The organism is Pseudomonas sp. ASL7, from assembly GCF_056680375.1.
Window position 1 is genome coordinate 5,520,172 of the sequence record NZ_CM155279.1, and the last position, 115,343, is coordinate 5,635,514.

General features: G+C 57.5%; 96 protein-coding genes, 3 tRNA genes, 1 other RNA gene and 1 pseudogene (2 of these 101 only partly in view). 60 read left to right on the forward strand and 41 right to left on the reverse strand.

What is annotated here, in order from left to right; genetic code table 11:
- The 8 genes from AC1MDT_RS25465 to AC1MDT_RS25500 form a co-directional block, all read left to right on the forward strand.
- Positions 1-45 carry the final stretch of an inovirus Gp2 family protein gene (locus AC1MDT_RS25465; protein ID WP_480419497.1) on the forward strand. It extends 657 nt beyond the left edge of the window, so the window shows 45 of its 702 coding nt (coding positions 658-702); the start codon falls outside the window, past its left edge; the stop codon is at positions 43-45.
- Positions 46-145: 100 nt separating this feature from the next.
- Complete coding sequence (locus AC1MDT_RS25470) at positions 146-577, forward strand: hypothetical protein (protein WP_480419498.1); 432 nt, start codon at positions 146-148, stop codon at positions 575-577.
- A 205-nt stretch (positions 578-782) separates the two neighbouring features.
- A complete protein-coding gene (locus AC1MDT_RS25475) occupies positions 783-986 on the forward strand; it encodes a helix-turn-helix domain-containing protein (RefSeq protein WP_434767654.1) in 204 nt (67 codons plus the stop codon).
- A gap of 93 nt (positions 987-1,079) precedes the next feature.
- Positions 1,080-2,639, forward strand: coding sequence for a type I restriction-modification system subunit M (locus tag AC1MDT_RS25480; RefSeq protein WP_480419499.1), 1,560 nt, complete (start codon positions 1,080-1,082; stop codon positions 2,637-2,639).
- Positions 2,636-3,943 (forward strand): restriction endonuclease subunit S, encoded by a 1,308-nt coding sequence (locus AC1MDT_RS25485; protein WP_480419500.1) that lies wholly within the window; start codon positions 2,636-2,638, stop codon positions 3,941-3,943. Before AC1MDT_RS25480 ends, AC1MDT_RS25485 begins: the two co-directional genes overlap by 4 nt.
- Position 3,944: 1 nt before the next feature.
- Positions 3,945-5,138 carry an anticodon nuclease gene (locus AC1MDT_RS25490; RefSeq protein ID WP_480419501.1) on the forward strand — a complete coding sequence of 398 codons (1,194 nt, stop codon included), beginning with the start codon at positions 3,945-3,947 and terminating at the stop codon, positions 5,136-5,138.
- Positions 5,139-5,362: 224 nt separating this feature from the next.
- On the forward strand, positions 5,363-5,491 hold the full coding sequence (locus tag AC1MDT_RS25495) for a hypothetical protein (protein WP_480419502.1): 129 nt from the start codon (positions 5,363-5,365) through the stop codon (positions 5,489-5,491).
- Complete coding sequence (locus AC1MDT_RS25500; protein ID WP_480419503.1) at positions 5,488-8,589, forward strand: type I restriction endonuclease subunit R; 3,102 nt, start codon at positions 5,488-5,490, stop codon at positions 8,587-8,589. The genes AC1MDT_RS25495 and AC1MDT_RS25500 overlap by 4 nt, the downstream gene beginning before the upstream one ends.
- 266 nt (positions 8,590-8,855) lie before the next feature.
- Here the strand turns inward: AC1MDT_RS25500 and AC1MDT_RS25505 are convergent, their stop codons facing one another.
- Together AC1MDT_RS25505 and AC1MDT_RS25510 are read right to left on the reverse strand one after the other, a co-directional pair.
- Complete coding sequence (locus tag AC1MDT_RS25505; RefSeq protein ID WP_480419504.1) at positions 8,856-9,644, reverse strand: hypothetical protein; 789 nt, start codon at positions 9,642-9,644, stop codon at positions 8,856-8,858.
- A 49-nt stretch (positions 9,645-9,693) separates the two neighbouring features.
- A complete protein-coding gene (locus tag AC1MDT_RS25510) occupies positions 9,694-10,047 on the reverse strand; it encodes a hypothetical protein (RefSeq protein WP_480419505.1) in 354 nt (117 codons plus the stop codon).
- Positions 10,048-10,186: 139 nt separating this feature from the next.
- Between AC1MDT_RS25510 and AC1MDT_RS25515 the strand changes: the two genes are divergently transcribed.
- A complete protein-coding gene (locus tag AC1MDT_RS25515) occupies positions 10,187-10,534 on the forward strand; it encodes a helix-turn-helix domain-containing protein (protein ID WP_464026032.1) in 348 nt (115 codons plus the stop codon).
- 9 nt (positions 10,535-10,543) lie between these two features.
- Here AC1MDT_RS25515 and AC1MDT_RS25520 read toward each other — a convergent pair whose 3' ends face one another.
- The 6 genes from AC1MDT_RS25520 to AC1MDT_RS25545 form a co-directional block, all read right to left on the reverse strand.
- Positions 10,544-10,867 carry a hypothetical protein gene (locus AC1MDT_RS25520; protein WP_480419506.1) on the reverse strand — a complete coding sequence of 108 codons (324 nt, stop codon included), beginning with the start codon at positions 10,865-10,867 and terminating at the stop codon, positions 10,544-10,546.
- A 60-nt stretch (positions 10,868-10,927) separates the two neighbouring features.
- Positions 10,928-11,116 (reverse strand): hypothetical protein, encoded by a 189-nt coding sequence (locus AC1MDT_RS25525; protein ID WP_480419507.1) that lies wholly within the window; start codon positions 11,114-11,116, stop codon positions 10,928-10,930.
- A 56-nt stretch (positions 11,117-11,172) separates the two neighbouring features.
- On the reverse strand, positions 11,173-12,066 hold the full coding sequence (locus AC1MDT_RS25530) for a recombination directionality factor (protein WP_480419508.1): 894 nt from the start codon (positions 12,064-12,066) through the stop codon (positions 11,173-11,175).
- A 90-nt stretch (positions 12,067-12,156) separates the two neighbouring features.
- Positions 12,157-13,158, reverse strand: a complete 1,002-nt coding sequence (locus AC1MDT_RS25535; protein WP_480419509.1) for a YqaJ viral recombinase family nuclease — start codon at positions 13,156-13,158, stop codon at positions 12,157-12,159.
- 78 nt (positions 13,159-13,236) lie between these two features.
- Complete coding sequence (locus tag AC1MDT_RS25540) at positions 13,237-14,205, reverse strand: DUF932 domain-containing protein (protein ID WP_003235085.1); 969 nt, start codon at positions 14,203-14,205, stop codon at positions 13,237-13,239.
- A gap of 92 nt (positions 14,206-14,297) precedes the next feature.
- Positions 14,298-14,627 (reverse strand): hypothetical protein, encoded by a 330-nt coding sequence (locus AC1MDT_RS25545; protein ID WP_480419510.1) that lies wholly within the window; start codon positions 14,625-14,627, stop codon positions 14,298-14,300.
- 273 nt (positions 14,628-14,900) lie between these two features.
- On the opposite strand from AC1MDT_RS25545, the gene AC1MDT_RS25550 reads away from it, so the two are divergent.
- The gene (locus AC1MDT_RS25550) at positions 14,901-16,661 is read left to right on the forward strand and encodes a hypothetical protein (RefSeq protein ID WP_480419511.1); all 1,761 of its coding nucleotides are present in this window, start codon (positions 14,901-14,903) and stop codon (positions 16,659-16,661) included.
- Positions 16,662-16,716: 55 nt separating this feature from the next.
- Here the strand turns inward: AC1MDT_RS25550 and AC1MDT_RS25555 are convergent, their stop codons facing one another.
- The 9 genes from AC1MDT_RS25555 to AC1MDT_RS25595 all read right to left on the reverse strand — a co-directional run bounded on the left by AC1MDT_RS25555 (position 16,717) and on the right by AC1MDT_RS25595 (position 27,648).
- Positions 16,717-17,973 carry an integrase domain-containing protein gene (locus tag AC1MDT_RS25555; RefSeq protein ID WP_480419512.1) on the reverse strand — a complete coding sequence of 419 codons (1,257 nt, stop codon included), beginning with the start codon at positions 17,971-17,973 and terminating at the stop codon, positions 16,717-16,719.
- A 184-nt stretch (positions 17,974-18,157) separates the two neighbouring features.
- Positions 18,158-18,554, reverse strand: a transfer-messenger RNA (tmRNA) gene (gene ssrA / locus AC1MDT_RS25560).
- Between the two features lie 95 nt (positions 18,555-18,649).
- The gene (locus tag AC1MDT_RS25565; protein WP_480419513.1) at positions 18,650-18,928 is read right to left on the reverse strand and encodes a hypothetical protein; all 279 of its coding nucleotides are present in this window, start codon (positions 18,926-18,928) and stop codon (positions 18,650-18,652) included.
- A 645-nt stretch (positions 18,929-19,573) separates the two neighbouring features.
- Positions 19,574-19,849: a hypothetical protein gene (locus AC1MDT_RS25570; RefSeq protein WP_480419514.1), complete on the reverse strand. Its 276-nt coding sequence runs from the start codon at positions 19,847-19,849 to the stop codon at positions 19,574-19,576.
- 199 nt (positions 19,850-20,048) lie between these two features.
- Entirely contained in the window at positions 20,049-22,859 is a 2,811-nt protein-coding gene (locus AC1MDT_RS25575; RefSeq protein WP_480419515.1) for an FAD-binding and (Fe-S)-binding domain-containing protein, read from the reverse strand.
- Positions 22,856-23,527 carry a LutC/YkgG family protein gene (locus tag AC1MDT_RS25580; protein WP_480419517.1) on the reverse strand — a complete coding sequence of 224 codons (672 nt, stop codon included), beginning with the start codon at positions 23,525-23,527 and terminating at the stop codon, positions 22,856-22,858. Before AC1MDT_RS25580 ends, AC1MDT_RS25575 begins: the two co-directional genes overlap by 4 nt.
- Positions 23,527-24,981, reverse strand: a complete 1,455-nt coding sequence (locus tag AC1MDT_RS25585) for a LutB/LldF family L-lactate oxidation iron-sulfur protein (protein WP_480419518.1) — start codon at positions 24,979-24,981, stop codon at positions 23,527-23,529. The genes AC1MDT_RS25580 and AC1MDT_RS25585 overlap by 1 nt, the downstream gene beginning before the upstream one ends.
- A complete protein-coding gene (locus AC1MDT_RS25590) occupies positions 24,978-25,802 on the reverse strand; it encodes a (Fe-S)-binding protein (RefSeq protein WP_480419519.1) in 825 nt (274 codons plus the stop codon). Before AC1MDT_RS25590 ends, AC1MDT_RS25585 begins: the two co-directional genes overlap by 4 nt.
- A gap of 151 nt (positions 25,803-25,953) precedes the next feature.
- On the reverse strand, positions 25,954-27,648 hold the full coding sequence (locus AC1MDT_RS25595; RefSeq protein WP_480419520.1) for a lactate permease LctP family transporter: 1,695 nt from the start codon (positions 27,646-27,648) through the stop codon (positions 25,954-25,956).
- A 262-nt stretch (positions 27,649-27,910) separates the two neighbouring features.
- Between AC1MDT_RS25595 and AC1MDT_RS25600 the strand changes: the two genes are divergently transcribed.
- Positions 27,911-28,678, forward strand: coding sequence for a GntR family transcriptional regulator (locus AC1MDT_RS25600; protein ID WP_480419521.1), 768 nt, complete (start codon positions 27,911-27,913; stop codon positions 28,676-28,678).
- A 142-nt stretch (positions 28,679-28,820) separates the two neighbouring features.
- Here AC1MDT_RS25600 and smpB read toward each other — a convergent pair whose 3' ends face one another.
- On the reverse strand, positions 28,821-29,303 hold the full coding sequence (gene smpB, locus AC1MDT_RS25605) for an SsrA-binding protein SmpB (protein WP_028623113.1): 483 nt from the start codon (positions 29,301-29,303) through the stop codon (positions 28,821-28,823).
- Between the two features lie 118 nt (positions 29,304-29,421).
- Here smpB and AC1MDT_RS25610 point away from each other — a divergent pair, with 118 nt between their 5' ends.
- Genes AC1MDT_RS25610 through AC1MDT_RS25620 form a run of 3 tightly spaced genes read left to right on the forward strand, consistent with a single transcriptional unit; the run spans position 29,422 to position 31,574 of the window.
- Entirely contained in the window at positions 29,422-30,825 is a 1,404-nt protein-coding gene (locus AC1MDT_RS25610; protein WP_480419522.1) for a sodium-dependent transporter, read from the forward strand.
- Positions 30,826-30,832: 7 nt separating this feature from the next.
- Positions 30,833-31,267: a type II toxin-antitoxin system RatA family toxin gene (locus AC1MDT_RS25615; RefSeq protein ID WP_201114951.1), complete on the forward strand. Its 435-nt coding sequence runs from the start codon at positions 30,833-30,835 to the stop codon at positions 31,265-31,267.
- A complete protein-coding gene (locus AC1MDT_RS25620; RefSeq protein WP_480419523.1) occupies positions 31,260-31,574 on the forward strand; it encodes an RnfH family protein in 315 nt (104 codons plus the stop codon). Before AC1MDT_RS25615 ends, AC1MDT_RS25620 begins: the two co-directional genes overlap by 8 nt.
- 520 nt (positions 31,575-32,094) lie before the next feature.
- On the opposite strand, the gene AC1MDT_RS25625 is transcribed toward AC1MDT_RS25620, so the two are convergent.
- On the reverse strand, positions 32,095-32,622 hold the full coding sequence (locus AC1MDT_RS25625) for an outer membrane protein assembly factor BamE (RefSeq protein ID WP_480419524.1): 528 nt from the start codon (positions 32,620-32,622) through the stop codon (positions 32,095-32,097).
- 97 nt (positions 32,623-32,719) lie between these two features.
- Here AC1MDT_RS25625 and fur point away from each other — a divergent pair, with 97 nt between their 5' ends.
- Positions 32,720-33,124: a ferric iron uptake transcriptional regulator gene (gene fur, locus AC1MDT_RS25630; RefSeq protein WP_003197684.1), complete on the forward strand. Its 405-nt coding sequence runs from the start codon at positions 32,720-32,722 to the stop codon at positions 33,122-33,124.
- 75 nt (positions 33,125-33,199) lie between these two features.
- On the opposite strand, the gene recN is transcribed toward fur, so the two are convergent.
- The gene (gene recN, locus AC1MDT_RS25635; RefSeq protein WP_414906553.1) at positions 33,200-34,873 is read right to left on the reverse strand and encodes a DNA repair protein RecN; all 1,674 of its coding nucleotides are present in this window, start codon (positions 34,871-34,873) and stop codon (positions 33,200-33,202) included.
- 240 nt (positions 34,874-35,113) lie between these two features.
- On the opposite strand from recN, the gene grpE reads away from it, so the two are divergent.
- The 8 genes from grpE (at position 35,114) to AC1MDT_RS25675 (ending at position 45,580) form a co-directional block, all read left to right on the forward strand.
- Entirely contained in the window at positions 35,114-35,680 is a 567-nt protein-coding gene (gene grpE / locus AC1MDT_RS25640) for a nucleotide exchange factor GrpE (RefSeq protein WP_480419525.1), read from the forward strand.
- 102 nt (positions 35,681-35,782) lie between these two features.
- Positions 35,783-37,699, forward strand: coding sequence for a molecular chaperone DnaK (gene dnaK, locus AC1MDT_RS25645; RefSeq protein ID WP_201114946.1), 1,917 nt, complete (start codon positions 35,783-35,785; stop codon positions 37,697-37,699).
- A 297-nt stretch (positions 37,700-37,996) separates the two neighbouring features.
- A complete protein-coding gene (gene dnaJ / locus AC1MDT_RS25650) occupies positions 37,997-39,121 on the forward strand; it encodes a molecular chaperone DnaJ (RefSeq protein WP_480419526.1) in 1,125 nt (374 codons plus the stop codon).
- A 10-nt stretch (positions 39,122-39,131) separates the two neighbouring features.
- Positions 39,132-39,938, forward strand: a complete 807-nt coding sequence (gene dapB / locus AC1MDT_RS25655) for a 4-hydroxy-tetrahydrodipicolinate reductase (protein WP_480419527.1) — start codon at positions 39,132-39,134, stop codon at positions 39,936-39,938.
- A 259-nt stretch (positions 39,939-40,197) separates the two neighbouring features.
- Entirely contained in the window at positions 40,198-41,334 is a 1,137-nt protein-coding gene (carA, locus tag AC1MDT_RS25660) for a glutamine-hydrolyzing carbamoyl-phosphate synthase small subunit (RefSeq protein WP_201114943.1), read from the forward strand.
- A 118-nt stretch (positions 41,335-41,452) separates the two neighbouring features.
- A complete protein-coding gene (gene carB / locus AC1MDT_RS25665; protein ID WP_480419528.1) occupies positions 41,453-44,674 on the forward strand; it encodes a carbamoyl-phosphate synthase large subunit in 3,222 nt (1,073 codons plus the stop codon).
- Complete coding sequence (greA, locus tag AC1MDT_RS25670) at positions 44,671-45,147, forward strand: transcription elongation factor GreA (RefSeq protein WP_054050053.1); 477 nt, start codon at positions 44,671-44,673, stop codon at positions 45,145-45,147. Before carB ends, greA begins: the two co-directional genes overlap by 4 nt.
- 28 nt (positions 45,148-45,175) lie before the next feature.
- Entirely contained in the window at positions 45,176-45,580 is a 405-nt protein-coding gene (locus AC1MDT_RS25675) for an MFS transporter (RefSeq protein WP_480419529.1), read from the forward strand.
- A 9-nt stretch (positions 45,581-45,589) separates the two neighbouring features.
- Here the strand turns inward: AC1MDT_RS25675 and AC1MDT_RS25680 are convergent, their stop codons facing one another.
- Positions 45,590-45,898, reverse strand: a complete 309-nt coding sequence (locus AC1MDT_RS25680) for a YhbY family RNA-binding protein (protein WP_007942889.1) — start codon at positions 45,896-45,898, stop codon at positions 45,590-45,592.
- A 105-nt stretch (positions 45,899-46,003) separates the two neighbouring features.
- On the opposite strand from AC1MDT_RS25680, the gene rlmE reads away from it, so the two are divergent.
- The 17 genes from rlmE to AC1MDT_RS25765 all read left to right on the forward strand — a co-directional run bounded on the left by rlmE (position 46,004) and on the right by AC1MDT_RS25765 (position 61,960).
- Positions 46,004-46,636 carry a 23S rRNA (uridine(2552)-2'-O)-methyltransferase RlmE gene (gene rlmE, locus AC1MDT_RS25685; RefSeq protein ID WP_223516380.1) on the forward strand — a complete coding sequence of 211 codons (633 nt, stop codon included), beginning with the start codon at positions 46,004-46,006 and terminating at the stop codon, positions 46,634-46,636.
- Positions 46,637-46,836: 200 nt separating this feature from the next.
- The gene (ftsH, locus tag AC1MDT_RS25690) at positions 46,837-48,747 is read left to right on the forward strand and encodes an ATP-dependent zinc metalloprotease FtsH (RefSeq protein ID WP_480419530.1); all 1,911 of its coding nucleotides are present in this window, start codon (positions 46,837-46,839) and stop codon (positions 48,745-48,747) included.
- Between the two features lie 8 nt (positions 48,748-48,755).
- Positions 48,756-49,607 carry a dihydropteroate synthase gene (gene folP / locus AC1MDT_RS25695; protein ID WP_480419531.1) on the forward strand — a complete coding sequence of 284 codons (852 nt, stop codon included), beginning with the start codon at positions 48,756-48,758 and terminating at the stop codon, positions 49,605-49,607.
- Between the two features lie 16 nt (positions 49,608-49,623).
- The gene (gene glmM / locus AC1MDT_RS25700; RefSeq protein ID WP_480419532.1) at positions 49,624-50,961 is read left to right on the forward strand and encodes a phosphoglucosamine mutase; all 1,338 of its coding nucleotides are present in this window, start codon (positions 49,624-49,626) and stop codon (positions 50,959-50,961) included.
- 66 nt (positions 50,962-51,027) lie between these two features.
- Positions 51,028-51,783 (forward strand): triose-phosphate isomerase, encoded by a 756-nt coding sequence (tpiA, locus tag AC1MDT_RS25705; RefSeq protein WP_480419534.1) that lies wholly within the window; start codon positions 51,028-51,030, stop codon positions 51,781-51,783.
- Positions 51,784-51,787: 4 nt separating this feature from the next.
- Positions 51,788-52,171 (forward strand): preprotein translocase subunit SecG, encoded by a 384-nt coding sequence (secG, locus tag AC1MDT_RS25710; RefSeq protein ID WP_201194393.1) that lies wholly within the window; start codon positions 51,788-51,790, stop codon positions 52,169-52,171.
- A gap of 22 nt (positions 52,172-52,193) precedes the next feature.
- Positions 52,194-52,279, forward strand: a tRNA-Leu gene (locus tag AC1MDT_RS25715).
- 96 nt (positions 52,280-52,375) lie between these two features.
- A tRNA-Met gene (locus tag AC1MDT_RS25720) sits at positions 52,376-52,452 on the forward strand.
- Between the two features lie 138 nt (positions 52,453-52,590).
- Positions 52,591-53,049 carry a ribosome maturation factor RimP gene (rimP, locus tag AC1MDT_RS25725; protein WP_010463487.1) on the forward strand — a complete coding sequence of 153 codons (459 nt, stop codon included), beginning with the start codon at positions 52,591-52,593 and terminating at the stop codon, positions 53,047-53,049.
- A gap of 47 nt (positions 53,050-53,096) precedes the next feature.
- Positions 53,097-54,578, forward strand: a complete 1,482-nt coding sequence (gene nusA / locus AC1MDT_RS25730) for a transcription termination factor NusA (RefSeq protein ID WP_008024459.1) — start codon at positions 53,097-53,099, stop codon at positions 54,576-54,578.
- A 27-nt stretch (positions 54,579-54,605) separates the two neighbouring features.
- Positions 54,606-57,137: a translation initiation factor IF-2 gene (gene infB / locus AC1MDT_RS25735; protein ID WP_480419535.1), complete on the forward strand. Its 2,532-nt coding sequence runs from the start codon at positions 54,606-54,608 to the stop codon at positions 57,135-57,137.
- Positions 57,138-57,296: 159 nt separating this feature from the next.
- Entirely contained in the window at positions 57,297-57,698 is a 402-nt protein-coding gene (gene rbfA / locus AC1MDT_RS25740; RefSeq protein ID WP_008149016.1) for a 30S ribosome-binding factor RbfA, read from the forward strand.
- Between the two features lie 3 nt (positions 57,699-57,701).
- Positions 57,702-58,619, forward strand: a complete 918-nt coding sequence (truB, locus tag AC1MDT_RS25745) for a tRNA pseudouridine(55) synthase TruB (protein WP_480419536.1) — start codon at positions 57,702-57,704, stop codon at positions 58,617-58,619.
- Between the two features lie 117 nt (positions 58,620-58,736).
- Positions 58,737-59,006 carry a 30S ribosomal protein S15 gene (rpsO, locus tag AC1MDT_RS25750; protein ID WP_003197723.1) on the forward strand — a complete coding sequence of 90 codons (270 nt, stop codon included), beginning with the start codon at positions 58,737-58,739 and terminating at the stop codon, positions 59,004-59,006.
- Positions 59,007-59,201: 195 nt separating this feature from the next.
- A complete protein-coding gene (gene pnp / locus AC1MDT_RS25755) occupies positions 59,202-61,307 on the forward strand; it encodes a polyribonucleotide nucleotidyltransferase (RefSeq protein ID WP_201114931.1) in 2,106 nt (701 codons plus the stop codon).
- 138 nt (positions 61,308-61,445) lie between these two features.
- Positions 61,446-61,521 (forward strand) — tRNA-Thr (locus AC1MDT_RS25760).
- A gap of 133 nt (positions 61,522-61,654) precedes the next feature.
- Entirely contained in the window at positions 61,655-61,960 is a 306-nt protein-coding gene (locus AC1MDT_RS25765) for a DUF6388 family protein (protein ID WP_414906537.1), read from the forward strand.
- 161 nt (positions 61,961-62,121) lie between these two features.
- On the opposite strand, the gene nadC is transcribed toward AC1MDT_RS25765, so the two are convergent.
- The gene (gene nadC, locus AC1MDT_RS25770) at positions 62,122-62,970 is read right to left on the reverse strand and encodes a carboxylating nicotinate-nucleotide diphosphorylase (protein ID WP_480419537.1); all 849 of its coding nucleotides are present in this window, start codon (positions 62,968-62,970) and stop codon (positions 62,122-62,124) included.
- Between the two features lie 273 nt (positions 62,971-63,243).
- Here nadC and AC1MDT_RS25775 point away from each other — a divergent pair.
- The 5 genes and pseudogenes from AC1MDT_RS25775 to AC1MDT_RS25795 all read left to right on the forward strand — a co-directional run bounded on the left by AC1MDT_RS25775 (position 63,244) and on the right by AC1MDT_RS25795 (position 68,811).
- Positions 63,244-64,384: pseudogene (locus AC1MDT_RS25775) on the forward strand (DUF1631 family protein).
- Positions 64,385-64,447: 63 nt separating this feature from the next.
- Complete coding sequence (ampD, locus tag AC1MDT_RS25780) at positions 64,448-65,008, forward strand: 1,6-anhydro-N-acetylmuramyl-L-alanine amidase AmpD (protein WP_480419538.1); 561 nt, start codon at positions 64,448-64,450, stop codon at positions 65,006-65,008.
- Positions 65,005-65,841 carry a regulatory signaling modulator protein AmpE gene (ampE, locus tag AC1MDT_RS25785; protein ID WP_480419539.1) on the forward strand — a complete coding sequence of 279 codons (837 nt, stop codon included), beginning with the start codon at positions 65,005-65,007 and terminating at the stop codon, positions 65,839-65,841. The genes ampD and ampE overlap by 4 nt, the downstream gene beginning before the upstream one ends.
- A 309-nt stretch (positions 65,842-66,150) precedes the next feature.
- On the forward strand, positions 66,151-68,181 hold the full coding sequence (locus AC1MDT_RS25790) for a methyl-accepting chemotaxis protein (RefSeq protein ID WP_480419540.1): 2,031 nt from the start codon (positions 66,151-66,153) through the stop codon (positions 68,179-68,181).
- Between the two features lie 240 nt (positions 68,182-68,421).
- Entirely contained in the window at positions 68,422-68,811 is a 390-nt protein-coding gene (locus tag AC1MDT_RS25795; protein WP_480419541.1) for a hypothetical protein, read from the forward strand.
- Here AC1MDT_RS25795 and AC1MDT_RS25800 read toward each other — a convergent pair whose 3' ends face one another.
- Positions 68,812-69,588, reverse strand: a complete 777-nt coding sequence (locus AC1MDT_RS25800; RefSeq protein ID WP_480419542.1) for a TatD family hydrolase — start codon at positions 69,586-69,588, stop codon at positions 68,812-68,814. It lies immediately after the preceding gene.
- A gap of 3 nt (positions 69,589-69,591) precedes the next feature.
- The gene (cra, locus tag AC1MDT_RS25805) at positions 69,592-70,587 is read right to left on the reverse strand and encodes a catabolite repressor/activator (RefSeq protein WP_480419543.1); all 996 of its coding nucleotides are present in this window, start codon (positions 70,585-70,587) and stop codon (positions 69,592-69,594) included.
- Positions 70,588-70,877: 290 nt separating this feature from the next.
- Here cra and ptsP point away from each other — a divergent pair, with 290 nt between their 5' ends.
- The 4 genes from ptsP to AC1MDT_RS25825 all read left to right on the forward strand — a co-directional run bounded on the left by ptsP (position 70,878) and on the right by AC1MDT_RS25825 (position 78,132).
- The gene (gene ptsP / locus AC1MDT_RS25810) at positions 70,878-73,739 is read left to right on the forward strand and encodes a phosphoenolpyruvate--protein phosphotransferase (protein WP_480419544.1); all 2,862 of its coding nucleotides are present in this window, start codon (positions 70,878-70,880) and stop codon (positions 73,737-73,739) included.
- A complete protein-coding gene (gene pfkB / locus AC1MDT_RS25815; protein ID WP_480419545.1) occupies positions 73,739-74,680 on the forward strand; it encodes a 1-phosphofructokinase in 942 nt (313 codons plus the stop codon). Before ptsP ends, pfkB begins: the two co-directional genes overlap by 1 nt.
- Before the next feature lie 11 nt (positions 74,681-74,691).
- On the forward strand, positions 74,692-76,431 hold the full coding sequence (locus tag AC1MDT_RS25820) for a PTS fructose-like transporter subunit IIB (protein WP_480419546.1): 1,740 nt from the start codon (positions 74,692-74,694) through the stop codon (positions 76,429-76,431).
- 159 nt (positions 76,432-76,590) lie between these two features.
- On the forward strand, positions 76,591-78,132 hold the full coding sequence (locus AC1MDT_RS25825; RefSeq protein ID WP_480419547.1) for an alkaline phosphatase D family protein: 1,542 nt from the start codon (positions 76,591-76,593) through the stop codon (positions 78,130-78,132).
- A 133-nt stretch (positions 78,133-78,265) separates the two neighbouring features.
- On the opposite strand, the gene AC1MDT_RS25830 is transcribed toward AC1MDT_RS25825, so the two are convergent.
- A complete protein-coding gene (locus AC1MDT_RS25830) occupies positions 78,266-80,794 on the reverse strand; it encodes a PepSY domain-containing protein (protein ID WP_480419548.1) in 2,529 nt (842 codons plus the stop codon).
- Between the two features lie 237 nt (positions 80,795-81,031).
- Entirely contained in the window at positions 81,032-83,290 is a 2,259-nt protein-coding gene (locus AC1MDT_RS25835; RefSeq protein ID WP_480419549.1) for a TonB-dependent receptor, read from the reverse strand.
- Between the two features lie 207 nt (positions 83,291-83,497).
- Here AC1MDT_RS25835 and AC1MDT_RS25840 point away from each other — a divergent pair, with 207 nt between their 5' ends.
- Both AC1MDT_RS25840 and AC1MDT_RS25845 read left to right on the forward strand, forming a co-directional pair.
- Positions 83,498-84,178, forward strand: coding sequence for a Fe2+-dependent dioxygenase (locus tag AC1MDT_RS25840; protein WP_480419550.1), 681 nt, complete (start codon positions 83,498-83,500; stop codon positions 84,176-84,178).
- Positions 84,175-84,936 (forward strand): tetratricopeptide repeat protein, encoded by a 762-nt coding sequence (locus AC1MDT_RS25845; protein WP_480419551.1) that lies wholly within the window; start codon positions 84,175-84,177, stop codon positions 84,934-84,936. Before AC1MDT_RS25840 ends, AC1MDT_RS25845 begins: the two co-directional genes overlap by 4 nt.
- A gap of 170 nt (positions 84,937-85,106) precedes the next feature.
- On the opposite strand, the gene AC1MDT_RS25850 is transcribed toward AC1MDT_RS25845, so the two are convergent.
- The 5 genes from AC1MDT_RS25850 to AC1MDT_RS25870 all read right to left on the reverse strand — a co-directional run bounded on the left by AC1MDT_RS25850 (position 85,107) and on the right by AC1MDT_RS25870 (position 90,171).
- Positions 85,107-86,270 (reverse strand): type III PLP-dependent enzyme, encoded by a 1,164-nt coding sequence (locus tag AC1MDT_RS25850; protein WP_414908719.1) that lies wholly within the window; start codon positions 86,268-86,270, stop codon positions 85,107-85,109.
- Positions 86,271-86,720: 450 nt separating this feature from the next.
- A complete protein-coding gene (locus tag AC1MDT_RS25855; RefSeq protein ID WP_480419552.1) occupies positions 86,721-87,878 on the reverse strand; it encodes an osmoprotectant ABC transporter ATP-binding protein OsmV in 1,158 nt (385 codons plus the stop codon).
- Positions 87,875-88,528 (reverse strand): ABC transporter permease, encoded by a 654-nt coding sequence (locus tag AC1MDT_RS25860; protein ID WP_480419553.1) that lies wholly within the window; start codon positions 88,526-88,528, stop codon positions 87,875-87,877. Before AC1MDT_RS25860 ends, AC1MDT_RS25855 begins: the two co-directional genes overlap by 4 nt.
- 12 nt (positions 88,529-88,540) lie before the next feature.
- The gene (locus AC1MDT_RS25865) at positions 88,541-89,434 is read right to left on the reverse strand and encodes a glycine betaine ABC transporter substrate-binding protein (protein ID WP_480419554.1); all 894 of its coding nucleotides are present in this window, start codon (positions 89,432-89,434) and stop codon (positions 88,541-88,543) included.
- A 20-nt stretch (positions 89,435-89,454) separates the two neighbouring features.
- Positions 89,455-90,171, reverse strand: a complete 717-nt coding sequence (locus tag AC1MDT_RS25870; protein ID WP_480419555.1) for an ABC transporter permease — start codon at positions 90,169-90,171, stop codon at positions 89,455-89,457.
- 605 nt (positions 90,172-90,776) lie between these two features.
- Between AC1MDT_RS25870 and AC1MDT_RS25875 the strand changes: the two genes are divergently transcribed.
- Positions 90,777-92,360, forward strand: coding sequence for a peptide chain release factor 3 (locus tag AC1MDT_RS25875; RefSeq protein ID WP_007900384.1), 1,584 nt, complete (start codon positions 90,777-90,779; stop codon positions 92,358-92,360).
- A gap of 326 nt (positions 92,361-92,686) precedes the next feature.
- Positions 92,687-92,929 (forward strand): hypothetical protein, encoded by a 243-nt coding sequence (locus AC1MDT_RS25880; protein WP_480419556.1) that lies wholly within the window; start codon positions 92,687-92,689, stop codon positions 92,927-92,929.
- Positions 92,930-93,104: 175 nt separating this feature from the next.
- Here the strand turns inward: AC1MDT_RS25880 and AC1MDT_RS25885 are convergent, their stop codons facing one another.
- The 10 genes from AC1MDT_RS25885 to AC1MDT_RS25930 all read right to left on the reverse strand — a co-directional run bounded on the left by AC1MDT_RS25885 (position 93,105) and on the right by AC1MDT_RS25930 (position 106,633).
- A complete protein-coding gene (locus AC1MDT_RS25885) occupies positions 93,105-94,085 on the reverse strand; it encodes a peptide ABC transporter ATP-binding protein (protein ID WP_480419557.1) in 981 nt (326 codons plus the stop codon).
- On the reverse strand, positions 94,085-95,053 hold the full coding sequence (locus AC1MDT_RS25890) for an ABC transporter ATP-binding protein (protein WP_414908712.1): 969 nt from the start codon (positions 95,051-95,053) through the stop codon (positions 94,085-94,087). The genes AC1MDT_RS25885 and AC1MDT_RS25890 overlap by 1 nt, the downstream gene beginning before the upstream one ends.
- A 10-nt stretch (positions 95,054-95,063) precedes the next feature.
- Positions 95,064-95,975, reverse strand: coding sequence for an ABC transporter permease subunit (locus AC1MDT_RS25895; RefSeq protein ID WP_480419558.1), 912 nt, complete (start codon positions 95,973-95,975; stop codon positions 95,064-95,066).
- 11 nt (positions 95,976-95,986) lie between these two features.
- A complete protein-coding gene (locus AC1MDT_RS25900) occupies positions 95,987-96,997 on the reverse strand; it encodes an ABC transporter permease subunit (protein ID WP_480419559.1) in 1,011 nt (336 codons plus the stop codon).
- Between the two features lie 74 nt (positions 96,998-97,071).
- A complete protein-coding gene (locus AC1MDT_RS25905) occupies positions 97,072-98,667 on the reverse strand; it encodes an ABC transporter substrate-binding protein (RefSeq protein WP_480419560.1) in 1,596 nt (531 codons plus the stop codon).
- A 76-nt stretch (positions 98,668-98,743) separates the two neighbouring features.
- Positions 98,744-100,156 (reverse strand): OprD family porin, encoded by a 1,413-nt coding sequence (locus tag AC1MDT_RS25910; protein WP_480419561.1) that lies wholly within the window; start codon positions 100,154-100,156, stop codon positions 98,744-98,746.
- Between the two features lie 173 nt (positions 100,157-100,329).
- Positions 100,330-101,931 carry an ABC transporter substrate-binding protein gene (locus AC1MDT_RS25915; protein WP_480419562.1) on the reverse strand — a complete coding sequence of 534 codons (1,602 nt, stop codon included), beginning with the start codon at positions 101,929-101,931 and terminating at the stop codon, positions 100,330-100,332.
- A 308-nt stretch (positions 101,932-102,239) separates the two neighbouring features.
- Positions 102,240-103,865: an ABC transporter substrate-binding protein gene (locus AC1MDT_RS25920; RefSeq protein ID WP_480419563.1), complete on the reverse strand. Its 1,626-nt coding sequence runs from the start codon at positions 103,863-103,865 to the stop codon at positions 102,240-102,242.
- Positions 103,866-104,123: 258 nt separating this feature from the next.
- Positions 104,124-105,725 (reverse strand): ABC transporter substrate-binding protein, encoded by a 1,602-nt coding sequence (locus tag AC1MDT_RS25925; protein ID WP_480419564.1) that lies wholly within the window; start codon positions 105,723-105,725, stop codon positions 104,124-104,126.
- Between the two features lie 191 nt (positions 105,726-105,916).
- Entirely contained in the window at positions 105,917-106,633 is a 717-nt protein-coding gene (locus AC1MDT_RS25930; protein ID WP_480419565.1) for an SIMPL domain-containing protein, read from the reverse strand.
- A gap of 318 nt (positions 106,634-106,951) precedes the next feature.
- Between AC1MDT_RS25930 and AC1MDT_RS25935 the strand changes: the two genes are divergently transcribed.
- From AC1MDT_RS25935 to AC1MDT_RS25965, 7 genes are all read left to right on the forward strand, one after another.
- On the forward strand, positions 106,952-108,214 hold the full coding sequence (locus tag AC1MDT_RS25935) for an ATP-binding protein (protein ID WP_480419566.1): 1,263 nt from the start codon (positions 106,952-106,954) through the stop codon (positions 108,212-108,214).
- Positions 108,207-108,773, forward strand: coding sequence for a response regulator transcription factor (locus tag AC1MDT_RS25940; RefSeq protein WP_414909276.1), 567 nt, complete (start codon positions 108,207-108,209; stop codon positions 108,771-108,773). The genes AC1MDT_RS25935 and AC1MDT_RS25940 overlap by 8 nt, the downstream gene beginning before the upstream one ends.
- Positions 108,774-108,870: 97 nt before the next feature.
- Positions 108,871-110,598 (forward strand): ABC transporter ATP-binding protein/permease, encoded by a 1,728-nt coding sequence (locus tag AC1MDT_RS25945; protein ID WP_480419567.1) that lies wholly within the window; start codon positions 108,871-108,873, stop codon positions 110,596-110,598.
- A gap of 188 nt (positions 110,599-110,786) precedes the next feature.
- Positions 110,787-111,536, forward strand: a complete 750-nt coding sequence (locus AC1MDT_RS25950; RefSeq protein ID WP_414909278.1) for a FadR/GntR family transcriptional regulator — start codon at positions 110,787-110,789, stop codon at positions 111,534-111,536.
- Positions 111,537-111,902: 366 nt separating this feature from the next.
- On the forward strand, positions 111,903-112,814 hold the full coding sequence (kdgD, locus tag AC1MDT_RS25955) for a 5-dehydro-4-deoxyglucarate dehydratase (protein ID WP_090175535.1): 912 nt from the start codon (positions 111,903-111,905) through the stop codon (positions 112,812-112,814).
- Positions 112,815-112,884: 70 nt separating this feature from the next.
- Positions 112,885-114,330 (forward strand): aldehyde dehydrogenase family protein, encoded by a 1,446-nt coding sequence (locus AC1MDT_RS25960; protein WP_480419568.1) that lies wholly within the window; start codon positions 112,885-112,887, stop codon positions 114,328-114,330.
- 183 nt (positions 114,331-114,513) lie between these two features.
- A protein-coding gene (locus AC1MDT_RS25965) for an MFS transporter (RefSeq protein WP_480419569.1) crosses the window boundary here: on the forward strand, positions 114,514-115,343 show its 5' portion. It continues 544 nt past the right edge of the window; 830 of the gene's 1,374 nt are visible here — the first part of the coding sequence; the start codon lies at positions 114,514-114,516; its stop codon lies off the right edge, out of view.

Consider the following 115,343-nt stretch of genomic DNA (forward strand, 5'->3'; position numbering starts at 1 on the left):
TCCTACGGGGATAATCATCATGGGTTCGGAAGCAGTCGGGGCTAATTGCCTAACTGCCGCACAATCGCGCCATGCCCATGGAATCCTGGCCTGCCGATGGATTAGGCTCCGGCCAGGAATCTAAGGCTGATGTGAGTGCTGTGGGATGACAGAGAAAGGAGAGCGCTGCTGGCAGCATTACCAGTCGGTATACGAACGGAATCAGCCAGAACTCAGCAAGGGCCGTGCTCTTGATGAATGCCTGCATCATTTCCTTGATCAACGCCCAGCAGTTAAGAACTTGTCAGCAGTTGTTCGTGCGCAAGGCCTAGCATCGGCATCGATTTGGCTTGATGTGGATGCGGTTTCTCAATCCGAACTCGCCAGCCTGGCCCTCAGCCGGGTGCTGCATTTCGATAAAGCAGTCAGTGTCGAGCTGCTGTTGCACCTCGCTAGCCATAATCCGGAAACCCTCAGATGGGCGATTCGCAACGCGAAGCTGTTTGAACGTACGGAGTCGCCGCTCTGGCTTGCCATGCGCGCATTGCTCAGCGACTCGCGTGGGATGGTTGGTTGCGGCTTCTTGGATAGGGGATAACCCCACGAAAGTGCTTGCCGGATAGTGGCTGGAGTGGATCTCCTGCTTGGGCTCGATCTCGCGCTAATCTCCAGGCAAACCCAAATCCGATAAGAAGTTAGTTTTGGCTGCAAAATTTTAGTTTGACTAGCAAAATGTCACGCTAACAAAAGCCACCGTGTTACCCTCGGGGTTCACGAGAAGACCAATTTCCAGGGGCACAGCCATGATCCGCTGCCATCTCGCCCGCATGATGGGCGAGCACAAAATGCGTATTGCTGACGTAGCCAGAGAAACGGGGCTTAGCCGCGCCACGGTAACCCTGCTCTACAAAGAAACAGCGCAGAAAGTGGATCTGGAAGCCATTGAGAAGCTGTGCCTAATGTTTGAATGTCAAGTAGGCGAACTGCTTGAGCTGAAACCAGCATAGACAGCGCTGCTGCCGAGGCTCCGGATCACACAGCAAGCGCCTTAACGACATCCAGCAAACGACTAAAACCTAGAAAATTAACAGGGAAAACGAATGACCAGCACCCAACAACGCGCCGCTCTGCAGCGCCAGATATGGGCCATTGCCAACGATGTCCGTGGCGCCGTCGATGGCTGGGACTTCAAGCAATATGTGCTCGGCACCCTGTTCTACCGCTTTATCAGCGAAAACTTCGCGGATTACATGACCGGCGGCGATGAATCAGTCGATTACGTCGCAATGGGTGATGGCGACAAGAATATCGCGGCAGTCAAAGACGATGCCATCAGGACTAAGGGCTACTTCATCTATCCCAGCCAGCTATTCGCCAAGGTGGCGGCCAGTGCCCACAGCAACGAAAGCCTGAACACCGACCTGGCTAACATCTTTAAAGACATTGAAGCGTCCGCCAGCGGCTACCCCTCCGAGCGCGATATCAAAGGCCTGTTTGCCGACTTCGACACCACTAGCAACCGTCTGGGCAATACCGTAAAGGACAAGAATGCGCGCCTCGCCGACGTGCTCAAAGGTGTAGCAAAGTTGGACTTTGGCACCTTTGACGAAAGCCACATCGACCTTTTTGGCGACGCTTACGAATTCCTCATCTCCAACTACGCCGCCAATGCCGGCAAATCGGGCGGTGAGTTCTTCACTCCGCAGCAGGTCTCCAAGCTGATCGCCCAGCTCGCCATGCACAAGCAAACCAGTATCAACAAGATCTACGATCCCGCTTGCGGCTCGGGCTCGCTGCTGCTGCAAGCCAAGAGGCACTTTGATGAACACATCATCGAAGACGGTTTTTTCGGTCAGGAACTCAATCACACCACGTATAACCTGGCGCGGATGAATATGTTCCTCCACAACGTCAACTACGACAAATTCAATATCCAGCTCGGTGATACGCTGATCGAACCGCACTTTGGCGACGATAAACCCTTCGATGCCATCGTCTCCAACCCGCCGTATTCGGTGAAGTGGAAGGGGGCGGACGACCCCACTCTGATTAACGACGACCGCTTTGCCCCGGCCGGCGTGCTAGCCCCTAAATCCAAGGCTGACTTCGCCTTTGTGCTGCACGCCCTCAGCTACCTCTCAGCTAAAGGCCGCGCCGCCATTGTCTGCTTCCCCGGCATTTTCTACCGGGGTGGAGCCGAGCAGAAAATCCGCCAATACCTGGTGGACAACAACTATGTGGAAAGTGTGATTTCGCTCGCCTCCAACCTGTTCTACGGCACCACCATCGCTGTGAATATTCTGGTGCTGTCCAAACACAAGACGGACACCACCACTCAATTTATCGACGCCAGCGGCCTGTTTAAAAAAGGCACCAACAACAACCTGCTGGAAGACTCGCATATCGAGCGCATCATGCAGGTGTTCGACAGCAAGGCGAATGTGGATCACTTTGCCAGGTCCGTCCCTTTGGAGAAGGTGGCTGCCAACGATTACAACCTGTCCGTCAGCAGCTATATCGATGTCAAGGACAACCGCGAAGTGGTGAATATTGCTCAGCTCAATGCCGACCTGAGAACCGCGGTTGTCAGGATCGACCATCTGCGCAAGGATATTGATGCCATCGTTGCGCAGATCGAGGGTGAGGAGTTGGGAGCATGAGCAGCATGAACTTCTTGGGTAGATTGCTGGATGGTGTAGCGGTGGTGTGGAAACCACTTGATGATGTAATTGTTTCACTAAAAACTGGGCTTAACCCCCGCCAAAATTTTCAGTTAAATACAGTGGGTGCGGAAGGCTACTACGTTACCGTACGTGAAATTCAAAATGGAAATGTAGTATTTCTAGATAAAACAGATAGGGTTAACAAGAAGGCCCTGGAGCTTATAAATAATCGCTCCAATTTAGAAGTCGGCGATATTTTGTTTTCAGGAACAGGAACAGTCGGAAGAATTGCTGTTGTAAAAAATGAACCCGAGACCTGGAATGTAAAGGAAGGGGTGTACGTAATTAAGCCCGTTCATAAAACTATTGATTCACGATATCTTTCGCACCTCCTGCGTTCTCAAGGGATAGTAAAAGAATACAGCAAGAAAATTGTTGGGTCACCGGTGGTTAGTTTGCCGATGGGCGATCTTAGAAGGCTCCTAATTCCCATCCCTTGCCCAGAAAATCCCAAAAAATCGCTAGAGATTCAAACTGAAATTGTCCGCATACTGGACACCTTTACCGAGCTTACTTCCGAACTTACTGCCGAACTTACTGCCGAACTTGCCGCGCGTAAAAAGCAATATATCTACTATCGCGACAATTTGTTGAGTTTTAAAGAAGGGGATGTGGAGTGGAAGGCGCTGGGGGATATTGGCGAATTTATTCGTGGCAAGCGTTTTACCAAGGCTGACTATGTGGAAGACGGAATCAACGTTATCCATTACGGCGAGATATACACGCGTTACGGCGTTTTTACGACGCGAGCTTTTTCTCAGGTCAGAAATGATATGGTTGGGTCGCTGCGCTATGCAGAGCCAGGCGATGTGGTGATAACCGACGTGGGTGAGACCGTTGAAGATGTTGGTAAGGCAGTGGCATGGCTCGGAGATGAAAAGGTCGCTATACATGACCATTGCTATGCTTTTCGGCATTCGATGGATCCGAAATTTGTTTCCTATTGCATGCAAGCAACACCATTTGTTGCAGAGAAGGCAAAATATATAGCCAGAACCAAAGTTAATACACTGCTGGTTAAAGGTTTTTCAAAGATTAAAATCCCTGTTCCTTATCCAGGTGATCCTGATAAATCCCTTGCCGAACAAGCCCGTATCGTTGGCATCCTCGACAAATTAGACGTTTTGACAAACGCCGTCAGCGAAGTCTTACCGCATGAAATTGCTTTGCGCCAAAAGCAATACGCGTATTACCGCGACTTGCTGTTGAGTTTCCCTAGGCCTGAAGAGGTAGCGGCGTAATATGGGTAAGACGCTATCGGAAATAGCTCAACAATTGAGCACTCCTAAAACGGTTCAAAAAACCGTTCCGGAAAAGACGAAGGTGATAGAAGAGGCTAAACCTGTGCCCAAGGTGCAGCTTATCTATGCCTTTAATGGTACGGGTAAAACACGCCTGTCGCGTGAGTTAAAACAGCTAATTGCACCGAAGGGCGATGGCGGAGACGGAGCTGGTGAGGCAGATCAGCTTGAGTTGTCGCGTAACAAGATTCTTTATTACAACGCGTTTACCGAAGATTTGTTTTTTTGGGATAACGATTTGGCGGGAGATGCAGAGCCCAAGCTGAAGATTCAGCCGAATTCATACACGGATTGGTTGCTTGCTCTGCTTAGAGATTTGGGTCAAGACGGAAACATCGTCAAGTATTTCCAGCGCTATGCGAATGACAAACTAACGCCGCATTTTAGTGAGGACTTCACAGAGGTAAGCTTTTCTCTGGAGCGTGGCAACAATGAACGATCTGGCTATATCAAGATATCCAAGGGTGAAGAAAGTAACTTTGTATGGAGTGTCTTTTATGCTCTTTTGGATCAAGTAATCACGATTCTAAATTTCGCCGAGCCCGAAGGCCGGGAGACCAACCAGTTTGACCGCCTGGAATACGTCTTTATTGATGATCCGGTCAGCTCTCTTGATGATAACCATTTGATCGAATTGGCGGTCAACTTAGGGGGGTTGATCAAATCCAGTCGATCCGACCTGAAGTTTATCGTTACGACGCACAGTCCGTTGTTCTATAATGTATTATTCAATGAGTTGAAAAATAAGGTCTGCTATTTGCTAGAGCATCTTGATGATGGAACTTATGCTCTCACTGAAAAGCCCGGCGACTCTAACAAAAGCTTTTCCTATCATCTACATTTGAAGCATACGATAGAGCAGGCGATTGCTGAAAACAAAGTTGAAAGGTATCACTTCACTTTGCTGCGCAATCTCTACGAAAAAACTTCCAGCTTTTTGGGCTATCCCAATTGGTCGGAGCTATTGCCTGAGGACAAGCAGCTCTATCTGGGCAGGGTCATGAATTTCACAAGCCATAGCACTTTGTCTAATGAGGCCGTTGCAGAACCCACTCCAGCAGAAAAAGCCATGGTCAAGTTGTTGCTCGATAATTTGAAAGACAAATACGGCTTTTGGAAGCAAGAGGGCGTATGAAGGCATGACCGTTATCATTCATCCCAGTGATTACCACCAGACGCCGGTAGCGTACGCACCCTGCGTGCTATGACACGAGAGAACGACCATGTCGACGTACAACCTTACATTGCGCGATCAAACCACTGAGTTTCTGCTTTACACCACGCCTAATGGCGCTATCAAGGTAGAGGTATTGCTCAGCAATGAGAATGTTTAGCTGACGCAGAAACGGCTACGGCGTAGTGTCGCGCCAGCAGGCGGAACAGAAAACCCTTGCCGAGTATGAAAAGTTCAATATACAGCAGCGCATCGAATCTGATTTCGACCGCGAGGTGAAAAAGCTGTTGCAGAAAAGGGACGCGCAAGAATGAGCGATTACACGACCATCGCCGAATCGAAAAGCTTCATCGTTCTGGACCAGTACATAAAGGAATCGCAGGTGGCCGAAAGCTATCAGAGCGAAGGCGATTTGGAGCGTGAGTTTATTGAGGATCTGGTCAATCAGGGTTATGAATACCTGCCCGGCCTGAACACGCCCCAAGCCCTGCTGGCCAATGTGCGCGTGCAGCTGCAAACGCTCAATAACGCGCAGTTTTCCGACAGTGAGTGGCAACGCTTTGTCGAGAGCTGGCTGGACAAGTCCAGTGAAGGCCTCAATGAGAAAACCCGCAAGATCCATGACGACTACATTCACGACTTCGTCTTTGACGATGGCCGTATCCAGAACATCTACCTGCTGGACAAGAAAAACGTTCTGCGCAACAAGGTGCAGGTGATCAAGCAGTTTGAACAAAAGGGCAGCCACGCCAATCGCTACGACGTGACGATTCTGGTCAATGGCTTGCCCCTTGTGCAGGTGGAATTGAAGAAGCGTGGTGTGGCGATTCGTGAGGCCTTCAATCAGGTACACCGCTACAGCAAGGAGAGCTTGAATAGTGAGCATTCCCTGTTCAAATACCTGCAGCTATTCGTGATCTCCAACGGCACCGACAGCCGTTACTTTGCTAACACCACCCAGCGCAACAAGAACAGCTTCGACTTCACCATGAACTGGGCGAAGTCCGATAACAGCCTGATCAAAGATCTGAAAGACTTCACCGCTACCTTCTTCCAGAAGCATACGCTGCTCAATGTGCTCCTGCACTACTCGGTGTTCGATGTCAGCAACACACTGTTGGTGATGCGCCCGTACCAGATTGCCGCCACAGAACGCATTCTGTGGGCGATCAACTGCGCGTATCACGCCAAAAACTGGAGCAAGCACGAAGGCGGCGGCTTCATCTGGCACACCACCGGCTCTGGCAAGACGCTGACCAGCTTCAAGGCGGCTCGTCTGGCCACTGAGCTGGCGTATGTCGACAAGGTGTTCTTCGTGGTGGACCGCAAGGATCTGGATTACCAGACCATGAAGGAATACCAGCGCTTTTCCCCGGAAAGCGTGAATGGTTCGGACAGCACGGCGGGCCTGAAGCGTAACCTGGACAAGGACGACAACAAGATCATCGTCACCACCATCCAGAAGCTCAACAACCTGATGAAGAGCGAGCCCGACCTGCCCATTTACGGCAAACAGGTGGTGTTCATTTTCGACGAGTGCCACCGCAGCCAGTTTGGTGAAGCGCAGAAGAACCTGAAGAAGAAGTTCAAGAAGTTCTATCAGTTCGGCTTTACCGGCACGCCGATATTTGCAGGCCATAACGCCTTAGGTGCGGAAGATACGGCAAGCGTGTTTGGCCGTGAATTGCATTCGTACGTGATCACCGATGCGATTCGCGACGAGAAGGTGCTCAAGTTCAAGGTCGATTACAACGATGTGCGGCCGCAGTTCAAAGCCATTGAAACCGAGCAGGATGAGAAAAAACTTACCGCGGCTGAGAACAAGCAGGCGTTGCTGCACCCCGAGCGTATCCGAGAGATCACGCAGTACATCCTGAACAGCTACCGGCAGAAAACCCACCGACTGCACGCGGGAAATAAGGGCTTCAATGCCATGTTCGCGGTCAGCAGCGTGGACGCTGCCAAGCTGTACTACGAGTCTTTCAGGGAGTTACAGAAGGGCAGTGACAAGCCTTTAAGGGTGGCCACTATCTTCTCGTTCGCGGCCAATGAGGAGCAGGATGCGGTAGGGGAGATCGAAGACGAAAGCTTCGATGTTTCGGCCATGAACAGCAGCGCCAAGGAATTTTTGAATGCGGCCATTGCGGACTACAACGGGCTGTTCAAAACCAACTTCAGCGTCGACAGCAACGGCTTTCAGAACTACTACCGCGACCTGGCTAAGCAGGTCAAAGCCAGGGAAATCGACCTGTTGATCGTGGTGGGCATGTTCCTCACCGGCTTCGATGCGCCCACGCTTAACACGCTGTTCGTCGACAAAAACCTGCGCTACCACGGCCTGGTGCAGGCCTATTCGCGCACCAACCGGATTTTTGATGCGACCAAGACCTTTGGCAATATCGTGACCTTCCGCGATCTGGAACAGGCGACCATCGATGCCATCACCTTGTTCGGCAACAGCAATACCCGAAACGTGGTACTGGAGAAGAGCTACAAGGAGTACATGGAGGGCTTTACCGATGTGCTAACAGGCGAGGCGCGGCGTGGTTTCGTTGAGGTCGTTACAGAGCTGGAGCAGCGCTTCCCCAACCCTGCAGCCATTGAAAAAGAGTCTGATAAAAAGGCCTTTGCCAAGCTGTTTGGCGAGTACTTGCGCGTGGAGAACGTGCTCCAGAACTACGATGAATTCGCCAGTCTCAAGGCCTTGCAAAGCTTGGAAATGAACGATTCGGCGGCAATTGAGGCGTTCAAGGCACAGCATTATTTGAGCGATGAAGATCTTGCCGCACTGCAAGCGATCAAGATGCCAGCGGAGCGGAAAATCCAGGATTACCGCTCGACCTATAACGATGTGCGTGATTGGCTGCGCCGGGAAAAAGCGGGCGCAGAAAAGCAAAAATCCACCATCGATTGGGATGATGTGGTCTTTGAAGTGGACCTGCTCAAATCGCAGGAAATCAATCTAGATTACATCCTGGAGCTGATTTTTGAGCACAACAAGAAGATCAAGAGCAAATCGGACCTGGTGGATGAAGTGCGCCGGGTGATTCGTGCCAGCTTGGGTAATCGCGCGAAGGAAAGCTTGTTGGTCGATTTCATCAACCAGACCGATCTGGATCAGATTGGCGACAAAGCCAGCGTGATCGACGCCTTCTTCAGCTTTGCTCAAGAGGAACAGCTGCGTGAGGCACAAGAGCTGATCTGCACCGAGAATCTGAATACCGAGGCGGCTAGACGCTATATCACCACCTCGCTGAAGCGTGAGTTTGCCAGTGACAGTGGTACTGAGCTGAATGCCGTTTTGCCCAAGATGAGCCCATTGAATCCGCAGTACCTGACCAAAAAGCAGAGTGTTTTCCAGCAAATCGCAGCATTTGTTGAGAAGTTTAAAGGGGTGGGCGGGAGCGTTTAAAAATATGCCAACATGGCGCCCAAGTTGCTCAGTGATGAGTCGACTAGAGATGTGTTTTTGACGATGGTGTATCAACTGTTGAAAAGGGATGCGGGTGCGGATCTGCTTAGTTCGGTGCGGAACAGTTAAAAGCAAAAAATAAAGACACCATGAAGTCGGCAGAAGGCTCAGTAGCCCTCTGTCCGCCTCATGCCGTTTATTCAGTCTCGGGTGCCTCAGGATGAGCAAGGCACCTATTTGGGCCTGTGCATCTGGGCTCAGGATTGTTATTGCAGCAGATACCCCATTGGCTGCTCATCTTTGTCGAAGCAAAGGATGGTTTCACAGTGACCGCCTAGCTGGTCAGCATTCGACTCGCTGATGTCCGGTAACCATTTGCCCAGCTCAGCTACTGGTACCTTCTTGTTGTTGACATAGCAGTCGTCATCCATGCGCGGATTGCACCAGGCGGTTTTGACTTTTGGCCATTCGAACTGGGGAGTTTGCGGGGTGTTCGTCGCCGCTGATGCTGCTCCGCCTTTCTCCTTATTCCATGCTGCCCAACCACCGATGTAACGCTTATCGAATGTCGAAACCAGTTCATTGTCCGGAACTCCTGCATCTAAGTAGAACCTCATCAGCAGGCTACCCGCTTCGGCGTAAGACACTTGACGAGTCGCATCGGTGCGATAGGCAACGGGCTTGCCATCGGTGCTACTGCCTATGCGGTACCAGATGGAGAGCTGGAACGGGGTGTCCTCCTTCCAGTTACCGACCTCTGCACCTTGGATTCGGCAGTTGCCACGTTGGCACATGCCATTGACTTTATTGGTGATGCGGACGCTCTGCTGGCGCTGAGCGTCCCATAGGTCCACGTACCGCGTGCTTGTGAGCCAAGTACAGAAGAGCATTGGTTGACCCGTCGCCGCTGGGCGGGTGACGCATGGAATCGCTTCCGGCAGGTTGTGGCTCGATTTCTCGTCGGGAAAGAAAGCCGCTGTCCCCTGGTACGCGGAGATCTCAGCGTTGGCGTGAGCACAGGACGCGAGAAGGAGGATGCTGAGGATACGTTTCATTGTTTATTTCTTACTATGAAGGGTTTGACGAGGGGGCTGAGCAAAGCTGCTATTTCTTGTAAACAACCTTGAGCCGCTTGTTGACGTAGTCCTTGATGATCTCGTAGTCGGGGTTGTACGTAACGAGCGTATGACCTACGCCTGCTGCAGCCGTTAATGTCGCTATGGTCAATGTTGCAGGTGTTGTCAGGACGGTGAATACGGCGCCGAGTGCGCCGCCTTGTACCACTGCACTTTTCACATCGCTTTTGACTCGACACTTCAGCCCCTGGCTTTCAATCTTGGTTTCAACCAGTTTGATACCTGCCATGAAATTGCCCCTGAGACTATGGATCTCGAAGGACTCTTTACTTTTCACTAGACCTTCAATCTGCGCTTCATTCAGACCTGTTATGACGATCATGGGGTTTCTGAGCTCCTTGCAAGAGTTAGTGAATTTGAAAAAGGGTGGAATACCAACCTTTAAGGGTGAGTCTCGGTTTGATAAGTCCTTCATGTCAACAGGTTGATGCTCAACCATCCAGGTTGAACTGGAGGGTGGCATGTCAAAAACCGAATCGAAGCAGTTGGCGGAGCTTGTTGGCCAAGCAATTGCTCGCCAGCGTGCTCGTTGCAAGCTGAGTCAGGAGCAGGTTGCGGAAAAGCTTGGGATTGGAAGCGAGGCTGTATCCCGTATCGAGAGAGGCATCGTTATGCCCAACATCGAGCGTTTGGTGGAGCTGGCAGCGGTTTTTCGTTGTGAAACGGCTGACCTGCTGACCGAGGGGAGTTCACGCCCTGAGGATCAGGCGCGGAGGCTTTATGACTTGCTGTCTAGGCTGGAGGCGCATGACCGCGACTTCGTCATGGACATGGTGGAGCGTCTTGTCACTAGGCTTGATCGCAACTGATTAGCTCAGTCACGGCGGTTGCTTTGTTGTTTCAGAGGATTCTTTTTCCCGAGGCTCGTCGAACAGAGCACCACAGCGTAGGCACAAACAGTTGAACCCTGCGAAGTGATATTTGGCGACATCCTCTGCTACCCGCAACGCCGATGGATACGCGGGAGTGATAGCGGCCAACCCATTGATGAGCAGATGGCTGCCTGGCGCTTGGGTATTCTCATTAGATTTCTGCGCTTCTCGCAGCGCGCTGTCAGCCAGGCCGAGTAACAGGGCGATGCCTTTGGCAGCTTCCCTAGTTAGGACGGCCTTGGAGTCGCAGATCAAGCAGTATCGAAGCATGATTCATTCTCCTGGTAAAAGCGGCCGTGTGTATGGCCGCTGACGGTTACTTGGAATATTTCAGGTGGGATTTCCCCGACTGGGGGAAATTAATCTGAGCAAGCGGCTCAGGATCCAGCAGGCCAGCAGGACGGCCAGTAACAGCGGTGGAAAGCGCAGCATGAGCAGAATACTCAGCACCAGCGCCCCGGCGGCTGCAAGCGCGCCGACGAATATGAACAAGCAGAGCAAAAATCGCATTAGCGACATGGCGGGACTCCAAGATCTTGTATCTGGCCGATGTACTCGGCACCGACAGGTTTGATTCAGTGGCTCTGCGACGTGAGGGCTTCTAGTTTTCCCGCGAGGGAGTTGGGAGCTGGCTGCGATTCTCCCTGGCTAGAGGTGCTGGCGGGCTCCGAGTTTACGAAGAACTCCTCGATCACGACGTGACTGTCCTCCTCGCTGTCCTCGAAGGCGCCATTGCCGAAGCCTCGGCGAGCCGCGTCATCTAGAGCCCTCTGATCGAAACCTGCTGTTTGCCGCTGTGTATCCAGCTCGTTCGCCTTATGCAGTGCTTCGCTCATATCGATGCCAGCGCGTATCGTGAGGTCGACATAGAAAATCGGCGTGCCATGGCTTTGCCGGGTGGATTTACCGCGTAGACGCAGCTCCAGCGGCATGCAAGCCAGTCGATTGCCCGAGATGGCCTGGAAGTAATGCAGTCGAGCGGCCAGGGTGCGGATGCTGTTGAATCCGGTGGTGCGGAACACAAAGCTACCCAACGAATCCTCATCACCGATAATCACATTCAGTCGCCCGTAAGGCTTGCAGGCACCGCCTTTGGCCAGTGGGCAGGCATCGGGCGAAGGGCAGGGCAGAGACTGTATGCCGTCCTGGGCTGCGCGCTTGCAGGTTTCACCATTGCCCACGCACAACGGTCGCCCGGACTGCCGGTCGAACAGGGTGTAATCGGCCCGGAAATTCAGCTCCGGTTCGTTGAACAATAGGCGTATAGGAATACTGCGCAGCTTGTCTTCCTTACTCTGGCGCAGTTCGTCGTTGAGTGGATGTAGCAGCCAGCCATCCCTGCTTTGTACTTGGGATGTGATGGTGAACTGATCATCTTTCTCCGGCAGGCGTTTACCGTTTCTTTCAACGACTTTGCCGATGGAGATGCGTCCGAGCACGGGCGGAGTCAGTGCTAAGCCTTTCAACATGATGGTTCTCCTGGAAATGAAAAAAGACCAGTCACGCAGCGCGAACTGTATGGACTGGCCAAGGGGAGGGAAGAGTGAAAGAGGTGGAAATCAGCCGACCAGGAAACGCCTTGCACCGGGTTTCAGCAGCGGGTACTTAGCCTGCAGGTAGGGCTTGTCCTGGAGCAGTTGAGCGACATCGAGACCGATGCTGTCCTTGGCCTTGCGCCAGGAGACGTAGCCGCTGGAGAACTCCGCCCGACTGGCATCGCCCATGGCTTGCTGCAGCATCTGCTTGAGCTCAGCCTCGCGCTTTTCCTTATCGGCAATCGACTGGCGCACGGCCTTGAGCTCTAAGTAGGCCGCAGCCAATCCTGCGTGGCCGCTGAAGTCGACGGTCTGATCGTTGTCCTCGGGGTACAAGCAGCGCAAAGCCGCCTCGGCCGATGCACTGCCGTCGGCTGGCGGCGGGGTATCGGTTTCCACGTAGGTCCAAAACTTACGCTCCAGTTCGATCAGGCGGGCGATCATCTGCTCATCTCGCTCAATGCGATGGATCTCCAGGTGCTGACCTCCGAGCAGCACCGCTACATCTGCCGCCTGCTTGCCGGTGACTGCGAGTTGGTGCATCACTTGCAGTTCTACATACTCGGGTACACCTTCCTTCCAGAGACGTGCCCCATTTATGCCGGCGGTCTTACATTCGAGGATCTGCACGTCGTCCGCGCCGATCACCTCACGGTCGATGTTGGCTAGCATCCAGGACATATCCGGATTCGGATGCTGCAGTACGGCGTTGATACGTCGCACCTTATTCTCAGTACGCTTGCTGTAGTGCCAGGCCACGATTGGTTCCAGCACGTTGCCCCAGTACATCGGACTTTCTTCATCATGTGGGTCGGCTTTTGGCAGAGTGGTGCCTCGACCGGTTTTCTCCAGCCACAGCTCCAACTGCGATTTGTAGGGATTTAGACCCACCGCAGCGCCGGCATCCGAGCTGCCGATGCCTTGCTTGCGCACCGCCAGCCAATCTTCACGAGGCAGTTCCTTGGTGCTGATCAGGCGCAGCGCTGGACGAGCCTTGCTAGTGCTGCGCAACGGAGTAGCGTTCATAGCGTTCACCTTGCAGAAATAGAAACGCCCGATCAGCCTCGTTGCTGATCGGGCGTTTTGGGGGGAGGAAGTAACCGGTTAGGCGACAAGCTGCAGGGCGGTGTCCAGAGCACGTTGCTTGATCTGCGCCCCTTGGCCGAACCAGGCCGAGTCCATGCGGTACTCGTTGCTACGGGCGCGACGTTCATGGTCGACGTACTCGGTTACGGCGTTGAGCAGGCCCCAGGCGGTACCGCGAGCCGAGTCCAGCTGACTGCCCCGACCACGGCCTTCATACAGCTCTTGCACCTTTCGCAGGGCGCGTTCGTTGGGCAGTACCTCCGGCAGTGCGCCGGTTGGACTGGTCTCACACAACACTGTCATGAAGAACCCCAGCGCCTCATGCCACTGAACCTTGCGCTCAGACAAAGTCCGCATGCGGTACATAAACTCATCCCACTGCGAGACGGCGATGCCGAGCTGCTTCTTCACTGCTTTCGGATCGAAGCGGGTGTTGTGCGGCACCTTGATCGCTCGGCTGGTGCCGTCCAGGGCGATGGTCAGGGTGTTGTTGCACACCACTCGCACGGTGGTTGGTGTTGCTGTAGTGGCCAGGGTGCCATCGCAGGATGTAGCCAGTAGCAAGTAGCCGTTGACCTGATCGTTACCCTTGAGCGCTGCGCCTTGCCCGGTACGCGCCAGCGCCCAGAACTTGCGACCACCTTTGAGTACCCCCGCAGTCTCCAGCTCGTAGCCGGAGACCTCGGTGAGGTCACGATAAAACTCCAAAACTTCCCGAGGCTGCACGGTGTGGTAGCGCTGGGAAACCACCGACAGCGGTGCTTTGGTGTCCGAACGGTAGAGCACCTTCTGCTCGGGGAAGGAGTGGATGCTGCCGAGATGGCCGACAGTGTCGGCTTTGAAGTGAACGGGGCTTTCTTGGATCGCCCAGTCCATTCCGGCTTCGCGTTGCCAGATTTCGATGGGTTGTTTTTGAGTGAGTTGATTGCCCAGGCCATGCCAGGGGGCTGCGCCAGCATAGGCCATTGTTTCGACGAGATGAGCCATGGTTGTAATTCCTTTAGATGCAAGCCGGCATAAAGCGCCACGCAGAGCGCAGTACCTTCCGGACTTAATAAATAGAAGGGGAGTTGACTTGGTTAGGTCGGGAGGTTGAAGCGGTGGCCGCATAGCAAGCAGAGGTTGTGGGCCAAGACGTGGCGATCGAGCGACTCACCCAACTGGGCGCCGAGAGCACAGCCACCGACACCGCCGGCCAGCCCACCGAGGATGGCACCCGATACCGAACCAAATGTGATACCTACAGGGCCGGCGATAGCGCCAATGAGCGCGCCCGCTTGGCCTCCAGCCAACGCAGCACTGACGCCACGTGCAGCACCACCCACGGTGCCGATGGCCGCGCCGACTTTCATGGCGTGATGGAATGAAGCGACTTTGGGGGAATGACAGCGAGGACACTGCAATGACATGGGGCGAACCTCCTTGATGGTGTAGTCAAGGTGGTTATGTGTGGTTGAAAGTTATTTGGATCGTATTAGCGCAGTGTGTGGCAGAAAACGAAACTACGCCGTAGCGGTCGGTTGGAGGCGGCCAGAGATGCCATTGCTTGAAGGTGTGAGCCCTTAATAATTCTAGATTCGGGATCAGAGCAAGGCTTCGGTCGATGGATATGGCTACGGTAGTCTCTAGTGCCAATGATGGCGCTATGCTATTTTTTACAAAACCACGGATGGAGTCGAAACATGCCTGATCGGTTAGCTCTGACCCAAAACGCTCAGTTTTATCGTGAGGATGTGGCGCTCACAAACGAAGCCCTTTGTTCTATTTTGGATGCTGCGTCCGATAACAAAACTCTAGGCTCGGCGTTTTTAGTCGATAAAACGGATGAGATTCGCAAACTTGAGGACGGTACCGAGTTTCGGTTCAGCCTCAGAGTGTTCCCAACCGAAAGGCCTGTTCATTTTTGGGAAGATCCTCTCTCGGACCTGATCCATGCGCTCATCCTGGTCATTCAGGTCGATGGCCACGTCGCAGTATTGAAAAAATCCTGCGCAAGCGTCTCCGAGGTCATAGAAAAACATCTGACCCCCATCAAAAGTTCAGAGTTAACAGCTTCATTCAGCGATGACGAAGCTGAATTTCAAAAAATATCTATGCGGAATATGACCGTTTCCGAGCGCGCAATGCGCAGTAAAGCTTATGAAGCTGCAGATCTGAAGGGTTTGCTTTCCCTGCACGCTGCTGGAAGGTCAATTCCTTACTTCTTCAAGCTCAAACTCAATGGCCGAATTAAAACTATTTCGGCGCAAAGTGGCCGAGTAGTAGAGTCTTCCGAAAGGAAGTCTCTTGATGATATTGTTAGCTGGGCGCGTCAGCAAATCGAACAGATCAAAAACCCCTCTGGCGACAAGGATTTCTTAGAAGCGTTTGCGCAGCTAGTTGACCTAGATGTCGTGTGGAATAATACTCAGCCTACTGCTGTTCTAGTAGAGTCATCCTTTGTCGTTGATAACTTGTTAGAGAAAAATGTTCCGCTCTTTTATACGACGAGAAAGGGCAGGACCTTTGAGCTGACAGGGAAACAATTACGTGTATTGATCTCTCAGCTGGAAACAGTCTATGAGATTATTCCAGGGTTGGACTTTAAGTTAAATGGTACAAGCAGGCCGGCCAGTCTCAAAAAAAATAAAAGTTCTATTTCTCTAGATGTGCCTGCATTGCGAAAAATAAAGCTTGAAGAAAATGGAAAAGAGCTGACGCTGCAGTCATTTATAAATAAAAACAATCTGACCACTATCAGCTTCTCCAATCCACAATACATGTATTTCATGGGGCAGTGTTTCAAAGATGGTGCTGGCGTCAATGAAATTCCTAGTCTTCTAAAATCATTTATAGTAATTGATGATCTTGCAATGGCTACCTCTGAGAAAGGTGACTACAAACCTGCTAGGAAAAAGTTTGACTCAAACTCGGTTTTTGGGCTTATTGAAAAGTATTGTAGCAAAAATGACTATATCTTTTGTGACGATCTAGGTGATGAATGGGCTGATCATATTGTTTTCAATAAAAAGGAATGCTCTGTAAGTTTTATACACTCGAAGCATGGAGATATGAGTAAGTCCGCTAGCAATCTACATGACGTTGTAGGGCAAGCCATAAAAAATATCGGAAATATGGATATTGATTTGCGTGCTTTCGGAAAAAAGTACGACAACAAGTTTTTGATGAATTACCGTGACGGCACAATGCCGCGGGTTAGAAGAAAGCTACATGGTGATTTCAAGAAGTACCTTGCCGAGCTTCGGCAGGACTATCGCTTCAATAAACGATGTATTATTTGTTGCTCTTTTTTGTCAAGGGCTCAGATTGAGTCAGAGTTCACTAAATTACAAAAAGGGATGCGAGTTCCTGGGAATATCACTCAAATGTTCTGGATCCTTTCATCTTTCGTACATGCGACAAAGGAAGCTGGTGTTTCACCAATTATCTATTGTCGGCCATGACGGCAACCTTCCTTTTCAGGAAAGAGCCAGCTTTGGATTGAGAGCGCTCGTTGGATCAGCGTATCGAAACTACTTTCCTGTCTCGGCTTTCTGTCATGGCTGACACAGAGAGGTTACCGGTAGCAGCTTCCTGAATGTGCGCGCTCCACCAAGCCATCATCGGCCGTCTGCGTTCGATGTATTCCGCTCGGTTGTAAGCGCTTCGCACTTCGTTGTTGTCCACGTGGGCGAGCGCTACTTCAATCAACTCAGGATCACAGCCGTGTTCGTTGAGAATAGTGCTAGCCATTGAGCGCATCCCATGGCTTACCAACCGACCTTCGAAGCCCATGCGCTTTAGCGCCATGTTGGCGGTCTGGCTGTTGCAATGGGTTCGAGGGTCCCGGTCTGCAGGAAATACATACTCTCTGTGTCCGCTGTAGGGTTTGATTGCCTCCAGCAGTGCCAGTGCTTGATCTGTGAGCGGCACGATATGTATACGGCGTTTCTTCATGCGCTCAGCAGGAATCGTCCAGATCTTCTTCTCGAAGTCGATGTCCGCCCAGCGTGTGGTGGCTGCCTCAGCTGGACGGGTCATGGTGTTGAGCTGCCATTCGATAAGGCAGCGCGTAGTCCTTTTTATGCTGGCATTGGCAATTGCCACCATGAGTTCCTTCAGCTCATCGGGAGCAAGCGCCGGCATGTTTTTCTTTTTCGGCTTCTTGAAGACCGAGCGAATCCCACTGAGCGGGTTCGCATGAATCAGTCCCGAGTTGACCCCATACGTCATGATCTCGTTGAGTCGCTGTGACAGCCGTTTAACTGTTTCAAGACTGCCTTTGGTTTCGAGCGGCCGAAGCAGGTTGATGACTTGTGGTGCGCTGATGGCTGAGACCGGTGTGGTGCCCAAATCCGGAAAAACGTGCAACGTCAACGAGCGCCAGATGTCCTCGGCATAAGCTGGTGTCACTGCATCCTTCTTCAGTTCATACCAGGACGTCGCGACATTCTGAAATGTGTGCTCAGTTTCAGCTTGCTTTGCTTGCAGCACTGCATCTCGTTGCTCTTTAGGATCGAGGCCTTGGGCAAGTACTTCCCTCGCGGCAATGGAGCCCTTTCGTGCCTGCGCTAACGAGACTTCAGGGAAGGTACCTAAGCCCATGTTGATCCGCTTCTTCGTCACGGGGTGTCGATAGTTGAAGTTCCATAGCTTAGAGCCATTACTTCTCACTCGCATTTGAAGTCCGCCGCCGTCAAACAGGACGTAGTCCTTTTCAGAAGGCTTGGCAGATTTGATTTTAAGCTCAGACAGGCGAGTAGCTTGTGCGCACATTGGCATTCCAGGATTGGATTTGGCATTCCAAAAATTAGCACTTATGGGCTTGGAATGCCATTAGGAATGCCAGAAAGCGTGGCTGCTCATGGATGTCCGTGGACGCTGGTGGAGCTGAAAGCCCCGTATTTACTGGTTATCAGGCACAAAAAAAGACGTCCGTGGACGTCTTTAGATGTTGAAGTGGTGGAGCCGGGGGGATTTGAACCCCCGTCCGCCAGTACTCCGCTGTCGGTACTACATGCGTAGCCGTTTCTATTAAGTTAACCCTCAGCGACCCGAAGGGCAGGGTGCTTTGGGCGAGTTGTGTAAGTTTTAGCCGCTTCGTCCACAACGTACTGCACGGCGATTCTGTTCTATATGACAATCACTTTGGGTTTACAGACATCCCCGGATGATTGCTGGACCCGAAGGTACCAGAAGCTCAGGTCTAAGGCTGCTTACGCAGCGATAGCGAATTCCTGGCCGTAGTTTTCGTCATTGGCAACTATAAGTAGTTGCAACAGTGGATTTACGAGTTCTGTTACCAACTCGGCATGCACCTAAAGTTTCGCAACCGGCGTCGAATCCTAAACGGCCCCGAGCCCATTGCTCTGTGAATCAAAGTGAGCAACAAGCCTGTGCAGTGTACGCCAACACGCGTGAGAAGGCCAACCCGAAGGTTGGCCACCACAGATTATGGGTTGGATTGGTTGCTCTGTTGGTCAGCGAGTGCCAATCCCTGGGTGGCGTCGTTGACGCATTTTTTGTTGTCCCCGGAGGCTTGTGAAGCTTCAGCGCTGGAGATCAGTCTTTTGATCTCCATTATGGCGCTTGCGGAGGTCGCCGGTAGTGAGTTCATTTTGCCTTTGAGCTCTTGCAGCTTGCTCGTACAAAGGTTGTTGTCCGCAGCAAATACAGGAGAGGCCAACATCGCAGCAGAAATGAACAGACCAGCGAGTGCGGTACGTTTCATGGATATATCCTTGAGCTGATGGTCTCGGTGCTGCCCTGTGAACGGGCGGCTCGGCCGAGTCCGAAAAATAAGCCACGATTGATGGGGCCTACCTAAATGACTACGTCGCTGCGCAGTAGTTCGGTTTTTTCAGAATGGCTATGAAAAAACTGTTTGATAGTAGCGATTGCACTAGAAAGAGGCGCAATTACGTATGCCATTCAATTAAGAAAATCTTAGGCGAAACACGCTCTTGGTAGCAGCTGACGAAGCCTGCGTTCGGCTGCGCAGCAGTCGTAAAATCAGGCGGCGCGGTATTTCAGGAAGACCTCGCGTTCAGGTTTTACGACTGCTGCGCAGCCGAACGCAGGCTTCGCCAGCTGCTACAGATCGCGTTACGGCTTAGCTGATCGGCATTAGGCGTAATTGCCCCTTTTCTCTGGTGGCCTCTTCAAGAGGAAGTCGGAGTCGCCGCACCGCTCGCGCCTTCCGCAGATTTGGGCATGGTGTCGAGCTTTTTCAGAGCGACGCGGGCGGTTCACGCATTACCAAACCCCAGATGCAACAAAACCCGCAATTGGCGGGTTTTGTTTTGATTCGTATTAGGTGGAGCGATTTCGCCAACAAGGCTCAGAAGGCCAACCCGAAGGTTGGCCATAAGCTGAGTTACTTCCCGCCTTTACCCGCGTTCTTGAGGTCCTGGATGGTTTGGGCGGTCTCGTCGATACAAGCTTGAGTACCTTCCTTGGTGTTTTTTGCCTGGTCGGCTTTGGCTTGCATGACGGAGGCATCTATCTGGTCAATCGCTTCCTGAGGGATCTGTGCCCTGGCGTTTTCGATGGTTTGCAGATTGACTGCGCACAGGTCTTTTTCGGCGGCAAACGAAGGGGAGGCCAGCAATGAGGCAGTAACGAACAGGCCAAACAGTACAGAACGTTTCATGTGTATCTCCTTGAGCTGAGGGACTAGGCATCGCTGACCATCAGGACGGGCTGCCGAGTTTTGAGAGACCCCACGTTTGCGGGGTTGATCAGTGGACTGCGGCGACACGTCAGGGTTCTGTTTTTCTACGGCAACCCTGTCGATTCCGGCAAGAACCATTAGAAAGGCGACTTAATACACCTTCCTTGAGGTCTGGCGCTCAGGTCACCCTGGCCTTTGTAACGCGGTCCACCAGATAGACTAGCCCGTGGTAGTCAATTCCGCCGTGTTGCGTCAGCCCAATCTCGCAGGTGCGACTGGTCGAAATCCCCTCGCTGCACTGCTGAACCGCGTCCTTGAGCGTTCTCAGGGCGTGAGCATTCAATTGCGGCGTGGTGAAACCCTTGTCACCGGCAAACCCGCAGCAGTGAATTCCTTCTGGGATGACCACGGTTTTGCTGCACTTGCGCGCCAGATCGATCAGCGCCTGGCTCTCGCCCAGGTGTTGAGTGCTACAGGTGACGTGCACCGCGATCGGCGCTTCCTGCGGCGTAAAATCCAGCCGATCCATCAAATGTGTACGGATGAAGCGCACCGGGTCGTACAGGTCCAGTCGAACGTCGCCCAGGTCCTGGACCAGTCGCAAGGTGCAGGGGCTGGTGTCGCAGTAAATCGGGTCGAGTCCGCCGCGACTGGCGTGCAGCAACGCGCCGATCAGTTCCTGGCGCTTGTGCTCGGCCTGTTCGGTGTAGCCCTTGGAGGCGAAGGGCTGGCCGCAGCAGAGGCTGTCCTGATTGTCCGGAAAGACTACCTGGTAACCGGCCTTTTCCAGCAGCCCGCGGGTTTTGTCGTACAGCGACATCTGCTCTTTATCACCCGCCGCCGGCCCCATCACCCGCGACACGCAGGCCGCGAGGTACACCACACGAGGACGATGGTCCGACTCGGTCGGGCTAAAGCGAATGGCTTTTTCCGGTTGTGGCATGGCGTTGGTCCATTGCGGGACCTGACCGTTGGACAAGCGCGTCAGCGTTGCCGAGAGTTTCGCCAGGCGTGGTGCTCCCAGCAGCATCCGTGCGCCATTGGCCACGTGCAAGGTGAAGCGCGCACCTTGCAGCGCGGTAGCGAAATGACCTTCCAGCCAATTGGCCGTTTTCGTATGAGTCGCCTGACGACGGCGGAGCTTTTTCACCAGTTCGCCAGTGTTGATGCCTACAGGACAACGTTGCGCACAGAGGCCGGTGGCGGCGCAGGTATCGATGCCCTGGTATTCGTAAGCGGCTTCGAGTTCGGTGGTGTCCACGCCTGCGCGCTTCTTCGCCTGAATATCGCGCCAGATCACGATGCGCTGGCGCGGGCTCAGGGTCAGTCCTTTCGACGGACAGACCGGCTCGCAGAAACCGCACTCGATGCACTTATCGACAATTTCATCGGCGGCCGGCAACGGTTTCAGGTGCTTGAGGTGGATCTGCGGGTCGTTGCTGAGCACCACGTCGGGGTTGAGTATGCCGTTGGGGTCGAGTAGGCGTTTGAGCTGCCACATCAACTGGTAAGCATCGCTGCCCCATTCCAGTTCGACGAAGGGCGCCATGTTGCGGCCGGTACCGTGTTCAGCCTTCAGCGAACCGCCGAATTCCACTGCCACCAATTGTGCCACGTCGTCCATGAACGCCTGATAGCGTGCGACTTCCTCCGGGTTATTGAAGCCTTGAGTGAAGACGAAGTGCAGATTGCCTTCCAGGGCGTGTCCGAAAAGGATGGCTTCGTCGTAGTGATGTTTGTCGAACAGTTCGATCAGACGATTCACGCCGATGGCCAGTTGTTCCACCGGGAAGGTCACGTCTTCGATGATCACTGTGGTGCCGGTTTTGCGCACAGCGCCGACGGCGGGGAAGGTGTCCTTGCGGATCGCCCAGAGCCGAGCGTTTTCGACCGGGTCTTCGGTGAAATCGACTTGTTTCTCCACGGGAAACGCAGTCAGCGACGCCATGATTTGCGCCAGTTGTTCGTGCAGCAATGTGGAGGATGCCGCGCGGGATTCAATCAGCAGGGCGCAGGCCGTGTTCGACAAGTGCTGTACGAAAGCCGGCATGCCCGGTTTTTCCTGCACCGAACGCAGGCTGCGACGGTCCAGCAACTCCACGGCCGACACCGGTTGGTTTTTCAGCACGGTGACCGCGTTGCAGCAGGTTTCCACGTCCGGGAATACGATCAGTGCCGACGCCTTGTTCGGGTGGTCGATCACCGTGTCGTAGGTCACCGCGCTGATGAAACCGAGAGTGCCTTCGGAGCCTACGAGCAAGTGGCTCAAAATATCCACAGGCTCATCGAAATCCACCAGCGCGTTGAGCGACAGGCCTGTGGTGTTTTTCAGACGGTATTTGTGGCGAATCTTCGCAGCCAATTCGGAGTTGGCGCGGGTCTCGCGGCCCAACGTTGCCAGACGTCCCAGCAACACAGCGTGGCTCTCACGGAACGCCGCAACATTCGCCGCATCTTCGGTATCGAGGCGGCTGCCGTCGGCCAGTACCAGACGGATGCCGGCCAGCGTGTGATAGGTATTTTGCGCCGTGCCGCAGCACATGCCGCTGGCATTGTTGGCGACGATACCGCCGATTTTGCAGGCGTTGATCGAGGCCGGATCGGGACCGATCTTGCGTCCAAACGGTGCCAGCCACGCGTTGGCCTGAGCACCGATCACGCCCGGTTGCAGGCGAATTTGTGTGCCCTGGCCACGGATCTCGCGACCGTTCCAGTTATCCCCAAGGACGATCAGTACCGAGTCGCTGATGGCTTGGCCGGACAGGCTGGTGCCGGCGGCACGGAAGGTCACCGGCACCTGATCCCGCTGCGCCAGTTCGAGCAGCGCCACCACTTCATCTTCGGACTCGACGCGGATCACCAGTTTCGGAATCAGCCGATAGAAACTGGCGTCGGTGCCGAACGCCAACGTCGACAGCGGATCGTCGAAACGTCGCTGCGGGGGAATCAGCTTTTGTGCATCACGCAGGAAAGTCGCCGGTAAAGTCATTGGTCCTCCAGGATCAGTACCACCAGGTCTTTCGGACCATGGGCGCCGTAAGCCAGGACTTGCTCGATGTCTGCGGTTTTCGATGGGCCGGACACCAGCAAGGCATTGGTCGGCATGCCTTGAGCCCATTCAAATTCCTGCTGGACCTGATAGAAGTTGTCGCGGATTTCGCTGGCCTTGAGCAGGGCGAAGTGCACCGGTGGCACCAGGCTCATCAAGCGCGGTTCTTCCCGTGTCGGCCACAGAATCAGACTGCCCGTCGCAGCGATTGCACCTAGGGTAGTCGTCAGGCTGGCCGGGGTGTCGTTAAACAATTCGGCTTTCCACGCTTCAACCGGACGGTCGTAGGCCTGGAGTGCAGGCAGGCCAGGATTTTTCGCCCAGTGCTGAGTGACACGTTGACCGTGAGGCGTAGTCGGTGCGATCAACAGACTCGGCAATTGGCGGTCCCGCAGCAATTGCGCCAGTAGCTCGGGCCAGCCTTCGCCGGATGTCAGATGGATTTCGGTGTGCACCGCTTCCATCAGCTTGCGCAGTTGCGGGATGCGTTGTTCCGGTGTGTAGGTGTAAGGCTGTGTCACCAGTTCGACGTTGAATTCGTCGGGCACCGGTGTGGTGCCCGTCAGACTTTTGCGCAATTTGCCGAGGATGTTTTGCTTGGCGCTCATCAACGATCTCCCTGTTTGGCCAGATGCTCGCGGGCCATGTCATGCAATGAGCGGACAGCGGGTTTCGGTGCGCTGTGGTTTTGCGTCCACGGGCCGACGTTGCTCGGCGCGAGGGCGCGCAGGCGGGTGGCGAAGAAACCGAACAGCCGATACAGCGTCGGTGAGCTGTTGAGCTTCGCCCAGGCGTTCCAGATAAAGCGTTCTTTACGCGAATACTTACTGCCCTGGCCGCGCATGACTTGGTGAGGGCTGTCCGGGGCTTTGACGTTCTCTTCCCGTAGGCGACGCAGCAAGGCAGGGATCGGGATTTTTACCGGACACACTTCACCGCAGGCTCCGCACAATGACGAGGCACTCGGATGGTCCGGGACTTTCGCCAGGCCAACCATGTGTGGGGTGATGATTTTTCCGATAGGCCCAGGATAAACCTCCCCATAGGCGTGGCCGCCGATTCGAGTGTAGACCGGGCAATGATTCATACAGGCGCCGCAGCGGATGCAGTTCAGGGTCTGGCGTAATTCGCTGTCGGCAAAGGCCTGGCTGCGACCGTTGTCGAGCAATACCAGGTGCACTTCCTGAGGGCCGTCGAGTTCATGCGCCTTGCGCGGGCCAGAGATCATGTTGACGTAGGTGGTGATCGGCTGGCCGAGGGCCGAGCGGGTCAGCAGCGACAGCAGCGGTACCACGTCCCGCAGGTTTTCCACGACTTTTTCGATGCCGGTGACGGCGATGTGCACGGGTGGCACGGTGGTGGTCATGCGGCCGTTGCCTTCGTTTTCCACCAGCAGCAGGGTGCCGGTTTCGGCCACGGCGAAGTTGACGCCGGAGACGCCGATGTCCGCTTCGAAGAATTTCTGTCGCAAGACCTTGCGACCGATCTGAATGAGTTGGTCAACGTCCTTGGTGTATTCCACGCCAAGTTTGTCGTGGAACAAGGACGCGACCTGACCGGCATTCTTGTGGATCGCCGGCATAATAATGTGTGAAGGCTTCTCGTGGTCGAGCTGGACGATGTACTCGCCCATGTCCGATTCCAGGCATTCAATGCCCTGTTCAGCGAGGAAATGATTCATCTCCATTTCTTCGCTGACCATCGATTTGCCCTTGATCACTTGCCGCCCCTCGTGAGCGCGGATGATCGAGAGGACGATGCCATTGGCCTCGTCCACCGTTTCCGCCCAGTGCACTGTCACACCGTTGCGGGTCAGGTTCTGTTCAAGTTGCTCGAGCAGATCGGGCAACTTGGATAACGCACGAGCGCGGACAGCATTGCCCAGTGCTCGCAAATGTTCTCTTTCGTGGGCATCGCTGAAGGACGCTGCCCGTTTTGTCATCAGTGAATCCATCGCCGTGCGAAAGTTGTTTCGCAGTTGCGCGTCACCCAACGCCTCGTGAGCGCGGGTGCGAAAATCTTCCGACACCGCAACGGTCGGAATCAGCTCCGGCATGCTCATTGAGCACCTCCGGTTCGCTGCCAAAGGAAGCTGGCCAGGTGCTGGCCGCGTAACGCTTCCTTCTGTTTTTCCAGCGAGCCGTTGATGTTCATCAGGCAACCGCAATCGGCACTGAGTACCTTGTGCGCGCCGGACTCCTTCAGCGACCGGGTCTTGTCAGCCACCATCGCGCCGGAAATGTCTGGCATACGGACGCTGAAAGTCCCGCCGAAGCCACAGCATTCACTTTCGTGGCTGTGATCCACTCGCTCCACGTTGCTCAACTGCGCCAACAACTCACGACCGTGCAGGTGGGTGTTCATTTCGCGGCGCGCCGAACACGACGTATGCAACGCCACTTTCACCGGTGCGCCGCTATCCTTGAGCTGCACCTTGCAGACAAACAACAGAAACTCGGCCAGTTCATAAGTCCGGGCGGCAAGTGCCTGGACTTGTTTCAACGTTTGCGGCTCATCCTTGAACAAGTCGGCGTAGTGTTCGCGCAACATCCCGGCACACGATCCCGATGGCACCACCACTGGATAATCCCCGGCAAACAGTGCCAATTGCGAGCGCGCGACGGTTCGGGCTTGCTCGGTGTAACCCGAGGTGTAGGCCGGTTGTCCGCAGCAACTTTGCCCTTGCGGGTACTCGACACGGATGCCTTCGCGCTCCAGCAAGTGAATCGCGTCCATCCCGGCTTCCGGGTAGAACAAATCCACCACGCAGGTTCCGAACAGGTAGACCCGTGACGGTTTCTCGCGGGGGTATTGCCGAGGCTCGGGCAGTGGCGGGGCGACACGGGTCGCATTCGGCACGGCGTTGTAAAAAAGCTCGCTCATCAGGCGTGTCTCCGGGTGATCCCGGTTATCCGTCTGTTGAGGCTGCTGAATATAGAGAGGAAATCTTTCAGCAGCCTTACAGACCGGGTTGTGAATAGCTGACGCCGGAATCGTGGTCCGGCGTCGGTTTTTTCCGTGCTGTCTGTCGTTTTTAGTGCACCAGCATGCCGGTGAACCAGTAGGCCTGAGCCAGGGTGATCAGGCCGACAATCGTTGCAAAAAACAGGCTGTGCTTGAGGGTGAAACGGAACAGATCCGACTCCTTGCCCACCAGCCCGGTCGCGGCGCAGGCCACAGCGATCGATTGGGGCGAGATCATCTTGCCGGTCACGCCGCCGCTGGTGTTCGCCGCTACGAGCAACACATCGTTGACGCCGATCTGGTGCGCGGTGGTCGCTTGCAATGAACTGAACAGCGCGTTGGACGACGTATCGGAACCGGTCAGGAATACGCCCAACCAGCCAAGGAACGGCGAGAAGAACGGGAATGCCGCGCCAGTGCCGGCCAATACCAACGCCATGGTTGATGACATGCCCGAGTAATTGGTGACGAAGGCGAAAGCCAACACCATGCCGATGGACAGAATGGGCCAGCGCAGCTCGTAGAAGGTCTCTCGCAAAGTGGTCAGACCAGTTTTGATGTTGATCTTCAGTACCAGCATCGAGATCAGCGCGGAGAAGAAAATAGCCGTGCCGGTCGCGGAAATCGGATCAAATTTGAACACCGCCGGAATGGCGGTCGGAGCGGTCACGATCGGTGCGACCTTGATCACCATTTGATCCAGGTGCGGGATCGCGAAGTTGAACACCCAGCTGTACATCGAACCGCCAGCGGCAAACATTGCCTTGAACGGTTTCAGGGTCCAAAGGGTGACCAATACGGTGAGGATCAGGAACGGCGACCAGGCTTTGAAAATTTCCAGGAGGCTGTAGGGCGAAGCCACTGTTGTGCGCTTTTGGCCGAAACCGCCGACGCTGGCGGTGACCACGGAAGCCGAGACTGCGCCGGCGATGTGTTGACCGGCGGCACGTTTTGGCTGCCAGACTTTCAGGAACAGTGTCAGGGAAATCAGGCTGACGAGCGCCGAGGTGATGTCCGGCAGTTCCGGGCCAATGAAGTTAGAGGTGAAGTATTGGGTGACGGCAAAGCTCAAGCCAGCCACCAATGCGGCTGGCCAGGTTTCCCGCACGCCACGCATGCCGTCCATCATGAACACCAGCCAGAACGGCACGAACAGCGACAACAGCGGCAGTTGACGACCGGTCATGGCGCCAATCTTGAACGCGTCGATGCCGGTGACTTGCCCGGCAACAATGATCGGAATCCCCAAGGCGCCGAAGGCGACCGGCGCGGTGTTGGCGATCAGGCACAGACCTGCGGCGTACAACGGGTTAAAGCCCAGTCCTACAAGCAGTGCGGCGGTAATCGCTACCGGTGCGCCGAAACCGGCTGCACCTTCAAGAAACGCACCGAAGCAGAAGCCGATCAGCAACACTTGCAGGCGCTGGTCGTCGGTGATCGATAGCACGGAGCTGCGGATCACTTCGAACTGGCCGCTCTTGACCGTCAATTTGTAGAGGAATACGGCCGCCACGATGATCCAGGCAATCGGCCACAAACCGTAGGCGAAGCCATACCCGGCGGCCGCGAAAGCCATGTCGACCGGCATCTGGAAGGCAAAGATGGCCACCGCAATGGACAGGGCGAGCGTGATGCTGCCGGCCACATGGCCTTTGAGGCGGAACACGGCCAATGCCAGGAAGAAAAATACGATGGGGATAACGGCCGCGAGCGCGGACACGCCGAGACTGCCGAGCGGGGTATAGAGCTGTTGCCAGGTTTGCATATGGGGTGGCCCCTAATTGTTGTTGGTCAGGCACTGTCAGCGTGCTTGGTTAATTGGTAATACCAATTTACAATCGCTGTTGGCTAGGGTAAAAGCCTTCTAGGTGGTGTGTCAATTTGCCGCCCTAAAACTTTTGTCGAATACACGGTGCGTGGATCCTGCGGACCGCTCGATCAAATACCGCCTGAGTAGGTGCTGGCGCAGCGTCTATGGGCCAGAATAGAGGCCCCGGCGAGCCGTCGGGACCTTGGAGAAATGAGTTATGGGGTTTGATCAGATTCGTCAGCGCCGTTTGTCTGACGATATTGTCGAGCAACTTGAGGGGATGATCCTCGAAGGCACACTGAAGGCTGGCGAGCGCTTGCCGGCCGAGCGCGCGCTGGCTGAGCAGTTCGGCGTGTCACGCCCTTCGTTGCGTGAAGCGATTCAGAAACTGGCGGCCAAAGGGCTGTTGGTCAGTCGTCAGGGCGGCGGGAATTATGTGGTGGAGTCGCTGGGGTCGACCTTTAGCGATCCGCTGTTGCACCTGCTGGAAAGCAATCCCGAGGCTCAGCGCGATCTGTTGGAGTTTCGCCATACCCTGGAAGCGTCATGCGCCTACTACGCGGCATTGCGTGCGACGGATGTTGATCGCGAGCGGCTCACCACGGCCTTCAACGAATTGCAGGACTGCTACACACGTCACGATGAAGTCAGTCGCGCGGAAGAGGGCGCGGCGGATGCGAAATTTCACCTGGCTATCGCCGAGGCCAGTCACAACGCGGTGTTATTGCACACCATTCGCGGGCTGTTCGATCTACTCAAGCGTAACGTGGTGACCAACATTGGCGGCATGTACAAGCAGCGCACCGAAACCCGCGACATGCTGATTACTCAGCACCGGGAGTTGTACACGGCCATTATCGAAGGCAGGGCGGAACAGGCGCGGGAAGTCTCCAGCCGACACATCTTGTATGTGCAGGAAGTGCTCGAAGAGGTGCGGCAAGAAGTACAGCGCATGGCTCGGGCGGAGCGACGCAAGGGGATGTAGTCAGTGGGTTTTGTGGTGAAAGTGCGATCGCCTTCGCGAGCAGGCTCGCTCCCACATTTGATCGGGTGTTTACAAAATCAATGTGGGAGCGAGCCGGCTCCGGGCGGCGATCCGACGATAGCGGTCTCAGGTAGAAAGACGATTAATCTTCCTTGCCCTTGTTCCGGACCGCACGCTGCAATTCGCGACCGGCGTCGCGTTCGCGTTCGGTATCACGCTTGTCGTATTCCTTCTTGCCCTTGCCCAGAGCGATCTCGCACTTGACCATGTGCTTGCTCCAATACCAGGACAGGCACACGCAGGCGTAACCTTTTTGCTGCACGGCAGCGGCCAGCTTTTCCAGCTCGCGCCGGTTGAGCAGCAATTTTCGGGTGCGGGTCGGGTCGGCGATGACGTGGGTGCTGGCCGTCATCAGGGGCGTAATGTGGCTGCCGAGCAGCCAGGCTTCGCCATCCTTGAGCAGCACATAACTGTCAACCAGTTGTAGCTTGCTTGCCCGCAGACTTTTTACTTCCCAGCCGGCCAGGACCAGACCAGCCTCGAACCGATGTTCGATGAAGTAATCGTGTCGCGCCTTTTTATTTTGCGCGATGGTCCCTGTTGGGTGTTTCTTCTGTTTAGCCATAGGGGCGGCATTATAGGGAGTTGCAAGCGAGTCGGCTACGGTGATGCTGCGTGCTTGAGCAGGTTGATTGAATCCCGGACAATGCGGCCTCTTTTTTGAATGCTTGGGCGTGTTAAGGATGTCGACAGACAAGGTTTCAGTCCACGGCAGTTGGGCTAGCCGCTGGGTCTTCATACTCGCCGCCACCGGTTCGGCCGTGGGGCTGGGTAGCATATGGAAGTTCCCGTACATGGTCGGCGTCTATGGCGGTGGCGCGTTTGTACTGATGTTTCTGGTCTGTATCGCGCTGATCGGTGTGCCCGTCATGCTTGCAGAAACCCTGATCGGCCGCCGCGCCCGCCAGAGCCCGGCCAATGCCTTGAAGGTGCTGGCGCTGGAAGCGGGGCATTCGGCGAAATGGTCCTGGGGCGCCTTTGCCGGGATGATCACGGCGTTGCTGATTCTGTCTTTCTACAGTGTGGTCGGAGGCTGGTCGCTGGATTACATCATCGATATGGGGCGCGGTGACTTCCAGGGTGTGACGGCCGATCAGGTCGGCGCGTACTTCGGTCATGTGATCGCCGATCCCTGGCGCCTGACACTTTGGCACACAATATTTATGCTGCTGTCCGCGGCCGTGATCGCCAAGGGTGTGGTCGCCGGCCTGGAGCGCAGCTTGCGGATCATGATGCCGCTGCTGTTTGTGATGGTGATTGTTCTGCTCGGCTACAGCATGACCACCGGCCACTTCATGGAGGGCGTGCATTTCATGTTCGACTTCCACCCGGAAAAAGTACTCGACGGTTTACTGCCCGCGATGGGGCACGCGTTTTTCTCCCTGAGCGTAGGGGTCGGCTCGATCATGATCTACGGCGCCTACATGCCAAAGCATTCATCGATTTCCGGCACCATCGTTGGTGTGGCGTTGCTCGATACCTTCGTTTCCCTGGTGGCCGGCCTGGCATTATTTCCGATTGTGTTCGCCGCTGGCTTGAACCCGAGCGAAGGCCCTGGCCTGATGTTTGTCAGCCTGCCATTTGCCTTTGGTAACGTAGCGTTCGGCCAGCTGATGGGCGTAGTGTTCTTCGTATTGGTGGCGATTGCGGCCTGGAGTTCAGCGATTTCCTTGCTTGAGCCAATGGTGGCTTACCTGGTTGAACGGACGAACGTCAGCCGCGCCTGGGTGACCTTCTGGCTGGCGTTTACCTGCTGGTTTGTCGGTCTGGGCACGGTGTTTTCCTTCAATATCTGGAAGCAGGCCAAATTTTTCGTGAACGACGGTGGGATGTTTCATCTCTACCAGTGGGGCGCGGCCGGTGGCCTGGACTTCTTTGGGGTCATTGATTTCTTTACTTCGCGGATCATGTTGCCACTCGGTGGTTTGTGTTTCGTGGTGTTTGCAGGCTGGGTGATGGGCCGTGAAACGGTGCGCGACGAGTTGTCGATCCGTAGCCCGGTGCTATTCGCCCTGTCCTTGTTCTTGATGCGCTATGTGGCGCCCATCGGCATTCTCGTAGTGTTTGCCGCCCAGCTGTGGAAGTGACGCTGACATGACGACACACATTCAACGTTCGGCCTTGCTGCCGTACCCGGCACAAGCGCTGTATGACCTGGTCAACGACGTGGCACGTTATCCGGAGTTTCTACCGTGGTGCTCTGCCGCCGAAGTGCTGGAAAGCTCGCCCGAGCACATGCGCGCCAGCGTGGGTGTGGCCAAGGGAGGCCTTAGTCAGCACTTTGTGACCCGTAATATTTTGGTGCCCGGGCAATCAATCGAGATGAATCTCGAGGAGGGCCCGTTCACTCAGTTGCATGGCATCTGGGTGTTCAAGGCATTAACCGATAAGGCCTGCAAGATCAGTCTGGACCTGTCATTCGATTACGCCGGGCCGATTGTTCGCGCGACCTTGGGGCCGTTGTTCAATCAGGCGGCTAATACGTTGGTCGATGCGTTCTGCCAGCGCGCCAAGCAGATGCATGGTTGAGCTCATGATCGAGGTTGAGGTGGTGTATGCGGCCGTTGATCGTCAGGTGCTTCTCTGTGTGAAGGTGCCCGCAGGCACGACTGTGCGGGCGGCTTTGTTGAAATCGGGGATGGCCAGGGAGTTTCCAGAACTGAATCTGGCTGATTGTCCGGTAGGAATCTTCGGCAAAGTGATCGTTGATCCAGACGAGCGACTGGTGCGGGCGGGGGATCGCATCGAGATTTACCGGCCATTGCTGGCCGATCCGAAAGAAGTTCGCCGGTTGCGTGCCGTCAAGGCTGCCCAGGCCAAGGCTCGAAATCAATAACGTGCTGAATCTCAGGCAATAAAAAACCCGGACATGCCTAATGCCAGTCAGTTAAAAAATCTCAGGTGAAGCACGCTTTTGGTAGCAGCTGGCGAAGCCTGCGTTCGGCTGCGCAGCAGTCGTAAAACCTGAGCGAGAGGTCTTCCTGAAACACCGCGTCGCCTGATTTCACGACTGCTGCGCAGCCGAACGCAGGCTTCGCCAGCTGCTACAGATCTCGAAATCAATAATGTGCTGAGCGTCAGGCAATAAAAAACCCGGACATGCCTAATGCCAGTCAGTTAAAAAATCTCATGTGAAGCACGCTTTTGGTAGCAGCTGGCGAAGCCTGCGTTCGGCTGCGCAGCAGTCGTAAAACCTGAGCGCGAGGTCTTCCTGAAACACCGCGTCGCCTGATTTCACGACTGCTGCGCAGCCGAACGCAGGCTTCGCCAGCTGCTACAGATCTCGAAATCAATAATGTGCTGAGCGTCAGGCAATAAAAAACCCGGACATGCCGGGTTTTTTATTGCGTCGCAAATTATTGCGGCGAGGTTTCCAGAGGTTCTGGAGTCGGGACCGGAGCGGTTTCTACGCCGTCGACGTCCTTCTGGATCTGGTCCAGCAACGAACCTGGCTTGACCGGTTTTTCCGGTTTCGGCTTCTCGGCGTTTTCTACAGGAGCGGACACTTTCGTGCTGCTGTCCTTGCCCAGAATGGCTTCATCGCGGCTCATGCCTGGCCTGAAGTCACCAGAGAGGCTGACAAGCTGGTCATTAGGGCTGAAGATAACGCTAATGCGTTCCTGTTGGCGTTCACCGCCACCGGGTTGCAGGCTATACAGGTAATCCCAGCGATCGGCATGGAACGTATCGGTCAGCAGCGGGTTGCCCATAATAAACCGTACTTGCTTGCGGGTCATTCCCGGGCGTAACTGGTCTATCATGTCCTGCGTGACGACATTGCCCTGCTGGATGTCGATTTTGTAAACCCCGGGGAATGAACAACCGGCGAGTGCGAGCAGTCCCACAAAGGTGAAACTGGTTAGCAAGAGCTTGGTGTTTTGCATCGGTGGGCGACTTCCACTATCTTGGCTGGGACAACGTAAACGCCGATCATACCCGCATTAAGAGAAGCTGCGAAGCAGCATCGCGAGAAAGCTGACCATGGTTGAAAATAGCGAACTACGCAAAGCCGGCCTCAAAGTGACCCTTCCACGGGTCAAAATTCTGCAAATGCTCGATTCCGCCGAGCAGCGCCACATGAGCGCCGAGGATGTTTACAAGGCGCTGATGGAAGCTGGTGAGGACGTCGGCCTGGCCACGGTTTACCGTGTTCTGACTCAGTTCGAGGCAGCGGGCCTTGTGGTGCGGCACAACTTCGACGGAGGCCATGCGGTCTTCGAACTGGACGACGGCAAGCATCACGACCATATGGTCAATGTCGAGACCAGTGAAGTCATCGAATTCTTCGACGAAGAAATCGAGCGGCTACAGAAAGCCATCGTCGACAAATATGGCTTCGAGATGGTTGATCACAATTTGGTGCTGTACGTACGCAAGAAAAAGTAAGCATGTCGCGCGAATTAAAGGTTCGCGAAACGAGCGAAGGCGACCCCAGGGTCGCCTTCGTGCTTTCTGCCGTTCTTAAATTTTTGCGGTGATGACCATCTTCTTCGCGTGAGCCAAGGATTCCTTGGTCAGGTCGATGCCGCCCAGCATCCTCGCCACCTCTTCGACACGATCGTTCTTGCTTAGCTTGGAGACTGCCGTGTGAGTCGCATCCTCGCCGCGCACTTTGTGTACAAACAGATGCTGATGACCCTGCGCCGCCACTTGCGGCAAGTGGGTCACCGTCAGAACCTGCCCGCGTTCACCGAGTCGGCGCAATAATTGGCCGACGATCTCGGCGGTCGGGCCACCGATGCCCACGTCCACTTCGTCGAACACCAAAGTAGGTACGCGAGATGTCTGTGCGGTGATGACCTGAATGGCGAGGCTGATCCGCGACAGTTCGCCACCCGATGCAACCTTCGCCAGGGCTTTGAGCGGCTGCCCGGGGTTGGCGCTCACTAATAGCTCTACCTGTTCCAGGCCATTAGGCAGCAGTTCATCACTGCTGTTAGGGCGCAGTTCGATGGTAAAGCGCCCGCCGGGCATGCCCAGACGCTGGATTTCCTGCTCCACGGCACTGGCCAGGCTGTTCGAAGCTTGATGGCGCAAGTCACTCAGGTCCCTGGCTTTCTCCTGGTAGTGGCGGGCGTAAGCGGCCAGTTCGTCGCTTAGTCGTTCGATGGATTCATCATTGGCGTTCAGGGTTTCGATTTCATCCAGCAGTTTTTGCTGCATGTCGGCAACTTCGGTTGGCTGGATACGGTGTTTGCGCGCCATGGTATAGATCGCATCAAGGCGCTCTTCAAGGTACTGAAGGCGCGCTGGGTCGGCGTCGAAGTTATCAAGGAAGCGATTCAGCTCGCCCACGGCTTCTTCAACCTGGATCTGCGCGCTGGTCAGCAGGCTGCTGGCCTCACCCAGAGCGCCGATCGAATTGTTGACGCTCGACAAGCGATTGAGGCTGGCGGTCAACGCATTCAGGACATTGCCGGAATCACTTTCGCTGCACTGTTCGACCACTTGTCGGCAGATGCCCAGCAGGGTTTCGGCGTTGGTGAGGTTCTTGTGTTCCTGCTCTAGTTGTTCCAGCTCGTTTTCGCCGAGGCCGAGGTTTTCCAGCTCTTCCAGTTGATAGCTGAGCAACTGATGGCGAGCGCGTTGCTCGTCGCCGGAGTTGGAGAGGCGCTCCAGCTCTTGGCGGGTCTGGCGCCAGCGTTGGGCGGCCAGCTGTACCTGGCGGGCCAGGTCGGTGGCGCCTGCGTATTCGTCGAGCAAGCGGCGGTGGGTGTCGGTCTTGAGCAGGGACTGGTGCTCATGCTGACTATGGATATCAATCAGCAACTCGCCCAGTGCCTTGAGATCGCCGAGCGGGCAGGGCGTGCCGTTTATATAGCCGCGTGATCGCCCTTCTGCGGTAATGACCCGGCGCAGGATGCAGGGGCCGTCGCTCTCGAGATCGCGCTCGGCCAGCCAGGCGCTGGCTTCCGGAATGTCGATCAGGTCGAACGTTGCCAGGATGTCCGCCTTGTCGGCGCCGGGACGGACCACGCCGCTGTCGGCGCGATCGCCCAGGGTCAGGCCCAGGGCGTCGAGCATGATCGACTTGCCGGCGCCGGTTTCCCCAGTGATCACGCTCATCCCGCGATCGAGTTCGAGATCGAGATGTTCAACGATGGCGTAGTTGTGTACGGACAGGTGCACCAGCATAAAGGCCGCTCCCAGGCTTTAGGTCTGGTTATTTATACAGTGTTTTGTTTCTGGCTGACAATGCCCTCCTTTAGCTCGATGTGCTTGGTCCGACGAAATACTTAGAGCGGTGTGGAATGACAATGCAGTTGTTTTTGTAGGGTTAATCATCAGGACCCCCTTGAAGCTCGTTTTTGCGGCCCCATATAGCTGGGCAGAAGCGCGAGTTGAGCTCGCGGACGATATTGAATGGAGAAATCTATGGCTGACGAACAGACAGTGGATACGCAAAATCAAGGCGCCAACCAAGGGGCCGCGGCTTCGGGTGAAGACCTGGCGACTCGTGTACAAGTGCTCGAAGAGCAACTGGCAGGCGCACAGGATCAGGCTTTGCGTGTAGCCGCCGATCTGCAAAACGTCCGCCGTCGCGCCGAGCAGGATGTCGAAAAGGCTCACAAGTTCGCGCTGGAAAAATTCGCCGGCGACTTGCTGCCGATCGTCGACAGCCTGGAGCGAGGCCTGGAGTTGTCCAACCCGGACGACGAAAGCATTCGCCCAATGCGCGAAGGCATCGAGCTGACCCTGAAGATGTTTCAAGACACGTTGAAGCGTTATCACCTGGAAGCGATCGATCCGCATGGCGAACCGTTCAACGCCGTTCATCATCAGGCGATGGCCATGCAGGAAAGCGCCGACGTTGAGCCGAACAGCGTGCTCAAGGTGTTCCAGAAGGGTTACCAGCTCAATGGTCGCCTGCTGCGTCCGGCCATGGTCGTCGTCAGCAAGGCTCCAGCGCCAGTTTCGCCTTCGATTGACGAACAGGCTTGAAATTAGCCGCAAGGCCCCCATTTAGAAGTCAAGCGTTTAAGTGCTACCGCAGTTAGCCACCACTGCTGCGGCAACCAAATCCAAAGTTTCGGGAGAGTGAACATGGGCAAAATTATCGGTATCGACCTGGGGACTACCAACTCCTGCGTCTCCGTGCTGGAAAACGGCGTAGCCAAAGTTATTGAAAACGCTGAAGGCGCGCGTACTACGCCGTCGATCATCGCTTATGCCAACGATGGCGAGATCCTCGTCGGTCAGTCGGCCAAGCGTCAGGCAGTGACCAATCCGCACAACACCCTGTACGCGGTGAAGCGTTTGATCGGTCGTAAGTTCGACGAAGAAGTCGTTCAGAAAGACATCAAGATGGTGCCTTACAAAATCGCCAAGGCTGACAATGGCGACGCTTGGGTTGAAGTGAACGGCCAGAAAATGTCGCCGCCACAAATCTCGGCTGAAATTCTGAAGAAAATGAAGAAAACCGCCGAAGACTACCTCGGCGAGCCAGTGACCGAAGCGGTGATCACCGTTCCGGCTTACTTCAACGACAGCCAGCGTCAGGCGACCAAAGACGCCGGCCGTATCGCGGGCCTGGACGTAAAACGTATCATCAACGAACCGACCGCAGCCGCGCTGGCTTACGGTATGGACAAGGCGAAAGGCGATCACACCGTAATCGTTTACGACTTGGGCGGCGGTACTTTCGACGTTTCCGTGATCGAAATTGCTGAAGTCGATGGTGAGCACCAGTTCGAAGTACTGGCCACCAACGGTGACACGTTCCTGGGCGGTGAAGACTTTGACATTCGTCTGATCGACTACCTCGTTGACGAATTCAAGAAAGAAAGCGGCATGAACCTTAAAGGTGACCCGCTGGCGATGCAGCGCCTGAAAGAAGCCGCTGAAAAAGCCAAGATCGAGCTGTCCTCTGCACTGTCGACCGACGTGAACCTGCCGTACATCACTGCAGACGCCACCGGTCCTAAGCACTTGAACGTGAAAATCTCCCGCGCCAAGCTCGAAGCGCTGGTAGAAGACCTGGTTCAACGCACCATCGAACCTTGCCGCATCGCTCTGAAAGACTCCGGCATCGACATTGGCGCCATCAACGACGTGATCCTGGTCGGCGGTCAGACCCGTATGCCACTGGTTCAGAAGCTGGTGACCGAGTTCTTCGGTAAAGAAGCGCGTAAAGATGTGAACCCGGACGAAGCCGTTGCCATGGGTGCTGCTATCCAGGGCGCAGTATTGGCCGGTGACGTGAAAGACGTTCTGCTGCTCGACGTCAGCCCGCTGACCCTGGGTATCGAAACCATGGGCGGCGTGATGACCGCGCTGATCGAGAAAAACACCACGATTCCTACCAAGAAATCGCAAGTGTTCTCGACAGCCGACGACAACCAGGGTGCTGTGACCATTCACGTGCTGCAAGGCGAGCGTAAGCAAGCTGCTCAGAACAAGTCCCTGGGCAAGTTCGACCTGGCCGAGATTCCACCAGCACCACGTGGCGTGCCACAAATTGAAGTGACCTTCGACATCGACGCCAACGGCATCTTGCACGTAGGCGCCAAAGACAAGGCCACCGGCAAGACTCAGTCGATCGTGATCAAGGCCAACTCCGGTCTGTCCGAGGAAGAGATTCAGCAGATGATTCGCGATGCTGAAACCAACGCCGACGAAGACCGCAAGTTCGAAGAGCTGGCAACGGCTCGTAACCAGGGCGATGCGCTGGTTCACTCGACTCGCAAAATGGTCGCTGACGCTGGCGATAAAGTGACTGCTGAAGAGAAGGCTGCAATCGAAGCGGCTGTGGTTGCTTTGGAAGCTGCTGTTAAAGGCGACGACAAGGCTGCAATCGAAGCCAAGGTTGAAGAGCTGTCGAAAGTCTCCGCTCCAGTAGCGCAGAAAATGTATGCCGAACAGGCTCAGCCAGCTGAAGGCGCTGCACCGCACGACGAAAAAGCTGAAAAAGCGGACGACGTTGTCGATGCTGAGTTCGAAGAAGTCAAAGACCACAAGTAAGTTATTGGTCGCCCGGTTGACTGCCTTCAGGCGGTGACTGGTAGGATGTCGCCGCGCGGGAGCTTGCTCCCGCGTTGGCGTGTCTGGAGTTAGTGAATTTTTACAGCATGCGACCACGTTCGGGTGCTGAAGGTATGGCCGGGAATGCTCCTGCTTTTCGAGCCGAAAGTACCGCATCGAATCAAAGACCAGGATCGTTGAATTGACGTGAGTTGGGTCCGGGCCTGTATTGGGGCTCAACGAGTTTGGCGAGGCTCAGGAGAGGTTTGCCAAACGTCCTTAAGAGTGCAAAGACTTATGGCAAAGCGTGACTATTACGAAGTATTGGGTGTTGAGCGTGGCTCAAGCGAGTCAGACCTGAAAAAGGCCTACCGTCGCCTGGCGATGAAGCACCACCCGGACCGTAATCCCGATGACAAAACGTCGGAAGATATGTTCAAAGAGGCTAATGAAGCCTACGAAGTGCTGTCCGACTCCAATAAGCGCGCAGCCTACGACCAGTATGGTCATGCCGGTGTCGACCCAAGCATGGGTGGCGGCGGTGCCGGTTTTGGTGGTCAGAACTTCTCCGACATCTTTGGTGATGTCTTCAGTGACTTCTTTGGCGGTGGTCGCGGCGGTTCCCGTGGCGGCGCGCAGCGCGGCAGCGACCTGCGTTACACCCTGGAGCTGAATCTGGAAGAAGCGGTGCGCGGTACGACCGTGAATATCCGTGTTCCGACACTGGTCAACTGCAAGCCGTGCGACGGCTCGGGTGCCAAGAAAGGCTCTTCGCCGATCACCTGTCCGACTTGCGGCGGTATCGGTCAGGTCCGCATGCAGCAAGGCTTTTTCTCGGTGCAGCAAACCTGCCCGCGTTGCCATGGCCAAGGCAAGATCATTTCCGATCCGTGCAACTCCTGCAATGGCGAAGGGCGTGTCGAAGAATACAAGACCCTGTCGGTAAAAGTGCCGGCCGGTGTCGATACCGGTGATCGCATTCGCCTGTCTGGTGAAGGCGAGGCGGGTGCGCAGGGTGGCCCGACTGGCGACTTGTACGTGGTGATCAATGTGCGCGAGCACGCGATCTTCCAGCGCGACGGCAAGCACCTGTTCTGCGAAGTGCCGATCAGTTTTGTAGATGCAGCATTGGGCGGCGAGCTGGAAATTCCGACTCTCGATGGCCGCGTCAAGCTGAAGATCCCGGAAGGGACTCAAACCGGCAAGCAGTTCCGTGTTCGCGGCAAGGGCGTTGCGCCAGTGCGCGGCGGTGGTGCCGGTGATCTGATGTGCCGTGTGGCGGTCGAAACGCCGGTCAATCTGGGGCGTCGTCAGCGCGAATTGCTGGAAGAGTTCCGCCGCTCGTTGGCGGACGACAACAGTCATTCGCCGAAAACCACCGGTTGGTTCGAAGGCGTGAAGCGCTTCTTCGGCGATTTGTAAGGAGACAGGCATGCGACGTATTGCAGTGATGGGCGCCGCCGGGCGCATGGGCAAGATTCTGGTCGAAGCGGTGCAGCAGCGCGCACCGCTGACCGGTTTGACGGCCGCCATCGTGCGACCCGGCAGCACGCTGATAGGTGTGGATGCTGGTGAGCTGGCATCGCTGGGACGTATCGGTGTGCCGTTGTCCGGTAATCTGGACGCGGTGGCGGATGAGTTCGATGTGTTAATCGACTTTACCCTCCCGGAAGTCATGTTGAAAAACCTGGCGTTCTGCCGTAAGGCGGGCAAGGCCATGGTGATTGGCACGACAGGATTGGATGCTGCGCAGAAGCACTTGCTGGCGGAGGCGGGCAAGGACATTCCTATCGTGTTCGCCGCCAATTTCAGTGTTGGCGTGAACCTGTCGTTGAAGCTGCTGGATATGGCGGCTCGTGTGCTCGGTGATGATGCGGATATCGAGATCATCGAGGCTCACCATCGGCACAAGATCGATGCGCCTTCAGGTACGGCGCTGCGTATGGGTGAAGTGATTGCCAGTGCGCTCGACCGTGATCTGCAGAAGGTCGCGGTGTATGGCCGTGAAGGGCACACCGGTGCGCGCGAACGTGAAACGATTGGCTTTGCCACTGTTCGCGGTGGTGATGTGGTCGGTGATCACACCGTGCTGTTTGCCTGTGAAGGTGAGCGCCTGGAAATCACGCACAAGGCTTCCAGTCGCATGACCTTCGCCAAGGGGGCGGTACGTGCTGCTTTGTGGCTGGATGGTCGTGAACCAGGCCTTTATGACATGCAAGACGTGCTCGACCTGCGTTAATATGCGCCCGAAATCGGGTTCAAACGCAGCGTTTGAGCCCGGTTTTACTCCGCCAAGCGACGTCCTGTCGCATTCTCCAGCCTTTAAGGCTCATTGGCGGTAGACCAAAAATGCCTTTTTCTGTAAGCTACAGCTTTAGTGTGTCCACTAAAAGCGCGCAGAATTATTCGGTGAAGAAGCGGGGTGACGTGTCCATACGTCACTCCGCTTTTTTGCAACCTGCGATCGCCCTTTCAGGCTTTATTTACGGGAGGTCTTCTTGACTAAGCCAGCCATACTCGCCCTTGCTGATGGCAGCATTTTTCGCGGCGAAGCCATTGGAGCCGACGGTCAAACCGTTGGTGAGGTGGTGTTCAACACCGCCATGACCGGCTATCAGGAAATCCTTACCGATCCTTCCTACGCCCAACAGATCGTTACCCTGACTTACCCGCACATCGGCAACACCGGCACTACGCCGGAAGACGCCGAGTCTGACCGCGTCTGGTCCGCTGGCCTGGTCATCCGTGACCTGCCGTTGGTTGCGAGCAACTGGCGTAACACGATGTCTCTGTCCGACTACCTGAAAGCCAACAACGTTGTGGCAATCGCTGGTATCGACACCCGCCGCCTGACACGCATCCTGCGTGAAAAAGGCGCACAGAACGGCTGCATCATGGCCGGTGACAACATTTCCGAAGAAGCCGCCATCGCCGCCGCCCAGGGTTTCCCTGGCCTGAAAGGCATGGACCTGGCGAAAGTTGTCAGCACCAAAGAAAAGTACGAGTGGCGCTCGACTGTCTGGGATCTGAAAACTGACAGCCACGCAACCATCGACGCGTCCGAACTGCCGTACCACGTGGTTGCCTACGACTACGGCGTCAAGTTGAACATCCTGCGCATGCTGGTTGAGCGCGGTTGCCGCGTAACCGTGGTGCCGGCTCAAACGCCCGCCGCTGAAGCGCTGGCTCTGAAGCCGGACGGCGTGTTCCTGTCCAACGGCCCTGGTGATCCGGAGCCTTGCGACTACGCGATCCAGGCGATCAAGGACGTGCTGGAGACCGAAATTCCGGTATTCGGCATCTGCCTCGGTCACCAGCTGCTGGCCCTGGCCTCTGGTGCCAAGACCCTGAAAATGGGTCACGGCCACCACGGTGCCAACCACCCGGTCCAGGATCTGGACACCGGCGTTGTGATGATCACCAGCCAGAACCACGGTTTTGCGGTAGACGAAACGACCCTGCCAGCCAACGTTCGGGCGATCCACAAATCGCTGTTCGACGGCACCCTGCAAGGCATCGAGCGTACCGACAAGAGCGCCTTCAGCTTCCAGGGTCACCCTGAAGCCAGCCCTGGCCCGAACGACGTAGCACCACTGTTCGATCGCTTCATCAACGAAATGGCCAAGCGACGCTAATCGCTCGCCTTGATGCAGCAAAGCTTGAGGGCGGCCCCGCAACCGGCGGCCCCCTCAAGGCTTCAAAGATTGAACAAGACGGCTTGCCGACTGACCTGCGGATTTGAGTGACAAACCCATGCCAAAACGTACAGACATTAAAAGCATCCTGATTCTCGGCGCTGGCCCGATCGTAATCGGCCAGGCCTGCGAATTCGACTACTCCGGCGCCCAGGCTTGTAAAGCCCTGCGCGAAGAGGGTTACCGCGTCATCCTGGTGAACTCCAACCCGGCCACCATCATGACCGATCCGGACATGGCCGACGCGACCTACATCGAGCCGATCAAGTGGCAGACCGTTGCCAAGATCATCGAGAAAGAGCGTCCGGACGCGCTGCTGCCAACCATGGGTGGCCAGACTGCGCTGAACTGCGCACTGGATCTGGAGCGTGAAGGCGTTCTGGAGAAGTTCGGCGTTGAAATGATCGGTGCTAACGCCGATACCATCGACAAGGCTGAAGACCGTTCGCGCTTCGACAAGGCGATGAAGTCCATCGGCCTGGACTGCCCGCGCTCCGGTATCGCCCACAGCATGGAAGAGGCCAACGCGGTTCTCGAAAAGCTCGGCTTCCCGTGCATCATCCGTCCGTCCTTCACCATGGGCGGCACCGGTGGCGGTATCGCTTACAACCGTGAAGAGTTCGAAGAAATCTGCGCCCGCGGTCTCGACTTGTCGCCGACCAAAGAGCTGCTGATCGACGAATCCCTGATCGGCTGGAAAGAATACGAGATGGAGGTTGTCCGCGATAAGAAGGACAACTGCATTATCGTTTGCTCGATCGAAAACTTCGACCCGATGGGCGTGCACACCGGTGACTCGATCACCGTGGCTCCGGCACAAACCCTGACGGACAAGGAATACCAAATCATGCGTAACGCCTCCCTGGCGGTACTGCGTGAAATCGGCGTTGAAACCGGCGGCTCCAACGTTCAGTTCGGCATCTGCCCGGACACCGGCCGTATGGTCGTGATCGAGATGAACCCGCGTGTATCCCGTTCTTCGGCACTGGCCTCGAAAGCCACTGGTTTCCCGATCGCGCGTATCGCTGCCAAGCTGGCGATCGGCTACACCCTGGACGAGCTGCAGAACGAAATCACCGGCGGCGCTACTCCTGCGTCCTTCGAGCCGTCCATCGACTACGTCGTTACCAAGCTGCCACGTTTCGCCTTCGAGAAATTCCCGAAAGCCGACGCTCGCCTGACCACTCAAATGAAGTCGGTCGGTGAAGTCATGGCCATCGGCCGCACTTTCCAGGAATCCCTGCAGAAAGCGCTGCGCGGTCTGGAAGTGGGCGTTTGCGGTCTGGACGAGAAACTCGACCTGAGCAACCCGGAAAGCATGAGCGTGCTCAAGCGCGAACTGACCGTGCCGGGCGCCGAGCGTATCTGGTACGTGGCTGACGCCTTCCGCGCCGGTCTGTCGGTCGAAGATATTTTCGGCATGAACATGATCGATCCGTGGTTCCTGGTACAGATCGAAGATCTGATCAAGGAAGAAGAGAAGGTCAAGACCCTGGGGCTGGCCAGCATCGACCGCGACATGATGTTCAAGCTCAAGCGCAAAGGCTTCTCCGACATGCGTCTGGCCAAATTGCTGGGCGTGACCGAGAAGAGCCTGCGTCGCCACCGTCACAAGCTCGAAGTGTTCCCGGTCTACAAGCGTGTTGATACCTGCGCGGCCGAGTTCGCCACCGACACCGCTTACCTCTACTCGACATACGAAGAAGAGTGCGAATCCGCGCCGTCGGGTCGCGACAAAATCATGATCCTGGGCGGCGGTCCTAACCGCATCGGCCAAGGCATCGAGTTCGACTACTGCTGCGTACACGCGGCGCTGGCACTGCGCGAAGACGGGTACGAGACCATCATGGTCAACTGCAACCCGGAAACCGTATCCACCGACTACGACACCTCCGATCGCCTGTACTTCGAGCCGGTAACCCTGGAAGACGTGCTGGAAATCGTCCGCGTCGAGAAGCCGAAAGGCGTGATCGTCCAGTACGGCGGCCAGACCCCGCTGAAACTGGCGCGTGCCCTGGAAGAAGCCGGCGTGCCGATCATCGGCACCAGCCCGGACGCCATCGACCGTGCAGAAGACCGTGAACGCTTCCAGCAGATGGTTGAGCGTCTGAACCTGCGTCAGCCGCCAAACGCCACCGTGCGCAGCGAAGACGAAGCGATTCGCGCTGCGGCCAAGATTGGTTACCCGCTGGTGGTTCGTCCGTCCTACGTCCTGGGCGGCCGCGCGATGGAAATCGTTTACGAAGAAGAAGAGCTCAAGCGCTACTTGCGTGACGCGGTGAAAGTGTCCAACGACAGCCCGGTGCTGCTTGACCACTTCCTCAACTGCGCCATCGAAATGGACGTGGATGCAGTTTGCGACGGCACCGACGTGGTGATCGGCGCGATCATGCAGCACATCGAGCAGGCTGGCGTTCACTCCGGTGACTCCGCGTGCTCCCTGCCGCCGTACTCGCTGCCTGGGCACATCCAGGACGAAATGCGCGAACAGGTCAAGAAAATGGCCCTGGAGCTGGGTGTTGTCGGCCTGATGAACGTTCAGTTGGCGCTGCAGGGCGAAGACATCTACGTTATCGAAGTCAACCCGCGCGCATCCCGTACCGTACCGTTCGTGTCCAAGTGCATCGGTGTTTCCCTGGCAATGATCGCGGCTCGCGTCATGGCTGGTAAAACCCTGAAGGAAATCGGCTTCACCAAAGAAATCATTCCGAACTTCTACAGTGTGAAAGAGGCGGTATTCCCGTTCGCCAAGTTCCCTGGTGTGGACCCGATCCTGGGCCCAGAGATGAAGTCCACCGGTGAAGTGATGGGCGTGGGCGACACCTTCGGTGAAGCATTCGCCAAGGCTCAGATGGGCGCCAGCGAAGTGCTGCCGACCGGAGGTACCGCGTTCATCAGCGTGCGTGACGACGACAAGCCACTGGTTGCAGGCGTGGCCCGTGATCTGATCAACTTGGGCTTCGAAGTGGTGGCTACTGCCGGTACTGCCAAGATGATCGAAGCCGCAGGCTTGAAAGTGCGTCGTGTGAATAAGGTGACCGAAGGTCGTCCACACGTGGTCGACATGATCAAGAATGATGAAGTCACGCTGATCATCAACACCACCGAAGGTCGTCAGTCGATCGCTGATTCGTATTCCATTCGTCGTAATGCCTTGCAGCACAAGATTTACTGCACCACCACTATTGCTGCTGGCGAAGCTATCTGTGAAGCGCTGAAGTTCGGTCCCGAGAAGACCGTGCGCCGCTTGCAGGATCTACACGCAGGATTGAAGGCATGATCAAGTACCCAATGACCGTCCAGGGCGCCAAAGCCCTGGAAGAAGAACACGCTCACCTGACCAAGGTCGTTCGTCCGAAGCTTAGCCAGGACATCGGTACGGCCCGCGAGTTGGGTGATTTGAAGGAAAACGCTGAATACCACGCTGCTCGCGAGCAGCAGGGGATGGTCGAGGCGCGGATCCGTGATATTGAAGGCCGCATGCAGAACGCGGTGATCATCGATGTCACGACCATTCCTCATACCGGCAAAGTGATTTTCGGTACCACCGTTGAAATCGCCAACGTCGAAACCGACGAAACCGTCACTTACCACATCGTGGGTGAGGACGAGGCTGACTTCAAACTGGGCAAGATTTCAGTGGGTTCGCCACTGGCTCGCGCACTGATCGCCAAGGAAGAGGGCGATGTGGTAGCGGTCAAAACGCCTAGCGGCGTTATCGAGTACGAGATTGTCGAAGTCCGCCACATCTGAAAGAAGGCGCCCGCTACGCGCGGGCGCGATGCTTTGGCAGTTGACTCAGATGTTGTGGGTGGGTGGCCTGTGGCTGTTGCATATCGGTCTGCTGCCGGCGCTGGGCAAAATTGGTCTGGCGCCGCTGCTGATCGACGAAATCGAAGGCATGATGGATACGCTGATGGTGGGATTCGCCACGGCGTGTGTGATTTTTCAGGCTTTGGTTCTGGTTCAGGCCGAGGGCCTTGTCAGTCTATGGCGGGATATTCGCGGGCAACTGCTGATGATGGCGCTGTATGCGTGCGCAATGTATTTCGTTGTGCGCTTCGGTTGGTCGGATGCAGTGCGCTGGGAAGAGTTCAGCTATCTTGTTCTGGGCTTTTCCGGGCTGGTGCTGGTGTTGCAGCCGGTACCGGGATGGAGTGGCAGGGTGCGCGAAGCACACCCTTGACCCTTGCCATCACTTGAAGCGATGGACGTTCGACAGCTGCTTGTTGACGCTGAAGTTCTTGCGGTAAATCAGTGCCATCTTGCCGATGACCTGAACCAGGTCCGCTTTGCCGACCTTGCAGAGTTCTGCAATGGACGCCAGGCGCGATTCGCGATCGAGGATGTTGAGCTTGATTTTAATCAGCTCGTGATCCGCCAACGCGCGTTCAAGTTCGGCTAACACACCTTCAGTCAAACCGTTGTCAGCCACAATCAAAACTGGTTTCAGATGGTGGCCAATGGATTTGTACTGTTTCTTCTGCTCTTGAGTGAGCGGCATAATCTGACCCCTGCGTCTGATCTTGTAAAAAGCGGCGGCCAGTTTACCCGAGCGAGTCCGGGACCGCCCAGTTAATCACGACCCGTTTTATTTTTGAGGTGGCCCGTGGCCCGTTCCAAGACAAGCCTTAAATGGCTGCAAGAGCATTTCAACGACCCATTCGTAAAAATGGCGCAAAAAGACGGGTATCGCTCCCGTGCCAGTTACAAACTGCTGGAAATTCAGGAAAGAGACCGTCTGATCCGTCCTGGCATGAGCGTTATCGACCTTGGTGCAGCCCCGGGTGGCTGGTCCCAGGTGACCAGTCGTCTGATTGGCGGGCAGGGGACGCTGATTGCTTCCGACATCCTGGAAATGGACAGCATCCCTGATGTGACCTTCATTCAGGGCGACTTCACTGAGGACGCCGTACTGGCACAAATCCTTGAAGCGGTCGGAAATAAGGAAGTGGACCTTGTGATTTCCGATATGGCCCCCAATATGAGTGGACTGGCCTCTGTTGATATGCCGAAGTCGATGTTCCTGTGCGAGTTGGCGCTGGATCTTGCGACTCGAGTGTTGAAGCCAGGTGGTGATTTTTTGATCAAAATCTTCCAGGGTGAAGGTTTCGACGAATACCACAAGAGCGTTCGCAAGCAGTTCGAGAAGGTTACGACGCGCAAGCCGAAATCGTCGCGTGACCGCTCCCGTGAGCAGTACTTGCTGGGCCGTGGTTTCCGCGGGCGCAGTGAGGAGTAAGAGGTTTTTCGACCGGGGTGATAGGTTTTTCGTATTTCGCCCCGTGAGCTTTAGCGAATATTGTGTAGAAAGTGTTTCACAAAGGGTTACAGACGGCGCCTGCCAGAGCCGTAGGTAATGTAGTAAGTTAGGCCGGTGAATATCATGCGAAGCGCGCGCCATTAGCGGAGCTTGCTTCAGAGGGTAGTTAATTGAACGATATGGCAAAGAATCTGATCCTGTGGTTGATCATCGCGGCTGTCCTGGTGACGGTGATGAACAACTTCTCCAGCCCTAACGAGCCGCAGACCCTCAACTATTCCGACTTCATCCAGCAAGTTAAGGATGGCAAGGTCGAGCGCGTAGCGGTTGACGGCTACGTGATTACCGGCAAGCGCAACGATGGCGACAGCTTCAAGACCATTCGTCCTGCAATTACGGATAACGGTCTTATCGGCGATCTCGTGGATAACCACGTCGTAGTCGAAGGCAAACAGCCTGAACAGCAAAGCATCTGGACTCAACTCCTGGTCGCAAGCTTCCCGATCCTCGTGATCATCGCCGTGTTCATGTTTTTCATGCGGCAGATGCAGGGCGGTGCCGGGGGCAAGGGCGGGCCGATGAGTTTCGGCAAAAGCAAGGCGCGTCTGCTTTCCGAAGACCAGGTGAAAACCACCTTGGCTGACGTTGCCGGCTGCGACGAAGCTAAAGAAGAAGTCGGCGAACTGGTCGAGTTCCTGCGTGATCCGGGCAAGTTTCAGCGCCTGGGCGGTCGCATTCCTCGCGGCGTACTGATGGTGGGTCCTCCCGGTACTGGTAAAACCTTGTTGGCCAAGGCGATTGCCGGCGAAGCCAAAGTGCCGTTCTTCACTATTTCCGGTTCCGATTTCGTAGAAATGTTCGTGGGTGTCGGTGCCAGCCGTGTACGTGACATGTTTGAGCAGGCCAAGAAGCATGCTCCATGCATCATCTTCATCGACGAAATCGATGCCGTTGGTCGCCATCGTGGCGCCGGTATGGGTGGCGGTCACGACGAGCGCGAACAGACTCTCAACCAGTTGCTGGTGGAGATGGATGGCTTCGAAATGAATGACGGCATCATCGTCATTGCTGCAACCAACCGTCCGGACGTACTGGACCCGGCGTTGCTGCGTCCAGGCCGTTTCGACCGTCAGGTCGTGGTCGGTCTGCCGGACATTCGTGGTCGGGAGCAGATTCTCAAAGTTCACATGCGTAAAGTGCCGATGGGTGACGACGTTGCGCCGGCTGTGATCGCTCGCGGCACGCCTGGCTTCTCCGGCGCCGACCTGGCAAACCTGGTGAACGAAGCATCGTTGTTTGCTGCCCGTACCGGCAAGCGAATCGTCGAAATGAAAGAGTTCGAACTGGCCAAAGACAAGATCATGATGGGCGCCGAGCGCAAATCCATGGTCATGTCCGAGAAAGAGAAGCAAAACACCGCTTATCACGAAGCGGGCCACGCCATTGTCGGTCGTGTCGTGCCAGAGCATGACCCGGTCTACAAGGTGTCGATCATCCCGCGCGGTCGTGCGCTGGGTGTGACCATGTTCCTTCCGGAAGAAGATCGCTACAGCCTGTCCAAGCGTGCGCTGATCAGCCAGATCTGCTCGTTGTACGGCGGCCGTATTGCTGAAGAAATGACTCTGGGCTTCGATGGCGTGACCACTGGTGCGTCCAACGACATCATGCGAGCCAGCCAGATTGCTCGGAACATGGTGACCAAGTGGGGGCTGTCGGAAAAACTCGGTCCGCTGATGTATGCCGAAGAAGAGGGTGAAGTATTCCTTGGTCGCGGCGGTGGTGGTCAGAGTGCAAGCTTCTCCGGTGAAACCGCCAAGCTGATCGACTCCGAAGTTCGCAGCATCATTGACCAGTGCTACGGCACGGCCAAACAGATCCTTACGGACAACCGTGACAAGCTCGATGCCATGGCTGATGCCTTGATGAAGTACGAAACGATCGATGCCGATCAGATCGACGACATCATGGCAGGTCGTACGCCTCGCGAACCTCGTGACTGGTCGGGCGGCACCGGTACTTCCGGAACACCTCCGGTGGTGCAGGATGAGCGTCCGGAAACACCGATCGGCGGTCCGGCTGCTGACGTTTAAGGTTTGAAATGACTTTTGTTCAGTCCTCGACCCGGTTGCCCTGCGGCAATCGGGTTCTTGATTTGGCCCAGACGCATGTCATGGGCATTCTTAATGTCACTCCTGACTCCTTCTCTGATGGCGGCCAATACAGCCAGCTCGATGCGGCCCTGCGCCACGCCGAAGCCATGGTGGTGGCCGGCGCGACGCTGATTGATGTCGGTGGTGAGTCGACCCGGCCGGGTGCCAGGGCGGTTTCGCCATTGGAAGAGCTGGAGCGCGTAGCCCCCATCGTTGAGCGCATTCATCGCGAGCTGGATGTGATCATTTCGGTCGATACCTCCACGCCGTCCGTCATGCGCGAAACCGCACGGCTAGGGGCGGGGTTGATCAATGATGTTCGTTCACTGCAGCGCGATGGCGCTCTGGATGCGGCTGCGGCGACAGGTCTGCCGGTCTGTCTGATGCATATGCTCGGTGAGCCGGGCGACATGCAGGACAATCCGCAGTATCAGGACGTTACGAAAGAAGTGAGTGTGTTTCTCGCCGATCGCATGGCTCAGTGTGCCTCGGTGGGGATTCCTGCTGAACGGATCATCCTTGATCCTGGCTTCGGCTTCGCTAAAACCTTGCAGCACAATCTAAGCCTGTTCAAACATATGGAAGCCTTGCATGCCTTGGGGCGGCCTCTATTGGTCGGGGTTTCGCGAAAGAGCATGATCGGCCAGGCTTTGAATCGCGCGGTCGGGGAGCGTCTGTATGGCGGTCTTGCGCTCGCGGCGCTGGCGTCGTTCAAGGGGGCGCGTATATTGCGCGTCCACGATGTAGCCGAAACAGTCGATGTGGTGAGGATGATCGCCGCAGTACAATCATCGGAATAAGAATGATGGAGCGCTTATGACTAAGAAATACTTTGGTACTGACGGCATTCGTGGTCGGGTTGGTGAGTACCCGATTACTCCTGACTTCATGCTCAAGCTCGGCTGGGCGGCTGGCATGGCGTTCCGCAAAATGGGCGCGTGCAAAGTGCTGGTGGGCAAGGACACCCGGATTTCCGGTTACATGTTCGAATCGGCGCTCGAGGCGGGACTGACGTCGGCGGGCGCTGACGTAATGCTCCTGGGGCCGATGCCGACGCCGGCCATTGCCTATCTGACGCGTACATTCCATGCGGAAGCCGGAATCGTAATCAGCGCCTCGCACAATCCGCACGACGACAACGGCATCAAGTTTTTCTCCGGGAAGGGCACCAAGCTTCCTGATGAAATCGAGTTGATGATCGAGGAGTTGCTCGATACCCCGATGACCGTGGTTGAGTCGAGCAAGATCGGCAAGGTGTCGCGAATCAATGATGCCTCGGGTCGTTACATTGAATTCTGCAAGAGCAGTGTGCCGACAGGCACCAACTTCGCAGGCCTGAAGATCGTGGTCGACTGCGCTCATGGCGCGGTCTACAAAGTCGCACCTAGCGTGTTCCGTGAACTGGGCGCCGATGTTGTCGTGCTGTCCGCGCAACCAAACGGTCTGAACATCAACGAAAACTGCGGTTCGACCCATATGGCTCAGTTGCAAGCTGCCGTGTTGGCTGAGCATGCCGACCTGGGTATCGCGTTTGATGGCGATGGTGATCGGGTTTTGATGGTCGATCACACCGGCGCTGTCGTCGATGGTGACGAGTTGCTGTACATCATTGCTCGTGATCTGCACGAGCACGATAAGTTGCAGGGCGGCGTGGTGGGTACGCTCATGAGTAACCTGGGGCTTGAGCTGGCCCTGGCGGATCTATCGATTCCATTTGTCCGTGCCAACGTTGGCGACCGCTATGTGATCGCTGATCTGCTCGAGCGCAACTGGATGGTCGGTGGCGAAAACTCGGGACATATCGTCTGCTTCCATCACACCACTACCGGTGATGCGATCATCGCTGCGCTGCAAGTGCTGATGGCGCTCAAGACTCGCTCCGAAGGGTTGGCGCAAGCCCGTCAGGCGCTGCGCAAATGCCCTCAGGTGTTGATTAACGTGCGTTTTGGAGGGGGTGAGAGCCCGCTCGATCATCCGTTGGTTAAAGAGGCCAGTGAGCGCGTTACCAAGGCGATGGCCGGTCGTGGGCGCGTGTTGTTGCGCAAGTCCGGAACGGAGCCTTTGGTGCGTGTAATGGTTGAAGGCGAAGACGAAACACAGGTTCGCGGCTACGCCGAAGAGCTGGCAAATCTGGTTACTGAAGTTTCTGTCTGAATTCGGCTTGCCAGCCATCATTGTGTTGGGTAACATCTGCGCCCACTTTGACCGACGAGGTACAGCATGCGTCGCCCTATGGTAGCTGGTAACTGGAAGATGCACGGTACCCGCGCCAGCGTCGCTGAGCTGATCAACGGCCTTAGTCGTTTGGCCTTGCCGAGCGGTGTTGATGTTGCGGTATTCCCGCCTTGCTTGCATATCAATCAAGTGATTGATGGTTTGAAAGGAAAGTCGATTTTGGTCGGCGCGCAGAATTCTGCGGTGGAATCCATGCAAGGCGCCTTGACCGGTGAGGTTGCTCCGAGTCAGTTGGTGGATGCAGGCTGTTCCCTTGTGCTTGTCGGGCACTCCGAACGCCGCCAGATTATGGGCGAGCGAGACGGTATGCTGAATCGCAAGTTCGCAGCGGCACAGGCATGTGGCTTGATTCCGGTGTTGTGCATAGGGGAAACCCTTGAGCAGCGCGAAGCCGGAAAAACTCTTGAGGTTGTCTCGCGTCAGCTAGGCAGTATCATGGAAGAGCTGGGTGTCGGTGCGTTTGCAAAGGCAGTAATCGCTTACGAGCCGGTCTGGGCCATTGGCACCGGGCTGACTGCTTCGCCGCAACAGGCGCAGGATGTGCACGCAGCCATTCGCGCTCAGTTGGCGGCAGAGAATTCTGAAGTCGCACAAGGTGTGCGGCTTCTATACGGCGGCAGCGTGAAGGCGGCCAATGCGGTCGAACTGTTCGGCATGCCGGATATCGATGGGGGGCTCATTGGTGGGGCGTCCCTGAATGCAGATGAGTTCGGTGCGATTTGTCGCGCCGCGGGAAACTGAAAAAATGCTGGAAACAGTCGTAGTCGTTTTTCATCTGCTGGGTGCGTTGGGCGTAGTTGCTCTGGTATTGCTGCAGCAGGGTAAGGGTGCGGATGCTGGCGCGTCTTTCGGAGCAGGTGCTTCAAATACTGTGTTCGGAAGCCAAGGTTCCTCTACCTTTCTTAGTAAGTTTACTGCTATACTTGCCGCCGGTTTCTTCATAACCAGCTTAGGGTTAGGTTACTTTGCTAAAGAGAAGGCTCACCAGCTGACTCAAGTAGGTTTGCCAAACCCGGCAGTGTTGGAAGTTCCAAAGCAAAAACCGGCTTCTGATGATGTACCGGTGCTTCAAGAGCAAAAGTCGGCTACTCCAGCGACTGACGTGCCTCCAGCTCAAGAGCAAAAGTAAGAAGGGTTTCAAACGTAGTATTGCCGAGGTGGTGGAATTGGTAGACACGCAACCTTGAGGTGGTTGTGCCCATAGGGTGTAGGGGTTCGAGTCCCCTTCTCGGTACCAATTATCAGGAGAGCCCGCTGTTGCGGGCTTTCTTGTAGGTGGAAGGTTACATTGACCCTGTCAGGGATCGGTCGTATACTTCCGCCCCAGCTTTGTCGCGGGGTGGAGCAGTCTGGTAGCTCGTCGGGCTCATAACCCGAAGGTCGTCGGTTCAAATCCGGCCCCCGCAACCAGTTTAAGGAGCCCCTTTTAAGGGGCTTTTTGTTAGCTGGACACTTTCAACGCCGCTATTCAACGGCGTTTCAAGGATGGGCGTTTCGCCCATTTTTTTATTTTGCACAGCATGCACATACATGCACGAGGGGGTTCAGGTGTCGAGCAAGCTAGAAGAGTTGCAGGCCTTGCTGGCCCCGGTGGTCGTGGCCCTAGGCTATGAATGCTGGGGTATTGAGTTTTCGGCTCAAGGTCGCCACTCAATGTTGCGCGTTTATATTGATAAAGAGGGCGGCGTGCTGGTGGACGATTGTGCCATCGTCAGTCGTCAGATCAGTGGTGTCCTGGATGTTGAAGATCCAATCGCCGTTGAATACACCCTTGAAGTTTCCTCGCCTGGCATGGAACGCCCACTGTTCACTATTGAGCAGTTTGCAAAATTTGCCGGTGAACAAGTGAAGATCAAGCTGCGCTCGCCTTTTGAAGGACGACGCAACTTTCAGGGCCTTCTGCGCGGTGTAGAAGAGCAGGACGTCGTGGTGCAGGTTGAAGACCATGAGTTCCTGTTGCCGATCGATATGATCGACAAGGCCAACATTATTCCCAGTTTTGACTGAGACGCGGATCCCGCGGATCCAATGGCTTGCGAAAGGCGAGGCGTACGATGAGCAAAGAAGTACTGCTGGTTGTTGAGTCGGTATCCAATGAAAAGGGCGTACCGGCAAACGTAATTTTTGAAGCGTTGGAGCTGGCCCTGGCCACTGCTACCAAAAAACGTTTCGAGGACGAAGTCGATCTGCGTGTGGAAATCAATCGCCACACCGGTGCTTACGAGACATTTCGTCGCTGGACGGTCGTCGAAGAAGCAGATCTGGACGATCCGGCCATCGAAACCTGGCCGAGCAAGGTTGCCGAAACGCATCCAGGCGCCCAGGTCGGTGATGTAGTCGAAGAAAAGATCGAGTCCATCGAGTTTGGCCGCATCGCTGCACAGACTGCCAAGCAAGTCATCGTGCAAAAAGTTCGCGAAGCCGAGCGTGCTCAAGTGGTTGACGCCTATCGCGAGCGCCTGGGGGAAATCATCTCCGGCACCGTGAAGAAAGTGACCCGCGACAACGTGATCGTCGACCTGGGCAACAACGCCGAGGCGTTGCTGGCTCGTGAAGACATCATTTCTCGCGAAACCTTCCGGGTTGGCGTGCGTCTGCGTGCGCTGCTCAAGGAAATCCGCACCGAGAACCGCGGCCCGCAGCTGATCCTGTCGCGTACCGCGCCGGAAATGCTGATCGAGTTGTTCCGCATCGAAGTGCCGGAAATCGCTGAAGGCCTGATCGAAGTAATGGCCGCCTCCCGTGACCCGGGTTCGCGCGCCAAGATCGCGGTCCGCTCCAAGGACAAACGCATTGATCCGCAAGGCGCTTGCATCGGTATGCGCGGTTCGCGCGTCCAGGCAGTGTCCGGCGAATTGGGCGGCGAGCGTGTAGACATCGTCCTGTGGGACGATAATCCGGCTCAGTTTGTGATCAATGCAATGTCGCCGGCTGAAGTGGCGGCAATTATCGTTGACGAAGATGCCCATGCAATGGACATCGCCGTTGGCGCAGACAATCTGGCTCAGGCCATCGGTCGTGGTGGTCAGAACGTGCGTCTGGCTAGCCAGTTGACGGGTTGGACCCTGAACGTGATGACCGAATCGGACATCCAGGCTAAGCAGCAAGCAGAAACCGGCGACATCCTGCGCAACTTCATCGACGAGCTGGAAGTCGACGAAGACCTGGCACAGGTGCTGGTAGATGAGGGCTTCACCAGCCTGGAAGAGATTGCCTACGTACCGTTGGAAGAAATGCTCAACATCGACGGCTTTGACGAAGAAACCGTCAACGAGCTTCGTGCTCGTGCCAAGGATCGTTTGTTGACCAAAGCCATCGCTACTGAGGAAAAGCTGGCAGACGCCCATCCGGCCGAAGACCTGCTCTCGCTTGAGGGTATGGACAAGGATTTGGCGATGGAACTGGCGGTGCGCGGCGTAATTACCCGCGAAGACCTGGCCGAGCAGTCTATTGACGACCTGCTCGACATCGACGGCATTGACGATGATCGTGCCGGCAAGTTGATCATGGCCGCCCGAGCCCACTGGTTCGAGTAATTAGGCGCGGCCTGAGGAGAGAAGTGCATGACGCAAGTCACGGTGAAACAACTGGCCGATGAGGTCAAAACACCGGTAGAGCGCCTGTTGCAGCAGATGCGTGAGGCAGGTCTGCCGCACACCGCCGCCGAAGAACATGTGACTGACAGTGAGAAGCAATCTTTGCTGACTCACTTGAAAAGCAGCCACAAGGCGAAAGTGGAAGAACCACGCAAGATCACGCTGCAGCGTAAAACCACCAGCACCCTGCGTGTTGCTGGCAGCAAAAGCATCAGCGTTGAAGTCCGTAAAAAGAAAGTTTTCGTACAGCGCAGCCCGGAAGAAATCGAAGCCGAGCGCAAACGCGAACTGGACGAACGTCGCGCAGTAGAAAATGCTGCTCGTCAGAAGGCTGAAGAAGAAGCCAAGCGTCGCGCCGAAGAAGAAGCGCGTCGCCAGCCTGCTGCTGCGCAAACCGCTACTACCGACGCTGTCGCAGCACCTGCTGCGGTTGCCGAACCAGTGCGTGAAAGCGCTCCGGTTATGGCTGCTGCACCGGCACCGGCACCCTCTGCCGATGCTCGCAAGCAGAACGAACAGCGCCGTCCGGACAAACCACGTGCCGACGATAACAATCGTCGTGGCAGTGGCGATGGTGAGCGCAAAAACGCTCCGCATCGTGCTTCGGTCAAAGAGAAAGCGCCTGCTCCACGGGTTGCGCCACGTACTACCGACGAAGAAAGCGATGGCTTCCGTCGTGGTGGTCGCGGCAAGGCCAAGCTGAAGAAACGCAACGCTCACGGTTTCCAGAGCCCAACCGGCCCTGTAGTGCGCGAAGTGAAGATCGGCGAGACCATCACTGTTGGCGATCTCGCCCAGCAGATGTCGGTCAAGGCTGCTGAAATCATCAAGTTCATGTTCAAACTGGGTACTCCAGCGACCATCAACCAGGTACTGGATCAGGAAACTGCTCAACTGGTTGCCGAAGAGCTGGGCCACAAAGTGACCCTGGTCAGCGACACCGCCCTGGAAGATTCCCTGGCCGAGTCCCTGAAGTTTGAAGGTGAGTCGTTCTCCCGTGCACCAGTCGTGACCGTAATGGGCCACGTTGACCACGGTAAGACCTCGCTGCTCGACTACATCCGTCGTGCCAAGGTAGCTGCTGGCGAAGCTGGCGGCATCACCCAGCACATCGGTGCGTACCACGTTGAAACTGACCGCGGTATGGTGACGTTCCTCGACACCCCTGGTCACGCCGCGTTTACCGCCATGCGTGCTCGTGGTGCCAAGGCGACCGACATCGTGATCCTGGTGGTTGCAGCGGACGACGGCGTAATGCCGCAGACCATTGAAGCCGTTCAGCACGCCAAGGCTGCCGGTGTTCCGCTGGTTGTTGCAGTGAACAAAATCGACAAGCCGGGCGCCGATCTCGATCGCATCCGTAGCGAACTGTCGGTTCACGGCGTGACCTCGGAAGAGTGGGGCGGCGACACCCCGTTCGTATCGGTTTCGGCGAAAGTCGGTACTGGCGTGGACGAGTTGCTCGAAGCTGTTCTGCTGCAAGCCGAAGTTCTCGAACTGAAAGCGACCCCTTCGGCTCCTGGCCGTGGCGTTGTGGTTGAATCGCGTCTCGACAAAGGTCGTGGCCCGGTTGCAACCGTTCTGGTTCAAGACGGTACCCTGCGCCAAGGCGACATGGTGCTGGTCGGTTCGAACTATGGCCGCGTTCGCGCCATGCTCGACGAGAACGGCAAGCCAATTAAAGAAGCCGGTCCTTCCATCCCGGTCGAGATCCTCGGCCTGGACGGTACTCCGGATGCTGGCGACGAGATGAGTGTGGTTGCCGACGAGAAGAAAGCCCGTGAAGTGGCTCTGTTCCGTCAAGGCAAGTTCCGCGAAGTCAAACTGGCCCGTGCTCACGCTGGCAAGCTTGAAAACATCTTCGAGAACATGGGTCAGGAAGAGAAGAAGACGCTTAACATCGTCCTCAAATCTGACGTACGTGGTTCGCTGGAAGCGTTGAACGGTGCCTTGAACGGCCTGGGTAACGACGAAGTGCAAGTGCGTGTTGTCGGTGGCGGTGTCGGTGGTATCACCGAGTCCGACGCCAACCTGGCACTGGCCTCCAATGCTGTACTGTTCGGCTTCAACGTGCGTGCCGATGCTGGCGCTCGCAGGATCGTCGAGCAGGAAGGTCTGGATATGCGTTACTACAACGTGATCTACGACATCATCGAAGACGTCAAGAAAGCCCTCACCGGTATGCTGGGCAGCGATGTTCGCGAGAACATCCTGGGTACCGCTGAAGTGCGTGACGTGTTCCGTTCGCCGAAGTTCGGCGCGATCGCCGGTTGCATGGTTATCGAAGGTGTTGTTCACCGTAACCGTCCAATCCGTGTACTGCGTGAAGACATCGTTATCTTCGAAGGCGAGCTGGAATCCCTGCGCCGCTTCAAGGATGACGCTTCCGAAGTACGTGCCGGCATGGAATGCGGTATCGGCGTGAAGAGCTACAACGACGTCAAAGTCGGTGACAAGATCGAAGTCTTCGAGAAGGTTCAGGTTGCTCGCAGCCTCTAACTCGCGCACTTCAAGAGCCGTGATGGCCAGCCGCATGCAGTTGCGCGGCGCATCAGCAGGACTCTAAACGCAACGCCCGGTCTGGCTTTTGTCAGGCCGGGCGTTTGCCGCTTTCAGACCCCACGGGTTTCACCGTGAGGCAGTAACAGGTAACAAGACATGGCAAAAGAATACAGCCGTACCCAACGTATCGGCGATCAGATGCAGCGTGAGCTGGCACAGCTGATCCGTCGTGAAGTCAAAGACCCGCGCGTCGGCCTGGTCACCATTACCGCTGTTGAAGTCAGCCGTGACGTCGGTCACGCGAAGATTTTCATCACCGTGATGGGGCAGGACAACGCCGAAGACATCGCGCAAAGCATCAAGGTGCTCAACTCCGCTGCCGGTTTCCTGCGCATGCAGTTGGCCCGTGAGATGAAGTTGCGCAGCGTTCCACAGTTGCACTTCCACTACGACGAAAGCGTCGTGCGTGGTGCGCACCTGTCGGCGCTGATCGAGCGTGCGGTGGCTGAAGACAATCAGCACCCGGTGGCGGCTGAAGCCGAAGACACCAAGGAGTAATCGGTGGCTCAGGTCAAACGTATCCGTCGTAACGTCAGCGGTATCATCCTGCTCGACAAGCCGCTGGGGTTCACCTCCAACGCAGCGTTGCAGAAGGTCCGCTGGTTGCTGAACGCCGAGAAGGCCGGGCACACCGGCAGTCTCGATCCGCTGGCCACCGGCGTGCTGCCGTTGTGCTTCGGTGAAGCCACCAAGTTCTCGCAGTACCTGCTCGATTCCGACAAGGCTTATGAAACCCTGGCGCAACTGGGCAAGACCACCACCACGGCGGATGCCGAAGGTGAAGTTTTGCAGGAACGCCCGGTGACCGTTGGTCGCGCCGATATCGAAGCTGTGCTGCCCAATTTTCGTGGGCAAATCAGTCAGATACCGCCGATGTACTCGGCCCTCAAGCGTGATGGCCAACCGCTGTACAAGCTGGCCCGTGCAGGCGAAGTAGTGGAGCGTGAACCGCGTTCTGTTACTATTGCGCGCTTGGAATTACTGGCCTTCGAAGGTGATACTGCGCGGCTTGCGGTGGATTGCAGCAAAGGCACCTATATCCGCACCCTGGTGGAGGATATTGGTGAGCAACTCGGTTGTGGCGCTTACGTCGCTGAATTGCGACGTACCCAGGCCGGGCCTTTCACACTGGCGCAGACTGTCACGCTTGAAGAGCTGGAAGCCGTACATGCCGAAGGCGGCAACGAAGCAGTCGACCGCTTCTTGATGCCATCGGACAGCGGCCTGCTGGATTGGCCACTGTTGCATTTCTCGGAGCACAGCTCGTTCTACTGGCTTAACGGCCAACCGGTACGGGCCCCGGATGCACCGAAGTTCGGCATGGTACGGGTACAGGATCACAACGGTCGCTTCATCGGCATCGGTGAAGTGAGCGAAGACGGGCGCATCGCGCCGCGTCGACTGATTCGGTCAGAATGACCGGACGAGGGTGGCTGTTAACAGGCACGGTCACTACTCATTTTTAGATACAGGGATTTGTCCCTGGCCTGTTGAAGCTGTTTCTTTGAAACAGTTTCCTGATAAAAGGATTGCCTCATGGCTCTCGACGTTCAAGAAAAAGCTCAAATCGTAGCTGACTACCAGCAAGCTGTTGGTGACACTGGTTCGCCAGAAGTGCAAGTTGCACTGCTGACCCACAACATCAACAAACTGCAAGGTCACTTCAAGGCCAACGGTAAAGATCACCACTCCCGTCGTGGTCTGATCCGCATGGTAAACCAGCGTCGTAAGCTGCTGGACTACCTGAAAGGCAAGGACGTGAGCCGTTACAGCGCTCTGATCGCTCGCCTGGGTCTGCGTCGCTAATAAGCGATTGCGCTAGAGGTTGGTTGTCTGTCGTACGTCAGTGGGTTTCCCGCTGGCGCATGGCAGGCTCCCAGCCTCAAGTTTTATCTGGATAGTCGTTTTACCCTGGACAGGCGTTGGGCCGATTCCCGACATTGCCCAAGAATTTCGCAAGAAGACAAGTTCCCCAAGAGCCACAAAAGAAGGTAGGACACCGTGAACCCGGTAATCAAAAAATTCCAGTTCGGTCAGTCGACCGTTACCCTCGAGACTGGCCGTATCGCCCGTCAGGCCTCCGGCGCAGTATTGGTCACCGTTGACGACGACGTCAGCGTATTGGTGACCGTAGTCGGTGCCAAACAAGCTGATCCAGGCAAGGGCTTCTTCCCTCTGTCCGTTCACTACCAGGAAAAGACTTACGCTGCCGGTAAGATCCCTGGCGGTTTCTTCAAGCGCGAAGGCCGTCCTTCCGAGAAAGAAACCCTGACTTCCCGACTGATCGACCGTCCGATCCGTCCGCTGTTCCCAGAAGGCTTCATGAACGAAGTGCAGGTTGTCTGCACCGTCGTTTCCACCAGCAAGAAGACCGATCCGGACATCGCTGCGATGATCGGTACCTCGGCCGCCCTGGCCATCTCCGGCATTCCTTTCGATGGCCCGATCGGCGCTGCCCGCGTTGCGTTCCACGAAAGCACCGGCTACTTGCTGAACCCGACTTACGAACAACAGAAAGCTTCGAGCCTGGACATGGTCGTTGCCGGTACTTCGGAAGCCGTGTTGATGGTTGAATCGGAAGCCAAAGAGCTGACCGAAGACCAGATGCTGGGCGCGGTACTGTTTGCTCACGACGAGTTCCAGGTTGTGATCAACGCTGTTAAAGAACTGGCTGCCGAAGCTGCCAAGCCAACTTGGGCCTGGGCTCCACAGCCAGAAGCCACCGCTCTGCTGGGCGCTATCCGTGCCGAGTTCGGCGACGCGATCTCCCAGGCTTACACCATCACCATCAAGGCCGACCGTTACGCTCGCCTGGGTGAGCTGAAAGACCAGGTTGTTGCCAAGCTGTCCGGCGAAGAAGGCCAGCCTTCTTCCAGCGAAGTCAAAGCAGCATTCGGCGAAATCGAATACCGCACCGTTCGCGAAAATATTGTGAACGGCAAGCCACGTATCGACGGTCGCGACACCAAGACCGTACGTCCTTTGAACATCGAAGTCGGTGTTCTGCCTAAGACCCACGGTTCGGCACTGTTCACCCGTGGCGAAACCCAGGCTCTGGTTGTTGCAACACTGGGCACCGCCCGTGACGCACAACTGCTGGACACCCTGGAAGGCGAGAAAAAAGACCCGTTCATGCTGCACTACAACTTCCCTCCGTTCTCGGTAGGTGAGTGTGGTCGCATGGGTGGCGCTGGTCGTCGCGAAATCGGTCACGGCCGTCTGGCCCGTCGTTCGATTGCAGCCATGCTGCCTGCTGCCGACGTGTTCCCGTACACCATTCGTGTTGTGTCGGAAATCACCGAGTCCAACGGTTCGAGCTCCATGGCTTCCGTTTGCGGCGCTTCCCTGGCGCTGATGGACGCTGGCGTTCCGATGAAGGCACCGGTTGCCGGTATCGCCATGGGTCTGGTTAAAGAAGGCGAGAAGTTCGCCATCCTGACCGACATCCTGGGTGACGAAGATCACCTGGGCGACATGGACTTCAAAGTAGCCGGTACCGCCAAAGGTGTTACCGCGCTGCAGATGGACATCAAGATCAAAGGCATCACCGAAGAAATCATGGAAATCGCTCTGGGCCAAGCCCTGGAAGCGCGCCTGAACATCCTCGGTCAGATGAACCAGATCATTGGCCAGTCGCGTACCGAGCTGTCGGAAAACGCTCCGACCATGATCGCGATGAAAATCGACACCGACAAAATCCGTGATGTCATCGGTAAAGGCGGCGCGACCATTCGTGCGATCTGTGAAGAGACCAAGGCTTCGATCGACATCGAAGACGACGGCTCGATCAAGATCTTCGGCGAAACCAAGGAAGCGGCTGAAGCTGCACGCCAGCGCGTTCTGGGCATCACCGCAGAAGCAGAAATCGGCAAAATCTATGTCGGTAAGGTTGAGCGTATCGTCGACTTCGGCGCATTCGTCAACATCCTGCCTGGCAAAGACGGTCTGGTACACATCTCGATGCTGAGCGACGCTCGTGTCGAGAAAGTGACCGACATCCTGAAAGAAGGCCAGGAAGTGGAAGTACTGGTACTGGACGTGGACAACCGCGGCCGTATCAAGCTGTCCATCAAAGACGTAGCAGCAGCCAAGGCTTCGGGCGTTTAATCACTCCCCACGCCTGACCGCTTCAACGTTTTAGAAATGCCCCGCAGTGAAAGCTGCGGGGCTTTTTTTTGTCTGTAGGAAATTGAGTCGATTTGTGAAGTTGCCTGCCCCCAAAGTCAGTGCTAGGTTTAGCCGACCGCCCGTGTAGCTCAGTTGGTAGAGCAGCGCACTCGTAACGCGAAGGTCGCAGGTTCAATTCCTGTCTCGGGCACCAGCGATACCTTGTTTTCAGACGATCCCGAATGGTTCTGAAGGCCAGACAAACCGGGCTTTAAACGGTTTTTTGCGTCAGAGAGATCCTTGATGATCCAGATCCATCTTCCATTCCCCAGATCAAAGAGAACGCCATGACCGTTAAAGAATTGACCCAAGAAGCCAGACACGAAGAAGCCCTCAAAAAGTACGCACTGGACGCGCACGAGTTGATGGAAGAGATCAAGGACTTGCCTGCCGATGATCAGAAGGACCAGATCCAGTGGGCATTCGAGGATGAGGCGGAAGCTCAGGGCTTGCAGCCATGGGAGCTGACGCTCAAGTACACCTCGACCCCTGAAGAGTTCGAGGCGAAGCGCCTGGAATTGCATAAAGAGGCGGCCGAGGTGTTGGGCGTCGAGTGGGAAGAGTACTGCGAGATGAACAATCTGGTGGTCTGAAAAAACGCCAGCCTCAATAGGGCTAATGCCGACATTACTGTAGGAGCGAGCTTGCTCGCGATGGACTCAAGAGCGCCGCGTTTAGCCAGTAAACACGCGTTATCGTTAACGACCATCGCGAGCAAGCTCGCTCCTACAGTGGAGTACGGGCTGGCGTTTGATCAGAGGCTCAGTCTCATCGACAGGTCGACAGCCTTTACGTCCTTGGTCATCGCACCAATCGAAATGTAATCCACCCCGGTGTCGGCGATGGGCAGCAGCGTGCTTTCGTTGATGCCACCGCTGGCCTCCAGCTTCGCCTTGCCCGCGTTCAGCCGAACGGCTTCACGCATGTCATCCAGGCTCAGTTCGTCGAGCATGATGATGTCTGCACCTGCGGCCAGGGCCTCTTTCAGCTCACCCAGGCTCTCTACTTCGATTTCCACTGGTTTGCCCGGGGCAATCTTGTGCGCGGCCTTGATGGCCTCGGGGATGCCACCGCAGGCAGCGATATGGTTTTCCTTGATCAGAAACGCGTCATACAGACCGATGCGGTGATTGTGGCAGCCGCCACAGGTCACGGCGTACTTCTGGGCCAGGCGCAGGCCCGGGAGGGTTTTGCGGGTGTCGAGCAGCTTCACCTGCGTCCCGGCAACGAAATCCGCCAGGTATTGCGCGCGCGTGGCCACGCCAGAGAGCAATTGCAGGAAATTCAGCGCACAGCGTTCACCGCTGAGTAGCGAGCGTGCCGGGCCTTCGAGGTGGAACAGCGCCTGATTAGGTTTCACCCGTTCGCCGTCGCGCACCTGCCAATGCACCGCTACACGCGGGTCCAGCTGTCGGAATACTGCATCGACCCACGCTGTGCCGCTGATGACAGCGTCGTCCCGGGTAATGATGGTGGCTTTGGCCAGCCGTTCGGCCGGGATCAGCTGCGCGGTGATGTCGCCGCTGCCGATGTCTTCGAGCAACGCACGGCGCACGTTGGCTTCGATTTCGGCGGTCAAATCGGCGAGACGTAGATTCGGCATAACGGACTCCACAAACAAAGTGGCTCGATTATAGGGCCATGGCGGGGGCAACCCAAGGCATCCGCGTGGTTCAGATCGCTCTGAAATTTGCATTTGGTCGATTCCCTGGAGAAATCGGCATATGCAGCGGTCATTCGTAAGTGTCTATTTCCAGGAAGCGTGCAGAGTCTGCTGGTACAAATGACACCTTTTGCAGATAATTCGCCTTGCGTTTGACGTCATGGCTTTGACGTTTGTCGCTTTACGAACCTACTCACCCTGTCAGGAGGCTGGATGCACAACGACGGGAATGTAGTGCCTTTGCACAGGGTCACTGCCGATCAGGCGATTCCCTCGCCGCTCGCCCGCCTGCCTGTGATTCTGCTTCAGGTTCGCGACAAGGCTGCGCAGCAGCTCAGGCGTGGTTTGCAGGATCTGTTCGACAACGCCGACGATACCCTGTTTGAAATGGCTGATCGTGCTCGCAATGGTGTTGAGCGGCATCTTTTCTTCGAGGCCATGCGCGACCTGCGCCTCAAGCGAAAAAGCATCGAACGGGTCTTTCTCGAGCAATTCTTCGAAGCCTTTGTCAGCCTCATGCCCCAGGACATCACTCAAGCAACCATGCCCCGGGCATTGGTCGTCGACACCTCTATGTCGCAAGCCGACCACGACATCGAGCGCAACGTGGCAGTGGACGGCATGGTCAGTAAAGTGCTGAACCGCGACGGTTTCGCCCTTGACCAACTGGCTGCGCGACTCAGCGCATTGTTGCGCAAGCCACTGGTCGATCAACACAACCCCTTGGGACGTCTTGCCACAGCGCGTCGTGGTATTTGTCCAGGACGCCTGGAGCAACGTGCTGCTGCTGACTTGCCTCAAACACGGCGATGGCTCAGCCCAGTGGCATGCTGATGTGCAAACCATGGAGCAACTGATCTGGAGTGTGCAGCGTCATGACGAACCCGGTGCGAGCCTGCGTTTGTTGGCGCTGGTGCCGGGCTTGCTCAAGTCATTGCGTAATGGGCTGAACGGTTCGGCGTTTGATCCGTTCGCCACCGGTGAGTTTTTCAGTGAGCTGGAAAGCTTGCACGTTCAGTTGTTCGAGCATCCGCGGCAGATACCTGAACAGGCTGGGAATGAACCGGTGATGATCGAGGTGCGGGAAGCAGTCGTTCTGCGAACGGCCGACGAAGGCCCGGTCGAGGCGACCTTGATCCGTTTACCGGAGGACGATGCGGGTGTGCTTCAGGTCGGTCAACTGCGTCTGGGCAGCTGGGTCGAGTTCAAGGAAGACGAGGAACACACCCTTCGCTGCAAACTGGCCCTGGGATTCCGCTGTGGCACGGTGCGCGCGCTCGACGACACGTTGTTGTTCGACCGGGCCCTGGATTCGGTGATCGACCACCTGCGGCGCCTCAATCACGGCAAGTGATCGCGCGCCGAGGGTCTATCGCGGCATACTGGGGGCAACGCAGTCGTCATTGAAGGAACCTGTATGCAGTTGGACCCCGCGAGCGGTTGGTGTCAGGGCGTGTGTGTATGCCCCTCGCCCAACTACAATGCGCGCCCCTCGGGTGAAATTTCCCTGCTGGTGATCCACAACATCAGCCTGCCGCCGGCGCAGTTCGCCACCGGCAAGGTGCAGGAATTTTTCCAGAATCGTCTGGATGTCATGGAGCACCCTTACTTTGAAGGGATCGCTGACCTGCGGGTATCTGCGCACTTTTTGATCGAACGTGACGGCACCGTCACTCAGTTTGTCTCGTGCCTTGAGCGCGCCTGGCACGCCGGCGTCTCCAGTTTCGAAGGGCGGGAAACCTGTAACGATTTTTCCGTGGGCATCGAGCTTGAAGGCACGGATGATCTACCGTTCACTGACGCGCAGTATCGAGCGTTGACAGCCTTGACCCGGCAGTTGCAAAGCGCTTTCCCGGCCATCACCGCACAGCGTATTTGCGGGCATAGTGACATTGCACCTGGGCGCAAAACAGATCCGGGACCGGCGTTCGACTGGGCACGCTATCGTGCCGCCCTGGCAAAAGAGGAACAACAATGAGTTTTCTTGTGCTGCTGTTGGCCGTCTGGATCGAGAAGTTCTCGGCGCTGCGCCATCGGGTTCAACGTGATAGTGGTTGGGTACACGAGTTGAACAAGCTTGAGTCCAGCCCACGCCTGGCGAAAAGCCCGTGGCTGGTCCTGATGGTGCTGGTGTTGTTGCCGGTGGCGCTGCTGGGTTTAGTACTGGTGGTGCTGGAGCCGGTGGCCTACGGTCTGCTGGTATTGCCGCTGCACTTGCTGGTGGTGATTTACAGTTTGGGGCGCGGTGATCTTTTGGCCGGCCTGGGGCCCTTTCGTGATGCCTGGCGCCGGGAAGACCTGCAAGCTGCCGCCCATGTTGCGCAACGCGACGTGGGTATTTGCGCCGACGATGGCGAGCAATTGCTGGAGCGGGTCGAAGGGCATCTGTTGTGGGAGGCCTATCAAAGCTTTTTCGCGGTGATTTTCTGGTACTTCCTGCTGGGGCCGGTCGCGGCATTGAGTTATCGACTGCTGGCCCTGGCCGAAGAGCACGGGCAGAACCCCGCCGTGGTCGAGCGTGCCGCAAAGCTGCGTCACGCGTTCGATTGGGTGCCGGTGCGCCTGCTGGCAGCGAGTTTTGCGCTAGTGGGCAACTTTGTTGCGGTCGGCCGGGTGATGTTGCACGAACTGCTTAACTGGAACATCAGCGCCGCCCAATTGATCGAAAAGGTCGGGATGGTGGCCGGTGAAATCCCGGCGCCGGTGGTCGGGCCTGACGGCATCAACAACCTGGACCGGATCTGGGAACTGCTGCTGCGAGCCGCAGTGCTCTGGTACGCCGGGTTCGCATTGTGGACGGTCCTTCCCTAAACCCACCGACCCCGGCGCTGCCTGCGTCCGCCTGCCTGTAGGAGCGAGCTTGCTCGCGAAATACGTTAACGATAACGCGTTCATGTTGGATAAACGTGTCGCTCTCAGGTCTTTCGCGAGCAAGCTCGCTCCTACAGGCAGCCGAACGCAGGTTACGCCAGCTGCTACAAGGCCGTGTTCGCTCTTCCGTTTACCTTAAGTTACAAAACCTCCTGCCGATTTAAGTTATACAGAGATAGCGCCGAATAGTGGCTTTCTGCTGTCGACCTGCGCCTGCCAATAAAAATAAGAAATCGAAGGGGACCTCCAGTGAAGAGCTTGCTCTATCCCGCCGTTGCGCTAATGAATCGCCTGAGCTTTGGTATGAAGTTCAGCCTGATCAGCGTGCTGTTCCTTGTGCCGATGCTGGTGACCAATTTCTATCTGGTACGCGATTCCTATCGCGAATTCCAGGGCACCCAAATCGAATTGCAGAGCCTGGATCTCCTGGGTAGCAGCCTGACGTTACGGCGCGATCTGGAAACCTTGAATAACCTGGTGCAGATCAATGTCACCCTCGGTCAGTCTGGCAAGGCTGGCAATATCGAGTCGCAGATCAGCACTTTGGGGCAAAGCGTGCTGAGCCGTTTGCAAGGGCTGACGGCGATGACCAAGGATCCGGAGCAGATCGCTGTTTTCAATGCCAAGCGTGATGAGATGATCGCCGCGCTCAAGGCCCTGCAAGTGGAAAGCTCCCTGCAAAGCAAAACCGGAATGATTGGCAAGTTGCTCGGTAATGCGCAGATTTTCAACCAGATCATCGCCAGTCAGGCGGGCGTGAGTCGTGACACTCAGAGCGACATGCGTCAGCTGAGCGAACTCATCACCAATATGACCCCACGGGTTACCCAAATACTGGGCGAAGGCCGGGCGATGGGGTCTTTTTCGTTGGGGCAGGGCTTTCTCAACTCGGCATCGAGTACCCGCTTCGATGAACTGTTGGCACAGATCGAAAAGCTACAGGGCGAATACGGGCTGAAACTGCAGGATGCATTGGATTCAAGCAAAGCGGCACGCGAAGCCCTGGCCGCTCAGGCCGATAACAGCAAGGCATCGATGAAGAAGGCCAGCGAACTGTTCGAAGAAAAGGTGGTGATGGCTGACACGCTCGATACGCCATGGCAGGGTTTTTACGATCAGGTCACAGGCCTGATGGACCGGACCTACCAACTCAATGAAGCCACACTGAAGTTTCTCGGCACGCAGTTGCAGCAGCGGCTGGAGCAGAATCGCACGCACATGATTTTGCAGGCCGTGGCGCTCTCGGTGGTGTTTGTGTTGATCTTTTACCTTTATGGCGGTTTCTACGCCTCGACCCGCACCACCCTGAAGCGTCTTGGCGCAATGATGGACAAGGTGGCCGCCGGCGACATGACGGTGACCTTCAACGCCAATAGCCGCGATGAACTGGGCGAACTGGGCGAAGTGTTCAATGGCACGGTGAAGAAAATCCATGACCTGATCGAGCGAGTGGGGCAGACCGTCAGCGAGGTCGAACGCCAGGCCGGGCAGGTGGAAAACGTTTCCGCGCAGAGCAATCAGGCCGTGGCGGGGCAGCGCTCCCAGATCGAGCAGGTGGCGACAGCCATGAACCAAATGTCGGCCACCTCCCTTGAGGTGGCGCGCAGTGCCGCCGCCGCGGTCAACAGTGCCCACAGCGTTAACGACGAGACCATCAACGGTCGCGGGCTGGTGGAGTCGCAGCAGGGCAGCATTGCTGCACTTGCCAGTGAAATCGATCAGTCGGTGTTGGTGATCAATCAGCTGGCCAGCGACAGCCAGTCCATCAGTCGTGTGCTTGAGGTGATCAAGAGCATCGCCGAACAGACCAACCTGCTGGCCCTAAACGCGGCCATCGAAGCGGCGCGAGCGGGCGAGCAAGGGCGTGGTTTTGCCGTGGTGGCGGACGAGGTCCGGACCCTGGCCAAGCGGACCCAGCAATCCACCGAAGAAATCGAGCAGATGATCGCCAAGCTTCATGGCGGTGTCGGTGCAGCGGTGAAGGCGATGGGTATCAGCCATCAGGTGGCCAGCGGCACTGTCAGCCAGTCGGAGAAAGTCCAGCAGGCACTGGAAAACATCCTCGGTGCCGTCGGCATGATTGTCGATCAGAACCAGCAGATCGCTGCTGCGGTGGAGCAGCAAACCGCTGTGGCGCATGACATCGACCAGAACATCGTCGAGATCAACCGCGCAGGCGAGCGCACCGCCGAAGGCGCGCATCAGACCGAGCATGCCAGCCGCGCGTTGTCGGCTCAGGTGGTTGAACTCAAGCAGCTGATCAGCGCATTTCGCGTGTAAATAACCTGTAGGAGCGAGCTTGCTCGCGATGGGCGTGAACGATGATGTGTACTGTCTGGAAAAATACGCCGCCTTTGAATCCATCGCGAGCAAGCTCGCTCCTACACGGTTAACGCAATTTGTAGTATTTATTTCTTTCCCATGCAGGCAATATCCTGTTTTTCCCGTTTCTGGTTTTTTGTCTTCTTTGGTCTTCAATGATTGAGGATCTGTCTTTCTGACCCGCCAGGAGGCTCGGTTATGTCTGCAGCAACGAATGGAATCAGGGGCCACTGCGCCCATTGCCACAGGACTCTGCTGCTCAAACCCTGGCAACTTAACGCCATTGCAATCAATGAAGCGTTCAACTGTTCCCACTGCCAGAAATCCTTGCAACTGAGTGATCCGAAACAGATCAAGCGCTTCAAGTCCAATGACTCGCTGGCATTGCTGCGGGCGAGCACGCAGATCATGGTCTGCACCGCATTGCTGGTGGCGTTGGTGTTGGAGTGGATGCGTTTGCTCAGCGTCCTGGAACAGCTGAATTTTTCGCTGTTGGCGATCTTCGTCTACTTCATCGTGATGCGATTTGCCCGGCATCGGCAGCACATCACACTGACACTTGAAGCCGCCAAGGCCCACATCAATTAATTACCAGTTGAACAGTTCACAGGCATTGGCAGTGCTGGCGGCGGCCAATTGCTCAGCGGTGATCGACATGATCCCCGCCAGCGCCGAGCAGATCGCCGGCAAGTGGGCCGGGCTGTTGCGTTGACCGGGGAACATGACGGGCGCCATGTCCGGAGCGTCGGTTTCCAATACCACCGATTCAAGCGGCAGCTCGGCGAGGACGCGGTGCATACGCAGGGCCTGAGGCCAGGTCGCGGCGCCGCCGAGGCCGAGTTTGAAACCGAGCTTGATGTACTCGCGGGCCTCTTCCTGACTGCCGGCGAAGGCATGGATGATCCCTGCGCGTTTCAACCGAAACCGTTTCAGCGTGGCTATCACAGCCGCATGACTGCGTCGCACATGAATGAGCGCCGGCAAATTGAAGTCCGCCGCCAATTGTAGCTGCGCCTCAAACAGTGTCTGCTGGCGTTCGCGGTCCAGGGTTTCGATGAAGTAATCCAGGCCGATCTCGCCCACTGCACACACCTGCCGATGGCCGGCGAGCCGAGCCAGCCAATCGCCGAGTTCGGGTAAGTCTTCAGGCTGATGTACATCCAGATACACCGGGTGCAAACCGAACGCTGCATACAGGTCAGGATCGCTTTGCACCAGATCCCAGACCCGCTGCCAATTGGCCTGATAAACCCCCAACACCACCATCCGCCTCACACCGAGGGCGCGGCTCTGGGCGAGCAGCGCCTGACGATCCTCGTCGAAGTCCGGAAAATCCAGATGAGTGTGGCTGTCGATCAGCTCCACGGTTCAGTCCTGGCGAATGCGCTGCTTGAAGGTCCGCGGGATGGCCTGCACGCCAGGTTGGTAATCGGACTGCTCGATGGCGGCGAGCGCCAGGGCCAGCGCTTTGTCGGCGATCAACTGGTGCTGCTGGGCCATGGCGTTGACTGGTAACGGCAGGAAGTCCAGCAATTGCGTGTCACCGAAGGTGCCGAGGAGCAGCGGGCGGGTTTTGAGCGGGAAGTCGTGCAAGGCATCGAACACGCCCTGAAGCAGCACGTAGGAGGTGGTCACCAGCGCATCCGGCAAATGGCCCAGACGCTGCAGGAGTTCTTCCATCAACTGTTTGCCGCACTCACGGCTGAACGACTCGCCGTGTTCGATCAGCACCTCGCCTTTGAACCCGGCCAGCGCTTCCTTGAAACCGGCTGCCCGTTCCTGGCTGATGCTCAGTTCGGGGCGCGCGCCGATCAGGGCGATCTGTTTGGGCTGCGGGTCCAGTAGACTGCGGGTCAGTTGCAGACTGGCTTCGCGGTCGTCGCTGATGACGGAGCAAAAATGCTCAGGCTCCATGACCCGGTCGATGGCGATGATCGGAATGCCCTTGGCCTGCAACTGGCGATAGCTTTCATCGCCCGCGGGCAAGCAACTGGCAACAATCAATGCGTCGCAGCGCCGGGCGCGGAACAGTTGCAGCAATTGCCGTTCGCTGTCCGGCGCATCGTCGGAACTGGCAATCAGCAATTGATAACCACGAGCCCGGGCGCCTTGCTCCAGCAATTTGGCGATGCGCGCGTAACTGGGGTTTTCCAGGTCCGGCAGAATGAAACCCAAGGTGCGGGTATGCCGACTACGCAGCCCGGCTGCTTGAGGATTGGGCGTAAAGCCATGTTGTTCGACGACGGCACGCACGCGCTCGACGGTGGCGCTGCTGATGCGTTGCTGTTCGGCCTTGCCATTAATGACATAACTGGCGGTGGTAACGGACACACCGGCCAACTGTGCGATATCACTGAGTTTCAACTCGGGATTTCCTTGTTTTTTCGAGCTTGCCCCGACATTTTTGCCAATCGTACCCGATTCAGGCAGACGACCATTGTCGCAGCTCATCCGACAAGTTGGACTTCAAGGATGAGACATTATCGAGTAACGTGCCAAACAATCTAGATTAAACGTTTCAGCAGGCGTATTTTCTACGTTTTATACGCCTTTGGCCGGTTCTGCCACGAAACCGCCAAAAGCGATGACGATGCGCCTAAGCTTCAATCATTCAAACAATACCTGGCTCCTCACGGGGCCAAAAAGGAGAAAGCATGCTCGAGCTCACCATAGAGCAGATATCCATGGGCCAGTCGGCTGTGGATAAGTGCGCAGCGTTGCACTTGCTGGCCCAGCATCTGGTCGCCGACGGTCTGGTCGCCGATGGTTACCTCGCCGGGTTGCAGGCGCGGGAAGCCCAGGGCTCGACCTTTCTCGGTCAAGGTATTGCCATCCCCCACGGAACCCCGGAAACCCGCGATCAGGTTTTTTCCACCGGCGTGCGGCTGATGCAATTCCCTGAGGGCGTGGACTGGGGCGACGGGCAGATCGTTTACCTGGCGATTGGTATCGCGGCCAAGTCCGATGAGCACCTGCGTCTGTTGCAACTGCTGACCCGCGCGCTCGGCGAGACCGATCTGGGCCAGGCCCTGCGTCGCGCCAGCTCTGGCGAAGCCTTGTTGAAATTGCTGCAAGGTGCGCCGCAGGAGCTGGCGCTGGATGCGCAGATGATCGGCCTCGGTGTTTCTGCCGATGACTTCGAAGAATTGGTCTGGCGCGGCGCCCGTTTGCTGCGTCAGGCCGATTGCGTGAGCAACGGTTTCTCCGCCGTGTTGCAACAGGTGGAAGCGCTACCCCTGGGCGATGGGCTGTGGTGGCTGCACAGCGAGCAAACCGTAAAGCGCCCGGGACTGGCGTTCGTCACCCCGGACAAGCCGATGCGTTACCTCGGTCAGCCGTTGAGCGGGTTGTTCTGTCTGGCCAGCCTCGGCGAGGCGCACCAGGCGTTGCTCGAACGCCTTTGCGCGTTGTTGATTGAAGGCCGCGGCCATGAACTGGGTCGCGCCACCAGCAGTCGTAAAGTGCTCGAAGTGCTCGGTGGTGAGTTGCCGGTCGATTGGCCGAATGCCCGAATTGCCCTGGCCAACGCCCACGGTTTACATGCGCGCCCGGCGCAAATCCTCGCGCAACTGGCGAAAAGTTTTGAAGGTGAAATTCGCGTCCGCATTGTCGATGGTCAGGACAGCGCGGTGTCGGTGAAGAGTTTGAGCAAACTGCTCAGCCTCGGCGCCCGTCGTGGTCAGGTGCTGGAATTTATCGCCGAACCGAGCATCGCCGCCGATGCGTTGCCGGCCTTGTTGGCTGCCATCGAAGAAGGCCTGGGTGAAGAGGTCGAGCCCTTACCGGCCGTGAGTCAACAGCGCGAAGTCTTTGCCGATGTGGCCGAAGTACTGCTCGCGCCGGCGTCCGGCAGTCTGGTTCAGGCCATCGCCGCTGCGCCTGGCATCGCCATCGGCCCGGCGCATATTCACGTGCTGCAAACCATCGATTACCCACTGCGCGGTGAGTCCGCCGCCGTCGAGCGCGAACGTCTCAAACAGGCTTTGTCCGAGGTGCGTCGCGACATCGAAGGCCTGATCGAGCGCAGCAAAGCCAAGGCCATTCGCGAGATTTTCATCACCCATCTGGAAATGCTCGACGACCCGGAGCTGACCGATGAAGTCGACACTCGCCTCAAGCAAGGCGAAAGCGCTGAGGCGGCATGGATGGCGGTCATCGAGGCGGCGGCCAAACAACAGGAATCGCTGCAGGACGCCTTGCTTGCCGAGCGTGCTGCTGACTTGCGCGACGTCGGTCGTCGAGTGTTGGCGCAACTCAGTGGTGTCGAAACCCGGAGCGAGCCCGATCAACCGTACATACTGGTGATGGATGAAGTCGGCCCGTCCGACGTGGCGCGTCTCGACCCGACTCGCGTCGCCGGCATTCTCACCGCCCGGGGCGGTGCCACGGCCCACAGCGCCATCGTCGCCCGTGCCCTCGGAATTCCAGCGTTGGTCGGTGCGGGGGCGGCGGTGCTGCTGCTGGCGCCAGGCACGCCGTTGTTGCTCGACGGGCAGCGCGGTCGTCTTCATGTGGACGCCGACGCCGCGACCTTGCAGCGCGCCACCGAAGAGCGCGACACCCGCGAGCAACGCCTGAAAGCGGCGGCTGAACAACGCCATCAACCGGCGCTGACCACCGACGGTCATGCGGTCGAAGTGTTCGCCAACATCGGCGAAAGCGCCGGTGTGACCAGTGCCGTGGAGCAGGGCGCCGAGGGCATTGGCCTGCTGCGCACCGAACTGATTTTCATGGCCCATTCGCAAGCGCCGGACGAGGCCACGCAAGAAGTTGAATACCGCCGCGTGCTCGATGGCCTGGCGGGGCGGCCGCTGGTGGTACGTACCCTCGACGTCGGCGGCGACAAACCGCTGCCGTATTGGCCGATCGCCAAGGAGGAAAACCCGTTCCTCGGCGTGCGTGGTATTCGCTTGACCCTGCAGCGTCCGCAGATCATGGAAGCGCAGTTGCGCGCCTTGCTCCGCGCCGCCGACAACCGTCCGCTGCGGATCATGTTCCCCATGGTCGGCAGCGTCGACGAATGGCGGCAGGCGCGGGACATGACCGAACGCCTGCGCCTGGAAATCCCGGTCGCGGACCTGCAACTGGGGATCATGATCGAAGTCCCGTCGGCGGCCTTGCTGGCGCCGGTGCTGGCCAAGGAAGTCGACTTCTTCAGCGTCGGCACCAACGACCTGACGCAATACACCCTGGCCATCGACCGTGGTCATCCCACCTTGTCGGCCCAGGCTGACGGCTTGCACCCGGCGGTGCTGCAACTGATCGACATCACCGTGCGCGCGGCCCATGCCAACGGCAAATGGGTCGGCGTGTGCGGCGAGCTGGCCGCCGATCCGCTGGCGGTGCCGGTGCTGGTCGGGCTGGGCGTGGATGAACTCAGTGTGTCAGGCCGCAGCATTGCCGAGGTCAAGGCGCGCATTCGCGAACTCAGCCTGACTCAGACCCAAACCCTGGCCCAACAGGCGCTGGCTGTTGGCAGCGCGAATGAAGTGCGCGCATTAGTGGAGGCCCTGTAATGGCCAAGATCTTAACCCTGACCCTCAACCCGGCGCTTGACCTGACGGTGCAGTTGCCGCGCCTTGAAGCCGGACAGGTCAACCGTAGCGACGAGATGCACACCCACGCCGCCGGTAAAGGCGTGAACGTGGCGCAGGTGCTGGCGGACCTTGGGCATCAGCTGACCGTCAGCGGCTTCCTTGGGGAGGATAATCTTCAAGCGTTCGACACCTTGTTTACCAAGCGAGGTTTTGTCGACGCGTTTATCCGCGTCCCCGGCGAAACCCGCAGCAACATCAAACTGGCGGAAAGCGATGGGCGCATCACCGATATCAACGGCCCGGGGCCGAGGGTCAGTGAGGCGGCGCAGCAGGCGTTGCTTGATCGGCTCGACCGGATTGCACCAGGGCATGACGCGGTTGTCATGGCCGGCAGCCTGCCTCAAGGCATCAGTCCTCAGTGGTTGCAGGCGTTGATTCTGCGTTTGAAAAACCTCGGGTTGAACGTTGCGCTGGACACCAGTGGTGAAGCGTTACGCGTGGCGCTCAAGGCCGGCCCGTGGCTGATAAAGCCCAATACTGAAGAACTGGCCGATGCGCTCGGCTGCGAAGTGATTTCGGTCGCGGCACAGGCTGAGGCCGCGAGCCGCTTGCACGCTCAAGGCATCGAGCATGTGGTGATTTCTCACGGCGCCGTGGGCGTGAACTGGTTCAGCGTCGGCTCGGCGCTGCATGCCACACCGCCCAAGGTCAGCGTTGTTAGCACGGTGGGCGCGGGCGACTCGTTGTTGGCCGGCATGCTCCACGGATTACTGAGTGCCGACACGCCTGAACAGACCTTGCGCACCGCTACGGCAATTGCCGCGATGGCGGTCACCCAGATTGGTTTCGGCATGGGCGACGCCGCTCAGTTGGCTCGGTTAGAACAGGGTGTGCGCGTGCGCCCCCTGACAGAACAATAAGAGGGTACGTGATGAAATTAGCCATTGTTACGGCGTGCCCGAACGGCATGGTCACCAGTGTGCTGTGCGCCCGTTTGCTCGATGCGGCGGCCCAGCGTCAGGGCTGGAGCACCAGCGTCGAAGTCACCGATGCAACGCACCCGGAACGTCAATTGTCGGCGGCCACGATCGAGGCGGCCGAGTGGGTGTTGCTGGTGACCAGCGTGCCTGTGGATATGTCGCGATTCGTCGGTAAACGGGTTTTTCGCAGCACGCCTGCGCAGGCCTTGCAGGATGTTGAGGCGGTGCTGCATCGGGGGGCTGAAGAGGCTCGGGTTTACGTCGCGCCAGACGCCGTCGCCGAGCCGGTTGCGCCCGTTCAAAACGCACCGCGCCTGGTTGCGATTACGGCCTGTCCGACCGGCGTTGCCCACACCTTCATGGCCGCCGAAGCCCTGCAGCAGGCGGCCAAGCGTTTGGGCTACGACCTGCAAGTGGAAACCCAGGGTTCTGTCGGTGCGCGCAATCCATTGAGCGCGGCAGCGATTGCCGATGCGGATGTGGTGCTGCTGGCCTGTGACATTGAAGTCGCCACTGAGCGTTTTGCCGGCAAGAAAATCTATCGTTGCGGCACCGGCATCGCATTGAAACAAGCCGAAGCGACGCTGAACAAAGCGTTGGCCGAAGGTCGGCAGGAAAGTGCTTCGACCGGCGCCAAAGGCCCGGCCAGGCAAGAGAAGACCGGCGTCTACAAACACTTGCTGACCGGCGTATCGTTCATGCTGCCGATGGTGGTGGCGGGTGGTTTGATGATCGCGTTGTCGTTCGTGTTTGGCATCACCGCGTTCAAGGAGCCGGGCACGTTGGCGGCAGCGCTGATGCAGATCGGTGGCGAGACCGCGTTCAAACTGATGGTGCCGCTGCTGGCGGGCTACATCGCCTACTCAATCGCCGACCGTCCGGGCCTGGCGCCGGGGATGATCGGTGGATTGCTGGCGAGCACCCTGGGCGCTGGCTTTATCGGCGGGATCGTTGCCGGTTTCATCGCCGGTTATGCCGCACAGGCAATCAATCGTTATGCACGGTTACCGCAAAGCCTCGAGGCGCTGAAACCGATTTTGATCATCCCGTTGCTGGCGAGTCTGTTCACCGGTCTGGTGATGATCTACGTGGTCGGCAAACCCGTGGCCGGGATGCTCGAAGGGCTCACTCACTTCCTCGACAGCATGGGCACTACCAACGCGATTCTGCTCGGTGTGTTGTTGGGCGGCATGATGTGTGTCGACCTGGGCGGCCCGATCAACAAAGCGGCGTATGCGTTCTCGGTAGGGCTACTGGCTTCACAAAGTTATGCACCGATGGCCGCGACGATGGCCGCCGGCATGGTGCCGCCGATTGGCCTGGGCATCGCCACGTTCATTGCCCGGCGCAAGTTCGCCCAGACTGAACGAGAGGCTGGTAAAGCAGCGTTGGTGCTGGGATTGTGCTTCATCTCCGAAGGCGCGATTCCGTTCGCCGCCAAGGACCCGTTGCGGGTGATTCCTGCGAGCATTGCCGGTGGCGCGCTGACCGGGGCGTTGTCGATGTATTTCGGCTGCAAGCTGATGGCACCGCACGGTGGATTGTTTGTATTGGCGATCCCGAATGCGATCAACCATGCGCTGCTGTACCTGCTGGCGATTGTGGCGGGGAGTCTGCTGACGGCGGTGGCGTATGCACTGCTCAAGCAACCTGAGGTCGTTGAGTTGGCCATAGAGCCCGTCAACGCCTGACACCGCCCCTGTGTAGGAGCGAGCTTGCTCGCGAAGGTGGGTCAGGCACCCTTGTGTCGACTGACACACCTTCGCGAGCAAGCTCGCTCCTACATTAAGGGGGGTGTCATGCCGGGGTCATGCGGGCATGCTTTAGTTTTCCTTTTCAGGGAGAGCACCATGAGCGAATTCGACCTCGGCCGCCGTCGTGTCTTGCAAGTCGTCGGCGCAGGGCTGTTGTTGCCTGGTCTGGCGCCGGCGGTGATTGCTTCGGTCAAGGATCGGCCGCAACTTACCGATGGCGTGCAGTCCGGCGACTTGCTGGGTGACCGGGCGATGGTCTGGAGCCGCTGCGACCGTCCGGCGCGGATGGTGGTGGAGTGGGACACCCGCAGTCTGTTCAGCAACCCTCGTCGTTTTGTCTCGCCTTTGGCCGACGCCAATACGGATTTTACCGCCCGGGTTGAACTCACCGGCCTGCCCGTCGATCAGGCGATTTTCTATCGCGTACATTTTGAAGACGCCCAAAGCGGTGCAGCCAGCGAGCCCTGGTTTGGCCACTTGCGCAGTGTGCCGCAGACTCGTCGCGACATCCGCTTTGTCTGGAGCGGCGACACCGTCGGCCAAGGCTACGGCATCAACCCGGACATCGGTGGCATGCGCATCTACGAAGCCATGCGCTTGCGCCTGCCGGACTTCTTTATCCACAGCGGCGATACCATCTACGCCGATAGCCCGGTGCCCGCGCAACTGACCACCGAAAACGGCCGCGTGTGGCGCAACGTCACCACCGAAGCCAAGAGCAAAGTCGCCGAGACCGTTGACGAGTTTCGTGGCAACTATCGCTACAACCTGATGGACGAAAACATCCGTCGCTTCAACGCTGAAGTGCCGCAGATCTGGCAATGGGACGACCACGAAGTGGTGAACAACTGGTCGCCGGGCAAGCAGCTGGATGGGCGCTACCAGAGCAAAGATATCCACAGCCTGGCGGGGCGCGCGCGTCAGGCCTGGCTCGAATATGCACCGATGCGTTTGCAAAGCGGCGACGGGGGCGGGCGGATTTATCGCAAGCTCGGTTATGGGCCGCTGCTCGATGTATTTGTGCTCGACATGCGCAGTTATCGCGGTGCCAACGATGACAATCTCGGCGATGTAAAGCCCTTTCTCGGTCGTGAACAACTGGACTGGCTGAAGGCTTCGTTGCAAGCCTCCAACGCTCAGTGGAAAGTCATCGCCGCCGACATGCCCATCGGCCTCGGTGTACCGGATGGCGAGGTCAGCCCTGGTGTGGCGCGGTGGGAAGCCGTGGCCAACGGCGACCCGGGACCGGCGCAAGGGCGTGAGCTGGAAATCGCTGAATTGTTGGGATTCCTGCGGGCGCAGCAGGTGCGCAATTTCGTGTTCCTGACCGCAGATGTGCATTACTGCGCGGCACATCATTACCATCCGGACCGGGCTGCGTTTCAGGACTTCGAACCGTTCTGGGAGTTTGTCGCCGGGCCGTTGAATGCGGGGAGCTTTGGGCCTAACCCGCTGGATAAAACCTTTGGGCCCGAGGTAGTGTTCGAGAAAGTACCCCCGGCGCAGAACACCTCGCCGTTTGCCGGGTTTCAGTTTTTTGGCGAGGTGAATATCGACGGGCAGACGGGGGAGATGAGTGTGGTGTTGCGGGACCTGGATGGGGCCGGGGTGTTTGAGCAGAAGTTGTCGCCGGTTTGAGAAGATGTAGCAAACCGAAACCCGATCCCTGTGGGAGCGAGCTTGCTCGCGATGACGGCTTCGCATTCAGTAAATATGCTGACTGTTACACCGCTATCGCGAGCAAGCTCGCTCCCACAGGGGATGTGGTGGGTCAGTAGACGTCGCGGCGATAGCGGCCCTGTTCGATCAGCCGGTCGACCGCTTCAATACCGAGCACTTCGTTGAGCACGTGATCCACGCCTGAGGCCATGCCCTGCAAGCTGCCGCAGATGTAAATCACAGCGCCGTCGGCCAGCCATTTCTTCAACTCGGCGGCGGATTCGCGCAGGCGGTCCTGGACGTAGATCTTCTCGGCCTGATCCCGCGAGAACGCCAGGTCCAGTCGCTCCATATCCCCGCAAATCAACCATTCCTCAAGCTCATCGCGGCATAGATAGTCGTGCTCGCGATTGCGCTCGCCGAACAGCAGCCAATGCCGTTGCTGCCCATCGGCAATCCGCGCCTTGAGCAGACTGCGCAGACCTGCCAGCCCGGTGCCGTTACCCAGCAGGATCATCGGCACGGGCTCGACCGGCAGATGGAAACCGCTGTTGCGCCGCACACGCAGGCGCAGGGTGCCTCCTACCGGCACATGTTCGGTCAGCCAGCCGGAACCGACGCCCAGGCTGCCGTCGGGATGTTGTTCCTGACGCACGATCAGTTCGAGAACACCGTCGGCGGCAATCGAGGCGATGGAGTATTCGCGCGCGGCCAAAGGCACCAACGCATCCACCAGCGCTTGCGCGTGCAAGCCGACCAGATGGAGTCGATTCTCGGGCAGTTGGCGACTGGCGAGGGCTTGCTCGAGTGGTTGCGACAGGCCCTCGACAACCACAGAGGCTCGACCGTCAATGCCCAGGCCATCGAGGAAATGCTCCATCGTCCAAGCGCCATTACGCGGCAATACTTCCACCAGATCACCCGCCAGCCAGCTGCTGGTGGTCGGAGCTGTGAGGCCGAGCAAGTACACCGGCGAACCGCAGCTGTCCGGGTTGAGCAGTTCGCGACGGGCCAGCGTCCAGTTGTCGTAGCTGGGGGCGTGCCAGGTGTCCACAGGCGCCTGTCCGGTCAGTAGCCCCAGTTGCTGCTGCCAGTGACGCAAGGCGTAAGGGTCGCCGCTGTCGACTTCCACCGGGGCAAACAAGGTCTTGCCACCGTGTTCGCCCAACCAGGTGTGCAAGCGTCGGGCGAAACCGCAGAAGTGTTGATACTGGCGATCACCGAGGCCAAGTACCGCATAGCTCAGGCCGTTCAGGCTCAACGCCCGGCCCAGCACCTTGCGTTCGAACTTGCGGGCACTGTCCGGCGCTTCGCCGTCGCCGAACGTGCTGACCACGAACAGCGCGTTGCGGGAGTCACGCAGATCCTGATCGCTGACCGTCGCCAGCGGCTGAACCTTCACCGGCCATCCCGCCGCTTGCAATTGCCCGGCCGTCTGCCATGCCAGTTGTTCGGCAAACCCGCTCTGGCTGGCGAAACCGATCAGCCACGCCGGTGCATCGCTGCCCGGTTGCGTGAGACCTTCGCGGGCATCCTTGATGTGTTTTTTCTTGCGACGACGATCGAGGTACAGCAGCCAGCCGGTGACGAAAAACAGCGGCATAGTCAGCGCGCTGATCGTCAAGATGATCCGTCCGACGATGCCGAAGTAGCTGCCCACATGCAGTGCATAGAGGCTGGTCAGCAGTTGTGCCTTGAGACTTTTATCGCTGTAACGGTCATGCCGTTTGACGATGCCGGTGACCGGGTCGAGGGTGATCTGGTTCAGCGCACGGTCGTGAGGCGAAGTGTTCAACAGATAGAACACCGTGGCGGGCTGGCCGGCCACAGGCGGCATGCGGATGTTGTAGGCACTGAGTGCCGGACCGGCAGTGCTGTAGATGCTGCTCCACATCGCCGCGTAATCGGCTGTCGGTGCGGGACCGCTTGGCGCCGGACCGCGACCGCTGCGAACGCGCTCGTTTTGCGGTGCGTCCGAGAGCAAATGGGTCAGGCCCTTGTTGAACCATTCATAGGACCAGGACAACCCGGTCACCGCCGCCAGGAGGTAAAACACCAGGCACCAGGTGCCGGCCACGGCGTGCAAATTCCAGTTAAAACTGCGGCCCTTTTTCTTCCAGTCCAGGGTCAACCAGGTACGCCAGCTGTTCCACTGACGCGGCCAGCGCAGGTACAGGCCAGACAGGCAGAAGAACAGCAGAATCAGCGTGCAGGCGCCGGTGATCTGCCGACCGGTATCGCCCATGGCGAGGAAGCGGTGCAACCGCAGCATCAGGCCGAAAAAGTCCTGGCCGGTAGCCTCGCCCATGAACTCGGCGGTGTACGGGTTGAAGTAGCGCATCTGCCCACGGCGCTCGCCCGGCGGCGGCGTGAAGAACACCTTGGCCGCAGCGCCGCTGTCGGTCTCGATACTCAGCATCGAGACTTTTTTGCCGGATGCCGCTTCGATGCGTTCGACCAGTTCGGCGGGCGGCAGGACGCCAGCCACCTGCTTCTCGACCTGCAATACCGATGGGTTCAGAACGTTCAGGATTTCATCCTGAAACGATACCGTCGCCCCGGTGATGCCCATCAAGGCCAGGACTAGCCCGGCGCTGATGCCAAAAAACCAGTGCAACTGGAACAGGGTTTTCTTCAACACGTTGCTCGCCTTGTTCGTTCGAAAATAGTCATCACGGCGCGCATTATGCCGTGGGTTGTCGAGAAACATTCTTTTTTACGTACAAAAGCCCCGTTCATGGAGATGAACGGGGCCTTGCTGTTGTAGGAGCGAGCTTGCTCGCGAAAAACTAGAGAACTACACGGAGTATCAGGCTTTCCGCGTCATCGTTGACGACCATCGTCGGAACGCCGCCCGGAGCAAGCTCGCTCCTACAGATCAGAAGTGGAAGTTGGCGCTCAACAGGGCGGTACGACCCGGCGCCACATGGGCGTAATGCGTCTGGAACACTTGGTCGAAGTAACGCTTGTCGGTCAGGTTCTGCACGTTGAGTTGCAGGTCGACGTTCTTGGTCAGGGCGTAGCTGGCCATTGCGTCGTAGCGCCAGTAGGACGGGATCTCCACCGAGTTGGCGACGTTGCCGAATTGCGAATCGACGAACGTGGCACCCGCGCCGACGGTGAACTTGTCCGGCACCAGGTCATAAGTCGACCAGAAGGTGAAGTTGTTCCGTGGGGTGTTCGGCATGTGGTTGCCTTCATCGGCGGCAAGGGTCGTTTTGACCACTTCGCTTTCCATGTAGGTGTAGCCGCCGAAGACTCTCCAGTTATGGGTCAGCCTACCGGAGTAGGACAGTTCCAGACCGTTCACGCGTTGCTCGCCATCGAGCACTTGAGTGGTGGCGCCATCCGGATCGTTGATACGGGCGTTGGTTTTCTCGGTGCGGAACAGTGCGGCGGTCAACGACAAGTCGTCACCGAACAAGTCCCACTTGGTACCGATCTCGTAGTTGCGGTTCTTTTCCGGGTCCAGATCGCTGTTGTTCGCTGCCAGGTCCAGGCCACCGTTGCCACTGGTTTCACCGGACGGGTTGCTGGACGTGGAATAGGCTGCGTAGACGCTGCCGTTAGGCAACGGATTGTAGACCACGCCGATCTGGTAGTTGACCAGGTCGCTGGTGTTCTCACGGGAGAAGTCGTTCGCGGGGGCTGTGCTGCTGGCGATGGCGTGGCCGCTGGAGCTGACCTGGTAGTTGTCGTAACGCAGGCCCAGGTTCAGGGACCATTGCTCGTTGAACTTCAGCGTGTCGAACACGTAGGCCGCAGCGGTTTTGGTGTCGGTGTCGGTGAACGCAGCGCTGTCGGTGATCGAGCCGTTCCAGTTATCCCCAGGCGTCGGGTTTTGCAGACTGGTGCAGTCGCCGGAGCTGAACAGCGCGGGGTTGCACCGGGTACCGCTGGCGGTCGAGGTCAGGACGTACGGGCGGTTGTGGGTGTCTTGATAGGAAAACTCAAGGCCGGTGACCAGGCTGTGCGCGATGGCGCCGGTGTTGAACTTGGCGCTCAGGTCGGTCTGGTTGACCCAGCCGCTGGACGTTGAGTTACGGCTTTTCGCGCCGCGATACACGCTGCCAAGGGCGACGTTGCCTTTGCTGTCGTCCGGGTTGGTGACAATGTAGTCGAGGGTCGAACGAGACATGCGGAAACTGTTGGAAACGGTCAGGTCTTCATTCAGATCGTGTTCGATCTTGATGGTGCCGCTGTCGTTTGCGGTCTGGCGAAAGTCGCGACCGGTGAGGCCGTAGAAGTTGTCCCGGTTGACATCCACAGGTTTGTCGACGTTGTACTTGCTGCGGGCGGGGTTCAGGGTCAGCGGGATGCCGTAGTCCGGCATGTCATCGGTTTCGACGTGGTAGTAGCCGACGGTCAGGCGGGTGTCGGTGCCCAGGCCGAAGGCGAAGGAGGGCGCCACGCCCCAACGGCTGACGTCCACGGCATCACGGCCGGCGACGTTAGCTTCGTGCTTCATCAGGTTCAGACGCAAAGCCGAAGTGTCGTTCATCTGTTGGTTTAGATCGAGGGTGGTGCGCTTGGTCTGATCCGAGCCCCACGTGAAGCCGCCGTTGTAGAAATTACCCAGTTTGGCGGTTTTGCTGATGAGGTTCAGGCTGCCACCGGTAGACCCGGCACCGGTGTAGGCCGACCCCGGGCCTTTGCTGACTTCGATCGATTCGACGTCGAAGATCTCGCGGCTTTGCGATGCGGGATCACGCATGCCGTCGACGAACACGTCACTTTCAGCGTTGAAGCCACGAATGATCGGACGATCGCCCGCCGGGTTGCCACCTTCACCAGCCCCGAAAGTGATACCCGGGGTGGTGCGCAGTGCCTCAACCAGACTCGTGGCGCCGGTGTCGCGGATTACTTGTTGCGGGATCACCGTGACAGTTCTTGGCGTTTCGAGCAGCGGCGCGGTGTACTTCTTGGAAGCCGAGGTGTCGGTCTTGTAGGAGGTATCGACTTGCTCGCCAACAACGCTGGTAGCGTCCAGAGAAATGGCATTGCCCGGTGCTTTTTCGTCGGTCTTTTCGGCTGCAAAAACCATTTGGCCTGCGGAACCGGCGGTGATTGCCATGCCGATCGCGGAGGCAATCAAGCGCGGTGAGCTGACAGGTAATTGTGGTTGTTGGCGTGACATTTGAATTCCCCTCCCCAAGGATTTGAGGCCGCGGAATATAGTGTAAATAGGTATTTGTATCAATTGCGAAATGTTGCTATTTGCACTGGATTTACATTCTTTACAATTTATCCCTACGGTTTTTGCTGATTCGTTCGCCACAAAGGTTTTACACAGGCAATAAGAATCAATACCATTAGCATTCCTTTGTTTTCAGGTGCTCTTCCCATGCTGCTGCATATTCCCGGCGTGTTCGCGAAAGAAGAAGTGCAGCGCATTCGGGAGGCCCTGGAGCAGGCCGATTGGGCGGATGGCAAAATCACCGCCGGCTTTCAATCGGCCAAAGCCAAGCACAATTTACAACTGCCTGAAGGTCATCCCCTGGCCAAGGAAGTGGGCGCGGCGATGCTTGAGCGGTTGTGGAAAAATCCGCTGTTCATGTCAGCAGCGCTACCGCATAAGGTTTTTCCACCGTTGCTCAACTGTTACACGGCGGGTGGCAGCTTCGATTTCCATATCGATAATGCCGTGCGTCAGCCCAAGGGCAGCATCGAGCGAGTCCGTACGGACCTCTCGGCAACGCTGTTCTTCAGCGAGCCTGAGGACTACGACGGCGGCGAGCTGGAAATCCAGGACACCTTCGGCACCCAACGGGTCAAGTTGCCCGCCGGCGACCTGGTCCTGTACCCCGGCACCAGCCTGCACAAGGTCAATGCCGTGACCCGCGGCACTCGCTATGCCTCGTTTTTCTGGACCCAAAGCCTGGTGCGCGAAGACAGCCAGCGTGCGCTGTTGTTCGAGATGGACGGGGCGATCCAGCAATTGACGCAAGATATGCCTGATCATCCATCGCTGATCCGCCTTACCGGCACCTATCACAACTTGTTGCGCCGCTGGGTCGAGGTATGAGTTATCAACTACGCCGCGAGGAAGGCCTCGATGGCGATCGTCTCAAAGTCATGCTCGACGAAAGCCCCGCGCGAGCGGCTCAGGCGATTCTGGCAGGTGCCCGCGAAGGTGTTCTCGATGCTCAGGCCTTGCTCGGGCAAATCCTGCTGGACGGGCAAGGCATCGAGCAAGATCAGCCACTGGCCATGCGTTGGTTCGGGATTGCCGCCCAGGGCGGGCATCTGATGGCGCGCAACATGCTCGGCCGTTGTCATGAACAAGGCTGGGGCTGTGCTGCCGATGCCGCTGTTGCCGCCGTGCATTACCGCAAAGCCGCCGAGGCCGGGCTTGATTGGGCAATGTACAACTACGCTAACCTGCTGGCGACCGGGCGCGGAGTGGTCGAGGATCAACTACAAGCATTGAACCTCTATCGCCGCGCAGCAGAACTCGGCCATGCGAAATCAATGAACCTGGTGGGCCGTTATCTGGAAGAAGGCCAGTTTTGCCCGGCGGATCCACAGGCTGCGCGCGACTGGTATCGACGCTCGGCGGTTGGTGGGGATTTCCGTGGGCAGTTCAGTTATGCCGCTTTGCTGGCTGGCGAGGGGAAAATCGACGAGGCGCTGGACTGGTTGCGCAAAGCATTGGCCGGCGGGAATCTGAATTTCCTGCGGGTGGCGAGTGAGGCGCTGCTAAACGCGCCGAACCCGCAGATTCGCGCCTTGGCAATGGATTATGCCCAGCGCTACAGCGAACTTGAGCAAAAAACCTTGTAGGAGCGAGCTTGCTCGCGAAGGGCTTGAGGGCAACACGTTTGTTCAGGAAGAACGCGTTATCGTTAACGTCCTTCGCGAGCAAGCTCGCTCCTACAAAGGGCATGGCGCGTATTCCAGGCACAAAAAAGCCCATGACATGTCATGGGCTTTTTGATTTCTGCGTGTAACGCTTACACGTAAAACGACTTCAGCGGCGGGAAGCCATTGAATTCAACCGCGCTATAGCTGGTGGTGTAAGCGCCGGTCGACAACCAGTACAAACGATCACCAATTGCCAGGTTCAGCGGCAGGCCGTACTTGTAGTTTTCGTACATGATGTCGGCGCTGTCGCAGGTGGGACCGGCGATAACGACTTCTTCCATCTCGCCTTTCTTCTCGGTCCAGATCGGGAACTTGATGGCTTCGTCCATGGTTTCGATCAGGCCGGAGAATTTGCCCACATCCGTGTACACCCATCGCTCGACGGCGGTACGGGATTTACGCGCGACCAATACCACTTCACTGACCAGGATGCCGGCGTTGGCGATCAACGAACGGCCCGGCTCCAGGATGATTTCCGGCAGGTCGTCACCGAAGTCTTCCTTGAGGAAGCGGATGATTTCTTCGGCGTAGGTTTCCAGGCTGTTAGTGCGGGTGATGTAGTTGGCCGGGAAGCCGCCGCCCATGTTGATCAGCTTCAGGTGGATGCCGTCTTCTTCTTTCAGGCGCTCGAAGATCACTTTGACCTTGGCGATCGCCGCGTCCCAAACGCTGATGTCGCGCTGTTGCGAGCCGACGTGGAACGAGATGCCGTAAGGCACCAGGCCCAGGTCGCGGGCGAGGATCAGCAGGTCCATGGCCATGTCGGTCTGGCAGCCGAATTTGCGCGACAAAGGCCAGTCAGCGGTGGTCGAGCCTTCGGTGAGGATGCGCACGTAGACTTTCGAACCCGGCGCGGCCTTGGCGATGTTGCGCAGGTCGGCTTCGGAGTCGGTGGCATACAGACGCACGCCCTTCTCGTAGAAGTAGCGAATGTCCTTGGATTTCTTGATGGTGTTGCCGTAGCTGATGCGATCCGGGCCGACGCCCTGGTTCATGACCTTGTCGAGCTCGTAGATCGACGCGATGTCGAAGTTCGAGCCTTTCTCGTTGAGCAGGTCGATGATTTCGACGGCCGGGTTGGCCTTGACCGCGTAGTAAACCTTGGCGAATTCGAAACCGGCGCGCAGGTCGTCATAGGCCTGGCTGATCATCGCGGTGTCGATCACCACGAACGGGGTTTCTTGTTTGTCGGCGAACGCTTTCATTTTCTGAAAGGTTTCACGTGCGAAATAGTCTTCGACGTTGATCGACATGCTGGGAACTCCTACTGGCAAACTGAAATTAACAATGGGTGCAAATGAACGTCCTCCGTATCCCCACTTTGGTTCGCCTACTTCCCAAGGCATGTCGCCGAAAGCAAAAAGGCCATGGGAAGCGGTGCTTTCCCTTGGCCTTGCTGTCTCGTCGTCAGTACTTGAGCCGGATGGATCGTTTCCAGCATGGACGTTCGGCGCGAACTTTAGGGCGTGAGGGGCTTGAGATCAACAAAAAATGTCGCGTTTTTGCATGCATCCGTCGTGCGGTCCCGGACAGCTACTGATGTAACCGACCTGCATGACAGTGTGATGTTCCCGTCGGAGCGAGATTTGAGGAGCCTGTAGGAGCGAGCTTGCTCGCGATGGAGGCTGACGATAACGCGTGCTGTCTGAATCAACGCGGCGTTTTCAAGTCCATCGCGAGCAAGCTCGCTCCTACAGTTTCAATCAGGCCGCCGCCGTCTCGGCAGGCGAAACAATACTGGTCTTGCCACCACGGGACTTACCGGAGCTCAAATACTCGGCAATCGACTCCTGCGTCACTTCACCCAGGAACACCCGCTCGGCATCCATCACCGGCAACCACGAGCGATTGAACTCGTACATGCGCGACAACAGGATGCGCAAATGCTCGTCATACGCCGCGGTAGCGTTGAACTCGCGCAGGTATTGCGCGCAAGTGCCGGTCTGACGGTGCAGGTCGCGACGACGCACGTATCCCAGTGCTTTGTTTTCAGTGCAAGTGACCACCACGTAGCGACGGTCCAGTTCGTCCATCAGCTCCAGGGCTTCGGCCACCGGCGTCTGCGGGCTCACCGACGGCGCGTTGTCCGCCGCGTCCTCGGCTTTGACCAGCAACAGACGCTTGAGCGTGCTGTCCTGACCGACGAAGTTGCTGACAAAGTCATCCACCGGGTGCGCGAGCAGGGTGTCCGGGTGGTCGATCTGCAGCAGTTTGCCCGCACGGAAGATCGCAATCTTGTCCCCCAGTTTGATCGCCTCGTCGATGTCGTGGCTAACCATGATCACGGTCTTGTTCAGCGCACGCTGCATCTCGAAGAACTCGTTCTGGATCATTTCGCGGTTGATCGGGTCGACCGCGCCGAACGGTTCGTCCATCAACAACAACGGTGCATCCGCCGCCAAGGCCCGAATCACACCGATCCGCTGCTGCTGACCGCCCGATAACTCACGTGGATAGCGATTCAGGTACTGCCTGGGCTCGAGCTTGATCATGCTCATCAACTCGCGGGCACGGTCGTGGCATTTCTGTTTGTCCCAGCCCAGCAGGCGCGGAACGATGGTGATGTTTTCCTCGATGGTCATGTTCGGGAACAGACCGATCTGCTGGATCACATAACCGATGTTACGACGCAGGGTAACGGCGTCGAGGTCAGTGGTGTCTTCGCCGTTGATCAGGATCTTGCCCGAGGTCGGCTTGATCAGTCGGTTGATCATCTTCAGCGTGGTGCTTTTGCCGCAGCCCGATGGCCCGAGGAACACGCAGATCTCGCCTTCATTGACGGTCAGGCTTACCGAGTCCACGGCTTTCACATCGTTGCCGTTGCTTTGGAAAGTTTTGCTGAGGTTTTGAAGTTCGATCATTTCAGGAGTCCTTTTGGAGTCAGCGTGCGTTGCAGCCATTGCAGAAGCAGGTCGGCGAAGATGGCCAGGAGGCTGACCAGCACGGCGCCGACGATCAGCATCGACATGTCGCTGCGGCTGATGGAAGCGAGAATAAGTACACCAAGGCCGCCGGCGCCGATGGTCGCTGCGATGGTCATGACACCAATGTTCATGACCACGGCGGTGCGCACGCCGGCGAGGATTACGGGCACCGCGATCGGCAGTTCAACCATGCGCAGGCGCTGGCCGAAGGTCATGCCAATGCCGCGTGCGGCTTCGCGAATGCCCGGGTCGACGCCGGTCAGCGCCAGGTAGGTGTTGCGCATGATCGGCAGCAGTGAATACAAAAACACCGCGGTAATCGCCGGCATCGGGCCCAGGCCCTGGCCGAATTTTGAGTAGAACGGCAGCAGCAGGCCGAACAGCGCAATCGACGGCACGGTCAGCAGCACCGTGGCGCTGGCCTGCAAAGGGCCGGCGAGCGTCGGGAAACGCGTCATCAGGATACCCAGCGGTACGCCAACGATGATCGCCAAGGTGACGGCGATGCCGACCAGGGTGATGTGCTGCCCTGTCAGTTGCAGCACCAGCGGCCAGTCGAGATGGGAAAAGGCGTTCAGAAATTCCATGTCTTTTCCTCCTTAGTTCAACGGATGCTGGCGCAGGAAGTCTGCGGCAACAGATGAAGGGCTTTCGTGATCGACATCGACCCGCGCATTGAGCTGGCGCAGGGTGGCGTCGTCGAACAGTTCGGCCAGGGGCTTGAGTTCTTCGGCGAGTTTCGGATGGGCATCGAGGTAAACCTGACGCACCACCGGGGCTGCGGTGTAGTCCGGGAAGTAGTGCTTGTCGTCATCAAGCAATTTGAGCTTGAACGCGTTCAGTCGGCCGTCGGTGGTGTACACCAGTCCGGCAAACACCTGGCCGTTACGCAGGGCGGTGTAGACCAGCCCGGCGTCCATCTGGCGGATGTTTTGGCGGGTCAGGTTCATGCCGTACAGATCGACCATGCCAGCCAAACCATCGGAGCGGTTGGCAAACTCAGTATCCAGTGCCACCAGATGATTGGTTTTCGCCTCAGCCTGCAGCACCGTGTTCAGATCGCTGATGGTGTTGATCTGCGGGTAGGCCTTCGCGGTGTTTTCCGGCAGGGCCAGGGCGTAGGTATTGCTGAATTTCGACGGGGTGAGCCAGATCAGGCCTTTTTTCGCGTCGAGTTCTTTCACCTTGGCGTAGGACTGAGCACTGTCGAGTTTTTCAGTGATGTGGTTGTAAGCCACCAGCGACACGCCGGTGTATTCCCACATCAAATCCAACTGGCCACTTTCTTGGGCGCTGCGGGCCAGGTTGCTGCCCAGACCGCCAGTCACCTGGGTGTCGTAACCCTTGGTGCGCAGGTATTGGGCGGTGATTTCCGCCAGCAGGGTTTGTTCGGTGAACACCCGGGCGCCGATGCGGATCACCGGTTTTTCAGCGGCTTGGGCAAATCCTGCGAGCAGCAGGGCGCAGCCTAGTAAAAAGCTTGATTTCTTCATGATTATTCCTTTGCCGAGGCTTAAGACGGGCGCAGGCCGCGTTCGAGCCAGAGGCGGCTGGCGAGTGTCACCAGGCCGTCGAGCAGCAAGGCCAGCAGGGCGGTGCAGGCCGCGCCGAGCAGCAGTTGCGGCTGATTGTTCAGGGCGATGCCGGGGAAAATCAGGCTGCCCAGGCTGTTGGCGCCAATCAGGAACGCCAGCGGTGCGGTGCCGACGTTGATCGCCAGGGCGATGCGTACACCGCCGATGATGATTGGCACCGCGTTCGGTAATTCGACTCGCCACAACACTTGAGTGGGCGTCATGCCAATGCCGACGGCCGCTTCCTTGAGCGTACCTTGAACGCTTTTCAGGCCTTCATAGGTGTTGCGCACGATCGGCAACAGCGAGGCGAGGAACAGGGCGAAGATCGCGGGGCCACTGCCGATGCCGAGGATTCCCAGGGCGATGGCGAGTACGGCGAGAGGCGGCACGGTGTTGCCGATGTTGAAGATCTGCATGAAACGCTCAGCACGGTCCACCATGGTCGGGCGGCTGAGGAAGATGCCGGCGGGGATGCCCACAACAAGGGCGGCCAGCATGGAAACAAGGACGAGAAGCAGATGAGCTTGCAGGTAAAACAACAAATCGTCGCGGTAATGTTCGATCGTGTTGATGCCAATCCAGTGGACCAGCAGGGCCAGAAGGGCGACGACAACCGCACCTCCTATCAGCCCTTTGCCATAGCGAATAGCCACAGGCGGACTCCTTTTTTCTATGTCGGCGAACGCAGTCCCGTGTGGCAGGCCATTGCTGGCTGCCGGGAAATCAACGTTCGCGAGAAGCAGCTCTTCATGCGCCGAATGCGTTCCTCTGTAGGAGCGAGCTTGCTCGCGAAAAAAGTCCGGATAACGCAATCATTCAGACAGCACGCGTTATCGTTGACGTCTATCGCGAGCAAGCTCGCTCCTACAAAGGGAAGGCGTACGGCGTATCGAGCCATAAGCGCAGCCTCGTCAGGCTGACTTGCTGATTTTTCAGCCCTGATACGAGTGCCGTAACAGGGGAGTGGACGCCTCCACCTTTTAAAAGGTTCCATATTTAGCAGCATTTAGCCACCCCGGATCTCGCTTGCCGGTGTAGCAGCTGCCGAGCCTGCGAGGCTGCGTCCGGCGGCGCAGCCGTCGTAAAACCAGCCTCTGCGGTGTATCCGGCAGACCCAATGTGTCGACTCTACGACGGCTTCGCCGCCGGACGCAGCCTCGCAGGCTCGGCAGCTGCTACAGGGCGAACGGTGGTCTGCAGATGTCGGTTTGCGCTATACTCGCCGCCCTTTTTTGAATCACCTGCCAGGCGATTTCCCATGACCAAACAGGCCGCCGAAGTCGCGAAACGCCGCACTTTCGCCATTATTTCCCACCCCGATGCCGGTAAAACCACCATCACCGAGAAGCTCTTGCTGATGGGCAAGGCGATTGCGATTGCTGGCACGGTGAAATCTCGCAAGTCTGACCGCCATGCCACCTCCGACTGGATGGAAATGGAAAAACAACGGGGTATTTCCATTACCACGTCGGTCATGCAGTTCCCGTATCGCGATCACATGATCAACCTGCTCGACACCCCGGGCCACGAAGACTTCTCCGAAGATACTTACCGCACCCTGACGGCGGTGGACTCGGCCTTGATGGTCCTCGACGGCGGTAAGGGTGTAGAGCCACGTACCATCGCGCTGATGGACGTCTGCCGTCTGCGTGACACGCCGATCGTCAGCTTCATCAACAAACTCGACCGTGATATCCGCGACCCGATCGAACTGCTCGACGAAATCGAAGCGGTCCTGAAGATCAAGGCTGCGCCGATCACCTGGCCGATCGGTTGCTACCGCGACTTCAAAGGCGTTTATCACCTCGCCGACGACTACATCATCGTGTACACCGCTGGCCACGGCCACGAGCGTACCGATGTGAAAATCATCGAGAAACTCGACTCCGATGAAGCCCGCGCGCACTTGGGCGATGAGTACGATCGCTTTGTCGATCAGCTGGAACTGGTGCAGGGTGCCTGTCACGAATTCAACCAGCAGGAATTCCTCGACGGCCAACTGACCCCGGTATTCTTCGGTACCGCGCTGGGTAACTTCGGTGTCGATCACGTGCTCGACGCCGTGGTCAACTGGGCGCCGAAACCGCTGGCCCGTGTCGCCAACGAGCGCACCGTGGAGCCGGTTGAAGAGAAATTCGCCGGTTTCGTGTTCAAGATCCAGGCGAACATGGACCCGAAACACCGCGACCGCATCGCCTTCATGCGGATCTGCTCCGGCAAATACGAAAAAGGCATGAAAATGCGCCACGTGCGCACCGGCAAAGACGTGCGGATCGGCGATGCGCTGACCTTCTTCTCCTCCGAGCGTGAGCAACTGGAAGAAGCGTTTGCCGGCGACATCATCGGCCTGCACAACCACGGCACGATCCAGATCGGCGACACCTTCACCGAAGGCGAAGTCCTGGGCTTCACCGGCATCCCGCACTTCGCTCCGGAGCTGTTCCGTCGCGTGCGCCTGCGTGACCCGCTGAAATCCAAGCAACTGCGCCAGGGCCTGCAACAACTCGCGGAAGAGGGCGCGACCCAGGTGTTCTTCCCCGAACGCAGCAACGACATCATCCTCGGCGCCGTCGGTGTGCTGCAGTTCGACGTGGTCGCCAGCCGCTTGAAAGAGGAATACAAGGTCGAGTGCTCGTACGAGCCGATCACCGTGTATTCCGCGCGCTGGATCGATTGCGATGATAAGAAGAAGTTCGAGGAATTCCGGGTCAAGGCCGTGGAAAACCTTGCGGTCGATGGTGGCGGCCACCTGACCTACCTGGCGCCGACCCGGGTTAACCTCGCGTTGATGGAAGAGCGCTGGCCAGACGTGAAATTCCGTGCGACGCGTGAGCATCACTAAGCGCTAAGCCGGAACACCCCAAAGCCCCGTTGCGAAAGCTGCGGGGCTTTTTTGCGCCTGACACAATTCTCTGTAGGAGCGAGCTTGCTCGCGATGGACGTAAGGTATACCGCGTTATCGTTGACGTTTTTCGCGAGCAAGCTCGCTCCTACAGGAGATACAAAATAGCCATTCGACATATCCGTTATTCCAAACCAATCTCCCCACCAACGGCATTCCGTCCCATCATTAGCGTCCTATCTGGAGAACCGAGGCAATCGGAACTAGATTTCACTTAGCGCCAGACAGGCACCTCATGCTTCACCCAAGAAAGGATGGAATTGGCTATGAGCATTTTTCAACGCATTGTGCTGTTGCTTAAGGTTTTGGTGATGCTGTCCGTTGGCATGTCGGCGGCTTGGGCGCAGTGCCCGGATCAAGGGGAGCACGCTTCGAGCGGGCAAGTGACGCACACGGCCCTGATGATCGCCAAGTCTGAATCCGAGGGCGGGGACAAAGGCCAGGGCGGTAGCGAGGGCGATGACGACTCGACCACTGACGAGCCGGACAGCGATGACGATCAGACTTAAATGACAGACAAAAAAAACCTCCTGCCGGACTAATGCGCCGTCCTGCAGAAGGGTGGGATAGCACCCGTGTGGGAGCGAGCCGGCTCCGGGCGGCGTTCCGACGAAAGCGTTCTGTCAGTCGGCAGTGATGTTGACTGAAATAACGCCTTCGCGAGCAGGCTCGCTCCCACATTTTTTATGCCGCGCCGTCGAGGAATTGCTCGGCGTAGTGGCATGCCACCTGGCGGCTGTCGAGCAGGCGCAGGGCCGGCTCTTCGGTGCTGCAGCGGTCGGTGGCGTACGGGCAACGCTTGTGGAAAGCGCAGCCGGACGGCGGGTTCAGCGGGTTGGGCAGTTCGCCGACGATCTTGATTTTCGGCTTGTTCGGGTCCGGGTGAATGGTCGGGGTCGCCGACAACAACGCCTGGGTGTAGGGGTGCAGCGGGCGTTGGTAGATGTCGTTCTTCGGGCCCATTTCCACCGGACGACCGAGGTACATCACCATCACGTCATCGGCAACGTGTTGCACCACCGCCAGGTTGTGGGAGATGAACACGTAAGCCGTGTTGAACTCTTGTTGCAGGTCCATGAACAGGTTCAGTACCTGCGCCTGAATCGATACGTCCAGCGCCGAGGTCGGTTCGTCCGCAACCAACACTTTGGGCTGCAGCATCATCGCGCGAGCGAGGGCGATCCGCTGGCGTTGACCGCCGGAGAACATGTGCGGATAACGCTGGTAGTGCTCAGGACGCAAACCCACCTGCTTCATCATCGCCTGAACTTTCTCGCGACGTTCCGAGGCGCTCAGGTTGGTGTTGATCAACAGCGGCTCGGCCAGTTGATCACCGACCTTCTGCCGTGGGTTCAACGAGGCATATGGGCTCTGGAACACCATCTGCACGTCTTTGCGCAATTGCTTGCGCTGGCTCTTGTCGGCGCCGGCGACTTCCTGCCCGGCGATTTTCAAGGAGCCGGAGGACGGTTCTTCGATCAGGGTCAGGGCACGGGCCAGGGTGGATTTGCCGCAACCCGATTCGCCGACGACCGCGAGGGTCTTGCCGGCTTCCAGTTCAAACGACACACCGTTCAGGGCGCGCACGGTCGCATGGCCTTTGAACAGGCCACGGGACACTTCGTAGTGACGGGTCAGGTCGCGGGCAGTAAGTACGACGGCCATTACGCCACCTCCTGATTAAGCGGGTAGAAGCAGCGGGCGAGGCTGTTGCTTTTCGGGTCGAGGGCCGGACGTTGCGCGCGGCAGTTGTCCTGCACATACGGGCAGCGTGGCGACAGCAGGCAGCCTTGCGGACGGTCATACCGACCGGGAACAATGCCCGGCAGCGTCGCCAGGCGCGTGGCACCCAGGCTGTGTTCCGGAATAGCCTTGAGCAACGCTTCGCTGTACGGGTGCGCCGGAATGTCGAACAGCTGTGGCACTTGACCGACTTCGACCGCTTGGCCGGCGTACATCACGCATACGCGCTGGGCGGTTTCAGCCACCACCGCGAGGTCGTGAGTGATCAGCACCAGGCCCATGTTCTGCTCTTTCTGCAACGCCAGAAGCAGATCCATGATCTGCGCCTGAATCGTCACGTCGAGTGCCGTGGTCGGTTCGTCGGCGATCAGCAGTTTCGGCTCACCGGCAATCGCCATGGCGATTGCAACGCGCTGGCTCATGCCGCCGGACAGTTGATGCGGGTAGGCGTCCATACGGCTGGCGGCGCCCGGGATTTCCACTTTTTCCAGCAGTTCGATGGCGCGCTTGCGGGCTTGCTTGCCGGACATTTTCAGGTGCAGACGCAGCACTTCTTCGATCTGGAAACCGACGGTGTAGCTTGGGTTCAGCGCGGTCATCGGGTCCTGGAAGACCATGGCCAGGTCTTTGCCGACGATTTTCCGGCGCTGACGGTTGCTGAGCTTGAGCATGTTCTTGCCGTCGAAATTCAGCGCGTCGGCGGTAACGATTCCCGGATGATCGATCAGGCCCATCAGCGCCATCATGGTCACGGACTTTCCGGAACCCGATTCGCCAACGATGGCCAGGACTTCGCCCTTGTCCACGGTAATGTCGAGGCCGTCGACCACCGGAACAGCATTGGCGTCGCCGAAGCGAACGCTGAGATTCTTGATTTCTAACAGTGACATTTGAATCTCCTCAGGCGGCGTTCTTGAGTTTCGGATCCAGCGCATCGCGCAGACCGTCGCCCATCAAGTTGATTGCCAGCACGCTGAGCAAAATGGTCAAACCAGGCAGGCTGACTACCCACCAGGCGCGTTCGATGTAGTCACGAGCCGAAGCCAGCATGGTGCCCCACTCAGGGGTTGGCGGTTGCACGCCAAGGCCGAGGAAGCCCAGTGCCGCGGCATCGAGAATCGCCGAAGAGAAGCTCAAGGTCGCTTGAACGATCAGTGGCGCCATGCAGTTGGGCAGCACAGTGACGAACATCAGGCGTGGCAAACCGGCACCGGCCAGGCGTGCGGCGGTCACGTAGTCGCGGTTCAGTTCGCCCATCACCGCGGCGCGGGTCAGACGAACATAGGACGGCAACGAAACCACGGCGATGGCGATAATGGTGTTGATCAGCCCAGGGCCGAGGATGGCGACAATCGCCACAGCCAGCAGCAAGGACGGCAGGGCCAGCATGATGTCCATCAGACGCATGATGGTCGGGCCAAGCACGCGCGGGAAGAACCCGGCGAACAGACCCAGCAGAATGCCGGGAATCAGCGACATGACCACCGACGACATACCGATCAGCAGCGACAGGCGTGAACCGGTGATCAGACGTGACAGCAGGTCACGCCCCAGCTCATCGGTGCCGAACAGGAACTGAATCTGTCCACCTTCCAGCCAGGCCGGCGGCGTCAGCAGGAACTCGCGAAATTGTTCGCTTGGGTTGTGCGGGGCAACCCATGGCGCGAACAGTGCGCAGAACACCACGAGGATCATGAACAGCAGGCCGGCGACAGCGCCTTTGTTCTTCGAGAACGCTTGCCAGAACTCTTTGTACGGCGATGGATAAAGCAGGCTTTGGTCGACTGCTACTGAGGGGGTTGGAGTGCTCATTAGTCTTGATCTCAGCGCTGGTGACGAATGCGTGGGTTGGCAAAGCCGTAGAGGATATCCACCACGAAGTTAACCAGAATCACAATGCAGGCAATTAGCAGGATGCCGTTCTGCACCACGGGATAATCCCGAGCGCCAATGGCTTCGATCAGCCATTTGCCGATGCCCGGCCAGGAGAAGATGGTTTCGGTCAGGACCGCACCGGCCAACAGGGTGCCGACTTGCAGGCCGACCACGGTCAGCACCGGGATCAGGGCATTGCGCAGGCCGTGGACGAATACCACGCGTGCCGGCGACAGGCCTTTGGCGCGGGCGGTGCGGATATAGTCTTCACGCAGCACTTCGAGCATCGAAGAGCGGGTCATCCGTGCGATCACCGCCAGCGGAATGGTGCCCAATACGATCGCGGGCAGAATCAGGTGGTGCAGGTAGTCGAGCAGGGCACCGGGTTCATCGCTGAGCCAGGTATCGATCAGCATGAAGCCTGTCGGGCGCTCGATGTCGATAAGCAGGTCGTTCTGCCCGGATACCGGTGTCCATCCCAGGGTCACCGAGAAGAACATGATCAGAATCAGGCCCCACCAGAAGATCGGCATCGAATATCCCGCAAGGGAGATGCCCATTACCCCATGGTCGAACAGGGACCCTCGCTTGAGTGCCGCAATCACCCCGGCCAACAGCCCCAGGACGCCAGCGAACAGCAGGGCGGCCATGGACAGCTCGAAGGTGGCGGGGAACAGGGACTTGAATTCGCTCCACACGCTTTCACGGGTACGCAGGGATTCTCCGAGATCGCCGTGGGCCAGTTTGCCAATGTAATCCAGGTATTGGGCATACAGCGGTTTGTTAAGACCAAGGCGTTCCATTGCCTGAGCATGCATTTCGGGGTCGACTCGACGTTCGCCCATCATTACTTCCACGGGGTCGCCAGGAATCATGCGAATCAACGCGAAAGTCAGCAAGGTGATGCCGAAGAACGTGGGGATCAATAACCCCAATCGGCGGGCAATAAAACTAAACATCTTGTGGTGTACCTCATCAGCCGGTTAGGCGTGCCTGGTATCCCTGGAGTCAGGGACACCGGGAGTTTTCTTATTTACTTCACCTGGGTGGTGGCGAAGTTATTCGTGGTAAGGGGGCTAATGTGATAGCCCTCTACGTTCTTGCGCATTGCGGTAAACATACGGGTGTGTGCCATGCTGATCCATGGCTGGTCCTGGTTGAAAATCTCCTGTGCTTGCTCATAGAGCGCTGCGCGTTCCGTCGGGTCTACTTTAGCCCGAGCTTCATCGATCAGCGCCTGGAATTTCTCATTGCACCAGCGTGCGTAGTTTTCGCCGTTTTTGGCGGCCTCGCAACTGAGCATAGGCGTCAGAAAGTTATCCGGGTCGCCGTTATCGCCCGCCCATCCGGCGGCCACCATGTCGTGCTCGCCATTTTTAGCGCGTTTGAGCATTTCGCCCCACTCCATGACGCGGATGTCGACCTTGATGCCGACCTTGGCCAGATCAGCCTGCATCATCTGCGCGGCGAGCATCGGATTCGGGTTGGTCGCACCACCCCCGTTGCGGGTGAACAGGGTAAATACCGTGCCTTCCGGCACACCGGCTTCCTTGAGCAGGGTGCGCGCCTTGTCCAGGTCGCGGGGCGGGTTGGTCAGTTTATGGTTGTAGCCCAGCAAGGTGTCCGGGTACGGGTTGACCGCAACGGTAGCATTGCCTTTGCCAAACAGCGCGTTGACAGCCGCTTCTTTGTCGAAGGCGATGTCGATGGCTTTACGCACCCGCGCATCACTCATGTACTTGTGCGAGGTGTTCATGGCGATGTACGAAACGGTCATCGCGTTCATTTCATCAACCTTGAGGTTGGTGTCTTTCTTGATGCTCGGGATGTCATCCGGTTTCGGATACAGCGCGATCTGGCACTCGTTGGCCTTGAGCTTTTGCAGGCGCACGTTGTTGTCGGTGGCGATGGCCAGGATCAGCGCGTCAGCCGGCGGCTTGCCACGGAAGTAATCCGCGTTGGCCTTGAAACGGACCTGTGCGTCCTTGTTATAGCGCTGGAAAACGAACGGGCCGGTGCCAATCGGCTTGTTGTTCAGGTCGTCCATTTTGTTGGCCTTGAGCAGCTGATCGGCATACTCGGCAGAGTAGATCGACGCGAACGCCATGGCGATGTCGGCCAGGAACGGCGCTTCGCGACGGGTCAGCGTGAACTTGACGGTGTTGTCGTCAACTTTTTCGACGCTCTTGAGCAGTTCCTTGAAGCCCATGCTTTCAAAGTACGGGAAGCCCACGCTCGACTGTTTGTGCCACGGGTGATTCGGGTCCAGCTGGCGCTGGAAGCTCCAAAGCACGTCGTCGGCATTCATGTCACGGGTCGGCTTGAAATATTCGGTGGTGTGAAACTTGACGCCTTTGCGCAGGTGGAACGTGTAGCTCAGGCCGTCTTCGCTGATGTCCCAGGACTCGGCCAGCGCCGGAATCACTTCGGTGGTGCCGGGCTTGAAGTCCGCCAGGCGATTGAACAGGGTTTCAGCCGCGGCGTCAGCTGTGACTGCAGTCGTGTACAGCGCCGTGTCGAAGCCTTCCGGACTGTTTTCGGTGCAAACCACCAGCGGTTTGGCCGAGGCGCCGACAGCGACACTTAGCAATGCGGCCGCGATGGCCGCACGTAGGGGAAGCATTTTCATCAAGAACCCTCTGCAATCAGTTGAGCGAAGAAAACCGAACGGCCGACTCATGATGAGTCAGCCGCAGGTTGGCGTTTTACAAAATATTGAACGGGATGGTGGTCACGAGACGGAACTCGTTGATGCTGCCATCGCCCTGGTTTTCGCTGGCGCGGTGCGCGGTATAAGTCGCGCGGACCGTCGTTGCCCTGAGCGGGCCGCTCTGCACGGCGTACGAAGTACCAATGCCGTATTCGTAATGGTGTTCGCCGTCCATGTTCTTCACGTCATAGGCTGTGCCGGTGTAGTGAGTACCGTCGATGCCCCAGCCGCGAGCCTGGTAGATGTTGAACTTCAGGCCTGGCACGCCGTATTCAGCCATGTTCAGGCCGTAGGCGATCTGGAAGGACTTCTCGTTCGGGCCGTTGAAGTCCGACAGCAGGGAGTTGGCCAGGTAGATGCCGTTGGTTTCGTGCAGGTAGTCGAAGTACTCGTTACCGTTCACTTCCTGGTACGAGAAGGTCAGGCTGTGAGCCTGGTGAGTCAGGCCGAACGACAGCGAGTAGGTGTTGTTGTCGATTTCGCCCAGCAGCTTTTTACCTTCATCGACGGTTTTGTAGTAGTTCAGGCCGGTGGTCAGGCTCAGTACCGAGCTGTCACCCAATATGTGGGTGGCGCCGAAGTAGTACTGGTTCCACAGGTCTTCAGCCTGGGTGCCCCAGAGACTGGTGGTCAGGCTGGCGAACGGCTGGTAGCTGATACCGGCGGTGCTCACGTGATCGGTTTCAGCGCTGGGGTTGCCGTATTCGGAGCGGAACTTGCTCAGGCTTTCTTCGGTACGTGGCGAAACGCGGTCGAAGGTCGCCAGATCGAAGGCCAGGTTATTCAACTCTTCGCTGTGGATCGCGATCCCTTCGAAGCTCGATGGCAGTGCACGGTTGCCGATGACGTCGACCTGCGGGCTGCTGAAGTTCATGCGGCCGGCGGTCAGAGTAGTGTTGGAGAAGCGCGCCTTGACGTTGGCCAGGCCCAGCTTGCTCCACTGACCTTGAGCGTCGCCGCCTTCTGTGGTCAGGGTACGGTTGTTGCCCGCGCCTGGACGAGAGCCCGGTGCACCACCGTTGTTGGAGGCCAGGCTCTTGCGATCACGTTCCAGAGCAACAGCGTTGTAGCCCGCTACTTCGGTGCTGAAGCCTACGGTACCTTCGGTGAAACCGGAGCTGTACTTGACGATCGTGCCCTGATCCCAGTTGATACGGCGATCAGTCGGGGTCGAAACGCCGTCCTTTTTGTAGAAGAACTTGCCACCACGTTTCAATTGTTCGTTGGCGTACCAGTTACGCGTGGTGCCGCTGATCGATTGGCCTTCGACAAAGCCAGTCGCGTCGCTTTGGGAGCTCTTCTCTTTCACGGTAACCGGTGTGAAAGCCTGGCTCTGGATTTCTGCGTACGCCGTGGCGGTAACGCTGCTGATGGCCAAAGCCAATAACGCAGTGCTGCTCAGTTTCATGGGTGAAGCTCCTTTTTTTTCTTTTTTATGCCGGTCTTTTTTTTGTGATCCGGCTATTAGGTGTCGCGCTCATTCAAGGCATTGCAAACGTTTGCTATGTGCCAATTTGGTGAATTAAGGCAATAAGCTTGCGTGAGGGCGGAATCCGCCCCCGGCATTTTTTGTCTGATCGGTTATTTTTCTATGCTGACACCCGAGAACACATTGCGACCGAACGGACTCACCTGGAATCCTTCGACTTTGGCGCTCAACGGCTGGTTAATCGTCGAGTGGGCGACTGGCGTCATCGGCACCTGCTGCTTGAGGTACTGTTGCGCCTGTTTGTAGAGAGCGGTGCGCTGGTCGCGGTCGGTGACGACTTTGGCCTGCTTGATCAGCTTGTCGTAAGCCGGATCACACCACATGGAGTAGTTGTTACCGCCAATGGCGTCGCAGCTGTAGAGCGTGCCGAGCCAGTTGTCCGGGTCCCCATTGTCACCGGTCCAGCCGATCAGGCTGATGTCGTGTTCGCCATTCTTGGTGCGCTTGATGTACTCGCCCCATTCGTAACTGACGATCTTGACCTTCAGGCCGATCTTCGCCCAGTCAGCCTGGAGCATCTCGGCCATCAACTTGGCGTTGGGGTTATACGGACGCTGGACCGGCATGGCCCAGAGGGTGATTTCGGTGCCCTCCTTGACGCCGGCAGCCTTGAGCATTTCCTTGGCTTTTACCGGGTTGTAGGCGGCGTCTTTAATGGTCTCGTCATAAGACCACTGGGTCGGTGGCATGGCGTTGACCGCCAGTTGCCCGGCGCCCTGGTAAACGGCGTTGAGAATGCCTTGCTTGTTCACCGCCATGTCCAGCGCCTGGCGCACTTCGAGCTGGTCGAAAGGTTTGTGGCGCACGTTGTAGGCGATGTAACCGAGGTTGAAGCCTGGCTTCTCGATGAGCTTGAGTGTCGGGTCGTTTTTCAACGCCGCCACGTCAGCAGGGCGAGGGTGCAATGTGATCTGGCACTCGTCGGCCTTAAGTTTTTGCACGCGCACCGACGCGTCGGTGTTGATGGCAAAAATCAGGTTGTCGAGCTTGACCTTGCTCGGGTCCCAGTAATGCTTGTTGCCGGTGTAGCGGATGTTGGAATCTTTCTTGTAGCTCTTGAACACAAACGGGCCAGTGCCGATCGGCTTCTGGTTGATGTCGCTCGGCTTGCCCTCGGCCATCAGCTTGTCGGCGTACTCGGCGGACAGGATCGAGGCAAAGCTCATGGCGATGTTCTGGATGAACGCGGCGTCTACGCTGTTGAGCGTCATTACCACGGTCAACGGATCGGTCTTTTCGACCTTGACGATGTTCTTGTTCAGGCTCATCCCGTTGAAATACGGAAACTCGGTCGGATAAGCCTTACGGAAAGGTTGCTGTGGATCCAGCATGCGATTAAACGTAAACAACACGTCATCGGCGTTGAAATCACGCGTCGGCGTGAAGTATTGGGTCGTGTGAAATTTCACCCCTTCGCGCAGGTGAAAGGTGTACTTCAGACCGTCCTCGGAAATATCCCAGCGAGTGGCCAGGCCTGGTACGACGTTGGTGGCGCCTTTTTCAAACTCTGCCAAACGGTTGTACAACGGCTCGGCGGCGTCGTTATCGGTCGCGGTCGTGTACTGCGCGGTGTCGAAGCCAGCGGGGCTGCCTTCGGAGCAGAATATCAGGCTGTTATTGGCAGCCTGGCTGATGGAAGTGGCGGCCAGCAAGCCGGTGCCCAGCAATGCGGATAAAACCAAGGTATGGCGCATGACGCTCCCTTTTCTCGTATTCAAGTGTTTTTTCAATGCGCCGCCGTCCCGTCCTTGGGCGAAGAGGCATCATTGATCTCAAACCATCGCGTGCAGCAAAACCGAGAGCCCACGCATGAACGGGTCAGATCCCGACGGTATGATCCGTGGGTCCGGCAGTAAATGCGTAGAGTCCTAAAGACTCGTAGGAAAAGGCGACGCGTCCTAACCCTCTGCTGTAGTACGCAGTGGATTTGGATGTAGGCGGATTCCTGCTTTCTCGATAGGTAAAGCAACGGCGACGTCAGAAACGTCGCCGTTGCAACACCTTACTTGCTGAGGCTGACGCCGTAGAAGGAGTTCAAGCCAAATGGGCTGATCTTGAAGTCCTGCACGTTGTCGCGCATAGGTTGGAACACCGTCGAGTGAGCGATAGGTGTCATTGGAACGGCGTCTTTGAGGACGTGTTGCGCCTGCTTGTACAGTTCGGTGCGCTTGGCCTGGTCGGTCGTGCGCTTGGCTTCCTTGACGATGCCATCGAACTTCTTGTCGCACCACTTGGAGAAGTTGTTGCCCTGCAGCGAGTCGCAGCCGAACAGCACGTTCAGCCAGTTGTCCGGATCACCATTGTCACCGCTCCAGCCAATCAGCATTGCCTGGTTCTCGCCGCCTTTGGAGCGCTTGATGTACTCGCCCCATTCGTAGCTGACGATCTTGACCTTAAGACCGATCTTGGCCCAGTCGGACTGCAGCATTTCGGCCATCAACTTGGCGTTCGGGTTGTACGGACGCTGCACCGGCATCGCCCACAGAACGATTTCGGTACCTTCCTTGACGCCAGCTTCCTTGAGCAGCTCTTTGGCTTTCTCAGGATCGTACTTGGCGTCCTTGATGGTGGTGTCATAAGACCATTGGGTTGGCGGCATGGCGTTGACGGCCAACTGGCCCGCGCCCTGGTAAACCGAGTCGATGATTTGCTGTTTGTTGACGGCCATGTCCAGTGCCTGACGCACTTTCAGTTGGGCCAGCGGGTTTGGTTCGTTGCTGCCCTTGACCTTGTCCATCACGTTGTAGGCGATGTAACCCAGGTTGAAGCCAGCCTGGTCAGGCACCTTCAGAGACTTGTCTTCTTTCAACGCCTTCAGGTCGGCCGGACGTGGGAACAGAGTGATCTGGCACTCGTTCTTCTTCAGCTTCTGGATGCGTACCGACGGGTCGGTGGTGATGGCGAAGATCAGGTTGTCGATCTTGACGTCTTCAGGCTTCCAGTAGTCCTTGTTCCCGGTGTAGCGGATGTTGGAGTCTTTCTGGTAGCTCTTGAACACGAACGGGCCAGTGCCTACCGGCTTCTGGTTGATGTCGGCGGCTTTGCCTTCCTTGAGCAGCTGGGCAGCGTACTCGGCGGACTGGACGGAGGCGAAACTCATGGCCATGTTCTGAATGAACGCGGCATCAACTTCTTTCAGGGTGAACTTGACAGTGTGGTCGTCGACTTTATCGATCTTGGTGATGTTGGTGTCCATCCCCATGTCGGTGAAGTACGGGAATTCGGTCGGGTACGCTTTGCGGAACGGATCATCCTTGTTAATCATGCGATTAAAGGTGAACAGCACGTCGTCGGCGTTGAACTCACGAGTCGGTTTGAAATACGGGGTGGTGTGGAACTTGACGCCATCACGCAGGTGGAAGGTGTAAGTCAGGCCATCCGGGGAAATGTCCCAGCTGGTCGCCAGACCAGGAACAACGGCGGTGCCGCCGCGCTCGAACTGGGTCAGGCGGTTGAACATGGTTTCTGCAGAGGCGTCGAAGTCGGTTCCGGTGGTGTACTGACCTGGATCAAAACCGGCCGGGCTCCCTTCGGAGCAGAACACCAGGTTAGTCGCGGCTTGGGCGAATGGTGCGCTAGCTAATAAGCTTGCGCCGACTAAAAACGGAATGACCGCGTGTTTAAGCATGGTGGCCTCATGATTTGTTGTCATTTTTGGAATTATAGGACGACCTCGTGAGTCGACCTGCGGATACTTATGCAGGGGCCGTACCCATTGCAAGATCCAGAGCGGCCACAAGTCTTAAACAGTGGCACGAACGTACCTTAATGTCGCATATGTATAAACTAGCGCGCAATTGACCGTTTGCGCAGGTTTTTTCCGGTGCGGGTCGCGCACGGAAAAGAGGCAACCGGGGCGTTTTGCGCACCCGGTTGGCGCGCGGTGTTACTTATTTATACCCACGCCATAGAAGGGCGTGAGACCGAATGGGCTGATCTTGAAATCGGTGACTTCCTTGCGCAAAGGCTGGAACACCGTCGAGTTTGCAATCGGGGTGATAGGTCCCTGTTGTTTAAGGATTTTCTGCGCCTGTTGATAGAGATTGACCCGTTGCTCACGGTCGGTTGAAACCTTGGCCTGCTGGACCAGTTTGTCGTACGCCGGGTCGCACCACTTGGCGTAGTTGCTCCCTTTCACCGCCGCGCAGCTGTAGAGCACGCCGAGCCAGTTATCCGGATCACCGTTGTCGCCGGTCCAGCCGTAGATCATGGCGTCATGTTCGCCGTTCTTGGCGCGTTTGATGTACTCACCCCATTCATAACTGACAATGTTCGCCTTGATCCCGACCTTTTCCCAATCCTGCTGAATCATCTGCGCCGACATGCGCGCGTTGGGGTTCGACGCACGCTGCACGGTCATGGCCCACAAATTAATAGTGGTACCGGGTGCAACCCCTGCTTCTTTCAGTAGCGCCTTCGCTTTGGTCGGGTCATGAGGCGCGTCCTTGATGCTCGGGTCATACGACCATTGCGCGGGTGGCAGGGCGTTTTGCGCCAATTGGCCTGCGCTCTGGTAGACGGCTTTGATGATGGCGGGCTTGTCGATGGCCATGTCCAGGGCCTGGCGCACCTTGAGTTGATCCAGCGGTGGATGGGTCACGTTGTAGGCCAGGAAGCCAAGATTGAATCCGGCTTGCTTGAGCACGCGCAGGTTCGGGTCTTGTTCCATCACCTCGATGTCTGCAGGACGCGGGTAGCCGCTGACCTGGCATTCGCCGGCCTTGAGCTTCTGCAAGCGGACGGCGGCATCCGGGGTGATCGAGAAGATCAGGTTGTCGATCTTCACGTCCTCGGGTTTCCAGTAGGCCTTGTTGGCCACGTAGCGGATCTGCGAGTCCTTTGCATAACGTTTGAACACGAACGGCCCCGTGCCGACGGGTTTCTGATTGATATCCGCGGCTTTGCCCTCTTTCAGTAACTGTGCGCCGTACTCGGCGGACTGCACCGAGGCGAAGCTCATGGCGAGGTTTTGCACGAACGCGGCGTCAATGTTGTTCAGGCTGAAGCGCACGGTGTGCTCGTCGATTTTGTCGACGCTCCTGATCGTTTTGTCCAGGTCCATGTCGGTGAAGTACGGCGACTCGGCAGGGTAGGCCTTACGGAATGCATTCTCGGGGTCGAGCAGGCGCTGGAAGGTGAACAGCACGTCGTCGGCGTTGAAGTCGCGGGTCGGGGTGAAGTAGTCGGTGGTGTGGAATTTCACGCCTTCGCGCAGGTGGAAGGTGTAGCTGAGGCCATCCGTGCTCACGTCCCAACGGGTGGCTAATCCGGGCTCGACTTCGGTGCCACCGCGTTTGAATTGGGTCAGTCGGTTGAAGACCGTTTCGGCCGAGGCGTCGAAGTCGGTGCCGCTGGTGTATTGGCTGGGGTCGAAGCCGGCGGGGCTGGCTTCGGAGCAGTAGACCAGGGTGGTGGCGGCTTGGGCCAGTGGTGCGGTTGTTGCGAGGGCGAGTGCGAGCAGGAGTGGTTTGACGGTGGTTCTTTCCATGGAGTCCCCGAGGGTTTGGCGGCGGTGTTTTCCTGAGACTAGCGTTGTTGTCGTGGAGGGCGGAAATATCCGTTTGTGAGGGGGACCCCTCTATTTGGACATAGACCGCGTTATCGTTTTTCGCGAGCAGGCTCGCTCCCACAGGTCAAATATGGGAGCGAGCCTGCTCGCGAAAGCGGTGGGTCAAACAATCAAGGCATCAACACTTCAATCGCCCCATCCGCCGTCATGCTGACCTGGCTGGTGCCCGGCTCGACGTCCGGTGTGACCGCGGCGGAATCCATGCTTGCCGCTTTCATCATCATCGGCCCGCGCATGTACGGTTGTGGATAACCATTGCTGTTGAGGTTCAGGTTGACGATTTTGTAACCCTTGCCACCCAGCGCGTCGGTCGCCAGTTGCGCACGAGCCTTGAAGGCGGTTACCGCGTCTTTGAGCAGGGTGTCTTCACTGGCTTTGCGGGTTGGCGTGGCGATGGCGAAGTCCATGCCGCCCATTTTCAGGTCGGTCAGCAGTTCGCCGGTCAGTTTTGACAGGGCCGCAAAGTCGGAACTTTCCAGGCGCAGTTCGGCACGTTCGCGCCAGCCGGTGATTTTCTGGCCCTTGGTGTCGTAGATCGGGTAGCTGTTACGGCTGCCCTGACGCAAGGAGATGTCTTTGACTTGTTTGGCCTGGGCCAGCGCTTTGTTCAGGGTGGTGCTGACGTCGGCGGCGAGTTTGGCCGGGTCGCTGTTTTGTTCTTCGGTATAGAGGGTCACGATCATCAGGTCGCGGGCCACTTCCTGACTGACTTCGGCGCGCAGGGAAATCTGGTTGTAATGAAGCTCGTCGCCGGCCAGGGCCGGAAGGCTGGCGACGGTGCCAACGCTGAGGGCAAGAAGGGCGGCGCTGCGGCGGAACGTGTGCATGAAAACTCCTTGGACGATGCGCAGGGGTCAGGTCCTGGCCTGCTTGAAACCATCAGACTCTAGCTTCAATGATCCGGTTCGCACAGTTACAACTTCTATACAGATGGAATGACGGTGGCCGCTGCGCGGCCAATCGCGAGCAGGCTCGCTCCCACATTGGAATGCGTTCAACTGTGGGAGCGAGCCTGCTCGCGAAGGCGACCGCATAGACACAACGGATTTTCTTGCCATGTGGCCGTTTGCCGCACTTTCGCCTTCCGGGCCCCGTGCTTGGTTATACTCCGTGCGATCCGCCTGGAGCGCTCATCAGGAGAGCTCATGCTCGCCGCCGTTCAAATCACTTCCGCCACTCGCCAGAATCTCTGGCGGCTGACGCTCATCCGCACGTTGGTGCTGGCAGCTCAAGCCGGTTCCGTTGGCCTGGCCTACTGGCTCGATTTGCTGCCGCTGCCCTGGTTTCAACTGGCCGCGACCCTCGTTTGCTCGATGCTGTTGTGTACGTTCACGGCGATTCGCCTGCGCACTACATGGCCGGTTACCGAGCTCGAATACGCGGTGCAGCTGGCTTGCGACCTGTTTATCCACAGTGCCTTGCTGTATTTCTCCGGCGGTTCGACCAACCCCTTCGTCTCTTATTACCTGGTGCCGTTGACCATCGCTGCCGTGACGCTGCCATGGCGTTATTCGGTGGTGCTGTCGGGTATCGCGCTGACGATGTACACCTTGTTGCTGGCGCGCTTCTATCCCCTGCAAACCTTCCCGATTGCCCGGGAAAGCCTGCAGGTTTATGGGATGTGGCTGAGTTTCGCCCTGGCCGCAGCGGTCATTACCTTTTTCGCCGCGCGCATGGCTGAAGAGCTGCGACGCCAGGAAGAGTTGCGCGCTATCCGTCGCGAAGAGGGCCTGCGCGACCAGCAATTGCTGGCTGTTGCGACTCAGGCCGCGGGCGCCGCGCATGAACTGGGCACGCCGCTGGCGACCATGAGCGTCTTGCTCAAGGAAATGCGCCAGGACCATCACGACCCGCTGTTGCAGGACGATCTGAGCGTGCTGCAGGATCAAGTCAAACTCTGCAAAGAGACCTTGCAACAGTTGGTGCGCGCCGCCGAGGCCAATCGACGTCTGGCGGTGGAGATGCAGGACGTCACCGACTGGCTCGACGAAGCCCTGAACCGCTGGCACCTGATGCGCCCGGAAGCCAGTTACCGCTTCCAGCGACTGGGCCAAGGCGCGGTGCCACGCATGGCCCCGCCGCCGGACCTGACCCAGGCGCTGCTGAATTTGCTGAACAATGCCGCCGACGCGTGCCCCGAAGGGCTGCAAGTGACGCTGGACTGGAATGCCGAGGACTTGACCATCAGCATTCGCGACCACGGCGCCGGTGTGCCGCTGGCCATTGCCGAACAAATCGGCAAACCGTTTTTTACCACCAAGGGCAAAGGTTTCGGCCTGGGCCTGTTTTTGAGCAAGGCCAGCGTGACACGCGCCGGCGGCTCAGTGAAACTCTACAGTCATGAGGAAGGTGGCACGCTCACCGAGCTGCGCCTGCCCCGTGTTGCCCGAGGAGACGAACATGAGTGACGAAATCCAAGTCGAAGCCGAAGGTGAAGAGCTGCCGCATTTGCTGCTGGTAGACGACGACGCAACCTTTACCCGCGTAATGGCCCGTGCCATGGCCCGCCGTGGTTTTCGCGTCAGCACCGCCGGGTCCGCCGAAGAAGGCCTGACCATCGCTCAAGCCGACCTGCCGGACTACGCCGCGCTGGACCTGAAAATGGACGGTGACTCCGGCCTGGTGCTGTTGCCCAAGCTGTTGGAGCTGGACCCGGAAATGCGCGTGGTGATTCTCACCGGTTATTCGAGCATTGCCACCGCCGTCGAGGCGATCAAGCGCGGCGCCTGTAATTATCTGTGCAAACCGGCGGACGCCGATGACGTGCTGGCCGCGTTGCTGTCCGAACATGCCGACCTCGACACCCTGGTGCCGGAAAACCCGATGTCGGTCGACCGCTTGCAGTGGGAACACATCCAGCGCGTGCTGACGGAACACGAAGGCAACATCTCCGCCACGGCCCGCGCCCTGGGCATGCACCGCCGCACGCTGCAGCGCAAACTGCAGAAACGCCCCGTTCGTCGCTGAACCTGTGCTGAACGAATGCCGGCCACTCCTCGCGACAAACCGAACCGATCATCTATGATCGGTTTGTGCGTGTTCTTTTCTTTACCGAGTCTGAACCATGAATCAGAACGCTGAATATTCCGCGGTCAACGATGCTGTGCGCGGGCAGTTTTTTCGCAAAGTCTGGGCGATAACCACTCCTTACTGGCGCAGTGAAGAAAAGGTCATGGCCTGGACGCTGCTGATCGCGGTGATTGCGCTGTCATTGATCAGCGTGGGGATCTCGGTGTGGTTTAACACCTGGTACAAGGATTTCTACAACGCCCTGCAGAAGAAGGACGAAGCAGCGTTCTGGCAGCTGATCCTGTATTTCTGCGCGATTGCGGCAGTGGCGATTGTCGGGGCCGTGTACCGGCTGTACCTGACTCAGATGCTGACCATCCGCTGGCGGGCGTGGCTCACCGAAAAACATTTCGCCCGCTGGCTCGGCGACAAGAATTACTATCAGTTGGAGCAGGGCGGTTACACCGATAACCCGGACCAACGGATTTCCGAAGACCTCAATAACTTCACCTCGAACACCTTGAGCCTGGGCGTTGGTTTGATTCGCAACGTGGTCAGCCTGGTGTCGTTTTCGATCATCCTGTGGGGCGTCTCGGGCAGCATTGAAGTATTGGGCTTTACCATTCCCGGCTATATGTTCTGGTGTGTGGTGGTCTATGCCGCGGTCGGCAGTTGGTTGACGCATTTGATCGGTCGTCGCTTGATCGGTCTGAACAACCAACAACAACGCTTCGAAGCCGACCTGCGTTTCTCCATGGTGCGGGTTCGCGAGAATGCTGAAAGTATTGCCCTGTACAACGGCGAGCCCAATGAAAGTCGTCGCTTGAGCAACCGTTTCGGCATGGTCTGGCACAACTTCTGGGACATCATGAAGGTGTCCAAGCGTCTGACTTTCTTCACCTCCGGTTACACCCAGGCTGCCATCATCTTTCCGTTCATTGTCGCTGCGCCGCGTTACCTCTCGGGCAAGATCGAACTCGGTGAGTTGATGCAAATCGGCTCGGCGTTCGGCAACGTTCAGGAGAGTTTCAGCTGGTTTATCAGCGCGTACCAGGACCTCGCCTCCTGGCGTGCCACCTGTGATCGTCTGCTGAGTTTCCGTCAGGCCATGACCGATAACGAAGAGCGCCAACCGGCCATCGACGTACAGAATCAAGGCTCGGACCTGAAAATACACAACCTGGGCCTCGACTTGGCCGATGGTCGTCACCTGCTGACCAACGCCGACATGACGGTGGAAGAGGGCGAGCGGGTGATGCTCAGCGGCCGTTCCGGCAGCGGCAAGTCGACCTTGCTGCGGGCGATGGGCCATTTGTGGCCGGCTGGCCATGGCAGCATTCGTCTGCCGGCAGCGCGTTATCTGTTTCTGCCGCAAAAGCCGTATCTGCCGATTGGCACCTTGCGTGAAGTGCTGAGTTATCCACAGGCCGGCGATACCTATACGCACGAGCGCTACGTTCATGTGCTGGAAGCGTGTCGCCTGCCACACCTCGTTGCCCGTCTCGACGAAGCCAATCACTGGCAGCGCATGTTGTCGCCGGGTGAGCAGCAACGTCTGGCCTTCGCTCGTGCGCTGCTGTATGCGCCGCAATGGCTGTACATGGACGAGGCGACCTCGGCGATGGACGAAGAGGACGAAGCGTCGCTGTATCAGGCGTTGATCGATGAGTTGCCGGGGCTGAGCATCGTCAGCGTCGGGCATCGCAGCAGCCTGAAGCGCTTCCATGCGCGGCACATTCGTATCGACAATGGTCACCTGGTGGATCAAGCCGTCACCGCCTGATCACCCCCTCTTCTGTAGGAGCGAGCTTGCTCGCGATGGACCCGAAAGCGCCGCGTTTATTCAAAAAGCACGCGTTATCGTTAGCCTCCATCGCGAGCAAGCTCGCTCCTACAAAGGGCAGAGTGATCGTACAACCCGCATGAGATATGATGCGGTTTCAGCCGATTTTTTCGAGTAAGACGTTCACCATGGAAAACCCGATCGACGCACCTCGCCTCCCTCGCAAGCGCCGCAGCCTCGCTCAGGAACTGGTGACGGTGCTGTCCGAGCAGATCCGCGACGGCCACCTCAAGCGCGGCGACAAATTGCCTACCGAGTCGGCGATCATGGATGCCCATGGCGTCAGCCGCACCGTGGTGCGCGAAGCGATTTCCCGTTTGCAGGCCGCCGGGCAGGTGGAAACCCGCCACGGCATCGGCACTTTCGTGCTCGATACCCCGAGCCCGAGCGGTTTCCGGATCGACCCGGCGACCGTGGTGACCCTGCGTGACGTGTTGGCGATCCTCGAACTGCGCATCAGCCTCGAAGTGGAGTCTGCCGGCCTCGCGGCGCAACGTCGCAGCACCGAGCAGCTGGCGTTGATGCGCGCCGCCCTGGACGCGCTGAATGAAAGCGCCTCCCACGCCAGTGATGCCGTGGCCTCGGACTTCCAGTTTCACCTGCAAATTGCACTGGCGACCGGCAACCGCTACTTCACCGACATCATGACCCACCTGGGCACCAGCATCATTCCGCGCACCCGTCTCAACTCGGCGCGCCTGGCCCATGACGACCAGCAGCACTACATGAATCGTCTGAGCCGTGAGCACGAGGAAATTTATGACGCGATTGCCCGCCAGGATTCCGATGCGGCGCGGGCCGCGATGCGATTGCACCTGACCAACAGCCGTGAGCGGTTGCGTCATGCCCATGAAGAAGCCGAGGCGCAGCGCGGCTAGGTTCCAGGCGAAGTCATTTATTGCCTTTCAGACCGCCATCGCGAGCAAGCTCGCTCCCACAAGGTTTGTGAACGACACAGATCAACTGTGGGAGCGAGCTTGCTCGCGATGGGGCCATCAGTCATTCCCCTTACTTTCTTTTAACCCTACTCAATCTTCTGACAACGTACCACTGCGGCCGCACAGGCTCTGCGGAGGCGTTTGCCTGTCTGAATGCCTGTCTTGCCACTACTCACCCCACATGAAATTTGCGCCCCGGCGATGAAATGCAGTTGACGGTTGTATTTTAAGTTGTACGATGACTTACAACTCGGCCGCAGGCTGAATGCATTTCTCACACACGTTGCTACCCAGGGTGTTCGAATAATGAATCCACAAGAACTGAAGTCCATCCTCTCTTCCGGTCTGTTGTCCTTCCCGGTGACCGACTTCAATGCTCAGGGCGATTTCCATCGCGCGGGCTACATCAAACGTCTCGAATGGCTGGCCCCCTACGGCGCCACGGCGTTGTTCGCTGCGGGCGGCACCGGTGAGTTCTTCTCTCTGGCGGCCAGCGAATATTCGGAAATCATCAAGACCGCCGTCGACACCTGCGAAACCAGTGTGCCGATTCTGGCCGGTGTGGGTGGTTCTACTCGTCAAGCCATCGAATACGCGCAGGAAGCCGAGCGTCTGGGCGCCAAGGGCCTGTTGCTGCTGCCGCACTACCTGACTGAAGCCAGCCAGGACGGCGTTGCCGCCCACGTTGAGGCCGTGTGCAAATCGGTAAAAATCGGCGTCGTGGTTTACAACCGTAACGTCTGCCGCCTGACGGCTCCGTTGCTGGAACGTCTGGCCGAGCGCTGCCCGAACCTGATCGGCTACAAGGATGGCCTGGGCGATATCGAGTTGATGGTGTCGATCCGTCGCCGCCTCGGTGACCGCTTCAGCTACCTGGGTGGTTTGCCGACCGCCGAAGTGTACGCCGCTGCCTACAAGGCGTTGGGCGTACCGGTTTACTCCTCGGCGGTGTTCAACTTCATCCCGAAAACCGCGATGGATTTCTACCACGCTATTGCTCGCGATGATCATGCCACCGTCGGCAAGATCATCGATGACTTCTTCCTGCCGTACCTGGACATCCGTAACCGCAAAGCCGGCTACGCGGTGAGCATCGTCAAGGCCGGGGCAAAAATTGCCGGCTATGACGCCGGTCCTGTGCGTGCGCCGCTGACCGATCTGACGGGCGAAGAGTACGAAATGCTCGCCGCGCTGATCGACAAGCAAGGCGCGCAATAACACTGATTAAGCAAGGCCGCTGAGCAATCAGCGGCTTTTTGCGTAAGGACTTCTTTTTAGGGGAAAGCCCGTGGCAGATGCAAAGCGTTTCGATAACTACATCAACGGTGAATGGGTTGCCGGCAGTGAATATTGCAGCAACATCAACCCGTCCGAGCTGACCGATACCATCGGTGAATACGCCAAAGCCGATCTGGCTCAGGTCCATGCCGCCATCGACGCCGCGCGCGCCGCGTTCCCGGCCTGGTCGACTTCGGGTATTCAGGCTCGTCACGATTCACTGGACAAAGTCGGCACTGAAATCCTCGCCCGCCGCGAAGAGCTCGGCACCTTGCTGGCTCGGGAAGAGGGCAAGACCCTGCCCGAAGCCATCGGCGAAGTGACTCGCGCCGGTAACATTTTCAAGTTCTTCGCCGGTGAATGCCTGCGTCTGTCCGGCGACTACCTGCCGTCGGTACGTCCGGGTGTGAACGTTGAAGTGACGCGCGAAGCGCTGGGCGTTGTCGGCCTGATCACGCCGTGGAACTTCCCGATTGCAATCCCCGCGTGGAAAATCGCCCCGGCCCTGGCCTACGGCAACTGCGTCGTGTTGAAACCGGCTGATCTGGTTCCGGGTTGCGCCTGGGCGCTGGCCGACATCATCTCCCGCGCAGGCTTCCCGGCCGGCGTGTTCAACCTGGTGATGGGCAGCGGTCGAGTGGTTGGCGATGCACTGGTTCAGAGCCCGAAAGTGGATGGCATCAGCTTCACCGGTTCCGTCGGTGTGGGTCGTCAGATCGCCGTTAGCTGTGTCTCGCGCCAGGCCAAGGTTCAGTTGGAAATGGGCGGCAAGAACCCACAGATCATTCTCGACGATGCCGACCTCAAGCAAGCGGTCGAGCTGTCGGTACAGAGCGCGTTCTACTCCACCGGTCAGCGTTGCACCGCATCGAGCCGTTTCATCGTCACCGCCGGCATCCATGACCGGTTCGTCGCAGCGATGGCGGAGCGCATGCAGTCGATCAAGGTCGGTCACGCCCTGAAAACCGGTACCGACATCGGTCCAGTGGTTTCCCAGGCGCAGCTTGAACAGGACCTGAAGTACATCGACATCGGCCAGTCCGAAGGTGCGCGTCTGGTCAGCGGCGGTGGTTTGGTGACCTGCGATACCGAGGGCTACTACCTCGCGCCAACGCTGTTTGCCGACAGTGAAGCCGCAATGCGCATCAGTCGCGAAGAGATTTTTGGCCCGGTGGCCAACGTCGTTCGCGTCGCCGATTACGACGCCGCACTGGCCATGGCCAACGACACCGAATTCGGTCTGTCGGCGGGCATCGCCACGACGTCGCTGAAGTACGCCAACCACTTCAAACGTCATTCTCAGGCCGGGATGGTGATGGTCAATCTGCCGACGGCGGGCGTGGACTACCACGTTCCATTCGGCGGGCGTAAAGGTTCGTCCTATGGATCCCGCGAACAAGGTCGCTACGCACAAGAGTTCTACACCGTGGTGAAAACCTCTTACATCGGCTCGTAATACGCAACACCTCCCTGTAGGAGCGAGCTTGCTCGCGATGGTCTTGAGGACGCGGCGCTCTACCTGATGCCCCGCGTCATCGTTGACCACCATCGCGAGCAATCGAGCGTCGACCGGCTGCTCCTACAGGGGAATAAACAGTTTCACCCGCGCATAAAAATAATCAGTGGGAGTACATCCACCATGCAAGCGACCAAGCCGACCCACGTCCGCTATTTGATTTTGCTCATGCTGTTTCTGGTGACCACGATCAACTACGCCGACCGGGCCACTATCGCGATTGCGGGCTCCAACCTGCAAAAAGACCTCGGCATCGACGCGGTCACCCTCGGTTATATTTTCTCTGCGTTCGGTTGGGCCTACGTGGCCGGGCAAATTCCCGGTGGCTGGTTACTGGACCGTTTTGGCTCGAAAAAAATCTACGCGCTGAGCATTTTCACCTGGTCGTTGTTCACCGTGCTGCAGGGTTATGTCGGCGAGTTTGGTATGTCGACGGCAATCGTTGCGCTGTTCATGCTGCGCTTTTTGGTGGGCCTGGCCGAAGCGCCATCGTTTCCTGGCAACGCGCGCATTGTGGCGGCCTGGTTCCCGACGGCTGAACGCGGTACGGCATCGGCGATCTTCAACTCGGCTCAATACTTCGCCACCGTGTTGTTTGCACCGCTGATGGGCTGGATCGTCTACACCTTCGGCTGGCAGCATGTGTTCGTGGTCATGGGTGGCATTGGTGTTGTGTTCTCGCTGATCTGGCTAAAAGTTATCCACAGTCCGCGTCAACACCCGATGATCAACGAGGCCGAGTTCAAACACATCGCCGACAATGGCGGTCTGGTCGACATGGATCAGGATAAAAGCAACGGCAAAGGCCAGCGCGCCGACGGCCCGAAGTGGGGTTACGTGCGTCAGTTGCTCACCAACCGCATGATGCTCGGCGTGTACCTGGGCCAATACTGCATCAATGGCATCACTTATTTTTTCCTGACCTGGTTCCCGGTTTATCTGGTGCAAGAGCG

Coding starts and splice junctions, on each gene's coding strand:
- AC1MDT_RS25530 (WP_480419508.1), bottom strand. CDS start 12,066: ATGTTGAAAGGCTTAGCACTGACTCCGCCCGTGCTCGGACGCATCTCC.
- ampD (WP_480419538.1), top strand. CDS start 64,448: ATGCAGTTGGACCCCGCGAGCGGTTGGTGTCAGGGCGTGTGTGTATGC.
- AC1MDT_RS25905 (WP_480419560.1), bottom strand. CDS start 98,667: ATGAAAATGCTTCCCCTACGTGCGGCCATCGCGGCCGCATTGCTAAGT.
- dnaJ (WP_480419526.1), top strand. CDS start 37,997: ATGGCAAAGCGTGACTATTACGAAGTATTGGGTGTTGAGCGTGGCTCA.
- ptsP (WP_480419544.1), top strand. CDS start 70,878: ATGCTCGAGCTCACCATAGAGCAGATATCCATGGGCCAGTCGGCTGTG.
- tpiA (WP_480419534.1), top strand. CDS start 51,028: ATGCGTCGCCCTATGGTAGCTGGTAACTGGAAGATGCACGGTACCCGC.
- ampE (WP_480419539.1), top strand. CDS start 65,005: ATGAGTTTTCTTGTGCTGCTGTTGGCCGTCTGGATCGAGAAGTTCTCG.
- AC1MDT_RS25580 (WP_480419517.1), bottom strand. CDS start 23,527: ATGAGCGCCAAGCAAAACATCCTCGGCAAATTGCGCAAAAGTCTGACG.
- ftsH (WP_480419530.1), top strand. CDS start 46,837: ATGGCAAAGAATCTGATCCTGTGGTTGATCATCGCGGCTGTCCTGGTG.
- dnaK (WP_201114946.1), top strand. CDS start 35,783: ATGGGCAAAATTATCGGTATCGACCTGGGGACTACCAACTCCTGCGTC.
- AC1MDT_RS25765 (WP_414906537.1), top strand. CDS start 61,655: ATGACCGTTAAAGAATTGACCCAAGAAGCCAGACACGAAGAAGCCCTC.
- kdgD (WP_090175535.1), top strand. CDS start 111,903: ATGAATCCACAAGAACTGAAGTCCATCCTCTCTTCCGGTCTGTTGTCC.
- AC1MDT_RS25505 (WP_480419504.1), bottom strand. CDS start 9,644: ATGAAACGTATCCTCAGCATCCTCCTTCTCGCGTCCTGTGCTCACGCC.
- AC1MDT_RS25675 (WP_480419529.1), top strand. CDS start 45,176: ATGCTTTGGCAGTTGACTCAGATGTTGTGGGTGGGTGGCCTGTGGCTG.
- AC1MDT_RS25825 (WP_480419547.1), top strand. CDS start 76,591: ATGAGCGAATTCGACCTCGGCCGCCGTCGTGTCTTGCAAGTCGTCGGC.
- dapB (WP_480419527.1), top strand. CDS start 39,132: ATGCGACGTATTGCAGTGATGGGCGCCGCCGGGCGCATGGGCAAGATT.
- AC1MDT_RS25600 (WP_480419521.1), top strand. CDS start 27,911: ATGGGGTTTGATCAGATTCGTCAGCGCCGTTTGTCTGACGATATTGTC.
- AC1MDT_RS25535 (WP_480419509.1), bottom strand. CDS start 13,158: ATGAACGCTACTCCGTTGCGCAGCACTAGCAAGGCTCGTCCAGCGCTG.
- recN (WP_414906553.1), bottom strand. CDS start 34,873: ATGCTGGTGCACCTGTCCGTACACAACTACGCCATCGTTGAACATCTC.
- AC1MDT_RS25865 (WP_480419554.1), bottom strand. CDS start 89,434: ATGAAGAAATCAAGCTTTTTACTAGGCTGCGCCCTGCTGCTCGCAGGA.
- AC1MDT_RS25585 (WP_480419518.1), bottom strand. CDS start 24,981: ATGAGCATGCCGGAGCTGATTCCGACCGTTGCGGTGTCGGAAGATTTT.
- AC1MDT_RS25840 (WP_480419550.1), top strand. CDS start 83,498: ATGCTGCTGCATATTCCCGGCGTGTTCGCGAAAGAAGAAGTGCAGCGC.
- AC1MDT_RS25625 (WP_480419524.1), bottom strand. CDS start 32,622: ATGCAAAACACCAAGCTCTTGCTAACCAGTTTCACCTTTGTGGGACTG.
- AC1MDT_RS25885 (WP_480419557.1), bottom strand. CDS start 94,085: ATGGCCGTCGTACTTACTGCCCGCGACCTGACCCGTCACTACGAAGTG.
- rbfA (WP_008149016.1), top strand. CDS start 57,297: ATGGCAAAAGAATACAGCCGTACCCAACGTATCGGCGATCAGATGCAG.
- AC1MDT_RS25900 (WP_480419559.1), bottom strand. CDS start 96,997: ATGTTTAGTTTTATTGCCCGCCGATTGGGGTTATTGATCCCCACGTTC.
- AC1MDT_RS25615 (WP_201114951.1), top strand. CDS start 30,833: ATGACGACACACATTCAACGTTCGGCCTTGCTGCCGTACCCGGCACAA.
- AC1MDT_RS25480 (WP_480419499.1), top strand. CDS start 1,080: ATGACCAGCACCCAACAACGCGCCGCTCTGCAGCGCCAGATATGGGCC.
- AC1MDT_RS25575 (WP_480419515.1), bottom strand. CDS start 22,859: ATGACTTTACCGGCGACTTTCCTGCGTGATGCACAAAAGCTGATTCCC.
- AC1MDT_RS25520 (WP_480419506.1), bottom strand. CDS start 10,867: ATGCTTCGATACTGCTTGATCTGCGACTCCAAGGCCGTCCTAACTAGG.
- AC1MDT_RS25895 (WP_480419558.1), bottom strand. CDS start 95,975: ATGAGCACTCCAACCCCCTCAGTAGCAGTCGACCAAAGCCTGCTTTAT.
- AC1MDT_RS25850 (WP_414908719.1), bottom strand. CDS start 86,270: ATGTCGATCAACGTCGAAGACTATTTCGCACGTGAAACCTTTCAGAAA.
- AC1MDT_RS25930 (WP_480419565.1), bottom strand. CDS start 106,633: ATGCACACGTTCCGCCGCAGCGCCGCCCTTCTTGCCCTCAGCGTTGGC.
- nusA (WP_008024459.1), top strand. CDS start 53,097: ATGAGCAAAGAAGTACTGCTGGTTGTTGAGTCGGTATCCAATGAAAAG.
- AC1MDT_RS25875 (WP_007900384.1), top strand. CDS start 90,777: ATGACCAAACAGGCCGCCGAAGTCGCGAAACGCCGCACTTTCGCCATT.
- AC1MDT_RS25950 (WP_414909278.1), top strand. CDS start 110,787: ATGGAAAACCCGATCGACGCACCTCGCCTCCCTCGCAAGCGCCGCAGC.
- AC1MDT_RS25890 (WP_414908712.1), bottom strand. CDS start 95,053: ATGTCACTGTTAGAAATCAAGAATCTCAGCGTTCGCTTCGGCGACGCC.
- AC1MDT_RS25515 (WP_464026032.1), top strand. CDS start 10,187: ATGTCAAAAACCGAATCGAAGCAGTTGGCGGAGCTTGTTGGCCAAGCA.
- AC1MDT_RS25540 (WP_003235085.1), bottom strand. CDS start 14,205: ATGGCTCATCTCGTCGAAACAATGGCCTATGCTGGCGCAGCCCCCTGG.
- folP (WP_480419531.1), top strand. CDS start 48,756: ATGACTTTTGTTCAGTCCTCGACCCGGTTGCCCTGCGGCAATCGGGTT.
- AC1MDT_RS25570 (WP_480419514.1), bottom strand. CDS start 19,849: ATGAAACGTTCTGTACTGTTTGGCCTGTTCGTTACTGCCTCATTGCTG.
- AC1MDT_RS25590 (WP_480419519.1), bottom strand. CDS start 25,802: ATGAGCGAGCTTTTTTACAACGCCGTGCCGAATGCGACCCGTGTCGCC.
- AC1MDT_RS25920 (WP_480419563.1), bottom strand. CDS start 103,865: ATGCTTAAACACGCGGTCATTCCGTTTTTAGTCGGCGCAAGCTTATTA.
- AC1MDT_RS25565 (WP_480419513.1), bottom strand. CDS start 18,928: ATGAAACGTACCGCACTCGCTGGTCTGTTCATTTCTGCTGCGATGTTG.
- AC1MDT_RS25610 (WP_480419522.1), top strand. CDS start 29,422: ATGTCGACAGACAAGGTTTCAGTCCACGGCAGTTGGGCTAGCCGCTGG.
- AC1MDT_RS25490 (WP_480419501.1), top strand. CDS start 3,945: ATGGGTAAGACGCTATCGGAAATAGCTCAACAATTGAGCACTCCTAAA.
- AC1MDT_RS25795 (WP_480419541.1), top strand. CDS start 68,422: ATGTCTGCAGCAACGAATGGAATCAGGGGCCACTGCGCCCATTGCCAC.
- AC1MDT_RS25620 (WP_480419523.1), top strand. CDS start 31,260: ATGGTTGAGCTCATGATCGAGGTTGAGGTGGTGTATGCGGCCGTTGAT.
- AC1MDT_RS25860 (WP_480419553.1), bottom strand. CDS start 88,528: ATGGAATTTCTGAACGCCTTTTCCCATCTCGACTGGCCGCTGGTGCTG.
- AC1MDT_RS25935 (WP_480419566.1), top strand. CDS start 106,952: ATGCTCGCCGCCGTTCAAATCACTTCCGCCACTCGCCAGAATCTCTGG.
- greA (WP_054050053.1), top strand. CDS start 44,671: ATGATCAAGTACCCAATGACCGTCCAGGGCGCCAAAGCCCTGGAAGAA.
- AC1MDT_RS25820 (WP_480419546.1), top strand. CDS start 74,692: ATGAAATTAGCCATTGTTACGGCGTGCCCGAACGGCATGGTCACCAGT.
- AC1MDT_RS25500 (WP_480419503.1), top strand. CDS start 5,488: ATGAGCGATTACACGACCATCGCCGAATCGAAAAGCTTCATCGTTCTG.
- AC1MDT_RS25880 (WP_480419556.1), top strand. CDS start 92,687: ATGAGCATTTTTCAACGCATTGTGCTGTTGCTTAAGGTTTTGGTGATG.
- AC1MDT_RS25915 (WP_480419562.1), bottom strand. CDS start 101,931: ATGCGCCATACCTTGGTTTTATCCGCATTGCTGGGCACCGGCTTGCTG.
- fur (WP_003197684.1), top strand. CDS start 32,720: ATGGTTGAAAATAGCGAACTACGCAAAGCCGGCCTCAAAGTGACCCTT.
- AC1MDT_RS25525 (WP_480419507.1), bottom strand. CDS start 11,116: ATGTCGCTAATGCGATTTTTGCTCTGCTTGTTCATATTCGTCGGCGCG.
- pfkB (WP_480419545.1), top strand. CDS start 73,739: ATGGCCAAGATCTTAACCCTGACCCTCAACCCGGCGCTTGACCTGACG.
- AC1MDT_RS25855 (WP_480419552.1), bottom strand. CDS start 87,878: ATGATCGAACTTCAAAACCTCAGCAAAACTTTCCAAAGCAACGGCAAC.
- grpE (WP_480419525.1), top strand. CDS start 35,114: ATGGCTGACGAACAGACAGTGGATACGCAAAATCAAGGCGCCAACCAA.
- AC1MDT_RS25510 (WP_480419505.1), bottom strand. CDS start 10,047: ATGATCGTCATAACAGGTCTGAATGAAGCGCAGATTGAAGGTCTAGTG.
- AC1MDT_RS25680 (WP_007942889.1), bottom strand. CDS start 45,898: ATGCCGCTCACTCAAGAGCAGAAGAAACAGTACAAATCCATTGGCCAC.
- AC1MDT_RS25470 (WP_480419498.1), top strand. CDS start 146: ATGACAGAGAAAGGAGAGCGCTGCTGGCAGCATTACCAGTCGGTATAC.
- AC1MDT_RS25925 (WP_480419564.1), bottom strand. CDS start 105,725: ATGGAAAGAACCACCGTCAAACCACTCCTGCTCGCACTCGCCCTCGCA.
- rpsO (WP_003197723.1), top strand. CDS start 58,737: ATGGCTCTCGACGTTCAAGAAAAAGCTCAAATCGTAGCTGACTACCAG.
- nadC (WP_480419537.1), bottom strand. CDS start 62,970: ATGCCGAATCTACGTCTCGCCGATTTGACCGCCGAAATCGAAGCCAAC.
- smpB (WP_028623113.1), bottom strand. CDS start 29,303: ATGGCTAAACAGAAGAAACACCCAACAGGGACCATCGCGCAAAATAAA.
- AC1MDT_RS25475 (WP_434767654.1), top strand. CDS start 783: ATGATCCGCTGCCATCTCGCCCGCATGATGGGCGAGCACAAAATGCGT.
- AC1MDT_RS25545 (WP_480419510.1), bottom strand. CDS start 14,627: ATGTCATTGCAGTGTCCTCGCTGTCATTCCCCCAAAGTCGCTTCATTC.
- AC1MDT_RS25485 (WP_480419500.1), top strand. CDS start 2,636: ATGAGCAGCATGAACTTCTTGGGTAGATTGCTGGATGGTGTAGCGGTG.
- AC1MDT_RS25910 (WP_480419561.1), bottom strand. CDS start 100,156: ATGAAACTGAGCAGCACTGCGTTATTGGCTTTGGCCATCAGCAGCGTT.
- carB (WP_480419528.1), top strand. CDS start 41,453: ATGCCAAAACGTACAGACATTAAAAGCATCCTGATTCTCGGCGCTGGC.
- glmM (WP_480419532.1), top strand. CDS start 49,624: ATGACTAAGAAATACTTTGGTACTGACGGCATTCGTGGTCGGGTTGGT.
- AC1MDT_RS25940 (WP_414909276.1), top strand. CDS start 108,207: ATGAGTGACGAAATCCAAGTCGAAGCCGAAGGTGAAGAGCTGCCGCAT.
- AC1MDT_RS25835 (WP_480419549.1), bottom strand. CDS start 83,290: ATGTCACGCCAACAACCACAATTACCTGTCAGCTCACCGCGCTTGATT.
- AC1MDT_RS25555 (WP_480419512.1), bottom strand. CDS start 17,973: ATGTGCGCACAAGCTACTCGCCTGTCTGAGCTTAAAATCAAATCTGCC.
- AC1MDT_RS25945 (WP_480419567.1), top strand. CDS start 108,871: ATGAATCAGAACGCTGAATATTCCGCGGTCAACGATGCTGTGCGCGGG.
- secG (WP_201194393.1), top strand. CDS start 51,788: ATGCTGGAAACAGTCGTAGTCGTTTTTCATCTGCTGGGTGCGTTGGGC.
- infB (WP_480419535.1), top strand. CDS start 54,606: ATGACGCAAGTCACGGTGAAACAACTGGCCGATGAGGTCAAAACACCG.
- AC1MDT_RS25550 (WP_480419511.1), top strand. CDS start 14,901: ATGCCTGATCGGTTAGCTCTGACCCAAAACGCTCAGTTTTATCGTGAG.
- AC1MDT_RS25595 (WP_480419520.1), bottom strand. CDS start 27,648: ATGCAAACCTGGCAACAGCTCTATACCCCGCTCGGCAGTCTCGGCGTG.
- AC1MDT_RS25845 (WP_480419551.1), top strand. CDS start 84,175: ATGAGTTATCAACTACGCCGCGAGGAAGGCCTCGATGGCGATCGTCTC.